Here is a 115343-nt window from a genome sequence, read left to right on the forward strand (position 1 = left end):
TAAAAGCGAAGTATATTTCCGAAGCGGGTATTTCCGACACGCTGAATTAGAATGTTCGTATCTGTGTCAACTTTAAAGATTTTGTCCCAACCTCACAAATCTAGTCCTAACTTAATACAAATACCAAAAATGCTTTAACTCATGTTTGAAATTACGAATATGCCACCACAATAAGAAACAGGATGAAAATGAATAGTACAAAGATCCTCTAGTACTTCCTTCAATTCCTCATAAACAAAATAAAATTCATCATGGTCCCATTCATCAAGGTAATGTTGATGACACTTCTCAAGCTTTACCCGAGACCAAAATGCTACATCACCAATCAATAGTTTACCATCATCTCTTAAAAGAGGAAGGAGGCTGGCAATAAATTGAACCTTCTTCTCGTCTGTTAAGTGGTGTAGTGTGTACGTGCTAATAATTGTTTGATAGGTTTTTCCTTGAATTTGTCTGGGTAAACCATCGGTAATATCCCATTCATAGAGTTGGGCATAAGACATTTTCTCTTGTGCTATCGCAATCATTTCCGATGAAAAATCTATCCCATCAATCTGGTGACCATATTCATAAAGCTTGCTCGTTAATGTTCCTGTGCCAATGCCGATGTCTAGAACTGAGGATTGCTCCGTTTGCATTGCCTCATTAAAGATAGTATTCAAAATCTCTTTATAGCCGGCAAATGGATAGGAATCATTTTCTTCACTTAGTTGTACGGTTCGATCATAGTAATCAGCCCACAAATTAAAGCCTTGTTTATTTAACATGAATGCTCCTCCAATGTGTTCAATTTTAACCGCGAGCATTCAAAAATTACAGAATTACTCGCTAATCCCCTTCATTAAACGAATAAACATGTTCATTTCTAACACAACCTTTCCTAAATGACTCTCTTCACTATATCATAAAAAAACACCTGAACCGGTTGTCGATTCAAGTGTTTGGGTTATTAATGAATATTTCTATATAGTCCGATCACTTTACCCAAAACGGTAACCTGATTTAAGATAATCGGTTCCATCGTAGGATTTTCTGGCTCCAAGCGATAATTGTTTTTATCTTTGAAGAAGCGTTTAACGGTTGCTTCGTTTTCTTCTGTCATCGCGACAACAATATCGCCGTTATCAGCGGTTGCTTGTTTCCGAACAATCACAAGGTCTTCATTGAAAATACCCGCTTCAATCATACTATCACCTTGAACGGTAAGGACGAAGATGTTTTCTTCAGAAGCGGAAATCCCAGCTGGTAGAGGAATATACTCTTCAATATTTTCGACCGCTGTTATTGGCTCACCGGCTGTTACTTTTCCGACTAAGGGTGCATAGATTGCTTCCCGTTCATGTACTGCATTTTCGTCTACATAGATGATTTCAATAGCGCGTGGCTTTGTCGGGTCGCGACGGATAAAACCTTTGTCTTCCAGCCTGGATAGATGTCCATGGACAGTTGAACTGGATGCAAGCCCGACAGCTTTTCCTATTTCACGAACAGAAGGTGGATATCCTTTTGTTTTTACTTCGCTTACTAAAAAGTCGAATATGTCCTTCTGACGTTTGGATAGTTTTTTCATACTTTCTTTCACCCCTACGTCTTTATTTACTATTCGTAGTATACCAATAAAGCGACCGGAAAGCAAACGTTCGTTCGTTTTCAGTTCGGAATTCTTGTTTAAAATTGAAAAACCATTTAAGATACTGATAAATAGTTGAAAAAGGAGTTTATTTCATGCTTTCTAAAGATAAATTGAACCGCATCAGTGAACTGTCGAAAAAAAGTAAAAACGAAGGATTATCTAAAAGCGAAAAAGAAGAGCAGCGCGAGCTAAGAGAAGAGTATTTACAGGAATTTCGCGGGGCATTCAAGAATCATTTAAAATCCATTAAAGTAGTTGACCCGGAAGGTACAGATGTTACACCGGAAAAATTAAAAGAAGAAAAAAGACGGAACGAACACTAGGAAGTGTAAATCATTTTGGTTTGCACTTTTTTTAATGGATTGGCAAATTTGTCGGTTTTCCAAATATATTTGTTTGACTCTTGATATAACTTGTCAAATGGACAAATTAATTATAGCATTGAAAATGGAATAAAGAAGTGAAGGGAGTCTTCTATAAGATGAGCGAGAATATTGAGTCATTAGCAATAAATACGATTCGAACATTGTCAATCGACGCAGTTGAAAAAGCAAATTCAGGTCACCCAGGTATGCCTATGGGGGCTGCTCCGATGGCCTATACGTTATGGACAAAGGTAATGAATCAAAACCCAAAGAATTCAAATTGGTTTGACCGTGATCGATTTGTTCTTTCTGCAGGTCATGGATCTATGTTGTTATATTCCTTATTGCATTTATCCGGTTTTCAAGTAACCCTAGATGATATTAAAAACTTCCGTCAGTGGGGTTCGAACACACCAGGACATCCGGAATTTGGACATACAGACGGTGTAGAAGCGACAACAGGACCATTAGGGCAAGGGATTGCGATGGCTACTGGTATGGCAATGGCTGAACGATACATGGCTTCCCAGTATAACCGTGATGATTTTGAAGTCGTTGATCATTACACGTACGCAATTTGCGGTGATGGCGACCTTATGGAAGGTGTGTCCCAAGAGGCCGCTTCTCTTGCAGGTCACTTAAAGCTAGGAAAGTTAATTGTGATGTATGATTCAAACGATATTTCATTAGACGGCGATTTAGACCGGGCATTTTCCGAAAGTGTTGAAGATCGTTATAAAGCTTACGGATGGCAAGTCATTCGCGTGGAAGATGGAAATGACACAGCCGCAATTGAACAAGCGTTAAAAGACGCGAAGGCTAATAAAGAGCAACCGACAATGATTGAAGTTAAAACGGTTATTGGCTATGGCTCTCCATCGAAATCCGGTAAATCAGATGCGCACGGAGCACCATTAGGCTCTGATGAAGCGAAAATGACAAAAGAATATTATAAGTGGACATTCGAGGATGATTTTTATATTCCAGAAGAAGTGAAAGAGCACTTTGAAAAAACAGTAGCTGAGCGTGGCCAGCAAGCTGAAAACCAGTGGAATGAAATGATGGAAAAGTATAAAGAAGCTTATCCTGAATTAGCGCAAGAATTCGAAAACGCATTGGCAGGAAACTTAGCAGAAGGTTGGAATGTTGAGTTACCTAGCTATGACGAAAACACGAAGCCTGTTGCAACAAGAGCTGTTTCTGGTGAAATCATCAATGAAATTTCATCAAAAATCACAAACTTCATCGGTGGTAGTGCCGACCTTGCTGGTTCGAATAAAACGGCTGTAAAAGAAGAAGATGACTTTAAATATCCAACATATAGCGGTCGTAACATTTGGTTTGGTGTCAGAGAGTTTGCGATGGCTTGTGCAATGAATGGTATGGCACTTCATGGCGGTTTAAGAGTATACGGCGGAACATTCTTCGTATTCAGTGATTACATGCGACCAGCAATTCGTTTATCTGCACTAATGGGTGTACCAGTGACATACGTATTCACGCATGATTCAATCGCTGTTGGTGAAGATGGTCCAACACACGAACCAATTGAGCAGCTTCCATCCTTGCGTGCGATGCCGAACTTATCATTAATTCGCCCGGCGGATGCGAATGAAACAAAAGCTGCATGGGAGCAAGCCATTCAAGCAGAAGATCATCCAACGGCTTTAGTATTGACGCGACAAGGACTCCCTGTACTTCCTGAAACTCAAGAACGTGCAAGTGAAGGGGTAGAAAAGGGCGCCTATGTTCTAAAAGAAGCAGAAAAAGAAACGCCAGATTTATTATTAATGGCATCAGGATCAGAAGTTCAACTCGTTTATGAGGCTAGCAAAAAATTAAAAGAAGATGGTATTGATGCACAAGTCGTTAGTATGCCATCTTGGGATCGTTTCGAAAAACAATCTACTGAGTATAAAAATAAAGTCATGCCAAAAACAGTCACTAAGCGGATAGCTGTCGAAATGGCCTCGCCATTCGGTTGGGAGCGCTATGTCGGTTTAGATGGAACTGTGCTCGGCATCGATCAATTCGGCGCATCCGCACCAGGAGATGTCGTCATTGAAAAATACGGATTTACAGTAGAAAATGTTATTCAAAAAGCAAAAGAGCTTCTATCTAAATAATGATTTCAAGTGAGGTTCTTTTATAGAACCTCACTTGATTATGTGAACGATCATAAAATTTGTTATTATTCATATGAATCTTGCTATTGTTTTTAGTTATTCGTTTTAATATAATGTGTACGAGTCAACAAGAAGGAGGAAGTTGAAGCATGGGCACGATTTGGGTTGTATTAATTGCTCTTGCAACGTTGGTAATCGGGCTAATTTTAGGTTTCTTCATTGCTAGAAAGACAATGATGAATTACTTGAAGAAAAATCCGCCAATTAATGAGCAAATGTTACGTACAATGATGATGCAAATGGGTCAGAAGCCATCTCAAAAGAAAATTAATCAAATGATGCGTGGCATGACACAACAAATGGAAAATCAAGACAAAAAGAAGAAAAAATAACGATGAAGGGTGAGCAGTTGAATCGAATGCTTACCCTTTTTTGTCTATTTAATCGATCGTCATGAAACTGTCAATCCTTTTATTCTATATTTGGCGGTCGATCTGTTAATCTGAAAGTGGGTTAAAGTTTAGTTTGATTGGAGCGTGTGAGTATGGTTGCGGACGTGAATATGTTCCTTGCATTTGGAGCAGGTTTTCTTTCGTTTATTTCACCATGTGTTTTACCGCTATATCCGGTATTCCTTTCCTATATTACTGGAATGAGTCTTGAAGAATTAAAAAATGAAAAGGGTATGTTAAGAAAACGAAGTATGCTACATACACTCTTTTTCTTAATCGGTTTTTCATCCATTTTCATTATGCTCGGGTTTTCAGGATATGTAATCGGAGATTTTCTCATTCAATATCGTGATTTAATTCGCCAAGTTGGAGCATTACTAATTATCTTTTTCGGATTTGTTATGTTAGGTGTGTTTAACTTTGATTTCTTAATGAAAGAACGGAAAGTGACTTTCAAAAATCGTCCAGCAGGCTATTTGGGTTCCATTTTAATTGGTGCAGCTTTTTCAATGAGTTGGACACCGTGTACAGGACCAATTTTAGCAGCAGTTATTTCTTTGGCTTACACGAATCCTGATTCTGGTGTGCTTTTAATGTCCGCTTATTCATTAGGCTTTGCGATACCGTTTTTCATTCTGTCATTCTTTATTGATCGGATGGGTTGGTTGAAACGAAACTCACAGAAAATCATGAGAATCGGTGGATACATCTTGATTTTCCTCGGAATCGCATTGTTTTTTGATTGGTTACGCATTTTGACAAATTACCTAGCAAACTTCTTTGGTTTCACTGGTTTTTAAGTCGAATTTGATTCTTATTAAGCAAGTATATTAAAATAAGATGTAGAACATATCATCTGAGGGAGTATTATACTGATGAAAAATTATAATGATCTAATTTTACGTACAATGACACAGTTAATTGCCTTCATTTTATTAGGATTTTCTGTGTACTTGTTCTTCGCTGGTCATAATGCGCCGGGTGGCGGATTTATTGGCGGATTAATGACAGCAGCGGCATTCATTCTCATGTTTATTACTTATGGATATGAAAACATGTCAAAAGTATTGCCGATTAATTTTCGTGCAATGTTGGCGATTGGCCTGTTAGTTGCGACGTTGTCAGGTATCGGAGCTTTCATTTTCGGCGAACCGTTTCTAACACAAACGTTTGGCTATTTTAACTTGCCAATAATGGGTAAAACAGAATTAGCAACTGCAATGATTTTTGACTTAGGGGTTTACTTAACTGTTGTAGGTGTCACCATGACAATTATTTTAACAATCGCTACGGATCAAAAGGAAGATTCACAAGAACAGGCAGGGATGTAAGGTTATGAAAACGTTTTTTGTCATTGCTGCATCCATTGTTGCTTTTTTCATGGCGATTGGAATGGTTTTTGTTCGTATGAAGGCAGCAAATAGACCGACATCAGTGAAACGGATCGTATTGCCTCCATTGTTTATGAGTACAGGAGCATTAATGTTTGTTTTTCCATATTTCAGGGTTGAATGGATTCAAGTAGCTGAAGCAATAGGTGTTGGGATTATATTTTCGCTATTTCTTATTTTCACATCGAATTTCGAATATAAAGACGGAGATATTTATTTAAAGCCTTCTAAAATGTTTCCGATTATTTTAGTAGTACTATTGGTCGTTCGACTTGTTACAAAACAATATATGGGCCAATACATTGAAATAGGTGAGTTAGCGGGGATGTTTTACTTGCTTGCATTCGGCATGTTATTCACATGGCGGATGGTCATGCTCATCAAATTTTTAAGCTTTCAAAAACGAATAGTACCAAAATAAAAGGTAAAGAGTTGCAAATTGCATGCAGCTCTTTACCTTTTATATTTCTATTAAATGTTCATATCGGTTAAAATCGATATTTTTTTCTTTAAGCGTTTTCACCAAAAACTTATGGTCCCTTTTTGGTGTAGCTTTAATATATCCCTCGATCATAACGTCTAAAGTGATTTTTTCTTTACGTCTTTTTAGCGCTAACTCGGCAATCTTTGCAGCAATTTTTTGTTTCGCGACGTCTCTGAATAATTGAGGGACAGGCTCTACCAGTTCGTTCAGAAGATTCTTTGCATCGTCATCCCACATATGGAGAGATTCATCGATATAGTATTCTTCCCAATCAATAATTGACTTCCCATCTGCTTTAGGCATCTTCTTCAAAAACTTGCGGAACATGAAGAATCCGCCGATTCCCATTAAAACGACTAACAAAGTTGTCCAACCGATAATAAGCAATGCAATCAATGTATCCAATATCTTTCACTCTCTTCAATATATCAGTGCATTTCTCTTTTTATTATACGACGGAGTTTGACGATTCTCAATCAATTAACCGTTACAAATTCATGAAATACATGAAAACAATATAAAATATTTAGACAATTTACTTGTTTTTGGCTATTATTATAAACAGGTGTAATAATCTGTTATCTCTCCTCATAATTTGTATTAATGTTTTAACAAGAGGGTTGGTGGAGAATGAATGCTTATTAATAATCACAATGAAGAATTGCTACAGCAAGCTTTTGAATGGATTGATGAGCAGATCAGTGATTATTTTTTTCTCTGTGATGAAGAGTTAATCATTCAACATGCGTCGCATTCAATAGAAAAAGCAGGATTTACAAGAGAACAGGTGATTGGAGAGTCCGCTATCACCTTTGTTGATTCCGTTGATTCCGAGAAATTCCTGCAAGAGATCAATCAACTGGAAGTTAATGCGATTAAACGTAATGTTTTTCGAGTCATTAATGTAAATAATGAGCTGAGACGTCATGAAGTGTCTATGGGGAAGATGATTTACGATAAAACTGGAGATATATTTTATATTTTTTTAGCAAAGGACATTACGAATATTTTGGAAACTGAAAATTTATTAATTCAATCAGAAAAGCTATCAAGTGCCGGCCAACTAGCTGCAAGTGTAGCGCATGAGATTCGTAATCCACTCACTTCTTTGAAAGGCTTTTTACAGTTGATGGAAGCAGGAATGGATAATAGCGGTACTTACTTAAAAATCATGAAAGAAGAAATCGAAAAGATTGAAGCGATTTCAAAGGAACTATTGTTTATAGCAAAGCCGTCGCCAAATGAATTAAAACGAGAAAATTTGATCGAACTAGTCGGAGAAGTATGTCTATTAATGAATTCTCAAGCTCGCATGCATGATATCCGGTTAAAAAAGAAATTTGATTGTGAAGAATTTATGTTAAATTGTGACCGGTCACAATTTAAGCAGGTACTTATCAACTTAATTAAAAATGCAATTGAAGCGATGGAAGAAAACGGTACGATTGAAATCCACATACATACAAAGGAACAACTTCTCATCGAAGTGATGGATGAAGGTCCAGGCGTGCCGGAAGAGATGAAAGAGAAGTTAGGAGAACCATTTTATACTACAAAACAAAATGGTACAGGCCTTGGTTTGATGGTAACAAAACAAATTTTGAAAAATCATGGAGCAAAGTTGGAAGTGAAAGACAGAGAAATAAAAGGCAGCAACTTTAGAATTTCGTTCAAAGATTTAGATTGAAACGTCGTATAAATCAATGATTTTAACCATTCTGTCATAAATCCTCTTAATTATTTTACTTATAATCTATTTTCATATAAAATGTAATACGGCAGAGTCAAAGAGAATTCTGTACCTATATTTTCAAGAAATCTTTTAAACAATCAAACTACATAATAAGGGGGTAAAAATGATGGTAGACAATAATGCTTTTAATGCCAAGAAACAATTTGAATTGAATGGCAAAACGTACAATTATTATCACATGAAAGCATTGGAAGAAAAAGGTCTAGGAAAGATCTCTGAATTACCTTTTTCAATCCGTGTCCTACTTGAATCTGTATTGAGACAGTATGATGGACACGTCATCAAGGATGAGCATGTTGAAAAATTAGCTCAGTGGGTGAAAGGTGAAAAAGTGGATGTTCCATTTAAACCTTCACGTGTCATTTTACAAGACTTTACAGGTGTTCCAGCTGTAGTAGATTTGGCTTCTTTGCGTAAAGCAATGGTAGATATGGGTGGAAGTCCTGACCAAATTAATCCAGAAGTACCTGTAGATCTAGTAATTGACCACTCCGTACAAGTAGATGCTTACGGTACACCTGATGCACTTCGCGTTAACATGGAAATGGAATTTGACCGTAACATGGAGCGTTATGAATTCTTGCATTGGGCTCAGAAAGCTTTTGACAACTACCGCGCTGTTCCACCAGCAACAGGTATTGTTCACCAAGTAAACTTAGAGTACCTAGCAAACGTCGTTCATGAAATCGAAAAAGATGACGGTACGTATGACGCATTCCCTGACACTTTATTCGGTACTGACTCACATACAACGATGATCAACGGTCTAGGTGTACTAGGCTGGGGTGTCGGTGGTATTGAAGCTGAAGCAGGAATGTTAGGTCAGCCTTCATATTTCCCAGCACCTGAAGTAATCGGTGTTAAACTAACAGGTGAATTCCCAGAAGGTGCAACTGCAACTGACTTAGCACTAAAAGTTACACAAGTGCTACGTGAGAAAAACGTTGTTGGTAAATTCGTAGAATACTTCGGAGATGGCTTAACGTCTATGCCACTTGCTGACCGTGCAACGATCTCCAACATGGCACCTGAATATGGTGCGACATGTGGTTTCTTCCCAGTTGATGAAGAAGCACTTAAATATTTACGTTTGACAGGTCGTTCAGAAGAGCATATCGCTCTTGTAAAAGAATATTTACAGAAAAACGATCTATTCTATACACCGAATCAAGAAGATCCTAAATTCACAGACTTAGTTGAAATCGATCTTTCTGAAATTGAGCCAAATTTATCTGGACCAAAACGTCCTCAAGATTTGATCAGACTTTCAGATATGAAACAATCATTCAACAAATCTCTAACTGCTCCACAAGGTAACCAAGGGTTCGGATTGAGTGATGAAGAGGTTGCTAAAGAAGCTGTCGTTAAATTTAACGATGGTACTGAAGCAACAATGAAAACTGGTGCATTGGCGATCGCAGCAATTACATCTTGTACAAACACGTCTAACCCACATGTTATGTTAGGTGCTGGTTTACTTGCGAAGAATGCTGTTGAAAAAGGATTAAATGTTCCTGCGTATGTAAAAACTTCATTGGCGCCAGGTTCAAAAGTTGTAACAAACTACCTTGAAAATTCTGGTTTGATGGAATACTTAAACCAGTTAGGATTTAACTTGGTTGGTTACGGATGTACAACTTGTATCGGAAACTCTGGTCCATTATTGCCAGAAATTGAAAAAGCAATTGCTGATTCTGACTTAACTGTTGCTTCTGTTCTTTCTGGTAACCGTAACTTTGAAGGACGTATCCACCCACTTGTGCGTGCGAACTACTTGGCTTCACCACCATTAGTTGTTGCATATGCACTTGCTGGTACAGTTGATATTGATTTGATGAATGAACCATTAGGTCAAGATCGCGAAGGAAACGATGTATTCTTTAAAGATATCTGGCCAGCATCTGATGAAATTCAGAAACAAATTGATGCAGTTGTCACACCGGAAATCTTCCGTAAAGAATATGAATCGGTTTTCAATTCCAACGAAAAGTGGAATCAAATTGAAACAACGGATCAGCCGTTATATGATTTTGATGAGAATTCAACGTATATTCAAAATCCACCATTTTTCGAAAACATGGCGAAAGATCCAGAAAGTATTAGACCACTTAGTGGACTACGCGTCATCGGTAAGTTTGGTGACTCTGTAACAACAGACCACATCTCACCAGCTGGTGCTATTCCAAAAGATATGCCAGCGGGTCAGTATTTGATGGAAAAAGATGTTTCACCACGTAACTTTAACTCTTACGGTTCTCGTCGTGGTAACCATGAAATCATGATGAGAGGTACATTCGGAAATATCCGTATTCGTAACGAGATTGCCAACGGAAAAGAAGGCGGTTATACAACGTACTGGCCAACTGGTGAAGTTATGCCTATTTATGATGCAGCTATGCGTTACCAAGAAGATGGTACAGGCTTAGTTGTCATCGCAGGTAGTGACTACGGAATGGGAAGTTCACGTGACTGGGCTGCCAAAGGTACAGATCTACTAGGTATTAAAACGGTCATTGCTGAAAGCTTTGAAAGAATTCACCGTTCTAACCTAGTAATGATGGGCGTATTGCCACTTCAGTTCCAAAAAGGTGATACAGTAGAATCTCTTGGCCTAACTGGTAAAGAAACAATTGATGTCGACGTTCGCGAAGACGTTAAACCAGGAAGCCTTGTAAAAGTAACAGCTACTGATGAAGACGGCAAGAAGACTGAATTCGAAGTCGTTGCACGTTTCGATAGTGACGTTGAGTTAGATTATTACCGTCATGGTGGTATCCTACAACTCGTGTTACGTAAAAAACTAGAAACAGTGTAAAGATAACTATAAAACAAACCCGAAAGTCACATTGATGACTTTCGGGTTTTATTTTGCGTTAGAAAATCGTTAGAAACTACATACTTCACAGTTTTGTTGTCTTCCAAGTTACTGATAAACCATTTCTTTTGATATGATGGAATAAAATGATTGATATTCGTTTACATGAGGAGGAAGCCCCTAGATGTTGGTCAAAAGACTAATCGCACTTAGCGTCATCATTACACTGAGCGGAGTAATTATATTTAATATTCTCGAAGATAACAAGAGTAATCAAAACGATCCTGAAGATGGAATGATGTACATTCAGCCAGAAGGAATGGACGTGGACACAACGGATATTGAAGTCGGTGATGTACCGCCGAATTTCCAGCTAAAAACGCTGGATGGACAAACAAAACAATTGCAGGATTTTAAAGGTAAAAAGGTTTTCGTGAATTTCTGGGCAACATGGTGTCCACCTTGCCGTAAAGAAATGCCTCATATGCAAGAAATTCAAGACAAGTATGAAAATGTAGAGATCGTTGCGGTGAATGCATTGCACTCCGAGTCGTCAGTTGATCAAGTACGTGAATTCGTTGAGGAAAGAGATCTTACCTTTCCAATTTTATTAGACGAATCTGGAGAAGTAACGTTGCGTTATCAGGCGATGAGTATGCCCGTCACTTATTTTGTGAATTCTGAAGGTGTCATTCAACTTCCTAAAAAAATTGGTCCGATGACTTATGAAGAGATGGAAGAAAAAATAAAACAACTAGATTAAGTATAAATAATCAATAATTGGACAATTCTACATAGTAGATGCAAATCGAAAATCTATGTAGAAAGGAAGTTATGATGGATGCGAAGAAATAACCAATTATCTTTCCAAACATTGATCCAACAAGAAAAGGATCGGATTATGAAAGATCCGAAAGAAATTGATAAAATTTATGACAGGTTGGATAAAAAATTTGAAGTGATCAAACAACCAAGCCCTAATGCATAAAAATTACCTATTCTGACAAACCTACTCAATGAAATAAAAATTAAGGAGAGTGGTTTCGTGTCAGATAGACATTCAAATCCAGATGATCGTTCAGATAATGTAGAGAGATTACAGGAAAATATACAGCATACAATTCAAAACTTTAGAGAAGCAGAGGCATCTATGGAAACAGCTACTGACGAAGAGAAGGAACAAATTAGGCTAAAGAACGAACGAAGAAAAGAGTCCATTGAAGCTATGAGAGAAGAAGTGCGAGAAGAACATGCGTATCAACAACGGTTAGAAGATTAAACTGATGTTTTACCCCGGGCAGAGAAACTACTTTCTGTGTCCGGGGTATTTTCTACAGACAAAGGTTAAATCTACTTAATTTACATAACGTTTATTACGTAAACTAGTTTGTGTTATGTCTCTTAATCAGAGAACTAATCTTTCATCGATGCCGATTTACCAAAAAATATGATACGATAAGATAAGAGAGAAATGGAAGGGAGAAACAGCGATGATCATCAATCAAACAGATGTTACCGTACGTTATCAAGAAACAGACCAAATGGGTGTTGTTTATCATTCAAATTATTTTGTTTGGTTTGAAATCGGACGAACCCGACTAATCGAACAATTGGGGTTTGATTATATAGCGATGGAAGAAGAAGGTATTCTAGCACCAGTCATCGACATCCAAGCCTCTTATAAAACGCCTGTGAGATACGGCCAAACAGCTAGAGTCAAAACAAAAATTTCGGAATACAACGGGTTTCGTGTAACTTATTCATATGAAATCTATACAGAAGATAATCAGTTGTCTGTTACTGGTACATCGACCCATGTGTGCGTGAAAAAATCGAATTTTAGACCAATCTCAATCAAAAAGCATTTCCCTGAATTACATAAAACTTATTTAAATGCGATGGAGTCATAACAGATGGCATTCGGAATAAAGAGAGATGAGCTTGTTCAGTGGAAAAAAGACGTAGAAAACGGCAAAATTGCATTTCTAACACATTATTGGGTGGATGAACGGTTTCCTACAATGAAAACAGTTACGAAGGTTGGTTGCTGTGATGTAGAAAAGCTAGTGGCATGGGGAAAGAAACATGGGTTGAAGCGAGAGTGGATTGATTTTCATGAAAAATATCCTCACTTTGATCTCATCGGAAGTTTTCAAAAAGATATCTTGAAAGCAGAAGGTATGCTTGAACAATTACATCGATTTAAATAATAAAAAGCTGTTCCTTTCATCTTAATGGTAGGTGAAAAGAACAGCTTATTTCATTTGCATTTACGCTGGAATACGACAATTTATGAATGATTCGATTTTTCCTGTTTCTTCAAATCTGGTACAGGATCGAAACCACCAGGATGAAAAGGATGACATTTTAAAATCCGCTTTATACTTAAATAAAGGCCTTTAAATGCTCCAAAACGTTGAATCGCCGTTAAGCTAAATTCAGAACATGTAGGTTGAAACCTACAAGATGGTCCTAGAAGTGGGGAAATCCACTTCCGATACAATTTGACAAGACTAATCAATAGATGCTTCATGCATAACAAACCTTCTCATCATTATTTCTTACGTTTATCATAAGTGATTGAAGCGACTGCATCATGTAAATGGATGGATTCTTCATTGACACATTTAACGTAGAACTTCTCGATCATATTAAGTTCATAAAGATCCGCAGCTACGAGGCGAACCATATCTTCCACGAACCGTGGATTTTCATAAGCTTGCTCAGTTACCATTTTTTCATCTGGTCGTTTCAAAACTGGATGAATTCTAGCGCTAGCATTTGATTCTGCAGCTTCAAGCAATAGAACTTTCCAGTCTGCTTGGCTTTCATCAAAATCTTCTGCAAGTTCAACTTCCATTTTCATGTTCCCTCGTTGGTTGTGTGCACTATATTCACTGATTTCCTTCGAACAAGGGCATAAGGTAGTTACTTTACCAGAGAGTCCAACTGTGACTTGATGATGATCTCGCTCATCATAACGAACGTGAATCCATGCATCTGCGTGGTTCATTCCAGCCATATCTGTGTACGGCGCTTTACGTTCAAAGAACCAAGGAAATTCAACTTTTACTTCTGCATCTTTTTGCTCAAGTCGATCTTTTAAGTCACGTGTGAATTGCTTTAAAGATTCAATGCTTAAGGTGAACCCTTCACTGTGATAATGATGCAATTGTTCAGTAAACCGACTCATGTTTGTGCCCTTTGAATCTTGTGAAATAGAAGAGGCAAAGTAAAACGTTCCAATGGTCGTTTGTGTCTCAGGTGTCATTGAACTAGCAATTTTGATTGGATGTTTAACATTCGAAATACCAACTGCATCTAATTCGAATAAGAAATTTTGCTTTGTATTTTGTAAATCTTTCATTTTTTCTTTTTCATGAGGTTTTGTTCGAGGTCCTGGTGGTACAGAACCAAATAATTTATGTCTTTCTTCTTTAGTAGGAAGTTGTTTTAGATTGTATGAATTGTCCATATCTAGATCCCCTTTCTGGTCCAAGCAATCATGCTGTAACCACAACCTCTAGTATACATGAATGGAAAGGATCGTTTCAATTTATTGAACCGTTTCAAAACCTGACGGAAAGTCAACTTGATCAGTGAATGATTGTAAATGATTGATGGTATCTTTGTAAATTTGATCTGAATTTTGTAAGCCATATTGACCAGCTTCTGACAGGGGGACAATTTTGAAGTCCCGATTGTTTTCTGAGTAATTATACGTAGGAATCATTTGAGCATCAGACACTTGATAGTTCATTTCATTGTTTAACCTTTTCTTTGTGAGTTTAATTTGTGAAATCACACCAATGTTTCGTTCGAGACCTGTTTGATTGGATAAAAAGTTACCTAGCGAATACATAACGAATCGGTCATGACCATCTTGGCTAGAAATCCAATCTACAGGTTGCAACACGTGGGGGTGATGGCCGATAATAACATCTGCTCCATTACTTGTGAGTAGGTCAGTTAAATAAATTTGTTCATCATTAGGCAGTGGTTCGTATTGTGCGCCAAAATGCATACTGACGACGATGAAATCTGTCTTATCTTGTAATTTTTCTATATCTGTTAGTATTTTTTCTTGATCAATATAATTAACTAAGTAATCCTTACCGTCCGGAACAGGAATCCCATTCGTCCCATATGTGTAAGAAAGAAAGCCGACTGATATATCCTTTTTTGTTAGGATGCGGGGTGTGTTTCGGTCCTCTTCATTGCGATAAGAGCCTACATATTCTATACCGATTTCATTCAAATAGTTTGTCGCATTCATGATCGCTTGCTCACCACGGTCTAACGTATGATTATTTGCCATGGATACGATATCTACACCGACATATTGGAGTGCATCCGCTACTTCATACGGTGAATTAAATGAAGGATATGACGAGAGTCCGAGTTCAGTACCACCTAAAATCGTTTCTTGATTAGCAATCGTTATATCTGCATTTTCAATCAAAGATTTTACCGGTTCGAACATCGGCTTGAAATTATATCCATCTGCTGTTTTAGCATCATCATAAACCGGTTGATGAACGAGTATATCACCGATTGCGTTTAAAGTGATGGATGTTTCATAGTTTGGTTTGTTCTTTGATGAAAGGTTCGAATAACGAACTTCTTCATGTGTTTCAGGTTCGAAGGATGATTCTGCATCCTGATCGGATAACGTAGGCAAGAACAATAAAATGAGAACAACTGCTATGAGAATACCAACCATCAAACGATATGCTTGATTTTTCTTCACTATATATTCACCTCTTATTGTCCTTTATTCCCATTCCTTACGAACATTAAAGCCATGTAATTTTCGGTTCCGTTTTATTCTTGATTCGTTTGATGTTATCTGTGTGCCGATAGATGACAAAGATTGTCAATAACATCGTGACAATGATCAAACCAATATGTTTCATAAAAAGCGCAACAATAACGGCGACTACCCCTGTGAGCATGGATGACAGGGAAACGTATTTGGATAGCTTCAAGAAGATGAAAAATGAAACAAAAATAATAGCAAACAATAATGGGCTAACTCCGAGAAGCACGCCACCAGAAGTGGCTACAGCCTTGCCGCCTTTAAACTTCGCAAATAACGGGAATGAGTGTCCGATCACCGCAAACGCACCAACAATTAATGGTTCCAACTGTTCGGCGAAAAGATAAACAAGCACAACAGCAGCTGTTCCCTTTAATATATCCAAAACTGTTACAGCCAAACCAGCTTTCCATCCGAGTACACGAAACGTATTGGTGCCCCCTAGATTACCACTGCCATGTTCACGAATGTCCGTTTGATAAAAGGTTTTACCGATTACTAAACTGAACGGAATTGACCCTAAAAAATATGCAATAATAGAAAATATAACATAGTCCATTGAAACTCTCCCTTTACCAATAAATTTGGTACATGTATCTTGTTAGGTAGTAAATAGCATTACTATCTGTCTTTAAGACCTAGTATTATTTTATCAGAATTAGCGACAATAAAGAAGATGCAATTAAGGATGTCACTATCTGATTAGTTGAGAATAATCTCGAAAAAAGCTATTCTAATAGGTAAGAAGCACAAAGGAGTGAACGGATATGCGCAACCCTTCAAATGAAACGTTAAAAGATATTTTACAGAATTCCAAAACCATCGCTGTCGTCGGTCTATCTGACAAGCCAGAAAGAACGTCGTATCAAATAGCGAAAATTATGCAGGAAAATGGATATCGAATCATTCCTGTGAATCCTACAGTCGATGAAGTGCTCGGTGAAAAAAGTTATCCGACACTAGCTGAAGTACCAGAGTCAATTGATATCATCAATGTATTCAGACGATCTGAATTTCTTCCAGATATCGCTAAAGACGCAATCAAAACCAATTGCAAAATCTTCTGGGCTCAATTAGGTGTAGAAAATGAAGAAGCTTATGATATATTGAAAGAACATGATTTTACCGTCATAATGGACCTATGCATTAAAGTTGTACATGCTGTGCAAATCGGAAATTCTTAACCTTTTGGTTGAAATCTCTGCTCTCTTGCAGGGATTTTCTGTTTCTATCGTGAAATGTACAGAGAACAATTAGTGAAAATAAGAATAGATGAGTTGTTTTGGAAGGGAGTTATTTGATTGAGTGATCATAACCAGAAATACACCGATGAATCGATTCAGGTGCTTGAAGGTCTTGATGCAGTCCGCAAAAGACCTGGTATGTACATTGGCAGCACTGACCATAGAGGATTGCACCATTTAGTTTATGAAATTGTCGATAATGCCGTTGATGAAGTGTTAGCGGGTTATGGACAAGTAATTACTGTAAAGATACATAAAGATGAATCCATTTCAGTCATTGATGCAGGACGCGGAATGCCAACAGGCATGCATAAAACCGGAAAGCCAACGCCGGAAGTTATTCTGACGGTATTGCATGCTGGTGGAAAATTTGGCCAGGGTGGTTACAAGACTAGTGGCGGATTACATGGTGTTGGAGCTTCTGTTGTTAACGCATTGTCTGAATGGCTTGAAGTCGACATTTTTCGTAATGGTAAAAAGTTTCACCAGCGGTTTGAAAATGGAGGTAAGCCAGTTACCACGCTTGAAGAACATGGAAATACGAATAAAACAGGTACAAAGATTACCTTTAAAGCGGATCCGACCATTTTCTCAACTGTACGCTTTCAATATGAATTGTTAGCCGAACGTCTGAGAGAAACTGCTTTTCTATTAAAAGGTGTCAAAATTGAATTGATTGATGAACGGAATGATATGAAAGATGAATTCTTGTATGAAGAAGGTCTTGAAGCATTTGTTGCTTATCTGAATGAAGAAAAAGACGGATTACATGAGATTGTTTCATTTGAAGGAACTCATAATGAAATTGAAGTTAATTTTTCCTTTCAATACAATGACGGCTACTCAGAGAACATTTTGTCTTTCGTGAATAATGTACGGACAATCGACGGTGGAACGCATGAGTCTGGAGCGAAGACGGCGATCACTCGTACAGTTAATGAATATGCAAGAAATAAACAATTATTGAAAGAAAAAGCTAAAAACCTCGATGGAAATGATATACGTGAAGGGTTAACAGCTGTTATTTCAGTTCGAATTCCAGAAGACTTATTGCAATTTGAAGGTCAGACGAAAAGTAAACTTGGAACTCCTGAAGCAAGAAGTGCAATGGAAAATGTTTTAGGTGAAAAGTTGACCTTTTTCTTTGAAGAAAATCCAGAAATTGCACAGTTATTGATTAAAAAAGCGATTAAAGCAAGAGAAGCAAGAGAAGCAGCACGCAAAGCTCGTGAAGATGCTCGAAATGGAAAAAAGCGAAAACGTAAAGACGCGTTACTTAGTGGTAAGCTAACGCCTGCTCAATCGAAAAACCCAAACAAAAATGAGTTGTTTCTTGTAGAGGGTGATTCCGCAGGTGGTTCCGCAAAGCAAGGTAGAGATCGACGTTTTCAAGCAATTCTTCCGCTTCGGGGGAAGGTCATTAATACGGAAAAAGCGAAAATTGATGACATCTTCAAAAATGAAGAGATTTCAACGATCATTCATACAATCAATGCAGGCGTCGGGGCTGATTTTTCAATAGAAGATTCAAATTACGAGAAAATCATCATCATGACAGATGCTGATACAGACGGCGCGCACATCCAAGTGCTTTTACTGACTTTTTTCTATCGATATATGAGACCACTGATCGAGCATGGAAAAATCTATATCGCACTACCACCTTTATTTAAAATATCCAAAGGAAAAGGTAAGACGTACAAAGAAGATTATGCTTGGGATGAGCGTGCAATGGATGAATTATTGAAGAAATATAAATCTGGCTATACCATTCAAAGATATAAAGGTCTTGGTGAGATGAACGACGACCAGTTATGGGAGACGACGATGAATCCAGAAACTAGAACGCTAATACGAGTTACCATTGAAGATGTTGCAAAAGCAGAACGTCGTGTGGCAACGTTAATGGGTGATAAAGTTGAACCGAGAAGAAAATGGATTGAAAGCAATGTCGAATTCGGATTAGAAGAGAACGACACAATACTGGAAAATGATAGATTGCTTAACTAGGAGTGAACAAAGTGGCCGAAGAAGCGAATTTAATGGATTTACCTTTAGAAGAAGTGATAGGCGACCGGTTTGGACGCTATAGTAAATATATTATTCAAGAGCGAGCCCTTCCTGATGTACGGGATGGGCTAAAGCCTGTACAGCGAAGAATATTATATGCTATGTACGAGGAAGGAAATACACATGATAAAGCTTTCCGAAAATCGGCTAAAACAGTAGGTACTGTGATCGGTAACTACCACCCACACGGTGATAGCTCTGTATATGAAGCCTTAGTACGGATGAGTCAGAAGTGGAAACTGCGTCAAGAACTTGTAGAAATGCACGGGAATAACGGCAGTGTGGATGGGGATCCACCAGCAGCCATGCGTTACACAGAAGCACGTCTTTCTGGGATTGCATCTGAATTATTAAGGGACATTGGTAAAGATACCGTCGAATTTATCGAAAACTTTGACGACACATCTTATGAACCAGTCGTACTGCCTGCCAAATTTCCAAATCTATTAGTCAATGGATCTACAGGAATTTCTTCCGGTTATGCAACCGATATACCACCACATAATTTAGGTGAAGTCATCGATGCCGTCATTTACAAAATCGACCATCCCGGTGCCTCATTGGATAAATTAATGGAAAAAATACCCGCACCTGACTTTCCTACCGGTGGCATCATTCAAGGTAAAGAAGGAATTAAAAAAGCTTATGAAACCGGAAGAGGAAGAGTTGTCGTTCGAGGTTTGGCTGAAATTGAACAGCTTAGAGGTGGCCGAGAACAAATTGTCATTACAGAGATTCCTTATGAAGTAAACAAGGCGAACTTAGTTAAACGAATGGATGAACTTCGCATCGATCGAAAAGTCGAAGGAATCAACGAGATTCGTGATGAAACGGATCGAACAGGGCTACGAATTGTTATTGAGCTAAGGAAAGATGCAGATAGTCAAGGGGTTTTAAATTACCTTTATAAAAACACAGACCTTCAAGTAAATTACAATTTCAATATGATAGCCATATCTGATCGCACACCGACACTTATGAGCTTACCGGGTTTATTAGATGCTTATATCAATCACCAGAGAGACGTTGTTATACGTCAGTCCGAGTATGATTTGAATAAAGCTCAAGCAAGAGCTCATATCGTCGAAGGGTTAATTTACGCAATTTCAATTCTAGACGATGTCATTGCAACCATCCGTGCATCACAAAACAAAAAAGATGCAAAAGAACGGTTGATTTCAGCTTATAACTTTACAGAAAAACAAGCTGAAGCGATCGTCATGCTTCAACTTTATCGATTGACAAATACAGATGTGTCCGACTTGGAAGAAGAGGCAAGTAAGTTGCGTGAAACGATTGCACGCTTACAAGAGATTCTCGGTAATGAAGAAGTGCTGAAGAAAGTCATCAAAGATGAACTTCGACTAGTCAAGAAAAATCATAATGACGAGCGTCGTACTCGCATTGAAGATGAAATTGAAGACATTACGATCAATTTAGAAGTGTTGGTTCCTTCAGAAGATGTCGTTGTCTCACTGACGCGCGATGGTTATATCAAACGGACAAGTCCTCGTTCTTTTGGTGCTTCAAGTGTTAAAGACCTGCAACGCAAAGAAGGCGATGAACTGATTCAACTAATGGAGATCAATACAACCGATACGTTACTCGTCTTTACGAACAAAGGAAATTACTTATACATTCCTGTTCATGAACTTCCAGAAATCAGATGGAAGGAAATGGGGCAACATGTTGCGAACATTATTTCGATTCCTAGCGATGAACGCGTGATTAAAGCGATTCCAGTCCGTGAGTTTACAGATAAGCACTATATCTTATCCATCACGAAAAACGGAATGATTAAAAAGACTTCTTTAGACTTATACAAAGTTCAAAGATATTCACGTCCGATTAATGGAATGAATTTGAAAAAAGATGATGAAGTGATTAATGTACACATGACAGATGGAAATCAAGAACTATTTATTGCGAATAATAAAGGTTACGGTCTTTGGTTCCATGAATCTGAAGTAAACTCCATTGGAATTAAAGCAGCTGGTGTAAAATCGATGCAGCTCAAGAAAGATGAATACATTATCAACGGTGACACATTTGATGACTTAAGTAATCCTTCTCTATTCGTTGTGACACATCGCGGTGCATGTAAGCGGATGAACCTGTCTCAATTCGAGCAAGGAACTCGAGCAAAACGTGGCTTGGCGATGTTGAGAGAGCTCAAACGAAATGCGCATCGACTTGTCGGTTTCCATTTAGTTAGCGAAGACACAACCGTACAGCTTCGAACAGAAAATGGCACAATTGAAACAGTCATGCCATTAAACCTTAAAACAGCAGATCGGTATAGTAACGGATCTTTTGTGGTAGATACAGACCAAACGGGTCAAGTAATTGATTCACAAGTTGAGGCTCGATACCGGAAGTATTTTTCCACAAATGAGTAATCTTGATCATGTTGGAGAAAATTTTAATGAAAAAATAATACAGTGTCCGTGATATTCATCTTCACGGGCATTTGTAGTGAGGTTAAAAATGAATCTGCTCACATATTTTAGAGCTCGACGATATTACCCCTAGATCAGTCAAAATATAGAACAATAAAGAAGGTATATCAATGAAGAACAGCTTGAAAATTTACTCGCGAGATTTAAAAAACATATCACGTAACTGGGTGGCGGCTATTTTAATAGGCGGGCTAATTTTATTACCCTCTTTATATGCATGGTTTAATATAGAGGCTTCTTGGGATCCATATGGCCAAACAGACCAAATACCAATCGGTGTAGTGAATGAGGATACAGGTGGCGAAGTTAGAGGTAACCAAATTAACGTCGGGGAAGATCTAGTTAAAACCCTGGAAAACAATAAGTCGATGGATTGGCATTTCACGGACCGAGAAAACGCAATGGAAGATCTGAAATACGGTGACTATTTTGCGGTAATCGTTATTCCTGAAAACTTCTCTAGCAATTTATCGTCGGTTATCTCTGGTGAACCTGTAAAGAGTGAGATGGAATATTACGTAAATGAAAAGATTAACGCCATTTCACCAAAAATTACGGATAAAGGTGCAAGTACGATTGTGCAACAGGTTAGCAGCAATTTTATTTCTGCTGTAAATGGTGTTATTTTTGAAATGTTTGATGATATTGGTGTAGAACTGAACGATAAATCACCTGATATCGAGCAATTTGAAAATTATATATTTGAGATGGAAAAACAGTTGCCAAAAATTCATGAGCTAGTATCAAGCGGACTTGAAGACACAAAGAATGCCCAATCTATAATTAATAAAGCGAAAAATAAACTTCCACAGGCTGAACAGACAACGAATGATGGTATGCAAATAGTAAATGAAACTGCTAATTTGATGTCAAAAGCCGAAGACCGTCTAAATGAAATGGCTCCGCAAATCGAAGAAGATTTGAAAAAGGCACAAAACACTGCTCAAGATATTAATCAACTACTGCAAGATGCTCGCGATGTAAATATTGATTTCAGCGAAGGTAAAGAGCTACAACAAAATATTGATCGCTCATTAGACGAAGCAACTACCCGTTTAAATGAAATCGAAGCTAAATTAGAGCAGCTAAAAGAGATGAATCAAGAGCAACAGAATAATACCAGCGAAGAAGAAAATAATCAGAACGAGGACGGCTCAACAGACCAAGAAAATAATGAGCAGAACAATAATCAAAATAATAGTAATGATACAAATCAGGTCATCGATGAAGCATTGGAACAAATAAGCACATTACGTGAAGCGCTTGTGGAAATGCAGGAAAATGGACAAAATATTACTGTGTTTATTGAAGATCGAAGACAAAAAGTCGACTCTATTTTCACTGATTTAGAACAATTATCCGCTAACACAGCAAATAATATAGGAAATTTTTTAGAAGATTATAAAGAGAACATTGAACCAGTCGTGAAACAAAAAATTAGCGATTCTCAACAAACACTAGCAAGTGCGAATCAAATTTTAGCAGATATAAAATCGACCATTCCAGAAGTGAAAAATGTATTGAATAATACTGAAACCCACATTGGCGAAGGGCAAGGTGTATTGAATGCATTTCTCGGTGAATATCCATATATAAATAGTAAAATTAACGAACTGGCGGATCGAATTAGAGAAATTCAGGGCGAAACAGACATTAATGAAATTATCGAATTGTTACGAAATGACCCTGAAGCCGAAAGAAATTTCTTTGAAGAACCGGTCAAGTTGGTCAAAAATGAGCTTTTTCCGATACCAAACTACGGTTCAGGAATGACACCATTTTATACTGTTTTGGCGATATGGGTCGGTGGCTTACTGTTGATTTCATTACTGGCCGTTGAAGTACATGATAGAGAAGATCTAACTGGCCGGGAACGTTATTTTGGTAAGATGTTTACTTTCCTTACAATCGGATTATTGCAAACACTTGTTGTAACCTTAGGTGATTGGTTGTTTATTGGTTCGTACATGGCACATCCGGTTTGGTTTGTCCTATTCGGGTTGTTAATTAGTATAGTATTTATGACAATGATCTATACACTAGTATCGGTATTTGGCGATGTTGGAAAGGCAATGGTTATTGTTCTTCTTGTTTTGCAAATTGCTGGCGCAGGAGGAACGTATCCAGTTATTTTATTACCGGAATTGTTTCAGACAATTAGTCCGTTTCTTCCATTTACCTATGCGATTGATCTAATGCGCGAGGCAGTCGGAGGTATTATTTGGAAAGCCGCCATATACGATATAATTATTCTAAGTCTGTTCTGGCTTGGTGCCTTATTATTCGGAACGTTATTTAAAAACATAATCAATAAACAAACAGATAAATTGATGAAAAAATCTAAGGATGCCGGTTTATTTCATTAAAGTTTTACGGTAAATTAAACTCGATTAAAAAATCGAATGATAGAAGAGGCTGAGATGACAATGATGTTATCTCAGTCTCTTTGTATTTTAAAAAAATAAATGAATTGTTTCACTTTTTCAATAAATATGATAATATGATAAAAAAGGTGGGAAGGGTATGGATTTACGTGAGAAAATCATCGCATCGTCGCTAAGATTATTTTCAGAAAAAGGTTTTCACGGTGTAAGCGTTCAAGATTTAGTAAATGATTCAATGACATCAAAAGGTGGATTTTATCATCATTTTTCTTCAAAAGATGAACTTTTATATGTTATCCACGATAAATTTATTTCATATGTTCTAAGTGAAGCACACTCGGCAAAAGAAAAATATGACCGTCCAATGAAACAGTTACATGAAATTTTAAAGGCATCTGTTCATGTGTTTGACTTGTACAATGAACATATTACCGTTTTTTATCAAGAAAATAAGTATCTAAAACAAGAATATGAAGAAATCATCAAGCAAAAACGTAATGAGTTCAAACGAATCATCTACGAAGTGATTAATGATGGTCAGCAATCAGGAGATTTCAGAGAAAGTTTACCTCCAACGATCACAACGATGTCAATTTTAGGAATGGTGAACTGGACGTATAAATGGTATCAACGAGACGGAGATAAAAATATTGAACAAGTATCTTCTGTTTATATAGACCTTTTAATGCATGGACTGTTGACAGATGAAGCTCTAAAAGATTATGAAAGATCTTCACTTTATGCCGAATTAAATTTTTAAGGTAGCTAACAATCGCTTATATTAAAGCGTTTTTATTTAAACGCGTACAGACCAACCAGTCGGTCTTAGTGAAACTGTAGTTTAATGTTCAATCATAAAAGGAGGAAAGTACATGAATTTCGAATTGACGAAAGAACAAGAAATGACAAGAAAGATGGTTCGGGATTTTGCAGAAGACAAAATCAAGCCTAGGGCCATTGATATTGACACAAAGGCAGAATTTCCCGAAGATCTTTTCAAGGAAATGGGAGAACTAGGCTTGCTGGGAATTCCATTTCCTGAAGAAGAAGGTGGCTCTGGAGGCGACACGATTACGTATGCACTAGCCGTTGAAGAAATCGGCCGTGTATGTGGTAGTACAGGACTAAGTTATGCAGCGGCTGTTTCACTTGGTTCAAGTCCGATTTATATGTTTGGTACTGATGAACAAAGAAAGAAATTTTTGAAACCGCTTGCAGAAGGAAAAGCTCTTGGTTCTTTCGGATTGACAGAGCCTAATGCAGGATCTGATGCGGGAGGAACGAAAACAACAGCCAAATTAGAAGGTGACGAGTACGTCATCAATGGGGAAAAGTGCTTTATTACAAACGCTTCCTATGCTAAGCAAATTATCGTAACGGCCGTTACCGGGAAAGATTCTCTCGGAAAGAATATTATTTCGGCATTAATTGTGCCGACTGATACTCCAGGCTTAAAAATTTCTGATAATTACGATAAGATGGGTGTCAGAGGTTCCAATACAGCTGAAATTGTATTAGAAGATGTAAGAGTTCCAAAAGAAAATCTATTAGGTGATCCTGAAGCAGGATTTAAGCAATTTTTACGCACGCTGGATGGTGGAAGAATTTCGATTGCTGCCTTAGGTGTCGGAATTGCGCAAGCTTCATTGGATCGCGCACTAGCTTATGCAAAAGAAAGAAAACAGTTTGGTAAACCGATTTCTTCATTCCAAGCGATTCAATTTAAATTGGCTGATATGGCGATGGAAGTTGAATTGGCTCGCAACATGGTTTTGAAAGCAGCATGGTTGAAAGATAATGGGAAACCATTTACAAAAGAGGCCGCTTACGCAAAGTTGTTTGCAACAGAGACAGCAACGCGTTCTGCCAACCAAGCGATTCAAATACTTGGCGGTTATGGTTACATGAGAGAATACGAAGTTGAAAGATTTTTACGTGATGCTAAACTGCTAGAAATCGGTGAAGGCACCTCTGAAATTCAACGGTTGGTGATTGCTCGGCAATTAGGATGCTAGATTAAAAGGAGGAATCCATATGAGTCTACTAACGTCAACCATTGGCGAATTGCTGGAAGAGAAAGTGAATGAGAGACCGAACCATGAAGCTGTCGTTTATCCAGAAAGGAATATTCGTTGGACGTACAAAGAGTTTGACGACAAAGTAAATGAGACGGCAAAAGCACTCATGGCTCTTGGCATTGAAAAAGGTGAGCATATCGCAATTTGGGCTGACAATAAACCGGAATGGGTTTTGACTCAGTTTGCTACAGGAAAAATGGGCGCCGTATTAGTGACGGTGAACACAAGTTATCAAGCAGCTGAGTTGGAATATTTGTTGAATCAATCAGATGCAACAACATTAATTCTGGCAGAGAGTTTTAAAGGTACTTCCTATGTAGACATCATTAATGAAGTAGCTCCTGAACTGAAAAACAGTAATTCGGGACAATTGAGCAGCGATAAAGTCCCGAAATTAAAACGGGTCATTGTTTTAGGAGAAAGACAAATTGCAGGATGTTACACATGGGATCAGTTACTGCAAAAAGCAGCTGATGTTTCCGATGAAGATCTACAAAAAAGAAAAGAATCACTTCATCATGATGACATTATTAACATGCAATACACTTCAGGTACAACCGGATTTCCAAAAGGCGTTATGTTGACTCACTATAACATCGTCAATAACGGAAAGCAGGTAGCAGAAGGAATGAATTTCACAAGTGAAGATCGCTTATGTGTTCCAGTGCCACTCTTTCACTGCTTTGGTTGCGTGATGAGTACACTGGCAACAGTCTCCAAAGGCGGGACGATGGTGATGATCGAACAATACAACCCCGAAGTTGTTTTACAGGCTGTCCAAGATGAGAAATGTACAGCATTGCATGGTGTTCCGACAATGTTTATTGGTGAATTGAATCACCCTGATTTTGAAAAATTTGATCTTTCGTCACTTCGAACGGGAGTCATGGCTGGTTCCAATTGTCCGAAAGAAGTCATGAATGATGTGATTTATAAGATGGGTGCGCCTGAAGTAACAATCTGTTACGGACAAACGGAAACGTCGCCTGTCTTTACGCAGACTCGTCCGACCGATTCAATCGAAATTCGAACGACATCCGTTGGAAAAGTTCATCCGAACGTTGAAGCGAAAATCGTTGAACCAGGTACAAATCAAACGCTTCCTCCAAATGAACCTGGTGAAATTGTGACTCGCGGATATCATGTCATGGCGGGTTATTACAAAAATAAGGAAGAAACGAATGCAACGATTGATGAGGATGGCTGGTTACACACGGGTGATATCGGAATGATGGATGAGAATGGATATTTTCAAGTGACGGGAAGAATGAAAGATATGGTCATCCGTGGTGGAGAGAATATTTATCCACGTGAAATTGAAGAATTCATTATCACACATCCGGATGTGCTGGACGTTCAAGTCGTCGGTGTACCGGATCCCAAATACGGTGAAGAGTTGATGGCCTGGATTATTCCAAAAGAGGGTGCACGTTTAACAGAAGAAAACATCAAATCTTTCTGTAAAGGAAAAATCTCGCATCATAAAATTCCGAAGTACATGGAGTTGACGGAAGAATACCCAATGACAGCTAGTGGGAAAGTTCAAAAATACCGATTAAGAGAGCGAGCAAAAGATTTGATTCAAATTGACTAGGGCACAATTATAGGAGGGTTATCATGTTTCAATCCATTTTAATCGCAAACAGAGGAGAAATCGCTTCACGTATTATTCAAACGTGTAAGCTATTAAACATTAAATCCGTAGCGGTATATTCCGAACCTGATGAAGATTCACCATATGTCGAAGAGGCTGATGTTGCTTATCCGCTTGGAGGTTCACGTGTCAATGAAAGCTATCTAAATATGGATAAAATCTTTGAAATAGCTAAAGAAGCAGAAGTAGAAGCAATTCACCCGGGGTATGGATTATTAAGTGAAAATGCGTCATTTGCTAGACGTTGCGAAGAAGAAGGAATTACCTTTATTGGCCCGACGCCAGAAGTGATTGAAAAGATGGGTAGTAAATTATCTGCAAGAACTGCGATGGAAGAAGCAGGAGTACCTATTATTCCCGGTACAAACACCCCTGTGGAAACAGCAGCAGCGGCAAAAGAGATTGCGAATGAAATTGGCTACCCAGTCATGGTCAAAGCATCGTATGGCGGTGGCGGTATTGGAATGGAAATTGTACAAAGCGAATCAGACTTGGAGAAAGCAATTGAATCCAATGCACACCGTGCAGAACAATTTTTCGGCAACGGAACATTATTCATTGAAAAAGTCATTGAAGATGCGCACCATGTTGAAATTCAAGTACTAGGTGATCATCACGGTAACGCCGTTCATTTATTTGATCGTGAGTGCTCTATTCAACGTCGACATCAGAAGGTCATTGAAGAAGCACCGTCACCACTTTTAACCGAGGAAACAAGGAAAGAGATGGGTGAAAAAGCGGTTCAAGCTGTCAAATCTCTAGGCTATCGGAATGCTGGAACACTTGAGTTTCTAGTTGATGAAAACCAAAACTACTATTTCCTTGAAATGAATACAAGACTTCAAGTGGAACATCCAGTTACCGAAGAAATTACGGGTATTGATCTTGTAGAACAGCAAATCCGAATTGCGAGTGGTGAAGAACTCGCAATTAATCAAGAGCTCGTTCAGATTCAAGGTCATGCAATTGAAGTAAGGATTTACGCAGAAGATCCAAAAACATTTTTTCCGTCTCCGGGTACAATCGAAGACTTAATCATTCCAAAAGAGCAATTCATTCGGAATGACCAATCCATTAAGAAAGGGTTCAAAATCACTCCTTTTTACGACCCAATGGTTGCGAAATTGATCGTTAAAGGAAAAGATCGAGCTGAGGCTATTAGTCGATTAGAGACAGCCCTTTCGATGTACAAAATCGAAGGAATTAAGACGAATATTCCACTACTTTTAAAAATAGCAGCAAATGAAGCATTTCAAAATGGAAATACTCAAACATCGTTTATCCAAGAACATATTACAAACAAATAGGAGGAATTTATAATGGAATTAAAATCATCAATGGCAGGAAACGTTTGGAAAATTGTATTAAACGAAGGTGACCAAGTCGAAGAGGATCAAGACGTAGTCATTTTAGAATCTATGAAAATGGAAATTCCTATCCCGGCGGAATCAGCTGGGACAATTAAAGAATTGAAAGTGTCGGAAGGTGACTTTGTAAACGAAGGAGATGTTCTCGCTGTCATTGAATAAGCTAGGGAGGCACAGGACATTTATGGACTTACCAGATCAAATCACGATTAAAGAAGTCGGTCCGCGCGACGGCTTGCAAAATGAAAAGAAAGAAATATCTACCGAAGATAAAATTGAATGGATTAATCAACTCTCTGAATCAGGTTTGTCTTACATTGAGATCACTTCGTTCGTACATCCGAAGTGGATACCGCAATTAAAAGATGCCGTAGAGGTTGCCAAGTCCATCAATCGCAAAGAAGGCGTTACTTATGCAGCTCTAGTCCCAAATATGAAAGGGCTAGAGCGAGCATTAGAAGCTGATGTAGATGAAGTTTCAATTTTCATGTCAGCTAGTGAGACGCATAATAAGAAAAACATTAATAAATCAATTGAAGAAACATATCCGGTCTTAAAAGAAGTTGTCACTGGTGCTAAAGAAGCTAAAAAAACAGTCAGAGGATATGTATCAACGGTTTTTGGCTGTCCTTATGAAGGGCCTGTAGATGAAAATCAAGTTGTCGATGTTTGCGAGCGTCTTTTTGATATGGGAATTGATGAACTCTCACTTGGTGACACGATAGGCGTAGCTAATCCGCGTCAAGTGCATGAGTTCTTGTGCAAAATGGAACATGTTCTTTTAAAAGATCAAATTGCATTGCATTTTCATGACACGAGGGGTATGGCGTTAGCAAACACAGCAACTGCTTTGCAGTTAGGCTACCATACCTTTGACGGTTCTTTAGGCGGCCTAGGAGGGTGTCCATATGCTAAAGGAGCTACTGGGAATCTAGCAACGGATGACCTTGTCCATATGATTCATGAAATGGGTATTGATACAGGCATTCATCTAGATCGACTGACCGACGCAGGCTTCTTTATTCAAGATAAAATTGGGAAACCATTACCAAGTAAGCAAATGCAAGTAAGAGCAAAAGAATAAAGGTGTGAGAAACAATGGATACAATTGATTTCCAAATCGTCGATGAAACAATAGGAATTTTAAAGTTGAATCGGCCAAACGCCGCAAATGCTTTTTCATTGAAGCTGATGGACGATTTTAATGAGCAATTAGATGAAATTGAGCATAATGATCAACTGCGTGTATTAATTATTACTGCTGCTGGTGAAAAGGTGTTTTGTGCAGGGGCTGATTTAAAAGAACGAGCATCGATGGATGAAAAAGAGGTTGTCAAAACTGTAGGTAAAATTGGCGATCTTGTCTCTCGGGTTGAGCAGCTGGAAATACCAACGATTGCAGCCATTAATGGTGCTGCTTTCGGTGGTGGATTAGAGTTAGCGCTCGCTTGCGATATTCGCATAGCGAGCAGCTCAGCAAAAATGGGATTAACGGAGACATCGTTAGCTATTATCCCAGGAGCAGGTGGAACACAACGTCTATCAAGACTCATTGGTATAGCGAATGCTAAATATTATATTTTAACAGCGAAACGTTTTGAAAGTGATGAGGCTAAACAAATCGGTTTGGTTCAAGAAATTTTTGAACCGACGGAATTGGAAGGACAATCATTATTGATGGCCAAACAGATTGCCGGCAATGGACCAATCGGTGTCAAAATGGCCAAAAAAGCAATCGATGAAGGCTATGAGTTACCTAAAAGCGAAGGATTACAAGTCGAACGAGCGTGTTATTTAGAAACAATCCCGACGGAAGATCGATTAGAAGGCTTACAAGCATTTAAAGAAAAGCGAAAACCACAGTATGAAGGAAAATAGGTTCTAAAGAGACAGAAAGGGTGTAATGGCATGACGATACAAAATCATGAAGAATTGCGTCAAAAAATTGAGTCCGGTGGTGCGGAAAAATATCATGAGAAAAATAAAGAAAAAGGAAAAATGTTTGTCCGTGACCGATTGAAAGAATTGCTCGATGACGATCTCGATGTCGAAGATGCCTTTTTTGCCAATTGCATGGACGGTTCACTTCCAGCAGATGGTGTTGTTACTGGTATCGGAAAAGTTAATGGACAACGTGTGTGTATTATGGCCAATGATTCGACGGTAAAAGCAGGTTCTTGGGGAAAACGCACAGTAGAAAAAATTCTTAGAATCCAAGAAACCGCAATGAAATTAGAGCTCCCTATGCTTTACTTAGTCGATTCTGCCGGTGCGCGAATTACTGATCAAATTGATATGTTTCCAAATAGAAGGGGAGCAGGACGAATCTTTTACAATCAAGTGAAGCTCTCTGGAAGAGTACCACAAGTTTGTTTATTATTTGGTCCCTCTGCCGCAGGTGGCGCCTACATACCAGCATTCTGTGATGTTGTTATTATGGTTGATGGCAATGCTTCTATGTATCTCGGTTCACCAAGAATGGCAGAAAAGGTTATCGGTGAAAAGGTTAGCCTTGAAGAAATGGGCGGAGCTAAAATGCACACATCTGTTTCTGGTGTAGGTGATGTGTTAGTGAAAGATGAATCTGAAGCGATCGCATATACTCAAAAATATTTAACGTATTTTCCAGCGAACTTTAGAAGCAAACCACCTGTTGTAGAGACGAAATCACCAGCTTCATTTGAAAAGACAATTAGTGAATTAATACCAGAAAATCAAAATGCTCCATTTGATATGTACCAATTAATCAATCGTTTGATTGATGCGGATAGCTTCTGTGAAATTAAGAAAAGATTTGCGAAAGAGTTAATTACCGGGCTTGCAAGAATCGATGGGAAATCCGTGGGGATTATCGCCAACCAACCACGAATGAAAGGTGGCGTATTATTTCATGATTCCGCCGATAAAGCAGCGAAGTTCATTCAATTATGTGATGCATTTAATATACCGCTAGTGTTCTTAGCTGATATTCCAGGGTTTATGATCGGAACACGCGTTGAACAAGCTGGGATTATTCGCCATGGCGCAAAAATGATTTCTGCAATGAGTGAAGCAACTGTGCCAAAAATTTCAGTCATTGTACGTAAAGCATATGGTGCAGGGTTGTATGCTATGGCCGGACCTGCATTTGAACCTGATGTCACCATTGCTTTACCAACGGCTCAAATTGCTGTCATGGGACCAGAGGCTGCAGTGAATGCTGTTTATGCGAATAAGATTGCAGAACTTCCAGAAGAAGAGCGACCAGCATTCATTCAAGAAAAGCATAAGGAATATCAAGAGAATATTGATATTTATCGATTGGCTTCGGAGATGGTCATCGATGATATTGTCGAACCGGACAATCTAAGAAAAGCGTTAGAACTTCGGTTAGATGCCTATCAATCTAAAAATCTTCACTTTACTGAAAGAAAACATGGTGTTTATCCAGTTTAATATTTCATAATTATAGAACCAGCAGCTAATGAAAAATAGCTGCTGGTTTTTCAATGAGGAGGAGATTCACATGAAGTTTGATGCCATTGTAATTGGTGCAGGACTGTCGGGTTTAGTAGCAACGGCTGAGATTGCCGACAGGGGAAAGAAAGTGTTGTTATTAGACCAAGAGCCGGAAAGTTCATTCGGTGGCCAGGCTTGGTGGTCATTTGGTGGACTATTCTTAATTGATTCACCTGAACAGAGAAGAATGGGAATTAACGATTCGTATGAATTGGCTAGGCAGGATTGGTTCGGCTCAGCAAACTTTGACAGGGAGGATGAAGATTATTGGGGAAAGAAGTGGGCAGATGCTTATTTGAAGTTTGCTGCAGATGAAAAACGTACTTGGTTACGAAAAATGGGTATCAAATTCTTTCCAGTTATCGGCTGGGCTGAACGAGGTGGTGGCTTAGCCGATGGACACGGAAATTCAGTTCCTCGCTTTCATATTACATGGGGAACAGGACCTGGAATCGTTGCACCATTTAAGAAACGTATCCGAGAACATATTCAAAAAGGAAACGTTACATACAAGCCACGTCACCGGGTTGATGATTTAATTGTTCAAAATAATGAGGTTACTGGTGTAGTTGGTACCATTTTAATAGATGATCCCGTCGAAAGAGGCAAGAAAAGTTCGAGAGATAAGGCAGGCGAGTTTCAATATCAAGGCGAAACAGTAGTCGTTGCAAGTGGGGGAGTAGGAGCAAACTTTGATTTGATTCGTCGAAATTGGCCAAAGCGATTGGGGAATCCACCGAAGAGAATGCTTTCAGGCGTTCCTGATTACGTCGATGGCAGAATGATCGAAATTACGGAAAAAGCAGGTGCACGAATCGTTAACCGTGATCGTATGTGGCATTATACAGAAGGGATAAAAAATTGGAATCCCGTTTGGTCAGATCATGGGATACGAATATTACCAGGCCCCTCATCTATTTGGTTAGATGCTAAAGGTAATCGATTCCACGCTCCGAATTATCCAGGTTTTGATACATTAAGCACACTTGAAGCTATTATGAAAACAGGCTATGATTATTCTTGGTTTATTTTAACGCAAAAAATGATTGAAAAAGAATTTGCTTTATCCGGCTCCGAACAAAATCCAGATTTAACCGGTAAAAGTATTAAGCAATTGTTGAAACGCTTGACATCTGGCGCACCAGAACCCGTAGAAGCGTTCAAGAAACACGGAGAAGACTTTATTGTCGAAAATGACTTGGAAACCTTAGTAGATCGAATGAATGCATTAAGTGGAGAGAACTTACTTGATTACAATAAAATAAAGAACCAATTGGAAGCAAGAGATCGACAAATTGATCATAAATTTACGAAAGATCTTCAAGTGGCTGCTCTTAGAGGTTCTCGTTTTTTTCGTGGAGACCGGATCATCCGTACAGCAAAACCGCATAAACTGTTAGATGTTAAAAACGGACCTTTGATTGCTGTAAGGTTAAATATATTAAGTCGTAAAACACTAGGTGGACTGCAAACCGATCTGTCAGGACGCGTTTTGGATGCTGCTGGAAATCCACTGAAAGGTTTGTTCGCTGCTGGAGAAGCAAGCGGGTTTGGTGGAGGTGGAATCCACGGTTACCGAGCACTCGAAGGAACCTTTCTAGGTGGTTGTTTATTCACCGGAAAAGTTGTAGGAAGTACAATAGGAGATGCGTAACAATAGGTGACTATAAACTTATTATGTAAAATATTTAGTTGATTATATTAAAGTTATGTAAACTAAATAGATTCCTTCAATATTGTTATGTAAACTAAAACTGCATGAATTTGCGTTTTTAGTATTCCTCGATATAATGGAGCTAGCATTTTGATAAATAGAAAAGAGTGACTGACATGAACAATCAAAAGGTTATTTTTATTGATATCGACGGAACGATCTTGAATTCGGATAAAGAGATACCTAAATCTACAATAGAAGCAATTCAAGAGGCTAAACGTAAAGGTCATCAGGTTATTATAGCGACAGGCCGTGCACCTTTTATGTTTGCAGATTTGCGAAAAGAGCTTGAAATAGATTCTTACGTTAGCTATAACGGTCAATTTGTAGTTTTGAACGAAGAAGTTATTTTCACGAATCCATTAAATATAGACTCATTAATTGAGTTAACAGATGATGCACTTCACCATAATCATCCGGTTGTATTTATGGATCATGAAGATATGAAAGCAAATGTTCCTGAGCATCCTTTCATTGAGGAAAGTATACGGACATTAAAAATTGATTACTTTCCGTCTCATGATCCGTACTATTATAAAGACCGGGATTTATATCAAACCTTACTATTTTGTGAAGAAGGAGAAGAAGCAAGATACGAAGAAAAATATACTGATTTTGATTTTATCCGTTGGCATCCACTGTCTGTCGATGTTTTGCCAAAAGGCGCTTCGAAATCGGTTGGTATTCAAAAAATGTTAACCCATCTAGACGTATCGAGCGAAAATATATATGCATTTGGTGATGGTTTGAATGATATCGAAATGTTAACAGACGTAGAACATGGTGTGGCTATGGGAAATGCATTAACGGAGGTTAAAGCCGCCGCGCGACATGTAACACGCTCTGTCGATGATGATGGAATTTATCATGGCATGAAAAAATTAGGTATTATTTAACCGAAAGCTTGGTGGGATTCCATCAAGCTTTTTTGATGATTGGTTTATAACTTAAATAGCGAGTTGCTGAGGAATATCTACTTACAGAAAGGGGAAGTGAATAAATAGAACATAGAAACGTGACGGATTCACATATGAAATGGCGAGGAAGGAAGCAAAGTAGCAATGTAGAAGATCGTCGCGGTCGAAGTGTGTCCCGTAAAGGTATTGCTGGTTTAGGTGGAGCAGGTCTTATAATTATGGTGGTATTTGCTCTAATTACAGGAAATCCAACGATGATATTAGAGCAATTGTTAGGTATCCAAGGGGAGCAACAATCTACATCCGTACCATATACAGAATCGGAAGAAGATCAAGAACTCGCAGGTTTTGTTTCGGTTGTGTTAAATGATACAGAAGCAGTCTGGTCTGAACGATTCGAAGAAAATGGCATGACATATAAGGAACCGACTTTAGTTTTATATACAGATGCAGTTCAAACAGCCTGTGGATTTTCGAGCTCTGCAGTAGGCCCGTTTTATTGTCCAGGCGATCAAAAGCTATATATTGATTTAAGTTTCTATAACCAGTTGAAAACTGAATTCAATGCATCGGGTGATTTCGCGATGGCATATGTTATTGCGCATGAGGTTGGTCACCATGTACAAACATTGCTCGGTAAAAGTCAGCAATTAAATCAATTGCGTCAGGAACTAAGCCAAAATGAATTCAACGAGTATTCCGTTCGGTTTGAACTGCAAGCGGATTATTACGCAGGTGTTTTGAAGATTTAGGCTATTTGGAACAGGGTGATATTCAAGAGGCATTGAACGCAGCTACTGCTGTTGGAGATGACACCATTCAAAAAAGGACCCAAGGGTATGTCGTCCCCGATAGTTTTACACATGTAACCGCCGAACAACGACGTACATGGTTTCAAGAAGGGTACGAAAAAGGAACCATCGAGGGCGGACAATCACTGGATTTAGATCAATAAACGGTCTTTCATTATAAGTTCATTCCATATTTATTTAAGAGATCAATGATTCCATAACGTGTGTTCCCGTCTCTGCCTGTCACCGTGTTAGCTGTCACTAATGAATTTAAAATAGCCTCTTCAGTAGCTTCACCAGCAGCTCGAAAAGCATCTTCAAGTAATTCTTCGTGTATAAAGGAAAAGGCTAACGGCTCAGAATCCGATGAATGCGGAATTTTTGTTGCAGTTGAAAAACCAATTGCAATATCACCACTTCCGTGACCGATGATTGAACCAGTTCTAGAAAGGCCCGTAACTGTTCGCTTCAGAATTCGCTTCAGCTGTCGATCTAGTACGGGAAGGTCTGTTGCTAGAACAATCATAATTGAGCCTTTATCGGCTGATTTTGAATCATTTAAATGTTTATTTAGTTCAATACCGATTGACCGACCATCAATCGTCAAATCACTTAGATTGCCGAAATTGGATAAAACTAAGACCCCTAATGTATATTGGTTTTCACCGAAGGTCATCTGTCTTGACGCCGAGCCAATACCGCCTTTTAGGGAATAACAAACCATTCCTCTACCAGCGCCGACCGCACCTTCTTCAACGTGATTATTTGCGTTTTCGATTGCAGCTAAAACGTTTTGTTTTGATATAGCATTCTTTCGAATATCATTCAAGATCATGTCATTACATTCACCTACAATAGGGTTGATCGTACCTGTGGTGCGGCCAATTTCAGGATTAAATTCAAGCATATAATCGATTAAATGGTTTGCAGTTATTCCGGCACTTAATGTGTTTGTAAGTAAGATCGGTGTTTCGATTGTGCCTAGTTCATCCAACTGGGGAAGTCCTATTGTTTTTCCGAATCCATTGATTACATGAGAAGCACCAATGACTTTTTCTTTAAACAGATTTCCAGTATGGGGAAGGATGGAGGTCACCCCTGTTTGAATAGCTCCTTCTCCGATTGTCGAATGACCTATTTGTACGCCTTTCACATCTGTGATCGCATTCTTTTTTCCTGGTTGCATCTTTCCAATCGTAACCCCGTAGTCTCTTAATCGCTTCTGTTTATTCATTCTTTATCACCTACACTGGAAAAGCCCACTTCATGTGGGCTTTGATTATTATTTTACTGTATTTAAGCTTCGTATTTGATTAACTGATTCGGGATTTTCCAAAGCAGATAAGTCACCGGCATCTTCACCAAGATATGCGGTTCGAATCGCTCGACGCATCACTTTCGCATTGCGTGTTTTTGGTAAATCCTCAACGATATATACTTCACGTGGTGCTATCGCTTTACCTAACCGATTAATGGCGTGGTTTGTCAGCTCTTCAATTAATTCACTTTCAGGTTTGCTTTGGTCTTTTATAACGACAAAGGCAACAGGAGATTCACCTTTCACCTCATGTGGTACGCCAATTACACCAGCTTCGACAACAGCTTCATGTTCGACATAAATGGACTCCAGTTCGGCTGGACCAATCCGTTTACCCGCTACATTTAACGTATCATCCGACCGGCCAGTGATTGTATAAAAGCCTTCTTGATCGTAAATAACCCAATCGCCATGACACCATGTATCAGGGTAACGGTTCCAATAAGTATTTTCATAGCGTTCATTATCTTGATAAAAACCTTTCGTCATACCTACCCACGGTTGTTTAATGACCAATTCTCCGACTTCATCTTTTACCGATTGGCCATTTTCATCATAAATATCTACGTCCATGCCAGGAACAGCAGCATTAAAAGCTATCGGAGCGATTGGTTTTACGAGTACATTTGTCAAGATACCTCCGGAAATTTCCGTACCACCTGAGTAGTTGATAATCGGCACTTTACGTTTTAGAACCTTTTCAAATAGCCACATCCATGGCTCGTCATTCCAAGGTTCACCAGTAGATCCGACCATCTTTAACGTTGATAAATCATGCTTTGTCGCATACGATTCGTCCATTGTCATTAACGTACGAATTAAAGTAGGAGAGATTCCTAAATGAGTCACTTGATGCTTTTCAACTAATTCCCAAATCCGACTAGGTTCTGGATAAGTAGGCGTACCTTCGAAAACAGTGATGGTTGCTCCATTCATTAGACCACCATAGACTAAGAAAGGACCCATCATCCAGCCCATATCCGTATACCAGAAAATATTATCTTGTTCAGTGACATCCATCATGACACCCGCATCAAATGCTGCCTTAACTGGAAATCCGTGATGTGTATGCAATGTTCCTTTTGGCTTACCCGTTGTACCGGAAGTGAAAATGATCATATAAGGATCATCACCATTTGTATGAACACTTTCGAAATGAGTATCTAACGTTTTTAATTGTTCCCAATCAACATCTCTATCCGCATCCCACGAAACTTCTTGGTTTGTTCGTTGTACGACAAAGACCTTCTCAATGGAAGGGGAGTCGGCTACTGCTTGATCAGCTTCATCTTTTAAGTTGATTTGTTTACCGCCACGATGAAAACCGTCGGCAGTGATTAAATATCTTGCCTGAGCTGCATCGATTCTTGTAGCAATTGCTTCAGACTTATAGCCGGAAAATGCAGGGCAAAAGATAGCGCCAATTTTAGAAATAGCAAGCATTGCAATGATTGTTTCCGGAATCATTGGCATAAATATCGTAAATCGATCTCCAGATTGAGCGCCTTGAGCGACCAATCCGTTGGCAACTTGATTCACTTGGTCTTGAAGATCTTTATAAGTATACGTGATCATTTCTCCGTTATCGCCTTCCCAAATAATCGCTTGATTGTTTTGCTTTTCTACATCATTTGCAAAACGGTCAAGGGCGTTATAAGCAACATTCATTTTACCGCCGTCGAACCATTTAGGGTATTTGGTACCGTTTTCAAGATTCAAGACACTTTGATAAGGCTCAAACCATTGTAAGTTTAATTCGAGGTCAACTTCACCCCAAAATCGTCCGATGTCTTGTATGCTTTCACGAAAGAATTCATCATAATTTTCATGATCAAACCGCTGCATAAAACGGTAAAGACGTGTGTTTTTTACATAATCTGAACTTGGATTCCAAACTGCTTTTGTCACAAAATCCCTCCTGAATTACAGTGTTGAAAATTCTGAATATAAAATTATTATAACTTAGATGTACTTTATTGAGAAGGAAAGACTGATGGGGAGGGATCATCCATAGAAACCAATTGATTTTAATAAGTAAACTCCTGTGAAAACAATCAGCAAAGATGTTAACATAATAAGCGAAGTCGTTTTCTTTTCTTTTGTATCGAACCAAACGATCAAACCAATGATTAGCGTAAATACGAGACCGAAAATAATAGATGCAAACGGTGTTGTCGGTGTGATAAAGTCAAACCAATTAATCGTCAGCATAAAACCACCTCAATTATCTGAATTTTATTACTTATATCTTTGCTGATTAATGAATATTTGTCAAATGTGTCTGCATATGAATTTAATATTGAAAAAAACAAAATTAATGTTGAAGCTGACTGAATGAACGTTGAAGAAATAGGAATTAACCCTGAAGCCGAGCGAATAAACACTGAAGAAATCGAAATTAACGCTGAAGCCGAATGAATTAACCCTGAAGAAAAAGTAATCCAACGACATAACAGATTAAGAAACTTAAAAACTGTATATAAATGATCAAAGACTTAGAAAAACTCAGACAACCGACTAAATTATTCATTTTACTTAAACTTCCGATAATATATATTATGTAAACTAAAATTGAAAGTTATTAAGGACAGCGAACTAAACTGTCCTTTTATCGTCGTTAAGTTATTATCATGCTGTTTCTCAAGATCTATCTCATTAAAACTTTCTGACTCATACCTTCCTTTTGCGCATTAACTAACATCGCAACATCTTCATATAAGGATCTCCAATCTTGCAAATCCGGTAATATTAAAAGATTAATATTCATCATATTTATTTACTAACTCATATAACTCTCTAAATTCTTTCTTTCGTTCTTCATCAGATAAACGCTCCGAATCTTCATGAAACGGCATTGCCTCTCTCACTAACCCTTTCAAATATACTCGAATCTGTTCGCCAGTCGATGAGAAGAAATGCACCCCATATCGAGCGATGTGGTTGCCTATCTCTATCTGTGTTTCATAATCAGCACCGATACCTCTATCAACATCCTTTTTCGCTTGTGCGATAAAATCATCAATTGAATCATACTCGGAATCGCTCATCATTTTACTTGAAGTTGAATCAATATAAAGCATAAATTCATCAGCATTCAAAAATGATTTTCCTTTTCCTTTTTCCATCGGTGGATTCGCATAAGCACTAATATATGCCTGCTCTTCGTGTTCACTTAATCTCCCATGAGCTTTTCCTACTTTTCCACCTTGTAACTCCCATATCGTATTATGATGTTCAACTACGTTTGAAAAATCTCCCTGTTTCCATTCCTCTAAAATCTCTCTATAAGTATCTTCATGTTCTAAACCTTTATATTCGATTTTTTCCAACAACGTATTGATTTTTTCATCAGTCATGAGGATAAAACCTCTTTTCTCATCCGCCTTCACTTTTTGATGGCTCATACGATGAATAAGTGTTTGAACTGTTTCATCATCCCACTCATAAATATTCGAGAACGGTTTGTCATCTTTTTTCATATCATCATTCTGTTTAATCGATTCCTCTTTTAAAATTTCAACTTCTTCATCTTTTTCCTTTACACGATTGGAGACCTCCGAATCTTCTTGCGAATCAGCAGAAACACTTCCTGTCGGTTCTTCCTGTGAATCTATCCATAAAAACGCACCAAAAACCAATCCCCCTGCTATGGCTATGACTGATAAAAAAACAGCGACGAACCTTGCTAATCCCTTAAACATTTAATACCTCCCCTGCGATGATTAAAATGTATGGTACTCGAACTCCAATATAAATAAAATCCCTAGTATAAGTGCAACAATGAATCCAATAGAAGATATAACCAAAACAACCCCCATAAGAATCTTTTTAACCATATAGTCCCCCCAAAAAAAATGATTTGTATTTTTTATTCTATCTTATATGGTAAATATTAACAAACACAAAAAAGAGAGCAAAAATTAAAATCCCCGCTCTCTTTTTGCAATAATGGTAAAATTGTAATTAGGTAGCCTATATACTCGCTTTGTATGATCAAAGTCTATTTTATGAATGGTTGTCTGTTTTTTGTTCGACATTCTTAGTGGACTGTTCTTCTTCCGTTTCACCTTTTTCATCTTTATCATGTTCACTCATTAAATCATTCGTGGACTTCTTGAATTCTTTCAACGTTTGACCGGCCGCTTTGCCGAATTCAGGTAACTTTTTCGGTCCAAATATAACTAATAATAAAATGACAATCAAAATTAATCCTGGTATACCAATTTGACTAAATCCCATTTTGTTACACCTACCTTGCTGAAATGACGTATATTTGTCCTAACTTCTTTTATCATAACATCAAATAAAATCTGGCAAAAGTATTTCTTGTCTCATTCGCTATTTTTAATAAGATAGGACTCCTATTTATTTATAGGAGTCCATGTGCTTGTCATTTATTAGGCTGGATAATCTTGTTACTACCCTCTAGGTGGAAATGGATCGTTTCCATAGCTGTTTGAATCGCTAATTTCACCATTACGATTATGAATGACGTGTTCAGTCTCATCTTTTCGGGCTTTCTCACGTCCTGCGTCAACTGCTAACCCTTTTGTATCATAAAGATCTATCGTCTTTCCGTTCTGAACGTTCTTCCACTCACTTCCATTTGGCACTGTATGAACAGTTGGATTGTTATTTGCCATAATCCTTCACCTCATTTATGTGATGTTACTTCTAATTTTCCCGTTCAGAATTAGAAATAACGATTTAGGATATTAAGTTATTATGACAAAATCGTTATTATTTTTAACGACCTATAACCGTTTAACGAGATGTACTAACCGATTAAAACCCATGCCTTCTCCACTCACCAATTTTTCCGCCAAGGACGATGATCTTTATACGTTTCGATAACGATTGGGGTTTGTTCTTGCTTAATTGTTCTTTTCTTTTTAAATCGTATAAAAAACAAACTAGCAATGATCAGAATGCTGCTAAAGAGTAAAGTGTACATAATGATTCGCAATAATCCGGGACCGTCAGAATCATTTGGATTCGGGTTGGCCTTCCCTCCTGCTGTTGAACCGTAAACTGGTTTATCATCAGTTGTGATTTCCTCTGTTGGAAATTGATATTCAAAAATGGATTCATCAGCTTCATTTCTAATTGATAAAAGCCCGTCTGTCGCAATCTCGGTTGTCCAATCTTGTCCCTTTTTTACGGTAAAAGTGAGTGCTTCATCTAAAACGTACTGCTCACCTTCTTCATCTGTGAATTCCTCACCGGATGAAATTGTTTCTGTTTCATATTGATATCCATATTCAATTAATCGCTCGGTATCCATATAAGCGTGTCTAGGATGTTCCGCATTAAGTGTGACTATGACTAACTCAATTCCATCATCCTCAGCGGTTGTTGACAGAGTAAATCCAGCATCATCTGTGTACCCGTTTTTCACACCTGTTACATCGTCACGTTGTAAAACGAGTTGGTGATGATTTCGTAGTGTTGTATCCCAACTTTCACCTACCCACTTTAATTCCTTGGTTCCAACAATTTCCCGGAATGTTTGATTCTCCATTGCATAAGCAGTAATTAATGCCATATCATAAGCTGTTGTTACATGGTCAGGGTCTGGTAGTCCATGAGGGTTTTTGAACGTAGTATTGGTAACTCCTACTTCATTTCGAACAAAATCAGTCATTCGTTTAGCAAAAGCTTCCTCTGATCCATCGAGATGTTCAGCGATAGCAATTCCAGCATCATTTCCAGAATTAATGAGCAATCCTTGGACAAGCTTTTTTAATGTTACCTCTTCCCCTTCCTCTAAATAAACACGTGTCCCTTCTGTTTCTCGTGCATTTTGACTGACGGTGACGATGTCGTCTAAATTGCCTTCTTTAATCGCCAGTAATCCACTAATGATTTTGGTAATGCTCGCCGGGTACATTTCTTTATCTTTTTGCTTTTCATAAAGAATAACACCAGAGTTGGCATCCATTAAAATCGCTGATTCACTATATAATTCAACCTCATCTTCGTCTGCATAAATAGGACTACTATAAAATAACAAGGAAGTGATCATGAATAATAAGATGTTTTTCAGTATATTCATCAAAAAGCTCCTAAACATTATCGATTTTTGTCGTTTTCATTTTACTAAAAGTATAAGGAATCAAAACATATTGTGCAATTGCTTAATAAGAAAATTAAGATTATTACTATCTAATTCAATTGGTATAAGATGCGCTTGTACATCCAAAATATATACAAGAATAGAAAAGTAGGTGGTTGAATGGTTGTTGTTTGGGAATCGCTTCTGATGGTTGTTGCAGGATTATTTTTGTTGCGTTTTGCCGGCAGAAAATCCATATCACAAATGTCACTCGCTCAAACAGTTGTTATGATTTCAATTGGTTCAATCATCATTCAACCTATTGTTGAATCAAGTGTTTGGCGTACATTATTGGCAGCATCAATGTTTATATTGGCGTTAATCATTATGGAGTATTTACAAGTTAAATTTAATTTTATGGAAAGTTTCATAACAGGTAAATCAAAAATTGTAATTGAGCAAGGTGAATTAAAAACGAAAAATATGAAAAAATTACGTTTTACTGTTGATCAATTGGAAATGCGATTGCGTCAACAAGGAATCAACCGGCTTAGTGATGTGAAAACAGCGACACTTGAACCGAATGGACAGCTCGGCTATGAATTGTATCCGGATGCAAGACCATTGACTGTAGGAGAATTTAAGGAATTAATGAGTCTATATACAGGTTTGCAAGTTCAACAAAATCGAAATAACCTTCAACAAACGTCAAATATATTTGATGAAATGAAACAAAATACCGATACACCGCAATCTCCTGATCAACTAAAGTAACTTCTAATCAAACATCTGGAAAGAATAACTTCTCTTAAATTTCAAAAGCTATAGGTAAATCATTGAAAAGAGGTTAGCTACATGAGTCATTTTAGTTTAATTCTAAGTAAATTTGTTGCGATGTTAGTTTTACTATATATCATTCTTAACGTCATTTTCGGCGTGAATTTCATGAATGTAGTCTGGGTCACATTAATTCTTTCCATTGCCTCTTACTTAATTGGTGATTTGGTTATATTGCCTCGGACGAATAATATTGTTGCATCGGTTGTTGACTTTGTAATGAGCTTTGGATTGGTTTACTTTTTAGTGGATGCATTCGCGTTTGACGGTAACTTATTTACGGCAAGTTTACTATCTGCGATTGGAGTTACTTTGTTTGAAGCGTTCTTTCACAGTTCGGTTCAAACACAAATAGAAGAAGAAAACAACGTAAATCCTGGGCGATACAATTTACAAACAGAGGTATCAGAAGAAATTGACCCACTCATTGACGATGAGGATCGGGATAATAAATAATTATGGGCAATCGCTCCTGTTCCTACATAATAGGAGTGATTGTTCTCCTAATAACCATTTACCTATGTCATACATACAATAAGACGATGACATAAGGAGGTATGAATTATGGATGAACGCAACTCGCTTTATCGATATGTAGAAGATATGGAAAAGTGGCTCGAACAATTTCAGCATACAATGCATGAGTTGGATAAAAATCCGAGTATCGTTTTCGATAACGAAACTCTCCCAACCATTCAGAAGCAGCTTAACAAGCTAATGACTGATGTGAATTATTATAAAAACACCCCACAAGCACTGTACAAAGATTTAATGAATGACCTACAGAAAGAAGCATCTGCTCTATATAATGGATATCGATCAATCCTGCATTCAAATTCCAAGAAAAATGAACAGAAATCTAAGGTGGAAAAGAAATCGAATTCAAAGAAATCTTCGGAAGAAACGTCAGAGATCGTACCTATAGGAGAGCATAAACTTCCTCCCCTCCCCTATCCTTACGATGCATTGGAACCATATATCGATAGTGAAATCATGAAACTACATCATCAAAAGCATCATCAAAGCTATGTAGATGGGTTGAATAAAGCTGAACAAGAGATGGAGAAAGCGAGAAGGAAAAATGATTATGATCTGATTAAGCACTGGGAACGAGAAGCAGCATTTCATGGAGCTGGTCATTATTTGCATACAATTTTTTGGAACATTATGAATCCGAAAGGTGGTGGAAAGCCTAAAGGAGAATTAATGAAGTGTATTAAAGAATCTTTCCATAGTTTTGAATCATTTATTAAACACTTTTCTGAAGCGGCTAAAAATGTGGAGGGTGTTGGTTGGGCCATTCTCGTTTGGTCTCCTCGCTCGCATCGCTTAGAGATCTTACAATCAGAAAAACATCAAGTCCTAACACAGTGGGATGTCATCCCGCTACTTGTATTGGATGTATGGGAACATGCTTATTATTTACAATACAAAAATAAACGTGATGCGTATATAGACAACTGGTGGAATGTTGTTTGTTGGGATTCTGTTTCTAAACGATTTAACCAGGCGAGGAAAGTGAAATGGCAACCCTATTAAAGAACATTCATTTTCATTATATTGTAACTAAAAAAACCGTCCACTGCCCTATTGGGCCATATGGACGGTTTCGCTAGTTTATAATGTTGGTGGTTCATCTTTGGAACCAGGTTGATTTTTGTGTGTTTCCTTATTGATTTTCTTTTCAGCTTTACTTAATTGGTTTTTGGCAAACTCTCTACCGCCAATACCAAATGAAATTGCAAATGCCGTCATTAGGCCACCTAGGATTAATAAAAAGCCTAGATTAACGATTGAAGTCGCGAATTGTAACTGGTCAAGTGTCATAAATACTGCAAATACAATAATCACATACTTAATGATAGTTGCAGATGCTTTGCTTCCAGTGTATTGACGAATCCATTTGTCTAGAAGGTTTGCGATAAAGAAGCCAATACCCAAGATTAGTAATGCACTTACTAATAATGGTAGGTATTCAAGAACAGCACTACCAATGTTATTCAATACTTCTAATTGTAGGACGTTCAATGCCTCAACGGTAAAGAATAAGACAATGATAAATTTAACTATATTTGTGAGTACTCTCGATAAATCGAAGGAAGGCTCTTGAGTTTCACTTACTCCAACAGCTTGATAAATTCTGTCGATGCCTGCCCCTTTGAGTACACTAAATAATAGGTTTCCAACGAATTTTGCAATGTAATAGCCTAATACGACTAGCACAATTGCTACAAAGATATTCGGAATCATACTTAGAACGGTATTTAAAACCTCTGTTACTGGTTCTGTAATGGATTTAATATTTAAAGCATCTAATGCCATTGTAATGACTGGAATCAACACAAGAACATATACGACATTTGCCAATACATTTGATAAAGCATATTGATTAGGTGCCTCACCTGCTGAATCAGGATTTAACTTTTGATACCAACCATCGATGTGTAAGCTTTGAAGGAATTTGAATATCAAATCTTTAATAAGTCTGGCAATAAATACACCTAATACGAGAATGATTGCTGCTGCAATCAAGTTCGGAATAAAGGTTAGCATCCGATCCATCATGTTCGTTATCGGTTTGGCTACAGAATCCATCCCTAATGCATTAAGAATAGATGGTAAGAATAGGATGAATATGAGGTAGTAAACGATGTTACCGATAATCTTGAGGATATCTTCTCCTTGCTCTTTGTTTTGTACAATTGGAGCTTTACTAATTGCTTTGTGAAAGCCCATTTTAACAAAGACTTTTGTAATGAGGGCTTTTACACCTTTAGCGATAATCCAAGCTAACAATAGAAGTAATAGTGCATAGATGACGTTCGGAATTGCTTGGATTAATTTGTCTAACATTGATTCTAATGAATCTGTAATGTTACCCATTTTCCACTCTCCTTTATATTAAAATAATGTCTCGTTTAACATATTACCTGCCAGAGGGCTGACTAAACATGATAAGTGTTTCATCAACATTGTTCGACAATAGCAAACTAATAAATGCTTTTTAAGGAGGACATCAAGTTGGAAAAAGATAAGCGCAATCCATATAAAACATTAAGTATATTACTATTGATTTTAGGTGCAATTTACATACTCTTAAATATCCTACCAATTCATCACGTCAATGCTCACCCTTTTTTTGAAAATGGGGACAAGCCATTAGTTATTGCACATCAAGGTGGAGAGCATTTAAGACCTTCTAATACGATGATCGCCTTTGAATATGCAACAGAACTCGGAGCAGATGTACTTGAAACGGATATACATATATCTAAAGACGGGTATTTAATTGCAATCCATGATCCGACAGTCGACCGGACGACAGACGGGATTGGTCGAGTTGCGGATTATACGTTAAAGGAATTGAAGCAATTGGATGCTGGTTATTATTTTGAGAAGAACGGAAAACATCTGTACCGTGGCCAGGGGATCCAGCTGATAACAATCGAAGAATTATTTCAACGGTTTCCTAATATGCATTTTGTATTAGAAATTAAAGATACAAATCCGGACAATCAAATAGATTCTATTATTAAGCGATTAGTTCACTTAATTAATACATATGAAATGCGGGAACAAGTACTTATCGGATCATTTGATCAAGAAGTAGTCGATCGATTTCGAACTCAAGCAGGTCCTGGTGTTGTAACGTCAGGTGGCAGAGACGAAGTAAAGAAGTTTGTGATTTTCAACAAGTTTTTTCTTAAAAACTTTTATCGCCCACAAGTAGAGGCCTTACAAATTCCTCAAGCAGAAAGTGGTTTTGATTTAACGACAGAATCTATTTTTACAGGAGCAAAGCGAATAGGAATGAACCTTCACTATTGGACGGTTAATGATCCGAAAGATATGCGGCGATTAATTGAAAAGGGTGCTGATGGCATAACGACTGATCGACCTGATTTACTAATTCAAGTATTAAATGAATTAGGTTACTAAACACCAAAAGACTGTAAGGAAGCTATCGCCTCCTTACAGTCTTTTGTAATTTACTGACTCATTTTTTCATAAAACATTTTTGCTTTCTCAACGGCATACCCGCTTCCGCCTTTATCTTGCACGCCTTCCAAGAGTATTCCTAAAACGAAATCAGGTTTATTTTGATCATACGAAATGAATAGACCATTTTGCTCATCATTTTCATCTTCATGGCTAGCTTTTAACTCAGCTGTTCCTGTTTTCCCAGCAATCTCTCTACCGTTGATCTCGGCAGCTTTTGCTGTTCCTTCCGTCACAACTTTTCTCAATAATCCTTGTAGTCGCTCGACGTTTTCACTAGTAGTGATTTCACTGAGCCATACTTCTGGAGATTCTGCTTTGAGCAACAGAGGCTTTTGGACATCTCCTTCATTTGCAATTCCACCATAAATGGATGATAAATGAACAATATTAATCAAAACTTCTCCTTGACCGTAGGCAGAATCAGCTAATTGCCCTTCAGAGCTAAACTCTCCGCTATTGGATATTTGTGATGTTGCCATTGGATAAGCAAATGGAATGGATTCTGCAAACCCTAATGCTTCCAGTTCTTTACGGAAAGTTTCGCCACCCATTTTTAATCCTTGCATAGCAAAGTATATATTGTCAGAATGTTTAAACCCTGTTTCCAGGTCGACATTGGTATGATTTGTGCTGACACGAGTTACTTTAAAATCACCCCAAGAATCGTCTTTTTGCCAACGCTTTCCTTCTATTTTCAATGCTTCGTTCGGATCAAGTGTTCCTGCATTTAATCCCGCAATCGTCGTTAAAAGTTTCATGGTTGAACCAGGTGAATAAGTAGAAGAGAAACGATTAATGAGTGGCTGATTAGTGTCTTCGGATAACATGTTGTATTCCTCATCGGTAATTCCGTGAACGAATCGGTTTGGATCAAAGCTAGGCAAACTCACTAAACTCGTTACTTCTCCTGTCTTTGGATCGATTGTTGTTGCCGTACCTTTCTCTTCTTTCAAAACGGAATATAATTTTGATTGAAGTTCAGCATCAATGGTGACCGTTATATCTTCCCCATCTTTTGCTTCCTGTGCAGCTATTGGTGTCTTGGAACCATCCGGTTTCTCGATATAGAGCTCAACGCCATTAATACCACGTAGCTGGTCTTCATATAATTGTTCCAATCCTCTTTTCCCAACAATATCACTTGATGAATAGCCTTTTCCTTCAAGCTCTTCCAAATCTTCAGCGGTTACTTGTCCAATGTATCCCGTTAAGTGTCCTAGTACGTCTTTATATGGATAGATGCGGTCAACGACAACACGAGATGATACACCCGTAATCGCAACAGCATTTTCTACAATATCTTCATCGTCTAACATAAATTTCTTTACGGGTACAAAATGGTCTTCATCAACCCAACTTTGTGTATATTTCTCTTTAATGGACGAAGATGATACATTCAAGATGTTCGCTAATTCTGAAAGAGAATTTTCATTGAAATCCATAGGTGTTACGCCGACTTCATACACTTCACCATTCGCAGCAATGAGATTGCCATTTCGGTCCAATATTTCTCCGCGAGATGCCGGTGTCGTTTGGTATCGGACCTCGTCTTCTGCCTGCATGCCAGGCATGATGAATGAAGGATCCCATTCAACAAACCAACGATCCTCTTCACTTTTTTCATCTTCTTCGTCTTCATTCAACGGGCGTGTCAACTGTAATGTATTTTCATATTGAATTTGTCCCGCTAACGTGTTGAACGAAATTTGAATAGGTACTTCATATTCCGTCATCGTTTTAAGCTCTTCATTTGGCAACTCTTCTACTGGTTCTGTGCGTTCAATAGTAACTTGATCAACAGAAAGAGCATCGTATAAGTGGTTATATCGCTCTACGAAATCTTCATGAGAAAAAGCTGTCTTAGTATTCTCACTTAAATAGCTTTTGTATAATCCTTCGAAGTCATTTTGCATCCACTTTTCGATATACTCATCAGCTGTATCGTTTGGATTTGGATATTGTGTTTCTTCTTCTGAACACGCTGCCAAAAATAATATTATTGTCAAAAATAAAACAATCGTTCTTTTCATTATTGACCTCCTTACTTCTTGAACCGCTCTAAATCGTTAGCGGTAATTGTTCAGCACATTTTGTAGTTTTAATGCAAGACCAATATTTCCATCTACTTTAATTTTCCCCATCATGAAAGCTGATGTGGCATTCAGTTGCCCATCGAGTAACTTATGTAAATTTTCTTCTTTCAGTCGCAAGCTACATTTTGCCTTGTCGGTAGCTTCTTCACTCAGTTCTACGCCACGCTCAAAAAATTCAACAGAATACGCTTCGCCTTCACTTAAGATAAAATTATAGGTAGCGGACAAATGATCTAACCTACTTGGATCTTCATTCATTTTCTTAACTAATGCTTGTAATTTTTCTTTCATCTCATCATCCCCTGTTTTTGCTCGCTTATTTCATTATAACAAATATTAAATTTTTCGATAGGACTGAAGTTTTAATAAGGTGTCTCTAGGGTACTTTATTAATAAACACAAAGAATGATGAGGTGAAGAAAATGCTTTGGTGGATTGTAGGAATTATACTTGCGATCTGGTTAATCGGTTTTGTACTAGATATCGCTGGAGGTCTTATTCATTTATTATTAATTGTCGCAGGAATTGTTTTTGTCTTTCAATTGATTACAGGAAAAAGGAAGTTATGACGAAGGAGTCTTGGGTGTACATCAACACTCAAGGCTTTTTTATTTTGCGAATACCTTTCAACTGCTATAATTTAATATGTTATGAAAGGAGTGCTATGCGATGGATGAACATAAAGAAAAAGCCGTATTCGCCGGTGGATGTTTTTGGTGTATGGTAAAACCATTTGATCAATGGGATGGTGTTTACTCCGTCACCTCTGGTTATACGGGTGGACATATAGAAAAGCCTACATATGAGCAAGTGAAAGAAGGAAATTCAGGTCATTATGAAGAGGTGGAAATTGTGTTTGATTCAAGTAAGATTTCATATGAATTGATTCTGGATCTTTATTGGAAACAAATTGATCCAACCGATTCAGGCGGCCAGTTTCATGATCGCGGCCCTCAATATCGGACAGCGATATTTTATCAGAACGAAGAGCAAAAACGGGTGGCCGAACAATCGAAGCGTGAGTTGGAACAATCCGGTCGATTTAAACAACCGATTGTCACAGAAATTTTGAAAGCTTCTACTTTTTATCCTGCAGAAGAAGAACATCAATACTTTTATAAAAAGAATGAGGAGCACTACTTAAAAGATCGTGCACAATCCGGTCGAGATGAATTTATTAATCAGAACTGGAATTAAAAAAAGCAGCATTCTCGAAATGGTCGGGAATGCTGCTTTTGTATTACTTATTGTAAATGTTCATCAAACCAACCGACAATATGATTCAATCTTTCTATACGTAGGTTTGGTTTCCCTGTTCGCGATAAATTATGATCAGCTTCAGGAAAACGAACGAATTTTGTTTTTTGCTGACGATATTTTAAAGCAATAAACAATTGTTCCGCTTGCTCGATTGGACAGCGAAAATCATTTTCATTATGAATAATCAATAAAGGAGTTTCCATTTGGTCGACATAAGCGATTGGTGAGTGTTTCCATAACTTTTCTACATCCGAAAATTCTGCTTGAATTTGCCAGTCGCTGAAATAGTAACCGATATCACTGACGCCGCGGAAACTAATCCAGTTGGAAATACTCCGCTGCGTAACGGCTGCTTTAAAGCGATCTGTGTGACCAACAATCCAATTTGTCATGAAGCCACCATAACTGCCTCCAGTTACACCTAATCGATCTTGATCAATCCAATCATATTGATTGGTAATATAATCGACACCATTCATAATATCTTCATAATCACCATTTCCATAGTCACCTCGTACCGCATCGACGAAAGTTTGACTATAGCTATGGCTTCCACGAGGATTCACATATAGGACTGCGTAGCCCTTTGCAGCCAATAATTGCATTTCATGAAAAAATGTATTGGCGTAAAAAGCGTGTGGCCCACCATGAATATTGACAATCATCGGGTATTTTTTACCTTCTTCATAGTCGGCCGGTTTCATAAACCATCCGTGAATAGTCCAATCATCTTTACTTGTATAGGTAATGGCTTCTGGTTCAACTACCTTCGTTTTCTCCAAAAATGAATCGTGAAAGTGAGTGAGTTGATCTAACTTACCCGTTGGAATATCCAAAGAATAAAGCTCGCTTGGACTTGTAGGGGTGCTAATCGTCAACAATGCCTGTTGGTTTTCTCCATTCACATCAAACCCATAAATATGAAAGTCATCTTGTAAAGCTGGATACAACTCTCCATCTACATTGCCGTAATAGAGAACGATATTTCCTTGTGTTGAGACAGGAAAATAAAAATCGCGATCGCTAGCCCATACAATTAGCTGCAAAACAGGTTGCTGTTGAATATCAGCCACGACAAAATCTCCAACAGGTGCATCTAGCCCTTCTGTCAAGCAAGTTTTAATCTCTGTTTCTAGGTCATAATGATATAATTCGGTATGAGTCGCATTTTCATAGGTTCGACCCATCTCCACAAATAATAATTGTTTTCCATCTGGGGAAACACGTAAACCAGCGACATATCCATCCTCTGTTTCGATTAAAGTGGATTGCTTACTGTCTATGTCATAACGATAGAGATTCATATTAAAGTTAAAATCTTGATCTGTCTCTTCATCCGTTACATAGAAAAAAGACTGACCATCAGGCATCCATTCCATGACACTAAAGTTTTGATGGCCACTTAATAACGTATCAACTTCTTCGCTTTCAATATCAAGTAATTTTACTTGCTGATAACTCTCTTCTAACAATCCAACTCCGTCTGCTTTGTATTTCATTCTTTCAATAACTTTAGGTTTTGGAAAATCTTTTTCTTCTTTTTCATCTTTCTTTTCTTCATCATTCTGCTCGTCTTCTTTGTTTGCAGACACATGGTAAATTACTTTTTGTCCGTCAGGTGAAAAGATTGCACTATTTACACCTTTCTCTTCGTCGGTAATCTGCTTTGCTTCGCCTCCATTTTTGGACATCAAAAACACTTGATTCTTTTCATTTCGTGTTGATAAAAATAGAAACTGTTCTCCGTTAGGTCCCCACTGGATGCCGGAGACTCTATCTTTACCATGAGTCCAAGCCTTTACTTTGTTTGTTGCTCGATCCCAGTGATATAAGTTTGAGACATAGGTATTTTTCTCTTGATCCATCTCTGTTCGGACGAAAAGTGCTTCGTTTCCGTCTGGTGAGAATTGTGGATCGGAAACGGACGAAATATGGAACAAATCGTCTGCTTGAATAAAGCTTTGCTTAGCCATATGTACCCCCCTAGAATATGAAAAGCTAGTAGATAAAATTCTACTAGCTTTGATAGATTAAGATTATTATAAATTAAAAGATAATTTTTGTCGATTACAAATTATACGGATCGATGCGCAGCTAGAACTTCATTTAGATTGGTTTGTAGCTGTTCGAGTGATGAGATGACTTCCTGACTTTCAAAGATTAATTGTTTATGTTTCCGTTCTAAATCAATGTTTTCCAACGTTTCATCCATTAATTGCTTTTTCGTTGCATGTAACTTCTTCACGAATGAAATGTGTAATGCATCATCAAATTGCTGAATGACTTCTGTTTTCTTATTACCGATCCACCGGGTGATTTCTTCAAATAATTCACTTCGGCTACCATGTTCAAAAAAGTCTTTTTTGTTTTTAAAGTATTTTAAGAAAGATTTCTTTTCATCATCCGTCATTTGAAATGAAAATGTCGGTAATTCTGTACCTGTATAATTTTCCGTTTCAAAGAATAACTTCTCTTGCGGAAAGCTTTCTTCAATGAATTCATTGAATTCATCAATCAACTGATTTTTAATCCGATTCATTTGGTCATCCAGTAAAATGTCGATTTCATACCATTCTTTCGTTAATTTTTGTCGAATGAATTGAACGGTTTGTTGCAAAGCACTGGCTAGCTCTTCTTTTCCTTTTTTTCCATTTGATTGAATCACTGCTGGATTGATCGTTGCCTTTAACCATTCAATCGACTGGATATCAATCCGCTCCGCTAAATAGTGCGTTAGCTCAGTGGCTTCTTGAGTAAGCTGATTTTCTAATACGCCAACATCAAAACTAGCTAGCTTCGACTCGAGTTCATTTCTTTCTTCTAACCCTCTGGACAGTGTTTTTTGCTTTTCAGATTCAGTCAAGCTTGCTTCCCGAATCGTTTGTGCAATAAATTGTTGTAAATGAGTTAGTTCACCAATAAGGTTTTGAAAGACAATTCCTTTCGCACCCAAATCCATAAACTGATAAAAAACTGTTTGAAGTTGATCTAGTTGTTGAACAGCAAATTCGGCTGGTTGTTCTGTCAAAAGCTCTTTACTGGAGATTGGGAATATTGCTGGTTGTCCAATTCCGTATTGTTTTAGCTGGGATTTCAAATAGTTTTTAACGTCATTTAATTCTTGTTCTGAATCCGCTAAATCGGCTGCATTTAAAACGAAAAACATTTTTCCAGCAGTTATTGTCTGACTTAGTCTACCTAGTTGTCTCAAAAATTCACGGTCAGCACGCGAAAAGGCATGGTTGTAATAATTGACATACAAAATAACATCAGCTTGTCTAATATATTGAAGCGAAACATTCGTATGTCTTGCATGGATGGAGTCCGCTCCAGGTGTATCCACAAGAGTGATTCCTTCTTGTGTTAGTGCACAATCATAGAAGATCTCTACTTCTTGGACGAAACAAGATATATGTTCTTTTGTCACATAGTCTGAAAATGTATTTAACGTTTCCTCTTTTGTTTGACTGAGCCATGTTTTTGCTTGTTGGATTCCTTTTAAATAGGCATCAATAAAGGAAGCTTCCGTTCGTTCGAAGTACGTTCTTAATGTATCCCATTCCTTCTTTAAATACTTTGTAATCTCGGGAATACTAGTGAACTTCTTTCGGGTATATGGCTCAAGAATTTGTTGCAATTGTTCCTGAAGCATTTCATCGGATTTAAAACGTACGATAACTTTTCCGTGCTCATGATCATTTGATACAGGTCTGATTTTATTGATAGCAGCAGTTGTCGGGTTTGGCGAAACAGGTAATAATGAATTACCGAGCATAACATTGGCAAACGACGACTTACCCGCACTGAAAGCTCCGAATAATGCGACGGTATACTCTTTTTCTTGGACCTGTTTAAAACGAGCTTTTAACTTCGTTGTCAATTGATCGATAATCGGTAATTGCTCGGCTTGGTGGATGATTGCCTTCGTATCAGATTCAATTTGTGTGTAATCCAATGATTGATTGGATATTTCTTGCATGAATGGTTCTGTTGGTGTAATTGTTTCATCCAATTGATGATCATCTGCTGCCTGAACGAGTTTTTCAAGACTTTTCTTCTTCCGGTGACTCACCTTTTCTTGCCACGCCTTGTTTGTTTCCTCATTAGCCTGTTGAGTATCATTCGGTTCAAACAACTGACTCCGTAATTGAGTGACCACTTGTTTGATTTCTTTAACAAAATCTTGATTGGTCTCTGCACGGATCGAATTCTGTTCCTGAACAAGTTCGTCTAGTTGACGATGGAATTCAGATGACTTCTTTTCACTAATCGATTCGATCAATGGAAGAAACTTTTGAATCGATTGTTGTTGAATCGATTGGTGTAACGCTTTCGTATAAATCAATACGTAATCACCCGTAACTTGGGCAGACGGGTTTACGTTACTTTCAATTAACTCTTGGTCTGCTTGAAACGAAATTTCTTGAACTTGCTGTAAAAGTTCCTTTTCATTCGTAAGCTCACGCACGTTCTTTTCTAAGTGGGAACGAACAGCCCAAACCATTTCAGATTGAATGCGATTATTTAATTGATGTAAGAATTGATCCGTTCTTTCTCGTTTTTCTGCTTCGGTCTTTTTCTTTGCAAAAAGTCCACCGACTTTAAAGTTCTGTTGCTGGGAATATAAGTATTCCTTTGCTAACTCTCGTGTTTCAAAGGTCATTAAATAAGCATTGGATAAAATGGCATCCAACTCTTTCTGAAGCGACTGTTTAACAGTATTCATTTTGTGTTGAATATTTTCTTTCTGTTCTTCAATCAACTCTAAACGGTTCAACAATTGTTCTTGCCCTGTGTTTCCTGAATGGTCGCTTTCCCATTGTTCGATGATTAAGTCTAATTCTCGTTTGATTTTTGAATCTAACTGATTCGGTAATTCCACCATTCGCTGTTGTAACGTATCTTTAAATACATAAAATTGATTCAATGGAGATTCTGTATCCTTCAATGAAGTAAAAAACATAGCTTCTGGATACAAGCTCCATTCTTCATAGCTGACTCTTAATCGTTGTTTATATGAATCAAACAGCAACTCTTTCTCACGATGTTTATCGATTTGGTTAATCACAATCATATAAGGAACTTCTCGACGTTCCAACTCTTTTAAAAATCGAAAATTCACTTCAGACAGCACATGATTGTAATCCATTACATAAATGAATAAATCAATTAAATGAATTTGATTTAACGTACGGTCGAATTCAGCGTCGTCCGAAGAGTCAATCCCTGGAGTGTCCATAATCGTTACTTGGTCGCGCAAAAAATCATTTTGTTTATAAATTTGAACGGACTGTACGATGTCGCCATTTTTAGATAGCTGTTTAATTCGTTGCTCATTAACATGGTCATCTTCAGTATATGTACCATCATTCAATTGATAAACAGCCTTATCTTCTCCTGCCCTAATCTCTACAATATTCGCACTCGTTGGGATCGGGCTGGAAGGTAAGATTGTTTCACCTAATAGAGCGTTAACCATCGATGATTTACCAGCGGAAAAATGGCCAGTAAATCCAATAGTCACTTCTTTCTTCTGCCACTTTTCATACAAGTCAATTACCTTATCGCTCAGTTCATGGTGTTTATTCTCTGACAATATTTTCAATAATGGATCGAAATTAATCGTATTTGATTTGTTCATTACTTGATTACCCATGTTCTCGATCTCCCTAGTCTTGTCGTTTTTCTAGATTGTTTCAGCTTTTAATCATGCACAATTTGGTTCTTACCTTTTTGCTTAGCAAGTCGCAAATGGTTCGTTGCTCGGTTTAACAGGTCTTCTTTCGTATCGTCTTTCTCATTGATTGCGATACCGTAGCTGAGTGTAACCTGTTCACCTTCAAGTTCTTTTATCGATTCGAGGTTCGTGTTAAAGTCATTATTCCAGAATGTGATGGCTTTTTGGATTTCTTGTAAATCCGTTGAAAAAGCTAGAACAGCAAAATCCTCGCCACCGTAACGGAAGCAGTAGCCGTCATTGCGTGAAATGGAATGTCTAAGTGTATGACCAAATGCAGTTAAAATGTGGTCACCAATAATGTAACCATATTTCTGATTAAGATGATCAAATTCATCTATATCAATTAAAATAAGTGAAAACGTCCATTCGTTTTGTATAAGTTTTTCCGTCGTATTGTGAAAAGAACGGTGATTATACAAACCAGTTAGAGGATCTTTAACGACCGCATCATCAAAATAATGAATTTCACGTGGTTCTGGTTTCCGTTGCTTTGTGACGATGAATAATGAAATTCCTACTAACGCTAGAAAAATCATATGAAAACCGTATACCCATAAGTGCCATCCGTCCGTATATTGCTCTTGAAAGATCCAGATACCGGTAAATCCGATGAAGATTAATCCAAAAATGAAAAGAAACCCAATGAGGCGCCAGTATATGAGTCCATGAATAATTACAAGCAGTAAAAAAGGCGAAAATAGACTATTTACGCCACCAGTAATTAAAACTAACCACAAAATGGCGAGTAAATCCATGCCGACTGAAACGACAGCAAATACGCGATGGAACTTGTGGAATAATGGCTTAATCCACAAAATGACTTGGATGACTAATGTATAAACGAAAGCGAATCCAATGAAGTATAAAAATAAATCCTCTTGTGATTTGAGGTAATCTAAATACGTTGAATAGTAAACAAGAAAAGTTACTCCGATAAATATAAGCCACCGGACAATTGAAAAATATTGTTCTGATTTTCGGAAGTTATCTGTATAAATCATATGGATTCCCCTATGTATGTTTTTAATGAAATATTTCTTGCTGAATTTATACACTAAAAAGAGGCTGAATAAACATCCAGCCTCTTGCTTTGTTTCGATGGCTTACTACTCTTGGAAGAACCTTCTGTTTAGCTCGATGTATTCAGTTTCTTCCTCAGGTACTTCATCCTCATGATAAATGGCTTCAACTGGACAAACAGCTTCGCAAGCGCCACAGTCGATACAAATATCCGGATCTATATAGAACATGTCCTTACCTTCTTCGATACAGTCAACAGGACATACTTCGACACATTCACCCGCTCTTTCATCTTTACACGGTGATGTAATGACAAATGCCACAATAATTCCTCCTTATTCATATATATCTTTATCCTACCACTATTTTAAACAACCACCAAACAGAAATAAACCCTCTCCATGAAAATTATATGTACTTTTCGTTAAAGTTGCAACAGTCCTCCATCGGTCGCATATTCTATATCAGTTCATTGGGCTTTTTTATAGGTTGGCTTATTATTTACCCGTTCAATCACCCAAGGATTGATCATACATTTGGAGGGATATTTTTGGAAATTATTGTTCAACCTGAAATGACGTTTTATCGTCTTTCACAAGCGTTTGGTATTTCAGTGGATTTACTAGTGAAATCCAATCGTTTTTTAGAACCTGATCGGTTGATTCCGGGTCAAGTTGTGAAAATACCTGGTTATGAAGCAACTACTCATGTGATTCAATCAGGGGATACGCTTTACCGAATAGGTATAGAGTACGATGTACCCCTTGAGCAGTTATTGATTAGTAACCAGGTTGATCCGATGAGACTTGCAATCGGTCAAACAGTACGCATTCCCGAATTATCAGAACAACGAATTACAGATGTGCACACATCATATACATCTGACCGTGTTGAAGATGAATTGATGTTGCTAATCTCACGTTATCCTTTTATGGAACTTCGAACAATTGGCGAATCTGTTTTAGGAAAGCCAATTTATGAGCTGCAAATCGGAACAGGAAATAAACTTGTTCATATCAATGGGTCCTTTCATGCCAATGAGTCGATTACAACAAATGTACTTATGGCATTCATAGAAGATTATGCTTATTCAATGGTTAATCAAGAACCACTTCGGGGTATTGATATGAATGCATTTTTTAGAGATGTGCGACTTTCAATTGTTCCATTAGTCAATCCGGATGGTGTCGATTTAGTAAATGGACAATTACCGAGCGATCAAGAAATTCGTGATCAAGTAATTGAAATAAATAACGGAAGCAACGATTTCCGTTCATGGAAGGCCAATATTAGAGGAGTTGATTTGAACAATCAATACCCGGCAGGTTGGATGATTGAGCAACAACGAAAGCCTAAATCTCCTCAACCACGAAATTTTCCCGGCTATGGTCCATTAACTGAACCAGAAGCATTAGCTTTATATAATCTCGCGCTTGAAGAACAATTTGATCGAGTGCTGGCGCTTCATACTCAAGGCGAAGTGATTTTTTGGGGATATGAAGGTTTTGAGCCACCTGAAGCGGAACAGATTGTATTAGAGTATCAACGAGTTAGTTCGTACACACCGATTCGATATGTTGATAGCCATGCAGGCTATAAAGATTGGTTTATTCAAGATTTTCAAAGACCAGGTTACACCATTGAATTAGGTAAAGGTGTCAATCCTCTACCCATCAGTCAATTTGATAATATTTATGAGGATGTATTAGGGATTTTCTTGGCTAATTATTATATATAATCATTAGTCTCTGTTAAGATTTAGTGTTGATTTTCGAATGATGTACACTGAGTTGTTGAATTGTGAGAAGCGAAGGTGGCGAGTCCTGCGGGAACAGCACGAGTCTCGAGACCCCGCAGGAAGTGCCTTTCTTCCGAGGAGGCTCGATCCGTGCCCGCGGTATAGAAGACACTGCGAAGAATCGCAGATGTCGCCTTATGCCCTGTGGGTAAAAGCTTCCACCGGTAGCGGATCACAATATCAACAACGGATTTTAACAAAGCCAATCATAAAAAAAGAGAGTACACCTCCCTGTTGTTCATTCACAAAGAATGACTACAGTAGTTTGTGTAACTCTCTTTTTTATGCTGAACAGTTTATTCTTCAAAATAGTTTTTGTAGAATCCGCCCATTTTACCTGTATCATCGATCACAAAATAAAATTCTTCCGTTTCATTTTTGACTTGATACGTCTTTCCTACAGTAAGACATTCAGTAACGGTAAACTTTTCCGCGTCTGTATTAACACATGTAATTTCTTTTAGTGTTTGATGATCATTCCATGTTTTGTGAATCATCGTCTTTTCTACCTCTTTTCAATCAAACGTTTGATTAGATTTTAGAGCTTAGTTAAATAACTGTTTATACCTTCCATATCCTTCTTTTTCTAAATCTTCTTTTGGAATAAATCGTAATGCTGCAGAATTAATGCAGTATCGCATTCCGCCTTCTTCCTGAGGTCCGTCATTAAACACATGACCAAGGTGTGAGTCAGCATGTCCACTTCGCACTTCCACTCTGCGCATACCAAATGAAGTATCTAACTCTTCATTCAATGGCGCGATCGGTTTAGTAAAGCTTGGCCAACCACAATTAGCATCATACTTATCTGTTGAAGAAAATAGTGGTTCGCCACTTACGATATCTACATAAATTCCATCTTCTTCATGATCCCAAAATTCGTTTTTATAAGGTGGTTCTGTACCGTCTTCTTGTGTTACAGTATATTGCATTTCATTCAGACGGTTACGAAGCTCTTCCTTATCTTTGTTTTTCCAGTTGGACTCGATGAATTGCTTTCTTCCTGACCCTTTTTTATAAAGTTGATAATGAAATGAATTTTTCTTGTAATAATCTTGATGTTCTTCTTCAGCTTCGTAAAATGTTTCTGCTGGACGAATTTCAACGACGATTGGTTGGTCGAATTTATTGCTCTCTTCGATTTTTTGTTTTGATTGCTCGGCTAATTGCCTTTGTTCATCATCATGATAAAAAATAGCAGGTTTGTAAGACTCTCCTCGATCTGCAAACTGACCTTCTGCATCAGTTGGATCAATTTGTTGCCAGTAAATCTCCAACAACTCATCGTAAGGAAAAATGTTTGGATTGTATGTGATTTGAACGGCTTCTAGGTGTCCAGTCGTTTCCGAAGAGACTTCTTGATAAGTTGGGTTCTCGACAGATCCACCTGTGTAACCAGAAACGATTTTTTCTATTCCAGGTCTCCGATCAAATGGTTCGACCATACACCAGAAGCATCCTCCTGCAAATGTTGCTTTTTTAAATTGTTGTTCCATAATTGACTCCTTTCTGAATAGCTAAATATATAGTTTAGGTCCTGGAATTCCGTCAATCTCTTTTTTAGGTTCGTTTATATTTGGTTGTTTTTGTTGTGGCTGTTCATCAGATTCAGCTGATTGAATAACATCTTCATCTTGATTCTCTTCAGCTTCAGAATCTTCTAATTCATCATCTAACTCTTCCGTTAACATGATCTTAGCCATATCAATTAACATCGGTGCGTTTTTAATTAGTGGTGCATATTGTTTCCAAATAGGCAGAACCTGCTGAACAATTTGTAAACCTTTATGAACTTTTGTAATTGAATTTACAAGACTACCTGTTTGCGCATACGGGCCTATGTTTTGAGCCATTGCGTATGGTGGTGCTTCCTGTGTCTTAATAGGCAAGTAATTGAGCGCTTGTTGCAAAAATGGCGGTTTCTGTGCCGGCGGCTGTTGATAAAAACCAAAAGGATACATAAAGAAAACCTCCTCATAAACTACTACTTATAGTCTACGAATGGGACAGCTATCACGTATGGGCGATTTTATGATAATCGCCAATCAATTGGATTTTTATTCTTCTCAATTAAGTATTGATTCGTTTTAGAGAACGGTTTGCTTCCAAAGAAACCTCTATATGCGGATAAAGGACTTGGATGTGCAGAATGGATTACAAGATGTTTGAATGGATTAATGGTTTGTCCTTTTTTTAATGCATGTTTTCCCCAAAGAATAAAAACAACATTTTCTTTATGCATACTAATTTCCTCGATAACATGGTCTGTAAACTGTTCCCAACCTAAATGTCGGTGTGAGAACGCCTCTCCATTTCTTACGGTTAGAACCGAATTCAGCAAGAGAACGCCTTGATTTGCCCAACTCGTTAAGTCACCGTGAGTTGGTTCTGCAATTTGCATGTCGTCACTCAATTCTTTAAAAATGTTTCGTAATGATGGTGGGATCGGTTGTCCTTTTGCTACAGAGAAACTTAATCCGTTTGCTTGATTAACACCGTGGTAAGGATCTTGCCCGATGATGACCACTTTTGTTTGTTCAAACGATGTTTCATTGAATGCTCGGAATAAATCCTCTTTCGCTGGGAAAACGGATTCTTTCTCATAGGCATGCTGTACTTCTTGTATTAATTGTTGGAAATACGACTTGTTAAACTCATGAGCTAAGTGCTCATTCCAATCGGTGGTGATGTGCATACTATTTCCCCTTATTATTTCCTGGGAAACCGCAGGAAACTCATACTTTCGACATGATTATGAAAGGATTCTGTCATTAATTGACGCTATACAATGAAATTAATTGATATTGGCAAATGGTCAGTCCTTTAGAAAAGGATAATTTGACAACTTTTGCAGTGCCAATCTGGTCTGAATCAATAGAACGTTGAATATCAATCGGCTCTTCCATTGGAAATATTTGATATCCATCAAAGGTTATTTCAAATAAGTCGTTTTCTTCAGAGATTCGTTGTTCTTGACCACCTGTAATGATTTTCCATTGCATGACAAACTGATTGGACATCCCTTCACCTCTTCTCTATTCCTTACTATTATCCTAGACGATAGTCGGGTGGTGTTTCAAGATATTTGTCAGACGCATTTGTAATTGTTTCTAAATGAAAAGCTGCACTCAGCTAGTCAAAACTCATGACTTGAGTACAGCTTTTAGTTAGTTAACCTCATAATTTAAGTATTCCGACCACATTTCATCGAAAACGGATAGTGCTTCCGGAAAAGGGCTATTGAATTCAAGATAATCTGTCAGCTCTGCGTAACTGGTTGTTTGCTTTGGAAAATCATGTTCGTGAAACATCCAGTCAGCCAGTAGTTTTTGATGATCATGTCGATTCCGGATCCCTCGATAGCCCATGGCAAAATGATAGAAACTTCTCAATTAAACTCACCTACGTTATTCATCAGTATCTGTATAAAGTGCTTTCAAATGTTTCATTCTTCTTCGATAAACGATACCGGACATGAATATCGCAATCTCATATAACAAAATTAGCGGCCCAGCAACAAGTAACTGTAACACGAAATCTGGGGGAGATAACATTGCCCCTAGAATAACAAGAATTAAATAAGCATACTTCCTTGTCTTTTTCATTACTTGTGGATCTAAAATACCTAAACTCGTCAAAAACATAGCGATTAAAGGTACTTCAAAGAAGAGTGCAAAAGGAATAGTTGTTTGCATAATGAATTTAAAGTAGTTTTTAGCTGTGTACATCTCTTGTACGACGCCTTCACTTAAATCCAAAAGAAAATGCAAGATTAGATCTTTAATAAAAAAGAACCCAAAAGCTAGACCTAATACGAATAACAGGAACATTGCCGGAATATACATCAAGCTCACTTTTCGTTCCTTTTTCGTCAAGCCTGGACTTATGAACAACCATAATTGCAATCCAAAAAAAGGCAAGGTGATCATCAGTCCTGCCATCGTAGCAATCATAATGTAGACCCATATAATTTCAAATGGGCTCAAAATTGTGAGCTGAAAGGGTACATCACCTTCAACATAAAAATAGATATCTTTTGCGAAATAGAATCCGAGACCAAAAAAAACAATGAATACACCTAGAGAAATGAATAATCTTTTTCTCAATTCCCCTAGATGACTTGTCCAATGCATATCATCTGGAATAGTTTGTGTGTTTTTTGCCATATCTTTCACCCTTCTAACGACAAAGCTTACAATTTCGAACGAATCAAATTAAGTATTACGAACAAAAGAAGATGTAAGGGGTTCCTTACACCTTCCAGTTCCCAACTTATAGTTGATCTTTTTGATTTGCATCTTTTTGATCTTTTGATGAAGAGTCATCATTCACTAAATCATTTGTTGCTTTTTTGAATTCCTTCAACGTACTACCGAACGCTTTACCAATCTCCGGAAGCTTCGAAGGTCCAAATACCAATAAAGCAACAATTAGAATTAAAATCAAGCCAGGAATACCAATTCCTCCAAGTGACATAGCCTTCACCTCGCGATGATAAATTAGTTTATTTTAATTAACGATGATGGTCCTTTTCATCTTCTTTTTCATTTTTTGTGGAATTTTTGAATTCCTTCAATGTTTGTCCAAATGCTTTACCTAACTCAGGCAGCTTTTTGGGACCAAACAATACAAGTAGAATCAATACAATTAATATCAATCCTGGAATCCCTATATGCACGGCTTACACCTGCCATTTCTTAATCTGTTACCTTCTTATTTTCACCGATTTGGGGAAATATTGCAAACATAAGCTTCATTTTTTACAAAATATTCATGGTTTATTTTCGTTCGTATACATAAAAATCATGTTCGTGTTTATTTTTTTCATCAACAATACCTTTTTGCTTGGACACTTCCTCCCAGTAATTCCAATTGACTTTTGGGAAATAGCTATCTCCTTCAAATGTTTCATGGATGATTGTGACATACATTCGGCCAACAAAGTCAATTGCCTTCTCGAATAGCTGTGCTCCACCAATGATTATGATTTCATCATGATCATTAAATCGTTCAAGCTCGTCCCATGAATGAATGATGGTACATCCTTCTTGTTGGTAGTTTTCATCCCTTGTCATAATAATATTCTCTCTATTCGGTAAGGGTCTACCAATGGACTCAAACGTCTTTCGTCCCATTACGATTGGTTTGCCAGTAGTCATTTTTTTGAAATATTTTAGATCGTTCGGTAGATGCCATGGCATACCATTTCGATAGCCAATGACCTGATTTTCATCAAATGCAACCATTAATGAATACATATTGTAATCACTCCTTAAACAGCGACAGGTGCTTTAATTGGTGGGTGTGGTTGATAATCCTTAATTTGAATATCCTCTACATCAAAATCGAAAATACGTTGTTTATCTTGATTTAAAGCCAACGTTGGTCCCGCTTTTGGCGTACGGGAAAGCAGCGTTTTCACTTGTTCGAAATGGTTATGGTAAATATGAGCATCTCCAATCGTGTGAATAAATTCACCGACCTCAAGGTTACATTCATGCGCGACAAGGTGAGTCAATAACGCGTAACTTGCAATATTAAATGGGATGCCAAGGAAAACATCGCCACTTCTTTGGTAGAGCTGACAAGAGAGTTTTCCTTCATCTACATAGAACTGAAATAATGTATGACAAGGCGGTAAAGCCATTGATGGCACATCGATTGGATTCCATGCAGAAACAATTAACCTTCTTGATTGAGGGTTCTGTTTAATTTGTTCAATCACTTGCTTTAGTTGATCGACTGTTTCATCCGCCGGTCCACGCCAGTCTCGCCACTGTTTTCCATATACGTCTCCTAGCTCACCAAAGCGACGAGCAAATGCATCATCCGTTAAAATGTTTTCTTTGAAGATTGCTAACTGTTCTTCATACTGTTTTTTAAACTCGTCGTCCTTCTGTGACCGGATACCGAAATCCGTCATGTCTGGTCCGTCATATTCATCACTTTCCACCCAGGACTTAAACGCCCATTCGTTCCATATGTTGTTGTTATGTTCCAATAAATATCGAATATTTGTATCACCTTTAATAAACCAAAGCAATTCACTGACAATTAACCGAAGAGGCACCTTCTTCGTTGTCAATAATGGAAAGTTTTCTTTTAGATCAAAGCGCATTTGATAACCGAAGATCGACCTAGTACCTGTTTTTGTTCGATCATCTCGATCAGAGCCATTTTCCATTACTTGCTTGCATAAATTTAAATAAGCTTGCTCATTTTTATTCAACGCAAATGCCTCCCTATCTGTTTCTTATTCATATTGTACCTAACATTGCACATAGATGGTAGAGAAAATGCGGATATGTTTATGAATTTTAATATGACAATCATATAACAAATGAGTAATATTTGAATAATTATTCTAGCCCATTCATAAAAGTTTTAATATCAAAGTGCAAAGGGTGATGAAAAGATGTTACGCAAAAAAAGAGGAAGACCAATGTTGTTGGGAACCGTTGCTGGAAGTTTGGCCATTAGTTCACCCCTCATCCTTCATGTGCCCGTTGACGCTCAAACGAAAGAACAGTTATCAGAGCTAAAACAATTGAAGTATGGAGACCATGAACAAGCGGTTGTTGAATTGCAACGAAAATTAAAAGTACTTAGACATTATCAAGGCGAGTTTACACCGAACTATAATATTTTGACTGAGCATGCTGTGAAGAGCTTTCAATTAGAACACTCTCTTGAGGTTAGCGGTGAGGTAAATGATGAAACCATTCTTGCCCTGGAAGATGAAATGGATCAACATCATCACGAATCTATTCGGCGCCATGCTGAAAAAATAACATATGGTGAACAGTCTAATCGGGTTAAAAACGTTCAACGCGCACTGAAATACTTTGGTTATTACGAATTTACCATTGATGGAATCGCAGGTGTAAAAACAAGAGAAGCGTTGGTGATCTATGGAAGCATCGAAGGCTTTGATTTAGCACTGGATACAATGCGTACGCCTGAACCGACTGTCCAGCAAGTAGAATCTCCCAATAGGTCGACCAACAGGCAGCAAGTGACACAACTGAGTTCTTCACCAAAGAAGAAAGAACAATCCGGTACGAAAATGAAGACAACGCAAAAACAAGCTAGCCATGCATCAGTCATGGCAACAGCTCAAGCTTATATTGGAACACCTTATGTATGGGGTGGTGAAACTCCTACAGGATTTGATTGTAGTGGATTTTTACAATATGTATATAAACAGCACGGGGTCTCACTGCCAAGAACAGTAAGTGCTATTTGGAATTCGTCGCAATCCGTCGCTCAACCGAGCATTGGTGATTTAGTGTTTTTTGAAACATACCGATCAGGACCTTCACACGCAGGTATTTATCTTGGTAACGGGAAGTTCATTCATGCAGGTGCCTCATCGGGGGTAACGATTAGTCAGTTAGAAAATAACTATTGGAAATCACGGTACCTCGGTGCTAAATCGGTTCGTTAGCAAAAGAAGGGATCACCAGTTCATTTTATGAATTGGATGATCCTTTTTTGTGCATACTACTCTTGCTTACTTCTTTTTCTGCGTTGATTAATGGCTATAATGTTATTGCTTGACGCTAAACTGACTATTCAGTATACTGAAAGTGCAATAAAGATGTGAAGGATTCAGGCTTTTCTGGCAAAAAATTGATGGATTTCGGATGGTGATTCATTAATCTTGCGAACGAACGAATCACTTTACATGATTATTGTGAATATCACACACCATCAGGTGAAAGTTTTTAGGAGGATTTATTTAAATGGAAAACGGCGTAGTAAAATGGTTTAATGCTGAAAAAGGTTATGGATTCATTCAAGTTGAAGGTGGAGATGATGTATTCGTACACTACTCTGCAATTCAAGAAGAAGGTTTCAAAACATTGGATGAAGGTCAAGAAGTTGAATTTGAAATTGTGGAAGGCGACCGCGGACCACAAGCTGCTAACGTAACTAAAAAATAATAGACAAAAAATATATACTGGCCAAGCCTATTTTAGGTTTGGCCAGTTTTCTTTTTGCGTAAAATATAAAATTTGAATTAGCTATTGTTAATTTATCAAATTTTTATTATGCTTAAAGTTGTCTGTTAACGCAGTTCGCAAAATCCTGCGTAATCAAAACTAAGGAGTGGTTTGAATGTCAAATGAATTATTATGGTTAATTTTTGCATTGATCAACTTTGTGATGGTCATATTTATCTATCGTATTTTTGGTAAAAACGGTTTGATAGTATGGATTGGTATGTCAACTGTACTCGCAAATATGCAAGTGTTAAAAACGGTTGAATTATTTGGAGTTACTGCGACATTAGGGAATATCCTTTATGGGACGATCTTTCTCGCAACAGACATCATTAACGAAAAATACGGTAAAGCTGAAGCACGGAAAGCAGTATGGTTAGGTTTTTATACATTGGTTACGATGACCATTGTTATGCAATTTGCCTTGCTATTTCAACCACATGAATCAGATGTTGCCCATGAAGCACTTTCTGATATTTTCAATCTTGTTCCACAAGTGGCGGTCGGCAGTTTGCTGGCATATATCGTCAGTCAAAACATTGATGTCGTTATCTTTGCGAAGCTGAAGGAAAAATTTGCAGGAACGAAATTTTTATGGGTGCGTAATAACTTAAGTACAATGATCAGTCAGTTGATTGATACGACAATCTTCTCGGTTATTGCATTTTGGCACTTTCTTACGACGGATATCAGTGTGTGGCTCTCAATCTTCATCTCAACTTATGTCATTAAATTTCTTGTATCAGCGCTGGACACGCCGTTTATGTATTTGGCTAAAAAAACCCATAAACAATAATGAAAAAAGGATGCTACAAGTCAGTTTGACGGGTAGTCATCCTTTTTTATATTGATTAATCTTATACTTCTCTATCGACTGGATTTTCATCGTTAGAAATCCAGTCACTGAAACTTCCTGGATAAAGCTTTACATTTGTATAACCCGCTTGCTGTAAGGCTAAGACGTTTGGTGTTGCTGTTACACCAGAACCACAGTAAACGATGACTTCTTTATTTCGGTCAATCCGTTGGAAATGTTTTTCAATATCCGGCTGGCTTTTTAATTGACCTTCTTCAAAAAGTTGTGACCAATCATAATTCAGAGCGCCTGGAATATGCCCTGCTTTATGATCAATTGGTTCAACTTTTCCTTTATATCTTTCCGCGTTTCGTGAATCAATTAAAATCACATCTTCATTTGTTAACTTCTGCTTCACTTCATTTTGATCGGCCATCAACTTTTCGTTCACTTGAAATTCTCCGTATTCAACAGGTGTTTTTTCAACCGTACCTTTTTCAGTAGGAAAATCACGATGCTTCCATGCCGGGAAACCCCCATTTAATATGAAAATGCTTGAATGACCCATTGCCATTAGCATCCAATACATTCGAGAAGCAAATGCATGGTTATCATCATAAATAATGACTTCGGTATTCCTGTCAATTCCTCGATCGCCTAGTTTTCGAGCAAATGCTTTCCACTCTGGAAGTGGGTGTCTGCCTCCGACTCGATGCTCATGTACTGGATCACTGAGGTCACTATCTAAATTGAAATAAATTGCACCGGGTATATGAGCTGCACGATAATCTGATTCTCCTTTAGATGGGTCTTGTAAGTCGAAGCGGCAGTCTACAAACTGGACGGTTGAGTCTTTCCATTTTTGATAAGCCTCATCAACTGAAATAAACATTACCATCCTCCCCTTCCCTTGTTATATTTTTCTAAAGCTTTATTTTCCATTGGAATTCGCTTGGACATTAGTCCTATGTGTAAGATTGGGAATATAATGGCTGACCAATAAGCATGAAATAATAAAGAAATGACGATAAATTCAAAGAACACGATCCAATAATTTGGATGTTTCACTACTCGAAATAGTCCTTTATTGACGAGTTTTGCCCCTGGAAGTACAATGACTTTCGTATTCCAGTAGCGTCCCATTGTTTGCAGTAGCCAAAAACGTAAAAGCTGAAGTAAGACAAAACTTATAAACCATACGACAGATAAAGGGGCTTGCAATTGATGGTTGTAATATGCTTCAATAAGCAACGCCAGGAAGAACAGCGTGTGTACCCATACGATCAGTTTATAATAAGGATCTTGTATCTCTATCGCACCTTGTGCTTTCTGATATTTTTCATTCGACTTGGCGAGTCGTAACTCAAGAAGTCGTTGTAGGATGAGATAAAACCAGATTCCGAGATAAATCATTTTATACGCTCCAATAAAAGCATTTCAGATGAGAACCCCGGTCCTAATGCGGTCACTAGGTGCTTACCTTCTTTTTTGGACGTTTCTTCATTCAAAAATGCTTCCAATACAAAAAGGACGGTTGCTGAAGACATATTTCCGTATTGCTGTAGAATGGTTGAAGAAAGTAGAACATTTTGATGTTCATATAGCAGTTCTTCAATATTTTTAAGTATTTTTTTACCGCCCGGATGAGCGATCATCTGATTGATATCCCTTAATTCAACGCTGTTACCAGAAAGAAAATCATCTAAGTGGTCTTTCCAAAATGTATTCACAAGTTCGGGTATTTCACGGGAAAAGATGACGTGAAACCCATCATCCTTTACATCCCATCCCATAAGATCCATAGAGTTTTTCTTTATTCTCGAACTGGAGGCGGTCAATTGAAACTGTAAGCTGCCTTCAATAGAAGGGTGATTCGCTCCCAACAGTAATACAGCTCCCGCTCCATCTGAAAATATAGCTGCACCGACAATATCTTTAGGTGTTAAGTCATCTGGATGAAAAGCGACACTCGCCAATTCGGTAGCAACTAATAAAACGGATTTAGTTGGGTGTGCTTTTAAGTAATCGTAAGCACGAGACAACCCACTGGCGCCACCTGCGCAACCTAGACCAAATAAAGGCATGCGTGTAATCCGGTCGTTCAAATCTAACCGGTTGATAAGTTCTGCATCTAACGTTGGTGTTAATATGCCTGTACTATTGACGGTTATGATGGCATCAATATCAGATAACTGTAATTGTGTTTGGTTGTTCATACATTTGCTAACGGCTTCATAAGCAAGTTGAACTCCGTGTTCTTCATATAGTTTGTTCCGTTCTTCAAACGATCTTCGTTGCTGAAAAAAAGAAGGATGAACAACAAAGTGGCGTTTACTGATATCCGCTTGGTCGAACACATTTAAAAATCGACGTAATCGCCGATCTGATACAAAGGAACTGATGAATTCTTTTGCATCCTCTTGCGTTAATTGCTGTTCGGGAACAGCTGTACCAATCGAATGAATCATAGCCATATTGGTGTTCCTCCTTCATTTCATGACTGATTTAAGAAAGAGAAATTCCATAGATATCTGAATACTTGTTTGTTAAGTATTTGACAAGATATTGATGGTTTAACCCTTCTCCTGTTACGTCTTTCAGTAAATCGAGAGGTTCTTTCATGCTGCCATGCTGGTGAATATGCTTATTTAACCATTCTTTAATCTTTTTAAGTTCGTTTTGTTCGATTGCTTGCTCTATATTGATTTCTTTTTCAAGTGTATGTTTAAACTGAGCTCCATAGATATAGCCCAATGCATAAGAAGGAAAGTAGCCAAAGTCTCCACCAGCCCAATGAATGTCCTGTAATACGCCTTCGCGGTCTGTGGATGGCTCTATTCCTAAGTAATCTTTCATTTTGTCGTTCCAAATGCCTGGTAAATCTTTTACGTTTAAATCACCATTTAATAATCCTTTTTCAATTTCATATCGAAGCATGATATGTAATGCATAAGTCATTTCATCTGCTTCAATCCGAATAAACGACGGTTTCACTTCATTGATTGATCGATAGAATTCATTCGGTGCAAGGTTTTTAAACGATTCAGGCGCATAGGTTAAAAATGTTGAGTAATTGGTATTCCAAAATGCTTTACTTCTTCCAATAAAGTTTTCCCAAAATAATGATTGTGATTCATGTATTCCCATTGAAGTTGCTGAGCAAACCGGTAATCCATAGAGTTTAGGATCGAACCCCTGCTCATATAAAGCGTGTCCACCTTCATGAATGGTTCCGAATACAGCTGTCCGAAAATCCTTCTCATCATAATTTGTTGTCACCCGAACGTCTTGAGGATTGATTCCAATCGCAAAAGGGTGAACAGTTTCATCCAATCGTCCTGCTTCGAAATCATACCCCATTTGATCGAGTACATGTAAGGCAAATGCCTCTTGCTTTTCTTTCGGGAACTGAACGGTAATTTGATCGATCTGTGGTTTGAAAGATGAAGCTTTCACTTGTTCGATTAAACGGGATAAATCCTTTTGTAGCTTCGGAAACACACCATCTAACGTATCGACAGTCATGCCTGGTTCATAATGTTTTAAATGTGCATTATAAATATGACCTTCATAACCCCAATAATCCGCAAACCGAATATTATAATCGACGATTTTTTCTAAATAAGGCTGAAACATAGAATAGTCGTCTTTTTCCTTAGCTTCCTGCCAAACCGATTCGGATTCAGAAGTGAACTGAACAAACGCTTTGAATTCTTCGACAGGTATTTTATGATGAAAATCATATTCACGTTGGACTAATTCAATCGAGCGTCGGATATACGGATTTTCAGAAAGGCGTAGTTCATCAATGAATTCTTTCATTCGATCGGACGTCTGTAATTGATGAAGCCTTTCTGACAAATAAGATAATGTTTCGGAACGTTGTTTAATGCCTTTTCTAGGTGCTTTTGTCCGAAGATCCCAAGCGATTAAATTACTAGCTTCCCTGTAATGTGAGATCTTCTTAAATTCATCCAAAAATGATTGTTCTTTTTTTGTAAGTTTCACTGTTTAAGCACCTGCTCCCTACTTTGGTTTCCGTCCAAAATATTGATAATAGTCCGTTCGAATAAATCCATTAAATAGCTTTCTCTTCTTCGTAGCTTTTTTGCCGTATAACTGTTCAAAGTTTTCGTTAGACGTTAATAGATAAACACTCCAGGTCGGATGATTATCCATAATGCTCCCTATGGATTGATACATCTTCTCTACTTCTTTCTTTTCACCAATCCGATCACCGTATGGCGGATTTCCGATCAGGTAACCACCTTCAGTTCTAGGTTTAAAATCTTCTACCCGCATTTGCTTAAATTGAATAAGGTCTCCTAGTCCAGCTTCCAATGCATTTTGCTCAGAGATTTGAATGGCTTTCGGATCTAAATCACTGCCTTGAATGTCTAATGGTTGATCATAATTGGCTAAGTCCTCAGCCTCTTCAAGCGCGCGCTCCCAAATATCTTGTGGGAGTGTATTCCATTCTTCAGCCGCAAAGCTTCGATTGAATCCAGGGGCGATATTTTGACCAATTAAAGCGGCTTCAATTGGTATCGTTCCAGATCCGGCGAATGGGTCGACAAATGTCCGGTCTGGTCGCCAATTCGTCAATTGGATTAAAGCGGCTGCCAATGTTTCTTTAAGAGGTGCCTCCACTTGGTCAATTCGGTATCCTCTTTTATGCAATCCGGCTCCAGAGGCATCCAGCGATAAAGTGACTTGGTCCTTCAATATGGAAACTTCCACTTTGTACCGGGGTCCTGTTTCAGGTAACGCGGTAAAGATCTTTTTTCGTTCTTGAATTTTTTTCACAATTGCTTTTTTAACGATTCGTTGACTATCCGGTACCGAATAGAGTTTAGATTTATGAGATTTACCTACGACATGAATAAAGCCTTCTTCTTCAATCCATTCATGCCATGGCAGCTCAAATGTCAGGTCAAATAGTTCTTCAAACGAAAAAGCGGAAAATTGCCCTATCATAATTTTAATACGATCTGCGGTTCGCAACCAAATGTTCGTTCGGGCGATTCCTGCTAAATCGGATTCAAATATGACACGGCCATTTTCCGTTTGAATGTTTTCGTATCCGAGTTGTTTGATTTCTTCTTTGACAAGACCTTCGAGCCCCATTGCTGCTGTAGCAATCAATGTTACATTGTCTTTCAAAAGTATTCATTCCCTTCGAGGGCTCCAACTCTATGTATAAAAAAATTGACCGATAAATGCTACATAAGCCATGTTCTGTTCCTTTGTACTGCAAACGGTGGTCAGCCTCGTACTCCGGTGTAACCATCTATCTGCAGACTTGAATCACAAGTCTGCCTCTATGCTAGGTTGAATTCCCTGCAATAGAGCGCCCCTACCTTATTTTGGGTTTCTCACTCGAGGGGTTTACCGCGTTCCACCTTGATTGTTTCCAATCAAGCTCGTCTCTGTGGCACTTTAAAGGGTTATGGACCATATCCGTTCAGGACGTAGGTCGAAACCCTGCCGTCAGCGATTACTCGCTGCCTTGACTTATTGTTTCGTCAAGCACGAACACTACAAGCATCTCAGCTTGTGTGAGCATGGACTTTCCTCTCGTAAACATATACGAGCGGTTACTTGAGCATTTATCGAATTTAGTTTAGTTCATTCATTATATCATAGAAAGAAGGGCCAATATAAGTAATTTGCTGGAAATTTATTTTTGTTAGCCTTAGTATTTTTTTCCAAACACAGCTTTTTCAAGGTTCGACAAACGTTGTAGCACATCAGCATTCACTTGGGAGCGTGGCATTGAACCAGTTGGTGCGTTTGTTGAGCTCGCTTGTGTCAGTCGGCTTACTTCTTCTTTCAGACGCGTAATTTCTTTTTGGAACTGTTCATAATCTTGAATGACAACATCTAAGAACTCGTCCACTTCATCTTGGTTGTAGCCTCGCATCGTTGTTTTAAATTCTTTATCCAGTATTTCCTGTGATGTTAAATTAATTCCTCTCATTTCCATTCACCTCCACGATCTATAACTCATTCATCTCTCTAGCAACATCTTCTAATGTAAAAGAAGAAATAACATCCATTTCATACATATGATTTTGTTGGTATGTTCTTGCCAAATCCTCGAAATATTTCGGTGAACCCCCGTATTCCTCTTCATAAACGAGGATACAACCGTCTGTTTTTTCGATAAACCATTTATCTTTGATGACATATTGCCGAGGGTGCTCGTATGGTTTGTTTATTAAAGGTTGATAAAAATCAGCTTGCTTAATCATTTGATAATATTTTTCCTGAACGCGCTCTTTCCATACTTTCTCTTGTTCCATAAACGGAGGAACAATAGCTGTATGAATGGTATATGTTTCTTTTAGTTCTTGAATGAGTTCAAATGCCCATGTTTCTACCCCTGGTTGTCCTGAAAGAAGCACCCACTCAACACCTTCATCCAAAAAGCGTAGAAGGGAGCGTTTTATAGCTTCTTTAATAACGAGAATTTTCTCATCTTTGTCATTTCGGATATTCAATTCGTATGGTTTATATCCTGTTATGGTAATTGCATTCATCGTCATAATATCAGTATAACAAAAAAAGAGCTAGATTTCTCTAGCTCTTCTGACATAATTTAATCTATTTTTCACCTTGACCCGATCTCAGGTCTGCTGTAGTGAACGAATAAGGCAATAATTTTTCAATCGTCGTTTCTTCAATCTCTCCAGTTCGACTAGCCATATAGATTGGCGTATCAGGTGAAAAGAATTCAGCCATCACTTGTCTACATGAGCCACACGGCGAAACAGGTCGGTCGGTATTGGCAATAACAGCAAGTTGGTCAAAATCTTTATCCCCTTCTGAAACAGCTTTGAAAATAGCTACTCGCTCTGCACAACAGCTAACTGGATAAGCAGCATTCTCAATATTGCAGCCTTGATATACTTTACCGCTTTTCATTAAAATGGCTGCACCAACTGGAAACTTCGAATAAGGTACATAAGCTTTGTCTAACATCTCTTTTGCCAAATTCATTAATTCTTCTCGTTTCATTTACGTTTCCCCTTTTTCTATTATATAAAAATTATACCTCATCATTATTGAGCCTCAAATTGATCTAATACCAGTTCGAAATTATATAGAACCGAATGATATAGTTCCATGAACCTCTTTCTTCTGACGTCATGAAAATAACTATGTAAAATCATAATTTCGAGGTTATCTTTTGTATTTGTAATTTGATTTGGAAAAATAGGAAGTTTGTGAACGAGTTCATGCGCATCTGTCTCCCACTTTTCAATTTGTTCAAATAGCGGATAAGTTTCTTTTTTAACGATAGCAAAGTCGTCATAGTCTTTACGATTAAACTTTCTACCTTCCGAATATTGATGAAGTAAGTTCTCGAGTAAATTTTCTTTTAAATCTTTTGTAAACGCGATAAATTCTTCCATGATCTCACCTACCAGTGATGATAATGTATCATGAAAAAGCCTATCGCGCCAATCATTCATTTATTTTTTGACTTGTGCTTTTGAAAAGAAACGATTTTCTAAAATCGTTAACTCTCTTTCCAATCGTCCTAATGATTTTAATAGTAATTCCTTTCGAACGTGATCTTCTTTAATGATTTGTTTTTTCATAATTGGCGTCCTCCTTTGTATTCGCTTAGCTATACGATTACACGCCATCATAAGAAACTCCTTCAAGCGTGACAAAACTAGAAAGATACCGACAAAGAATCTCTTGAACTACTTTTTCTCAGCAAAGGAATCTTTCGCCTTTTCGATTGTATTCGTCAAATTCGCCAATGCAGATCGCTTTGTATAAAATTGTTCACCGATTGTTTTGATCTCTTTTAATGGAGCATCCTTAAACCATCTCTTTTTAACTTTTTTCCGGTCGTACCAATCCGTCCGTCTTTCCACTAATTGATGTTTTGTATTAGCGAAAGATTGATCTAACGTTGGCGTCTCAATATGCTTTTCGTTTAAAAATTGCTCATATTCCATTCTGCTCCCTGTTACCTCTATTCGATCTGCAAAAGATTTGAATAAAGGGTAATGATTCGGATCGAATAATATGGATGCTATTTTCTTTCCGAATTGGATGCGCTTTGTCACTTGCTTAAAGCGCGGAACAAAATCGCCGTACAGGTCGCCTTTTAACGTAGGTAATAGCACGGCATTCATATGAAAAATCGATTGAAGATGATATGGAATGCGACGGAACACTTTCTTTTGAAATGGATCATTCTCAATAATCGGGTGCTGGATTAAGTTTTGTTCATTAATGATTTGGGCATATAATAGATGATTCAGGTCTTTATTCTTATAAAATTTATACCACATCTTTTCCATGAAAGCCGAAACGTGAAAGTGTTTCAATAGAAAAAACATCGGTCTTTTTTGTTCTACGGATAGCTGGTAGATGAGTAATTGAGGGTAAGCATCCTGAAAAATATACCAGTTCGCACTTTCATAGGTTAAATAAAGAGATTTCAATTCTTGTTTTGACAAAAGGTTTTGGTATGTTTCTGTTGATAAGTCCGTCATATTCCAGCCTGCATTCCGGGAGACAAAGCTCGCCAAAAATGCCCATTGTATATCCGGGTAACGCTCGTAAAAGGCCAAGTAAGCTTTTGTTCTAGATACATTATCGATATTATGTTTTTCTGTTTGCTCCTTTATATAGTGAATCCATAGCTGAACCATGTATCTCTTCCTTCATGTGTTTTTTATACAGTATGTACAAAGGAGCCTGAACAAAAACATTGGATTTGATATATTACAATGGTCGCATTAGGAAGCTACTCTATTGTTTGGTAAAATGGATAGAAAACACACGTTTGATAGAATAAGATTTAACGATATTGTTAAATGACAGCAAACATACTTCTGATACAATGAAGTAAGGCTTTCATGAAAGGAAGGTAACGATGAATTATCCAAATGGAAAAAAAGCCACCAAACCAACGGCAATCAATCGCTCGAAAAACGTATTGAATACATACGGGAATCGCGGGATGACCCTCGAAAATGAAATTGTCGAAACGAATAAGTTTTATTTAGATACAAATATTGCTGTCATTCATAAAAAACCAACACCTATTCAAGTCGTACAAGTCGACTATCCGAAACGTAGTGCAGCAACCATTAAAGAAGCCTATTATCGTAGGCCTTCAACGACAGATTTCAATGGATTGTATAAAGGCAGATATGTTGACTTTGAAGCAAAAGAAACGAATAATAAGACGTCTTTGCCATTCTCTAATATTCATGAACACCAAGTAGAGCATATGCGACGAGTCGATCAACATGGGGGCATTTGTTTTTTCATTATCCGATTTAAACCTTTAAATGAAACTTTTCTGTTGCCAATACGTCCATTTATACGGGCTTGGGATACAGAATTTGATGGGAAACGTAAATCCCTTCCCTATAACTTTATAAAAGAAAACGGTTTTGAAATTCCTTTTAGATTACAAGCAAAGGTTGACTACATCAAAGTCATCGAGAAGGTATACATTAACGGAGGAGATTGATTATGAGTCAAGAAACAAAAAGTCGAAAGGCTAAGAAACAACAAAATAAAAAGAAGAAAAAATTTAGTTGGAAAAAATTATTCATCAGCTTATTGATTGTCGGTTTGCTAGGTACTGTGGTTGTTGTCGCGGTCGCAATCTCATTCATTAGCGATGCACCAAGCTTGGATGCGGAACAATTAGAAGATCCGCTCTCAACAACAATTGTTGATCGAAACGGTGAATTTGTAGCCGAATTGGGTGCCGAAAAACGACGTAAGATTACCTATGAAGATTTGTCGCCATTAATGGAAGACGCTGTCTTGGCTACTGAGGATGTACGATTTTGGGATCATAGTGGAATTGATTTTAGACGTACAGCAGCCGCAGTACTTGCGAACATTACCGATGGCTTCGGTTCACAAGGTGGAAGTACGATTACGCAACAAGTGGTCAAAAATGCCTTTTTAACGAAAGATAAAAAGATTAAACGGAAAGTTCAAGAGCAATACTTGGCGATTCAATTAGAAAAAGAATATTCAAAACAACAAATCTTGATGATGTACTTAAATAAAATCTATTATGGGAATGGGCTTTATGGTGTTGCGAAAGCTTCCGAAGCTTATTTCGGTAAAAAAGATTTGGGAGAATTGACGATTGCTGAAGCGGCATTACTCGCTGGGATTCCACAGCGCCCTTCTGCTTATGATCCAGTCAAGAATCCAGATTTAGCAGAAGAACGTCGGAACACAGTATTGAACTTAATGGTTCATCACGGAAAAATTACAGAAGCTCAAGCTGAAGAAGCAAAGCAAGTAAAAGTAGCTGACATGATTCAAGATGATTACGAAACAGAAATACCTTATGATTCATTCATCGAACAAGTCATACGTGAAACGGAAGATGAATTAGGTGACGATGTCGACATCTTCGCTTCTGGTCTAACCATTCATACGACTCTCGATCGATCAGCACAGGAGCAAGTCGAATACTTGTTAAGTGACGAGTCACCTGTCAGCTTCCCAGATGAGGAAATGGAAGCTGGAATTGCTGCAATTGATACGAAAACAGGTGAAATTCTTGCAATTGGTGGCGGACGAAATAAAAAGGATGGTATTGGTGCTGGGTTTAACTTTGCATTGAACTCAGAGCGTGCACCAGGTTCAGCCATCAAACCGATATTGGACTTTGGACCAGCTATCGAGCATTTAAAATGGTCTACGTATCATCAAATGAATGATGAACCCATATCTTTTCCTGATAAAAATGAACCAATTCGAAACGCAGGTAGAGGTTATCATGGCTGGATGACAATGCGTGAGGCATTGTACCAATCCTATAACACGACAGCTTACAAAGCGTTTGATGAAGTTGGTGCTGATAAAGCTTATGAGTTTGCTGAAGGCTTGGGTATGAAAATGCCAGAACACCTCGTCCCCGCTGATTCAATCGGTGGTGGCAAACTGGAAACGAATCCACTTGAAATGGCTGGAGCTTTTACAGCCTTTGGTAATGAAGGAATATACAATGAGCCTCACTCAGTCAAAAAAGTTGTTATGAGTGATGGAGAAGAAATTGAAATCAATCCAGAGTCTCGTGCAGCGATGTCTGATTACACAGCTTATATGATTACAGATATGTTAAAAGATGTACCTAGAATTGGTACTGGTTCGAGGTATATCAATGTGAATGTTCCTGTTGCAGCGAAAACAGGTACGACTAATGAAGACAAGGATTCGTGGTTGGTCGGTTATTCAACCAATTTCACGATATCCGTATGGAGTGGCTACGCTGAGGAACAAAAGTCAATTCCAGATAAATCAATATCGCAACGCTTATTCAGTCAATTGATGAACCACATGTCTGAAGACGTTGAAACAGCTGATTTTGCAAGACCAAACTCTGTCGTAGAAGTTGCGGTCGAAAAAGGTTCCCGCCCGGCAAAATTAGCAAGTGATTACACGCCATCTGATCAGATCGTTACAGAGTTGTTCGTTAAAGGTCATGAACCGACTGAAACGTCTGATACTTATGTTGAGATGGATCCCGTTTCTAACTTCCAAGCAGTTTATGAAGAAGAGGATCAACTCGTTAACTTGTTCTGGGAGCATCCATTACTCGGCGATTCTGATAGAGATATCGAAGTGGAATTCGAATTAAGTGTCTCTGTAGATGGAAGTGACATGCAATCTGTTACGACAACTTCTGAGACAGAATTCACATTCGATGAGATTGAACCAGGGTCTACCTATACCTTTGAACTCGTTGCTGTCGATGCCAACAATACTGAAAACCGAAGTGATTCTATCACTACCTCGGTAGAAATTCCTGAAGAAGAGGAAGAAGAACCTGAGGAAGAAGAGGAAGAATTAGAAGAAGATAACGAAGAAGAAAATGAAGGCAACAACGGTAATGGCGAGAATGGTAACGACGGTAATAACGACAATAATGGAAATGGTGACGATGACGGTAATAACAATGGAAACAATAATGATGGCGGCGGTAATTCTGGCAACAACTCAGGTGACCAAGATCAAGGAAACAATGAAGGTCAAGGTGATGGAGGAGAACAAGATGAAACTGGTGGAGATGGCTCCACGGGAAGTGGTTCTGGTGATGGAAATTCCGCTAATGATGAAGGATCAGATGATACATCAGACTCTTCTTCATCAACCAATAAACCTTCGGATAATCAAGATAACGCCGCATAATTAGATATAAAAAAGACATTGAGATTTCGTTCTCAATGTCTTTTTTTGTAAATTTATTTTCGGGCTACTCCCTGAGTGTATGTCTTTAAGGTTACTATGCATTTCTTCAACATTAATTGGCAAAGCTTCAACATTCTTTTTCTTTCCTTCAACGTTCATTAGCTGAGCTTCAACATTATCTTTCAATTCTTCAACATTAATCAATCGTTCTTCAACATTAATCTAGAGATCTTCAAACTATGTAAAGCCAGCTTTTCAAAAGAAGCTGGCGATTGCTTAGTTCAGTTACGTTTTCGAAATGACTTCCCTCTTCTTCATTCGCTTTTTCCCTTCCCTACAAAGCTCTAACAAAGGACACTCAGGACAGTTTGGTGACTTTGCCCTACAATGATAGCGCCCAAAGAAAATCATTCGATGATGTGTATCGCTCCATTCTTCCTCTGGAATTTTACGCATCAATGTTTTTTCTACTTCAAGTACAGAGTCCTTCCATCGACAAATGCCTAATCGCTTTGAAACTCGTTCGACATGTGTATCAACGGCTATTGCTGGCTTGCCAAAAGCAACGGACATTACGACGTTTGCCGTTTTTCTACCTACACCAGCTAACCCAATTAATTGATCATAATTATTCGGTACTTGGCCGTTATAATTTGCTATTAAGTCTTCAGATAGTTTGCGAATGTTTTTTGCTTTACTTCTAAATAATCCAATTCGTCGAATATCGTTTTCCAACTCTTCTAATGGTACATTTAAATAGTCTTCTGGTGACTTATACTTCTTGAATAAATCCGGCGTTACTTTATTTATGAGAGCATCTGTTGCTTGCGCTGATAAAACAACAGCAATTAATAATTCAAATTCGTTTGAATGAGTCAATTCACATTCAGCATCCGGAAACATCTCTTCAAATGTATCTAAAACGACTCTTATTTGTTTTTTGTTCAGCAAGGTTCATTCCCCCCTACTCTTCTAACCAATTGTAATAGACGGATGTGTCTCGTTTTTCTTTTGGTTTTTCTTGCATCGGTTCTCTCGCTTGATTCATGTCGGCTGAACTTCGTATGCCTCTCTTCTTCCATTCGGCTAAAATTCGATCAATATAACGAAAGTTCATTTTTCCCATTAAGACTGCTTCTCGTAGAGCTGCTTTAATTAATGCTGGCTTAAATTGATCTTGGTCAAGCCAATGACTGACGGTTTCAATTTCTATAGGAGAAAGAGCACGGCCGAATTCTTGCTCAAATAGCCCGAACAGTTTCCCCTCTTCCTTCTTTTCTTGGTCTTTTGTAGAGGAAGTATCTTCATATAATTTGTTGAACAGAGGCTCTAGAGAGTACCATTCATGTACCATGCGTTGCTCATCTTCTATTTGTTCAATACGTAAATAACCGTTGTTTTTTAGCTTTTTTAAAATATTAGCTACTTCATGTGGTGATAGTTGCATATTTTCGGAGATGAAATCAAATGAAGGTAATAGATCGCCTTGTTGCTGTAACGTAATGAGTTGCAAAATAACAATGACATCTTGTTCCGCTAAATCAAGCTTTCGATAGGAGCGTATTAACTCAGTCGGTACACTAATTTGATGCATCATCATTTTTTGATAAGAAAATGGTATATCCAAAAACGATCCCTCTTTTCTAGGTCGTTCATATTTTTTATTGTGTTTAAAGTAAGAATTAGACCGTAAAGTATATGAATAAAAAACAGATGACGATATCTTAAAAAGATGACTCAATATAAATTGAGTCATCTAGTTTCTTAAGGATACAGTCGGTTTAACAAGCGTGGGAATGGAATCGTTTCACGGATATGTTCTGTTCCAGAAATCCATGCTACTGTCCGTTCTAAGCCAAGTCCAAATCCGGAATGCGGAACACTTCCATATTCACGTAGCTGCAAATACCACTCATATGCAGGACCTTCAAGCCCGTGTTCTTCATAGCGTTTTTTCATTAATTCATAGTCATATATTCTTTCAGAACCACCGATGATTTCACCGTAACCTTCAGGAGCAATCAAATCAGCACAAAGAGCGACTTTCTCGTTGTTTGGATCTGGTTGCATATAAAATGCTTTAATTTCCGTCGGGAAATGAGTGATGAATACTGGTTGGTCATGTGCTTCTGCAATTGCTGTCTCATGTGGAGCACCAAAATCATCGCCCCAATCAATATCGTCAAATCCTTCTTTTTTCAAGAATTCAATAGCCTCATCATACGTAATTCGAGGGAATGGCGCTTTGATTTTCTTTAATTGTTCTTTATCACGTTCCAATACATCTAATTCCATATCACAGTTTTTCAAAACAGATTGGACAAGATGCTGTACGTAATTTTCTTGAATGACTAAACTATCATCATGATCCATGAAAGCCATTTCTGGTTCAATCATCCAAAATTCAATTAAATGGCGTCTTGTTTTAGATTTTTCTGCACGGAATGTCGGACCGAATGAAAACACTTTTCCTAATGCCATTGCAGCAGCTTCTAAGTATAGCTGGCCACTTTGGGATAAGTAGGCATCTTCATCAAAATATTTCGTGTGAAATAATTCTGTAGTTCCTTCTGCAGAAGCTCCAGTTAAAATTGGTGGATCAATTTTGACAAAACCTTCATCATTGAAAAATTCGTATGTCGCACGGATAATTTCATTTCTGACCTTCATAATGGCATGTTGTTTTTTCGAACGTAACCATAGATGACGGTGATCCATTAAAAATTCAGTTCCGTGTTCTTTTGGTGTAATTGGATAATCATGGGCTTCTTGAATAATTTCAAAGCCCGATACTTGTAGTTCATAGCCTAGAGGGCTACGCTTGTCCTCTACAACTTCTCCCGTTACGTAAAGAGAAGTTTCTTGGTTTAAGTGCTTCGCTTGTTCGAACAATTCTTCTCCTACAACAGACTTTACAATGACACCTTGGATAAAGCCTGTGCCATCACGGAGCTGCAAAAATGCAATTTTTCCACTAGAACGTTTATTATGAAGCCAGACACCAATCGTTACCGATTCATTTACGTGTTTGCCGACTTCTGCGATTGTTGTTTTCATTAGTTTCTTCCTCCTTAATTCGACGAATGCTTTTTGACAAAACGAGCGATTCGTTTCGATGCTTCTTCTAAGTTTTCAAGCGATGTTGCGTATGAAAGACGTATGTTTTCCGGCGAGCCAAATCCAGAACCTGGAACGACGGCCACTTTTTCTTCCTCTAGCAATTGCTTCACCCATTCATCTGTTGAATCAAAAGGCGAATTTGCTACAACTTCAGATATGTTTGGAAACAAATAAAATGCACCTTTAGGCTTTACGCATGAAATCCCAGGAATTTCAGACATCCATTCATATAATTTGTTCAGTCGTTCTTCGAAGGCATCTTTCATTTCATTGAGTTTATGCTGGTCCATCGAGTATGCGCCAATTGCAGCAAACTGCGAAATGGTTGTCGGATTGGATGTCGAATGAGATGACAAGTTACTCATCGCTTGAATAATTTGTTGATTTCCAGCGGCATATCCAATACGCCAACCTGTCATGGCATGTGACTTACTAACCCCATTAATGACAACCGTATTTTCTTTTAATTCGTCAGATAACTGAGCGATCGATACATGTTCTTCAGAACCATAGATTAACTTTTCATAGATTTCATCAGAAACAATGATTAGATCATGTTTAAGCGCAACTTCTCCAAGTGCCTTTAATTCTTCCTGTGTATAAAGAGTGCCAGTCGGGTTTGAAGGCGAATTTAAAATAACAGCTTTCGTGTAATCCGTTATTGAATTTTCCAGCTGCTCTGGAGTCATTTTAAAATCATTTTCTTCTGATGCTTTTACATAGACGGGCTGCCCTTCTGCAAGCTTCACTTGTTCTGGATAACTGACCCAATAAGGCACAGGAATGACGACCTCGTCACCACGGTTCAGTAATACTTGAAATAGATTATACAAAGCATGCTTGGCACCAGTCGTTACGATAATTTCCTTTTCGTTATACTGTAACCCCTGATCTTCTTGTAACTTCTTGATGATTGCTTGTTTTAAAGCAGGGATTCCACCAGCAGGCGTATAAGTTGTTTTCCCTTCATCCATCGCTTTTTTGGCGACATTTAAAATGTCTTCCGGTGTGTTGAAATCAGGTTCTCCAGCTCCAAGGCCAATTACATCATGACCTTCTTCTTTTAATGCTTTCGCTTTCGATGTAATAGCTAAAGTTGTTGATGGGGTCAGTGCTTGAACGCGATCAGCTAATTCCATATGTAACACCACTCCTTCATTTCGATTTCATTATTCTTTTTTGAACGAGATTGAATCATAAATTTCCCCGTCACTAAAATAGAAATTTTGAAAGTAATATTGCTCACTTGTTGTATAGATGATTTCCCAAATGAATCGACCTTTTATAATTCCTGGTGATATAGACACGAGTTCGCAATTCGTGCATTGAGAAGACCATTGATTTAGCATTTCCTCTTTTGTTAAACCATCTTCTTGTTCGAGTAATTTTATATCATCTACTTTTTCTGTTTTCGGTACAAACACATAAAAAGCTTTACCTTCATTATTTTCACCTAAGTACACAAAATAAGATGATTCGCCATTGAATTCAAATGATTCGTCTACCGATTCAATTGGACTGTGTTTAAGAGCAATCTCTGCTACCTGTTTAATGTGATCTTTATGATCGCTTTTAGTGTTATAAGACGTAATCATCAGAATACTGAAAAGAGCAACCAAGGACAAAACAATCAGTAGAACTATTCCGATGAGAATATACCTTTTCTTAATTTGCATTCTGTGGAACCTACCTTGCCATTTTCATTAGACTTTAAGCACACTGTTCATTATAACAGTAAACAACAAAATTTTTCATTGTTTTCACTGAAATTTCATCGGTTATCTTCTGACAAGAAAGATTCGATAAGGATTATTCCCTAGTTCGATGTGAACGGATAATTTATTCGTTAAAAAGAAAGCTTCAATCCACTCTTTTGAAAACACGTCATTCAGTAACCTCATTTGTTCTTTCTTTGCTTTTTCTTGAATCACAGCCACACGTGGATCCAACTTATCCAAAAAACTGATATCTAAGTCTGCTTCATAGATATATGAGGGAATATAAACAATTGTCGCTCGGTCGCTCTTGTGATTAACTGATGAAGTTTCGTACCAATACGCAGAAAAATTATTCCGTTTTAGTTCTATGTTTCCGGCTTTACCTTGTTTAGAAGGATAATGGTTTACTTCGTAGTGTTTAGTCAGTTGAACAGATTTTTCTCTTGATAAATCGATAACCTGCATACCCTTTTGATCGATTGTACATGATTGTGAGCTCCTTGGTAGGATGAGTTGGTCAATTAGATACTTTTTCGCCAGAAATGTTAGATTTCCACAATTGTGTTCATCAATTTTCGTAATAATAATGCCACGAATATTGTAATTGTTCCAATGACCTAATTGTTCAAGAATCTGTTGACGGTCGACCTCGTGCCCTGTATTGAATAAGTAAATATCCGTTTCATTCACTTTCAAAAAGGCGATATTCCCTTCATTAAGTGGATAGTAAATTAATTCATCGTTTTGATCTGTTTGAAAAAGTGGAAAAGAAGTCATGGCTATTAATACTGCAAGAATAATTTTCAATGGCTTCACCTATCCAAAAAAGATTTCTGACATCCTTCTTATCATTTGTTATTGTCTTTATCATATGAGAGCCATTTTTTTGCATGGTCGATTATTTGTTGTGTATCTTCATAAAATACAGATGTTTCACCGAGTGATTGAATAAATTGTTTTCCATAACGTTTACTCATAACACGTTTATCTAAAATAATCATTAATCCTCGATCTCCAGAATGGCGGATTAATCGGCCGAAAGCTTGTCGAAATCTGGTGATTGCTAATGGTAATGCCAATTGCTCAAAAGGGTTTTCTTTTTGTTGTTTCATTAGATTCCATTTTGCCTGATAAACCGGATGATTAGGCGACTCAAATGGAAGCCGGGCGATACAAATGATTTTTTCGGTATCATTTAAAAGATCTACCCCTTCCCAAAAAGAATTCGTCCCTAACAATATACCGTCATCTGTTTCTTCAAATAGTTTTTTCAATTTATCTCTACTGCTGGATTGAATCCCTTGTGCAAGAATTGACACTGTCCGAGACGTTGGTTGTAAACGTTCATACGTGTCTTTTAATAATTGATAAGACGTAAATAACACGAGCATCTTTTTATTCGTTTGTGCATGAAAGCGGTCGACAAATGAAGCGACATGCTGAGCATAAGTTTTTGCACTCACATCTGTTATATTCGGGAAATCTGCTGGAATTAACACTTCTGTACGATTCACATATGCGCTTGGTAATGCATAAATAGATGTTGGTGTCTCTTCTGATAAACCGATCTGTGCTAAGAAATGTTGGAATGAATTTTTTAATTGTAAAGTAGAACTCATAAAAACAATACTATTCGTGTATTGTCCATACCAACTACTTAACTGTTCACTCAAATCGATTTGCTCAATATTTAATGACGCTGCATTTTTCGCACCTTGTTGATCAATTTCAATCCAACGTACCATTTTCTTTTCTTGTTGGAAAAATGTCGTTAAGAATTCGATGATTTCCTCTAACTGGCGATTCGCTTTCGTTTGAATCGACCGTTCAAGGTCTGTTTTTAAATATTTTTTTAAGATTGAATTTCTTAACTGATCACAGCTTAACAAAAATTGATTCAATTGTTCGCGAATCTCACCGCTAAAAATCATTTCCAAAGCCTCTTCGTCAACCGATAGTTGTATCTTACCCGTATCAGACACAGGGTCCTTTGGTGAATGAAGAAAGTCTACCGCTTGATAAATTAATCTGAAGAAAGAGTCTGCATTTATCCTTGCAGTTTCAATGACTTCGCTCATACCAATACGAGCGAGAGACTGAAACAATTGCAATGTAGATATATAATCAATTTGATTCGACAGTTGATTCCTTGTGACATTTTCAAAATGATGAGCTTCATCGACGATAATCTGCCTGCTCGGTGGAATAGCTTTCCTTCCTTTTTTAAAGTCAGCGGTTAAAAATGCATGGTTTACAATAACAATCGCTGCTTTTTTTGCTCTTTCTTTAGCGAAAAAGAAATAGGAAGATCTGTCCGTAGGTTCATCATCATGATCACAAGAAATCAATTTCCAAATATCCTGACCTCTAGATGGAAGTTGGAGCTCTTCTACATCTCCTGTCTCCGTCTCTGTTAACCAAACGAGAATGATTGCAAGTGATAGTGTAATATCAAAATTGGAAGAGTCTTTAATGGAACGGTCGTAAAATGCCTTAAATCGCCGCACGTGTAAATAATTACTCGGACTCTTTAACAAAGCAAGACTTCCAGCTGGGAACAAGTTCGGGTAACGTTCGCTATAGCGGAAAATTTGTTTCTGTAATTGTAGAGTGTATGTACTGATAAGTGTACGAACATCATATTTACGGCTATATGCATAAGCCGCTAATAAATAAGCTAATGTTTTACCTAGTCCTGACGGCGCTTCGATGACTCGGTGTTGTTTATCTTGAAAGGCGCTATAAATTTCTTTTGCAATTTCTTGCTGACCTTCACGATTCTCCAGTAAAGGTTCTGACAATGTTTCGTTTAAATAATCATTGAAATCATCAAAATTTGCGTTATTACTGACGTCAATCTCGCGTATTTGTTTAATCGCTAAGCCGTATTGGTAATCAAGTGCATAATTTGAGTCACTGCGTTGCCTTTTTTCAGCGATCAAATCATCGAAGAAAAACTCTGTATCTGTTTGGAAATTACTAATTAACGGTTTCAACTGAAGCAATGTTTCTAGTGGGAGCCCATTCATTTTTTGAATGATTTCCAAAAAGATAAGAGCTGTTACATAGGCATCCGATAGCGCACGATGTGGCTTAAAATGCTTAATATTTAAATAATTGGTCAAATCTTGAAGTCGATAACCAGGTGCTGAAGGAAAAAAAACACGTGACAATTCCACTGTATCGATTACTGCACATGCGATCGGAGAGTGTCCGGCCTTCACTAAACTTTGATTTAAAAATTCATAATCAAAGTGAACCGGGTGTGCGATAAAAAAGCAGTCATCAAAGAAAGGTAAAATTTTTGGAATTACTTCTTTGAAAGTCGGTGCATCGACTAAGTCGCTTTCGCTAATTCCTGTCAATTGTGAAACAAATGGAGGTATTGATCCATTCGGTTTAATATTTGATTCATATTCATCTATGATTTTGCCGTCTTCAATGACTACAATGCCAATTTCGATAATTTCGTCTCCGTTTTTAACTGAGTTTCCTGTCGTCTCTAAATCGACCGATACAAATCGAGCCATATTTCTCCTCCTCTCCACCATAAATGTTTGGATGACAAAACAAACTCCCACTTGAAATGGGAGTTATAAAATCGTTAATGGTGGTTCCTCTTCAAGCTGCTGTTCAATTTGGTTTTTTTCGTTCAAAATAGCGATTGAAGGGCGGTGTTCGCCTAATTCTTTTTCATCAACTTGAACATAAGAAATAATAATGATTTGGTCCCCTGGTTGAAATTTACGCGCCGCTGCTCCGTTCAAACAGATTACACCGCTGTCTGGTTCACCGGAAATCACATAGGTTTCAATCCGTTCTCCATTATTATTATTGACAACTTGCACCTTTTCATGAGGCAAGATGCCTACCCTTTTCAATAATGTCGAATCGATTGTTATGCTTCCGACATAGTTTAAGTTCGCTTCAGTCACTGTTGCTCTATGAATTTTTGCATTCATCATGGTACGGATCATGATTACTCGTCACCTCTGTAAATTTCTTCACCTGATTGATTAAGAATAAGATTATCAATTAATCGGGCTTCTTTATAATGCACTGCAATTGCGATAATGATTGAATCACTTTCTTTTATTAAAGGTCGTAAATCCGGGTAAGTCAAACAGTTGACATAATCAATTTCACCACTGATCCTCTTTTGTAATGCATATTTTACATGGTCAATAACTTGATCACGTGACCAGTTTTCATTCGACTGAATATACTGTTGACCAGCTTTCAATGCCCGATAAATATTTGGAGCTTCCTCGCGCTCGGCAGGAGATAGTCTAACATTTCGACTACTCATAGCTAATCCATCTGGTTCACGTTCAGTTGGAACAGGAACAAGTGTAATATTGAAATTTAAATCCTTAATTAATGCATCGACGACAGCCACTTGTTGTGCGTCTTTTAATCCAAAGTAAGTTTTGGTCGGTTGAATAATTAAAAATAATTTAGAAAGAACCTTGAGAACACCTTCAAAATGACCCGGTCTACTCGCCCCACAAAGAACATTCTGTCTAGTGAGAAGACTCATCTGAATAATACTTTGTGATGGGTACATCTCTTCGACATCCGGGTGAAAAACGATATCCACACCTGCTGCTTCCAAAAGTTTAGCGTCTCGTTCTAAGTCTCTTGGATAAGACGTTAAATCACTCGTTTGATTAAATTGTAACGGATTTACGAAAATACTAACGACAACGAAGTCATTTTCTTTTCGTGCGTTTTTCACTAACTGTAAGTGACCTTCGTGTAAATAACCCATTGTAGCCACAAAGCCGATTGAATGACCATTTTGATTAAGTTCTTTCGATTTCTCTCTCATTTGTTTGATGGTTTTTATATGTATCATTTTTCTCCACCATATAACCCATCAAGCACATCATCGTTAATAGCATACGTATGCTCGTCTGATGGAAAATCAGTTGCTTTTACTTCACTTATGTAGGTTCTAATTGCATGATCGATACTCTCGTTTAAATTAGCTTGTGGTTTAACAAACTTTGCAAGACGCTCCACACCATATTGCAATAAATCATGGTAGACAAGTACTTGGCCATCTGTTCCACTTCCAGCACCAATACCGATTGTCGGAACGTTCGAGTTTTCAGTTATAAGTGTCGCAAGCTTTGCAGGCACACATTCAAGGACGATTGAAATGACCCCCGCTTCGTTTAATACATCGGCATTTTCAATTAATCGTCTTGCTTCTTCAGTTGTTTTACCTTGAACGCGATAGCCACCTAGGACTTGGAATGTTTGTGGTGTTAAGCCGATATGTCCAACAACCGGAATCCCAGCTTGTGTCAGCTTACGAATTAAAGGGGCGAGCTCTTGCCCACCTTCGAGTTTTACTGCATCTGCTCCAGTTTCTTGAACGATTCGAGCCGCATTTCTCATCGCTTCCGCTTCAGAGACATGAAAAGACATAAAAGGTAAATCAACGACGGTAAACGTATTAGGTGCCCCGCGTTTGACTGCTTTTCCATGATGAATCATATCATCGACTGTCACTGGAATCGTTGAGTCATAGCCAAGAACAACCATTCCCAATGAATCTCCAACTAAAATCATATCGACACCTGCATTTTCTGCTGTTTTGGCAGATGGATAATCATAAGCTGTTAACATTGTAATTTTCTCATTTTCCTGTTTCATTTTTTCAAAGGTCCGTCTTGTTTTCATAAGTAAAGCCCCCTTTACCAATAAATTTCTGCTGAATACAAGGCTGTTTGTTTCCCTAATTCATCTTCAATAAGTAGTGCTCCATCATGTTGAATCCCAACAAACTTTGCTTGAAACGTTTCTTTTGTTTTAATTGTTAACCACTCATTTAATCGATAAGCGTGTTGTTCCCACTCTTTCTTGATCGGTTCAAATCCTTCTTGTATAAATGTATCATACTTTTCTTCTAGACGTTGTGCAACTTCATGGAAAACCTGAGTTAAATCATATGACTTTCCAGTTTCAATTTTTAAAGAAGTTACTTTCTCTCTTAGTTCTTCAGGAAATTGATCTTGATCTTGATTAATATTCATTCCGATTCCAAGTAATATGTACTCTATTTGATCTTGTTCAGCTTGCATTTCGGTCAGAATACCCGTTAATTTAAGTCGTCTCGAGAAAACATCATTCGGCCACTTAATTTTCACTTCCAGACCTAATTGACGAAACGTTTCAACTAACGCAACAGCTGCAACCAAGGTTAATTGTGTAGCATCTTTCGGTTCCAGAGAAGTTGGGCGTAAAATGACAGTAAACCATAATCCGTGCTTATCTTCAGAGTGCCATAACCTTTTCAGCCTACCACGACCCTTTGTTTGATGGTCGGCGATAATGACGGTTCCGTGTGGTGCGTCCTGTCTTGCTAGATCATGACCCAAAAATTGGGTTGAATCAATTGATTTACGGTGGATTAGATTCTTACCAAGCCAATTTGTTGATAGCCCCCACTGTAATGAAGACGCTGATAATACATCAGGTACTCCAACAATACGATACCCTTTGTTCCGTACAGCTTCAATTTGATAGCCGTCTTTCTTCAATTCATTCATGTGCTTCCATATCGCTGACCTAGATATACCGAGTTGCTCAGACAATCGTTCACCTGATATATATTGATCAGAATGATTTGAAAGCAACTCAATTAGTCTTGTTCGGTTTGATTCCATGCTTTCACTTGCCTTTCGATTTCATCTTTTTGATTCGGCAACTTACCACGGAGCACTTGATATTCCAACTCACTGAGATATTCGCTAATCCATCTTCCTTTTTTTCTCTCTGGGCATATACGAATTAAATCAGACCCGTTGATTGCCAAGTCGCTTTTTTGCTTAATAGGCAACTGTTCGAACATTGAATAAAGTTCACTTACATCGTATGACTTACCTTCAACTAAGTGAATGAAGTCGTTCCATGATGCAATATGTTCATCCGTTAACTTATACAATAGGTTATTCGTTAGTCCCTTTGTTTGATGTTGAGCAAAAGCTTCGTGAATAATAGTTGCTTTTCGTTTGACCGCATTAGAGAGTTTATACGCATTACACCAAGCAGATATGGCTATCGACGGCTCTATAAAATGCAAATAAGCGATTAAGACGGCTTGATTGTCTATCGGTTCACGAAGTTGTTCATAAATTTCCAAGAAAACATTTTCATGCTCTTGAAAGACAGGTAGCTGTTGGTAAAGTTTGGTTTCTTTTAAATATTCCAATGCTTTTCCAACACCGATTCCACCGAACATCTTCGTCAATTCCACTGTAATTCGTTCTACGGAGATTGCGTCTAATAACGAGCGGTTTTCTTTTATAGCCATAACTACTTCGTCATCAATGAAGAAATCCAATTGACTGGAAAATCGAACGGCGCGTAACATCCGAAGTGCATCTTCGTTAAATCGATCTTGTGCATGTCTAACGGTCTGGATGCGTTTTAATTTTAGATCTTGTTGACCATTAAATGGATCGATAATGTTACCATCTAGACCCATAGCCATAGCATTAATCGTAAAATCTCTTCGACTTAAGTCTTCTTCAATGCTATCTACAAAAAATACACGGTCTGGTCGGCGGTGGTCTTTATATTCTCCTTCTGTTCGATAAGTAGTTACTTCATATGATTCATTATTTAATAGAACCAATATAGTCCCATGATCAATACCAACAGGTACGGTTCTGTTAAATAATTGTTGAACAGTGTATGGATCTGCGTCTGTTGCTAGGTCAATATCACCGATTGGTCGATCTAATTGATAATCACGTACGGATCCACCTACGAAAAAACACTCATAACCGCTCTTGTTGAGTGTGTGTATAATGGGTGCCGCTTGATCGAATGGTTTACCAACCATAGAATCTACCGCCTTCTATACTTCGTAATAAAGATTTTCATAGCGCTTAATGATTTGTTCAGCATCAAAGTACTCTCTCACTCTTTCTTTGGAAAGGATGGACTGTCGTTTCCATTCGGACTCTTTGGATAAAAGATGGATAGCTCTATTGCTCATCCCTTCAATATCGCCAACTTCACAAATATAGCCTGTTTCGCCGTCTTTTATCACTTCAGGAATCCCGCCCGTATTCGAACCAATTGACGGCACTCCAGCTACCATAGCTTCCAAAAGCACTAACCCGAAGCTTTCTTTTTCAGAGACTAACAGGTTTAAATCACTAATTGCGAACAAGTCATGTATATTGTCTTGCCTACCCATAAAAATGACTTTTTCTTGTAATCCTAGACTTTGAACGAGTTGATAAGCATCACCATATTCAGGGCCATCGCCTATTAAAAGAAGTTTTGTGTTTACTGTTTGTTGAACTCGATGAAAAACATGAATGACATCTTGAACTCTTTTCACTTTGCGAAAGTTGGAAATATGAATCATTACTTTTTCAGCTGGCTGAATGGATAATTTTCTTTTTAATTCTTTCTTATCAGTTGGTTCGTCTATTTTATCAGATTCAATAAAGTTATGAACGACTTCAATGTCTTTTTGTATATTTAGTAATTCTTTCGTTTGGTCCCTTAAACTATAGGAAACAGCCGTGACAGCATCCGACTCTTCAATGCCGAAACGAATTAAATTCGTTAGACTTGGATCAATACCAAGTACCGTAATATCTGTTCCATGCAAGGTTGTAATGACACGCACATCTTTTTTCGCCATTTGTTTAGCTAAGAGAGCGCATATTGCATGTGGCATCGCATAATGAGCATGAATAATATCCAATTGTTCACGATCGATAACCTCGGCTATTTTACTCGCCAAAGATAAATCATAAGGCGGGTGTTTGAATACTGGATAATTTGCAATTTCAACTTCATGGAAGAAGATATTAGGGTCTAGCCGTTTTAAACGAAATGGCATGGTTTGTGAAATGAAATGAATCTCATAATCCCGGTCTGATAAATGCATACCTAATTCGGTTGCTACCACCCCAGATCCCCCGACTGTTGGATAACAAACGATACCTATTTTTTTATTCATCATATAAGGATGTTGACTCCTTGACCATTCTCCAATCAAGCCATCCGCTTTGAATCCCGCGAATCATTATCTCAGCTGATGCTTCATTGGTAGCGAGAGGGATTCGATATACATCACATAACCTTAGTAATGCAGTGACATCTGGTTCATGTGGTTGAGCTGTCAATGGGTCTCTAAAGAAAACAACCAAATCTAAATCATTAGCTGCGATTTTAGCACCGATTTGCTGGTCGCCACCTAATGGACCTGATTGAAATCGATGAACATCCAACCCAATCTCTTCTTGAATCATTTTTCCTGTAGTACCTGTTGCAAATAATTCGTAATCATTAAAAATATCTTTGTAAGCTGTGACGAAATTGAGTAAATTCCTTTTTCTCTTGTCATGTGCAATTAATGCAATTTTCATTATTTCACAACCTATTCCATTAAGTTTTCAAGTCCATAAACGAAATCTTCACGGTTCATAACTTCATTAACTGCAAACTCAACACCGCTCATAAATGAAGCTCGATCTGCTGAATTGTGGTTAATCGTTAATGTTTGTCCACTCATCCCAAACACAACCTCTTGCTGGGCGATAAATCCTGGGAGTCGCATGCTGTGAATTTTCATTCCGTCTATGTCTGCCCCTCTGGCCCCTTTAATCGTTTCTATTTCCTCTGGATGCCCTTGCTTATGCTTTTCTCTTACTTCTTGAATCAGCTGAGCTGTTTTGACTGCTGTTCCCGAAGGTGCATCCAACTTGTTGTCATGGTGTTTCTCGATGATTTCAACATCTGGAAAATATTTAGCAGCCTCTTTTGCAAAGCGCATCATTAAAATGGCACCAATCGCGAAATTCGGTGCGATAACAATGCCTGTTGCATTCGATGTACTTAATTCCTCAAGTTCTTGCAATTGATCACTTGAAAACCCAGACGTCCCGACAACCGGTCGTACATGGTGAATCAGAGCTTGCTTCGCATGATGATAACCAGCATGGGGATTCGTCAGTTCAATTAAAACATCTGCGTTCACTTGATCGAATGCTTCTGTCGCGTCTGTGAATATGGGTGCATCAAATGCAGGCATGCCTTCCAGATCGCGTAATTTCATTCCATTGTTTTTTCGGTCGATACAACCAACTAGGTGAAAATGCTCTGTGCGTTCAATTAACGATATAGCTTCTCGGCCCATTTTACCGCGAGGGCCGGCAACGACCATATTAATAGTTTTATTCATGTTGATTCTCCTTCTTCGTCCAACGGTTTTGATCTCTATGTTCTATTTTTGACATGCTTCGATCGAATGCTTCATCAAGCTCAATGCCAAGTGAATTCGCTAATGTCACCAACACAAAATAAACATCACCTAGCTCATCTTCAATCGACTTTTCTATTTCTGTAGATTTTTTCGGTTTTTCTCCATAATAATGATTAATCTCTCTGGCAAGCTCACCCATCTCTTCAGTAAAACGGGCCATCATAGAAAGTGGAGAAAAATAACCCTCTTCAAATTGACGGATAAACCGATCAACACGGTCTTGTGTTTCTTTTAATGTCACTGATTGTTTTTCCACGATTTAACGTCTCCTTCATGAAAACATCTAATCATATGTTAGCTAAACAGACGAATTTTGACAAATCATTAAACTTTGTTTGATGAATCTACTTTATTTGTCTATAATATTCTGGAGATATGTTTGGGGTGGTTAAATGAAAATACCGATTAAAATGAAGAATACATTATTTATTATCATTGGTTCTGCAATCTTTTCATTTGGAGTCGTCAATTTCAACATGGCGAATAATTTAACAGAAGGTGGATTTACAGGAATCACACTTCTTTTATACTTTCTTTTTTCTTGGGATCCTGCAATTATGAACCTTGTTTTGAATATTCCGGTATTTATCGTAGGATGGCGTTTGTTAGGACTATCGACGTTTATTTATACGGTAATTGGTACTGTTATGGTTTCTGTATTTCTATGGATTTTTCAAATCTTCCCGTACGGATTTTCCTTACAAAATGATATGACACTGGCGGCATTGTTTGCTGGTTCCTTTATTGGTGTAGGATTAGGAATTATTTTTCGCTATGGAGGTACAACTGGTGGCGTTGATATTATAGCTCGGCTAGTTAATAAATATATTGGCTGGGGTATGGGACGAACAATGTTTTTATTCGATGCTGTTGTTATTGTAGCATCAGTAATTTTTTATCTGAATGAAATTGAAGGTATGTACACGTTAGTTGCGGTATTTATCGCCGCTCGTGTCATCGATTTCATGGTCGATGGTGCTTATGCTGCAAGAGGTGCTTTGATTGTATCAGAGCACCAAGAAGCAATTGCCAATAAAATATTGAAAGAAATGGATCGCGGTGTGACGCTGTTACATGGAAGTGGTAGTTACACAGGAGAAGATAAGAAAGTCATTTACTGTGTTGTCGGACGAAATGAAATTATACGATTGAAAAATTTGATTAACGAAGTTGACCCACATGCCTTCGTTTCCATGATGACCGTGCATGACGTTCTCGGCGAAGGATTCACTTTGGATGAAAATAAAAATCCGATTGATTAATTACTTCAGTGCCTGAATGAAAATGCGTAACGTATTTTTATTCAGGTTTTTTATTTGTAATCTGAGTTAGAACGAAAAGATAATAAAAGTTCTTTTCCGTATTTTTCACCCTATAAAATAATGGCATACTAGAATATTATGCCTAGTATGCCATGTGTGTCATTATTTATCTTTATCAGAGAATTAGTTATTACTGTTCAAATATAACAAAACAAAACGTAGAAGCTCCATAACTGCTACTGCTGCAGCGGCAACATATGTTAATGCTGCGGCATTTAACACTTTCTTCGTTTCGCGATGTTCACTACTTGTCACAACTCCTGTAGAGACAAGCTGATTCATCGCACGATTGGAAGCATCGAATTCAACAGGTAATGTAACCAACTGGAACAGTACAGCAAAAGCCATTAGGAAGATTCCTGCTAAGTAAAGTCCATTTGCTTGCAGAAAAATTCCACCTAGAATTAAAAAGTACGCCATATTGGAACCCAAGCTTGCCATTGGAACTAAAGCTGTTCTAAAACGCAGAAATGCATAATCTTGCGCATGTTGAATAGCATGTCCGACTTCGTGAGCTGCAATGGCTGCAGCAGCTTGGGAAGGTCGATGGTAGTTGTCTGGCGATAAACGAACCACCTTTTGTCTTGGATCATAGTGATCGGACAGGAAACCCTTCGTTTCCTCGACACGTACATCATATAAACCGTTATCTTGCAAAATTTTTAAAGCAACATCTCTTCCAGTCATACCAGAAGAATTTTGGATTTTCGAATATTTTTGATATGTTTTCTTCACCCGGCTACTTGCCCATAAAGGTAGTATGAGCAATATTCCAAAGTAGATTAACATTGAGCCAATTGTCATAGTCGTTCCTCCTATATATTTCTCTCTCTATATAGGTCAATTTTAGTCAAATTCATCATCGTTTTCAACACTTTTGCTCTGTTGCATTTGTTTATATTTTTTCCATGAAACATAAATTAATGAACTGATAACAATGGTAAAAATAACGGCTACGATTAACAAAAAGTGGCCCCAACTTGGTGTTCTGCTCATTACGAAAAAAGAACCAATAAGATGCCAATTATATCCCATTCAGCTCAACCCCTCTATAAAGGCTTTACTCATTTTATGCGCTTATAGGGTCAACTTAGAACGAGGGGATTTGATACCATAGCGATAGACGAGCCATATTGAAAGTATACTTAACCAAAAAGTAAAGTAACCAACGTGATTCATTGAATCGGTTAATTGGTGGTAGATCGGCATCATACCATACACATAGTCAATAACATCGTTGTGTAACGTCCAAATTGCCGCAACAATTAAATGTTTCATTTCGATTCGGTAAAATTTAGCATAAAGTAGTCCTTGTACAGCCATCGCTCCATGAGAAAATACTAACATCAATCCTACGGTGGTTATAGACGATAATTGAATGAACGTTAAACCATTCATCACAACAGCCCATACTCCGTATTTAAATAATGTAAGCATAGCTAAAGCTTCTATGTATTTAAAATTTCGTCCTAGCAAGAAGCCAATTAGAACGATAACAAAAAACAGAGATGCTGTAGGAGAATCAGGAACAAATGGGATAAAGATTGGTGGTGTTATTTCTAGTTGCCAACCATACCAAATATAACCATAGATCGTCCCTAAGATGTTGATGATTAATAAGAGTATCACAAACGTTCGGTTCATTAATAAGTAGTTCAACATATGTTCTTCAACCCGCACTTTCTTGTATGTTCATGTGAAAAAAACCGACAAAATCATTTAATCGATTTTGCCGGTCTATATTCAACAAATTATACCATTATTACTCAGCGGAATCTTCACCTTCGCTGCTATCTTCAGAGCCGGAGCTTTCTCCTTCTCCTTCTGCAGCTTCACCACCGGAAGCCGTCAAGATAAAGTCAGCTAGTTGGTTTAATTCTTCTTCTGAGCCAGTAAACATATCTGCAGGCATCTCACCGATACCGTTCTGTGCAATGTCTTTAATTGCAGCTGCATCGTATGGAAGGTCCACTAGATCTGGAGCCATTCCAGGGACACCTTGCAAACTGTCACCGTGACAGCTCATACAGTTATTTGCATATACTTCATAACCTGCATGATCTTTGTCTACTTCAACTTCAGTCATATTTGACACAGAGTATTCTGCACGCTCTTCCCAGTTAACTGCAGAAGCAGATTCATACGTTAACCAGAAAACGGAAACAACCGCTAATAGCATAAGAATAACTGCAATTGGTCGCTGTGTTGGACGACGGCCAGGCTTGCTATCTAGGAAAGGTGCTAACAATAGTGCACCGAAAGCTAGTCCTGGAATACCAATCGTACCAATTACCACATATTCTGCAGCCGCAAACTCATATTTCAACAATTCATATAAGAATAAGAAATACCAGTCAGGCAACGGAATATAACCAGATGTATTTGGGTCTGCTTTAATCTCTAAAGGAGATGGGTGAGCAGCAACCAAGCATAGAAAACCAATTAGGAATACAGCACCTACTAACCATTCTTTTAATAGAAAGTTTGGCCAAAACGGTTCTGTCCTACCAGGATATTCTGAATAGTCTTTTGGAATGGTTTGCTTTGGTCCCACTTTAATACGGGAATCGCCAACAAACTTCATACCTTTACCTTTTTGCACAGTGTTCCCTCCTTTTTGTATTCACTAAATAAAACTTATAGTGGTCCGCTGATTCCTTGACGACGAATCATGATAAAGTGTGCTGCTAATAAACCGAATAAGACAGCAGGTAAGAAGAATACATGAATCGCAAAGAATCTGGTCAGGGTCTGTGCACCAACAATCGTAGGATCACCAGCTAGAAGTGTTTTAATCTCAGTTCCTATAAATGGTACACTTTCAGCAATTTCCAGTCCAACTTGTGTAGCGAAAAATGCTTTGTTGTCCCATGGTAATAGGTAACCAGTAAACCCTAAACCTAAAATTACAAAGAATAATAATACCCCAACAACCCAGTTCAATTCACGAGGTTTCTTGTAAGCACCTTGGAAAAACACACGCAGTGTATGTAAGAAAATCATAACGATTACTACACTGGCTCCCCAGTGGTGCATTCCTCGAACAATTTGTCCGTGAGCAACTTCTGTTTGTAAGTATCGAACAGATTCCCAAGCATTTTCAATATCCGGTACATAGTACATTGTCAAAAACATACCAGATAGAATTTGAATGACGACAACGAAAAACGTTAATCCACCAAAACAATAAACAAAAGCTGAGAAATGGTGGGCTGGGTTTACGTGCTCAGGAACTTCGTGATCGGCAATATCACGCCAGATTGGCGTTACATCCAATCGTTCATCAATCCAGTCATAAATTTTGTTTAACACGTATTATGCCCCCCCTCTTGCATGCGTTTCTGGACTTAGATACAGCTTTCCTTCTTCAACCTTAAACGTATACTCATGTAATGGTTCAGTTGGAGGAGTACCTGCAATGTTTTCTCCTTCAGCGTTGTAACGACCATCATGACAAGGACAGAAAAATTCATCTTCCTTTTCTGTTGCCCAGTCAACTGTACAACCCAAGTGCGTACATACTGGTGATAAAGCTAGAATATCACCGTTACTGTCATAAAATACGAAAGCATTTTTTTCAACTTTCGATTCATACCAACCATCTGTTTGATCGACTTGGAATGAGACTTTCTGTGGTGTTTCTGTGATTTCATCTACGTCCAAAACGTAAACAAAGTCACCAGATTTCTCACCTTTCAATAGTGGGTCTACTGCAAATCCAACCATTGGCGCGATTAATGCAGCACCCATAAAGCCACCAACACCTGTTAAGGTATAGTTCAAAAATTGTCGACGAGAAACTTGGTTGTTCTTTTTATTGCTCATTCTTTTCCCCCCTCTACCATCTGATGCAACGCATAGGGTCTTTCGAAACGATTATTTATTAGGACAATACAATGATAGCGTATCCCTTCATTACGGTCAATAAAAATCCTATTTCGACGAAAATTTTTCAAAATTAAGACCAACTTTCTTTGATTAATTCTTCGATATCGATAATTTGAGAGCGAATGACTTCACGAACCTCATTTGATTGAAGATTGCCACTTTTGATTGCAGGAAGCCAAACTAATTCACCTTCTATGGAGCTTGACTGTTTTCGCCATTGTTTATCGAATGTTAATAGGAACACTTCGTTGAAAGGTTGTTTCTTCACTTCTTGGATAACATGATTAATGCGTTCAATTTCATTATCAATCAAACTATTTTTTAAATAAGTATAGACTGGAAATAGAAATATTCTACCTTTCAATCGTTGTTCGAGTTGATGAGAGTATAAATTCATTAGCTCTTGTTGAAACGACGTAAGAACCATTTCTTGATCATCATGAATGGCATAAGGGACTAATGGAATGATTGCTGTATCGATATATTCCTTTTCTTGGATATACATTTTTATATCTTGTTCAATATATTTCATTTTATACTTCCCTCCTTATTCAGAGTGTTCTTTGTCAAGATTATTCAATAACTTGCTCCATTTCAAAAAAGCTTCTTCATCACCTTGGTCTAACGCTTCATTTATTCTCTTTTGCAATGATTTTTTTTCATTTTCTCGAGATGTCTCTTCTAAAAATTTTTCGATCGCATTATAATCCTTTTTTTCCAAGTAATAATCGTCGGGTAAATATGGATTCTCTTCTAGTACATCTGCATATTCAGCCGATTGCCGGACGTCTTCATATATAAATTCAATAAACAACTCTTGATCTTGATTTAAACGAATATCATGAAATGCTTTATCGACATCTGTCGTCACAATATGCTCTTTATAAAAACGGAATGGTCTACTTTCTTCTTCTTCCGTCGAAACAATGATGCTTCGTGGTGTCAAGTGAGCTTCATAGATAAAATGAATACCGTTAAGTAATTGTTCTCTTTTTAAAATATACTGAAGTAACCACACGACTTCCCTTTGCTCAGGGGGATGTGTGGTTAGGAACCATTCAATAAAAGCCTTTTTTCGCTCAGAAGGCACTTGCATTTCTTTACACCTGCCTTTATTCGTTAGTCAATCGACTGACAAAATCACTAACTTCTTCATCTTCAGGTCGGAATGTCAAATAAGCTTCCAACAAGGATAGGCTTTGTTCCCGGTTACCTTCTTCATTCATAAAGTAACCATATTCTTTCAGAAAGTCTGGCTGCTCTTTAAATGAAGGATAAGCCTTTTCGTAAGCTTGCTTAGCTTGGTCAAACAATTCCAATTCGATCGAAACTTGAGCCTTTCTCCATAGGAGGATGTCTGGGTAAGCTTCATAACTTAAAAGCTCATCCAACAAGTCGTTGGCCGCTTCATAGTCCAAATCATCTTCATACAGTTCAAGTAGTCGCTCAGCAGCTTCTTCAAATCCAGGATCTAATGAAAGGGATTGTTTTAAATAAGATTCTGCATCTTTACGATTCCCTAGCTCAACAGCGTACTCGGCTGCCAGTAAGTACAATTCGTTGTTGAATTCATCTTTTTGAATGCCTTGCTCTAATGCTTCAAAAGCTTCCTGAACAGCTCCTTCCTCATGTAAGGAAGTTGCCAACAATGGATATACACTTGTATAATCCTGGTCGATTTCGAGCAATTTTCGCCACGCTTCAATCGCTACTTGATATCTTTCCAATTGATACGCGGTATATCCATATTTGAATAGTTGATCTGGATGATCTAAAGTAATCATTTCATAATATCGTAACGCTTCTTCCCAATTACCTAATGATGAGAGTGATTCAGCAAGCCGTTCTTTCACATTGACGATAGATACCTCTTCTTCCATCCGTTCAATTCGTTCATAATATGGTATCGCTTTCTGAAATTCTCCATTTGAAAAAGCCAATTCAGCCAATGCTAAATCAATAATCGGTTCGTTTGGTGAAATATCTTTTGCTTCTAGCAATTTTTGTTCCGATACTTCAAATAAACCTTGTGTTTGATATAAATCGGCTAGTTGAACTAACGCCGGTACATAAGCTTCTTCTTCAGGACGAATCGTTTCCATTAATTCGATGACTTTCTCGTCATCCCCAATATCCGTATATATTTCGGCCAGTAGTAATTTAATGTGTGAGTCTTCAGGGTAAAGCAATAACATATCTTCATAGATTGCAATTGCATCATTCATTAATCCCCAATCTTGAAAAAGTTGGGCAATCTCAATTCGTTCATCTTCTCCAGCGCTCCGTTGGTATTCTTGTAAGAGTTGGATGGCGTCATTTATTTTATCTTGGTCTTTCAATTGAAGTGCCTGATTAATAATATCCATTATCTTCGGCCACCTTTCTTTCATTCTTTTGGAGAATGTATCGGTTATATGAATTCATTCAACTGTTCAAAGAAATTAGGGTATGAGATTTTAACACAGTCTTGATCATCAACCGTTACGTCACCACTCGTAATTAACGAAGCAATCATTGCTGTCATGGCAATTCGGTGGTCGTGAAATGTTTTGACCACTCCACCATGCAATCGAGTCCGTCCCTGTATGACCATTCCATCATCCTTCATCTGAATATCTGCCCCGAGTTCTTCTAAACCAAGTACAGTCGCTTTTATGCGGTCCGTTTCTTTAAATCGTAACTCTTCTAAATGATGAAAGTGAGACGTACCTTCAGCCTGTGTTGCGACTAAAGCCAAAATAGGGATTTCATCAATGAGTGTTGGTATTTCATCAATTTCTAATGACGTTGCATTTAATGTCGAGTATCGAACAATAATTGTTCCGACTGGTTCGTTCATCGCATCTAACTTTTCTATGATTTCGATGGATGCCCCCATTCGCTTCAATACGTTCAGAAAACCGATTCTCGTTGGGTTAAGACCAACATGTTCAATGGTCAATTCACTTCCTGGAGTAATGACTGCAGCTGCAATCCAATAAGCTGCTGATGAAAAGTCTCCAGGTACCTCGATGTTTTTTGCATGTAGCAATTGGTTTTCCTTTAAAGTAATTGTATCATTTTTATTTTCGATATGAAGCCCATAAGCTTCAAGCATACGCTCAGTATGATCTCTTGATTTCGTTTGTTCTGTTATAGATACATGAACTTGTCCGGTAAGTCCTGCGAGAAGTAAAGCTGATTTTACTTGAGCGCTGGCGACAGGCATTTCATAATCAATCTGTTTCAGCGCACCTCCTTCAATTGTCATAGGTAAGTGGCCATCCTGTTGCAAAAAATTAAACGTTGCACCCATCATTGAAAGTGGTTTGGTCACACGTTTCATTGGCCTACTTGATAAAGAAGGATCACCTTTTAATACAGTTTTAAACGGCATGGCTGACAAAACACCCGCCAACAACCTGGCAGTTGTCCCTGAATTACCAAGATCAATGGCATTTTTAGGCGCTGAGAACTTTAGAGGTCCCTCACTTTCAACGATGACTTGCTGATTGCGTTTAGTAATTTGTACCCCCATCTCCTGAAAAGCATCCAGTGTACGTAAACAATCTTCCGAAAACAAGAAATTATCAATCACTGTCTTCCCTGTCGATAAGCTTGCTAAAATTGCAGCTCGGTGAGATATTGATTTGTCACCTGGAACGATGAGTGTTCCGTTAATACCGTTCATTTGAGCCAATTGAATTCACCCTGATTCCACTTTGTAATAAATTCATTGAGATAACTTTCCATTGTATAGACGTTGATATTTTGTAAGCATGGACTTCCAATTTGTTTCAAAAGAACAAGCTGCAATTCATCCTGCGTATTCTTTTTATCAAATTTCATGTTGTTTAGAAGCTCTGCACTTGTAACATCATCTAATTGTAACGGATAATCCATTTGCTTTACCCAATCCATCAGTCTTTGAAATGAAAATCCTTTCAGATGATTGAACTTCTCGTTCGATAACCATAGAGCAAAGATCATTCCAAGCATCACACATTCACCATGGGTACGCGAATTCATATGTGCCGCTTCCAATGCATGGCCAAATGAGTGTCCAAAGTTCAAGAATTTCCGAATACCCGTTTCTTTTTCATCCTTCTCTACAATCTTATTTTTCACTTGAATCGACTGTACAAGCAAATGTTTAAAATCATTTGAAGAAAGGTCAAAATCCACTTTAATCGAAGACAACAAACTATCATATAACTTCTGGTCTGCAATTAATCCATGCTTCACCATTTCAGCTAGACCGGAGCGTATTTCTTGCTCGTTAAGCGTTTGGTACATTTCGAGATCAAAAATAACTTGATGAGGCGGATAAAAGCTACCTACGATGTTTTTCTTTCCGTCTAAGTTAATCGCTACCTTTCCACCAATACTACTATCGTGCGCAAGAATGGTAGATGGCATTTGTATGAATCCAATTCCTCTAGCAAAGGTCGCAGCGGCAAATCCCGCTAAATCCCCAACGACTCCGCCGCCTAATGCGAGGATGGCTGATTTTCTTGTCATGCGTTGATTTAGTAAAAATTGTTGCAAGCTTTTATATTGTTCCATCGATTTGGATTGTTCACCTGGCGGAATAACATAAACGTCAACTGAAAAAGATGATTTCAATTCTTGTAAACAATCATCGAGATAATATTTTTTCACATGCTCATCCGTTACGATGACGAGTATTTCAATGGATGGATCAAGTAATTCCTTTATTCTATGACGCAAGCCTGCATCAATTAAAATCGGATACGTATGTGATTGAGCTGTAACCGAGAGTTCAATCAAAATAAACGAGTCCTTTCTCTGTAATCTGCAACTGATTTCTTTAATTGATCCATGAAATCAGCTGGAAATTGATCTAGAACGGCGTTTGCGACTTCCCAAGCAACCACATGTTCCATGACGACAGCTGCTGCTGGAACAGCACAAGAATCAGAGCGTTCGATACTTGCCTTAAATGTTTCTTTCGTATCAATATCAACACTATTTAACGGTTTGTATAAAGTTGGTATGGGCTTCATGACTCCTTTTACGACGATTGGCATCCCAGTTGTCATGCCACCTTCAAACCCACCTAATCGATTTGTTTCGCGTTGATATCCATCTTGCTCATTAAAGCTAATTTCATCGTGAACTTCACTTCCACGTTTGTTTGCTACCTCGAAACCATCGCCAAACTCTACACCTTTAAAAGCATTTATACTCATCACACTGCCAGCTATTTTTCCATCTAATTTTCGATCAAAGTGTACATGTGATCCAAGTCCTACAGGTACTCCTTCTACGTGTACCTCACATATGCCACCAATGGAGTCGCCTTCTTGCTTAGCTTGGTCAATAGCTGCTTTCATGTCTTCTTCCACTGAAGGATCAATGACATGCAATGATGATTGATAGGAAATCTCTTGTTTTTCTTTCATCGTTAATTCAGGTCGGTCATTTGCTTCTACTTGATAAATTTGTTTGACGAAACCTAATACTTCAATACCGATCTCTCGTAATAACTGCTTGGCAACTGATCCGGCCGCTACTCTTGCAGCCGTTTCACGGGCAGAAGAACGTTCAAGGATATTACGCATATCCCGATGGTTGTACTTCAATGCACCATTTAAATCAGCATGCCCTGGACGAGGTTTTGTTACTTGTCTGCGGATTTCAGTATCCTTCGGTAAGGGTTCCGCCCCCATAATATCTGTCCAATGTTTATAATCGTCATTATTCAGTACTAGGCTGATCGGTGAACCTAAAGTTGAACCGTGTCTAACACCCGAAGTAATCTCAATTAAATCTTTTTCAATCTTCATCCGTCGACCTCTTCCGTAGCCTCCCTGTCTACGGATTAATGAGTGATTAATATCTTCAGCCAACAATTGTAAATGTGCTGGTATACCTTCGATAATTGTAGTAAGCTGCTTTCCATGTGATTCTCCTGCAGTTAAAAAACGCATTGTCCATGACTCCTTTTAAACCTTTTGATAAAAAAATGAATCAATCGCTCGCAAGCCATATTTCTCTGGATGAAAAATCTGTTCTGTACTGCCAACAAACAAAATTCCACCTTCATTCAAATGGTGCGCGAATTGTGTATAGATTTTTGTCTTCGCTTCATCCGTAAAATATATTAATACGTTTCGACAACAAATTAAGTCGTATTTACCTGTAAAGGAATCAGCGAGTAAATTATGCTGTTCAAAGGATATGACTTTTTTTAATTCATCGTTTACTTGATAAACTTGTCCTTCATGATGAAAATACTTTCTTTTTTGTTCTTTCGTGACTTCTTTTAACGAACGCTCGTGATAAATACCTTGCTGTGCCTTATGTAATACAGTCTCATCTAAGTCAGTAGCTAAGATGTTCATCTGGTCCCAACGTAAAAATTCATGCAAAAGAATCGCTAGTGTATATGGTTCCTCTCCAGTCGAACATGCAGCACTCCAAACGTTGATGCGATCTTTGTCTTTTAGTAAATCAGGGAGTAAATTGGATTGGAGCCGTTCCCACCTTAAACGATTGCGAAAAAATTCTGAGACATTAATTGTCATTCGGTCTAATAATTCCGTTAATAATTCTCGGTCATTCTTTACTGCTTTGAAATAGCTTGAGAATGTGTCGAAACCACGCTTTTCTCTTAAGGAAGTCAATCGACGTTTCATCTGTTTCTCTTTATATAATCCTAAATCAATGCCTGTTTGCTTTTTAATTGAACTTACAAATTCAGTATAATCATTCGTCACAACTTTTACTCTCTCCTACATCTGTAATACTTCTTATTATAAAGAAAATGGCGGTATAATGCTATTGTTCCATGAATCACCAAAATATTTAAAACTCGATTCCATGATGGTTATTATTGATAACAGGAACAGCAAAAAAACCAGCTACAAATTGCAGCTGGTTTTCTGGAATTTAAGAATGCTTAGTAAATCCAAGTATCTTGATCTTTTTGATAATCAACGAGTTCTTCATTTAAGAAAAATAGTTCGATTTCACGTTTTGCTGACTCTTCAGAATCAGAACCATGAATTACGTTCTTGCCTACTGTTAAACCAAAGTCACCACGAATAGTTGCAACGTCAGCATCTTGTGGGTTTGTAGCACCCATCATTTTACGTGCAGTTGCAATTACATTTTCACCTTCCCACACCATCGCAAAAACTGGTCCGGAAGTAATGAAGTCAACCAATTCACCGAAGAATGGCTTATCACTATGCTCACCATAATGTGTTTCAGCTAAGTTTTGGGAGATTTGCATCAATTTAGCCCCCGCTAGTTTAAATCCTTTACTTTCAAAACGAGATACGATATCTCCAACTAGATTACGTTGTACGCCATCAGGCTTGACCATAACGAATGTTCTTTCCATAGTTAACACCTCTTTAATGTATTTATGCTATTTTCAAACCGTAAAAAGTTTATCAAAGATTAATGAAAATTACAATTTAAATATTAATATTTACGCTTCCCTAAATAGATCGCTATTTTTCGTAACGTTTTTTTAATCGGGTGTGACGGCAACGTTTCCAATGCATTGAGTGCCCTGTCTAAATAAGCGTCACTCCAAGCATAAGCCTCATCAATCGCAGACGACCTACCGATATCGTGGATTGTTTGGATAATCTGTTCTCGATTGTATGCTGTAGGATCTTTAAAATACGATTCAATGGATGAAAGTGAAGCATCATCATTTTGAATGGCTAGAATCGCTGGCAATGTTAGATGTCCATTTAACAAATCACTTCCGACCGGCTTGCCAAGTTCTTTTTCGGAAGCTGTAAAATCAAGTATATCATCGATGATTTGATAAGCCATGCCAATATAATAACCAAATCTTTTTAGCTGAATGATTTCTTCATCGCTGCATTGTGATGAGATTGCACCAAGTTCAGTGCTCGAAGCAATTAATAAAGCCGTTTTACGCTTTATTCTTCTAAAATAACGGAATAAATTCTGTCCAATCATATAGCGATCTTTTAATTGTTCAATTTCTCCCAATGTAAGTTGATGGATTGTATGCGATAGAACTTGATGAAGTCTTGGTTCATCTAAATTCTGTAACAATTCAACTGCACGAGCAAAAATAAAATCACCTGTAAACATAGCTGTTCCATTATCCCATCGGTTGTTTACAGTAGGTTTTCCTCTTCGGATTGTTGCCCGATCAATTACATCATCATGGACAAGTGAGGCCATATGGATTAATTCAAGGGCAATAGCGACTTCAATCACATCTTTCTGCATTGGGGCACCAAATTTAGAAGCTAGCAAGACAAATACCGGACGTATCCGTTTACCACCAGCTTCCAAAAGATGACTTGATGTATGGCTGATCATAGAAGGTTCAGCAGAAGTTATCTCTTTGATTTTACGTTCAACTTGATCCATCTCTGGCTTGATCGATGATAAAGTCGCTGCAAGTTTCATCCGTTTTCACCTTTTCTTTATTTAGTGCCTTTGTGCATAGCTGCTGCACCAAGCGCGTATGATTTCACTTTGACATTTTTAAATCCTGCGTCTAAGAACATTTTTTTCAATGTTGCTTTATCCGGAAAGTTTTTTGTTGATTCATTTAGCCAAACGTATTCATCATAGCTTTTCGCAAATAATTTACCGAACAAAGGCATGATGCGACGGAAGTAAAAAAAATACAGTTGTTTATATACCGGCAGGGTCGGTTGTGAAGTTTCAAGGCAAACAACACTTCCTCCCGGTTTAACAACGCGGTACATTTCTTCTAGTACACGATTGTAATCGGGAACATTTCGTAAACCAAACCCAATCGTTACATAGTCAAATGAATGATCTTCATAAGGTAAGTTCATTGCATCACCGTGGGTAAATGTGATGTTTTCAATTTGCCGATCAGCTATCTTTTTCTCCCCGACAGAGAGCATGTTTTGACTGAAATCTAAACCGATGACTTTGCCGTCCTTTCCGGTCGCTTCAGATAAAGCGATTGTCCAATCACCTGTTCCACAGCATACATCTAAACAATCAGAACCTTGTTCAACAGCCATTCGCTTCATAACATCTTTGCGCCATGCTTTGTGACGTTGGAATGAAATGATTGAGTTCATTTTATCGTAACGGTTATAAATTTTTTCAAATACAGAATGTACTTTTTCGGATTTTGTTTGAGGGTCCATTAGTCTCCTACTTTCATTGACGGTTGATCGAATCCTCTTCAAATTGAGATTTTCGTTCTAGCCACTTGTCTTTTACTTGGCCGTTTCGTTGAATCATCTTTTCTATCCAGAATGGTTTGTGACTATAAACAAAATGATAAATGATTTGATTTCGTAAATGATTATAGTCAGTAAGTTGATAATACAAAGCATAAGCGTCATACAAACCGATATAAATTTCTTCTACTTTATCAAGAATATCTATAACGGATAAATCCTCAGTATGTAAAAGCTCAACTTTTGTACGATTAATTTGCTTAACTGTTTCTAGAAAATGCTCTAAGGCACTGAGTTCACCTGATCCGGATAACAGTTTATAAAACCAGGAACTATGATAGTCGCCAATTAAGGCATTCATTTGGATAGAGCCAACCATATGATGTGTATGATTACTTTGTAAAAAATCAAACTCTACACGGTCATGAATTTGTAATGAAACTTGCATGTGAATGATAGCATCAAAAATAATACGTTCCCTATCGTTCAATACAGGTTTGATTTCCTGAAAAAAATGCAAATGTTGTTTCAGGTGAACCGCGTCATATCGATCTATATCAACGTATGTATGTTTATATTTATCTATAAATGTTTGGACCAATTGATCCTGATAGTCATTTACTGAATTCAATTAAATCACCCAACTGTACCGTTCTAGGACTCCTATGATATTTTAGCATGTTCGACGCAAATTCGCTAACAAGAAGAAGAGAAAAATAAATTAAATTAATTTTCTCATATCGGTTTACCTCTTCCGACTGGTGACAAATCTATTATATAGGAACTTCCTTTGAGTTCAACCGACTTCGTTGTTCTAACTGAACCATTTACAATAAATTAGGCAAAAATAAAAAAGGAGGTTATACCTCCTTTTTAGGGATTGACCCTATGTACTGTTATTTCACAGCATCTTTTAGGGCTTTACCAGCTTTGAATGCTGGAACTTTACTTGCAGGGATATCAATTTGTTCACCTGTTTGAGGGTTACGTCCCTTACGAGCAGAACGCTCACGTACCTCAAAGTTACCGAAACCGATTAATTGTACTTTTTCTGATTTTTTCAATGAACCAGTGATTGCATCGAAAACTGCATCTACAGCATTAGAAGCGTCTTTCTTAGAAAGATCAGCTTGCTCAGCAACTGCATTAATTAAGTCTGTTTTGTTCATCCGTCTCACCTCCTCTCAAAGAGTGAGTAACTATATTAAATTGCATATTGTAAATTTTATACAATGCAACTTAACAATAAGTTCAATGAAATTGTTTAATCTACTTCGTTCTTTTCGTGCTATTATCTTGGTTAACAAAACGGTAAAAAGCCCGTAACCTTTGTGGTTCCTATATTTAACAGGCACGCTAGCTGTATTTGAATAGTATCACAAGCATATCCACCTTTCAATATAAAAATCCCTAAAACGCCTAATTTATCAACGTTTTGAGACATTTTTCTCATTTTAAACAGAAAAAAAGCGACATCTTTCTGTCGCTTTTGTAAATTTATAGGATAATCGCGATCAATCCGCCGCTTCCTTCGTTAATGATTCGCTCGAGGGTATCTTTCAATTTATATCGAGCGTGTTCTGGCATAAGTGTTAACTTTGCGTGTATTCCTTCTCGAACGATCGAGCTTAATGAACGTCCGAAGATATCTGACTTCCAAATGGACAACGGGTCTTCTTCAAAATCTTGCATTAAATATCGGACTAGTTCTTCACTTTGCTTCTCTGTACCGATAATAGGAGCGAATTCTGATTCGACATCCACTTTGATCATATGGATCGAAGGGGCTACCGCCTTCAATCTCACGCCGTAACGAGGTCCTTGGCGAATGATTTCCGGTTCTTCTAATTTCATATCCTCTAATGTTGGATTCGCAACTCCATAACCGGTCTGCTTGACCATAGCAATCGCATCTTGATATTGGTCGTACTCTCTTTTGGCATCTGCATAATCTTGAATTAACTCAAGTAAATGATCTTTTCCTCGAATTTCCACACCGACAATTTCATTTAATACTTGGTCATATAGTTCATCCGATGTGTGAAGTTCGACTTCTGCAATCCCTTCACCCATCTCCATACCGGATAACCTCGCATCAGTGACGAATTCATAATCGAAGAAATTACCTACTACTTGATCGACATCTCTCAAACGCCGAACATCTTTGACCGTTTCTTGAATCGCCTCTTGGAATTGCTTTCTGAGCCAGTGGTCATCCTTTAAGGACATCACCCAACTAGGGAGATTCACATTGACTTCAATAACTGGGAATTCAAATAGTGCTTCTCGTAAAATGTTGTGAATGTCATCTTCCCGCATTTCCTCAACAGATACGGGAATGACAGGGATATCATAAAGCTCAGCCAATTCATTACGAAGCTCGATTGTTTCCTGTTCATGTGGTCTCGAGGAATTAAGCACCATAATAAAAGGTTTACCTACTTCTTTTAACTCTTCAACCACACGGGCTTCAGCGTCAACATAATCATCTCTTGGAATTTCCCCAAAAGATCCGTCTGTTGTCACGACGACGCCAATCGTTGAATGCTCTTGAATGACCTTTCTCGTCCCAATCTCTGCTGCATCAGGAAACGGTATAGCTTCTTCATACCAAGGAGTATGAATCATTCGCGGTCCATTCTCATCTTCAAACCCTTTTGCTCCATTCACCGTATACCCTACACAATCAACTAATCTAACTTTGACATCCAGACCTTCATCAACGGAGATTTCTACCGCATTATTCGGTATAAACTTAGGTTCAGTTGTCATAATTGTTTTACCGGCTGCACTCTGAGGTAATTCATCCGTTGCACGGTCACGTTCATCTTCAGATTCAATGTTCGGTAATACAATCTGATTCATAAATTTTTTGATGAACGTGGATTTACCTGTTCGCACAGCACCAACAACACCTAAGTAAATATCTCCGTTGGTCCGCTTAGATATGTCATGAAACACGTTGAAATTATCCATCTTATCCCTCCGACCTTTTATACAGTATCGATTAACTGTTATTCATATGCACTATTAACTTATGACGTTGTCCTACTTGAATATGCCAGAAACATATAAAAAAATAGAGATCCTACAGTTTCCTTAGTAGAATCTCTATGTATTCAGATATTAAGTTATTCGGATTGTTTTAAAATAATTTCTCCATCTTCCATAATCATGGCTGGTGAAAACGCAGGAACAATCGGGTAATGCTCTGCAAGAAGATAGCGAAGATCTCCTTCATATTTCTCTATACCTTCTTCTTCCATTAATTGATATACATCCGGTCTGAAATCGACTTTCGCATCTCCACCTTTACCAATGACAATATCTAACTCTTGTCCGGTATAAGGACTAGTGACTGTGTAACCATCTTTTAATCGTAGTTTTTCTCGGTCTATCGAGAAAATCCCGTTACCAATCCGCTCACCAAATGGAGCAAAATCATTTTCATTTCGATATAAATTGATTTGATAATTTACTGTTCTTAATTGTTGAGTTATTCGTGCATCCACTACTTTTACTTTTGGATCTTCTTCTGGGTTAATTAGAACATAGGAATACTTTCCGCCGCCTGCAAATGAATTACTAGGCACCTCACCCATTATTCCTTTTTCCCTCAATACCTGAAAATCAATAGGATATTTAATAAAAATTGGTGTGTTTTGATCTTTCGTTTCAATTGGTAAAAGTCCATTTGTTGTTTCTCGGTATTCATCAACAGCTTGTTGCACACGATCTAATTGTTCATCATTCGTTGCCTGGTTTTCAGTAAGCTGATTATTCGGATAAAGACATCCGGTTAAAAGAATACTGGAAAAAATTAATAAAAGAATACGCATCATTCTTCATCCCTCATTTATTCGGTAGGTCCACTTAGGACGATATAGAAAATAATGATTGCTCCGACAATCAAGCAAACATAAGCCGTCAAAGAAACGATAAATCTTAACACACCAGATAACTTGTTTCTAGCCAAAATAATTAGGCCTGTTGCGGCAAAAAGTAAAACCATTCCTCCAAAAGATATGTACATATTTAGCATTGATTGAGACATGTTACAACCTCACTTTCTTCCCCAAAGATTATATCATATTCTTTAATCAGCTTATAAGTGATGAACTTGAAAGCTTTGTGAATTTTCAAGACACATCCATTTACATTATAGACAAACCAGAAGCCTTTCATCCGATGCAAAAGAAAAAAGAGGTGTAGGGGCGTACACCTCTCAGACTAATTCCTCACAAGCAGCTCATCACTCTTTCACCATATCATATGACAATCACGTGGGTTTGAACGTTCGCTAGCCTATACAATTGCTATTTTTTAAAAATTTGTTGAAGCATGTTCGCATCCATTGATTGATTCTTTTTTGTAACCAATTCAACAATTCGATCTTCTTTCTCTTTGGTTACCGGACGATTGGCCATTTTACCTAACCTTCTGACAAGGTTTCGAACCGTTTTTTCATCCGAGAAATTTGCTTGTTGCATCGCATTTGCTATCTGCATGATCTCTTGTGGTGAAATATCCGCCTTTTTGCTTAGATGATCCATAATCGAATTTGTAACATCATCCTTCATACGTTTTCCTCCTTACGAATACATTCATATTACTATATGCATTCTGGAGAAAGCTGTTCGTTCAACGACAGGGATGTGTCATAAATTTAATTAAAATCTACCGAGAGAGCG

At 37.8% G+C, this 115343-nt stretch carries 123 protein-coding genes, 1 other RNA gene and 1 pseudogene (1 of these 125 running past the window's edge); 41 read left to right on the top strand and 84 right to left on the bottom strand.

Annotation, left to right across the window (positions count from 1 at the left end):
- Nucleotides 1-134: 134 nt before the first annotated feature.
- Both KC820_RS03145 and lexA read right to left on the bottom strand, forming a co-directional pair.
- Nucleotides 135-767, bottom strand: coding sequence for a class I SAM-dependent DNA methyltransferase (locus KC820_RS03145; protein ID WP_212367998.1), 633 nt, complete (start codon nt 765-767; stop codon nt 135-137).
- A gap of 182 nt (nt 768-949) precedes the next feature.
- On the bottom strand, nt 950-1570 hold the full coding sequence (gene lexA, locus KC820_RS03150) for a transcriptional repressor LexA (RefSeq protein WP_212368000.1): 621 nt from the start codon (nt 1568-1570) through the stop codon (nt 950-952).
- 155 nt (nt 1571-1725) lie between these two features.
- On the opposite strand from lexA, the gene KC820_RS03155 reads away from it, so the two are divergent.
- From KC820_RS03155 to KC820_RS03180, 6 genes are all read left to right on the top strand, one after another.
- Nucleotides 1726-1956, top strand: a complete 231-nt coding sequence (locus KC820_RS03155) for a DUF896 domain-containing protein (RefSeq protein WP_212368003.1) — start codon at nt 1726-1728, stop codon at nt 1954-1956.
- 158 nt (nt 1957-2114) lie between these two features.
- The gene (gene tkt, locus KC820_RS03160) at nt 2115-4124 is read left to right on the top strand and encodes a transketolase (RefSeq protein ID WP_212368005.1); all 2010 of its coding nucleotides are present in this window, start codon (nt 2115-2117) and stop codon (nt 4122-4124) included.
- A 149-nt stretch (nt 4125-4273) separates the two neighbouring features.
- Nucleotides 4274-4516 carry a YneF family protein gene (locus tag KC820_RS03165; RefSeq protein ID WP_144087832.1) on the top strand — a complete coding sequence of 81 codons (243 nt, stop codon included), beginning with the start codon at nt 4274-4276 and terminating at the stop codon, nt 4514-4516.
- Between the two features lie 152 nt (nt 4517-4668).
- Nucleotides 4669-5376 carry a cytochrome c biogenesis CcdA family protein gene (locus KC820_RS03170; RefSeq protein ID WP_144087833.1) on the top strand — a complete coding sequence of 236 codons (708 nt, stop codon included), beginning with the start codon at nt 4669-4671 and terminating at the stop codon, nt 5374-5376.
- A gap of 75 nt (nt 5377-5451) precedes the next feature.
- The gene (locus KC820_RS03175) at nt 5452-5907 is read left to right on the top strand and encodes a Na(+)/H(+) antiporter subunit B (protein ID WP_144087834.1); all 456 of its coding nucleotides are present in this window, start codon (nt 5452-5454) and stop codon (nt 5905-5907) included.
- Nucleotides 5908-5911: 4 nt separating this feature from the next.
- On the top strand, nt 5912-6388 hold the full coding sequence (locus tag KC820_RS03180) for a CcdC family protein (protein ID WP_144087835.1): 477 nt from the start codon (nt 5912-5914) through the stop codon (nt 6386-6388).
- 39 nt (nt 6389-6427) lie between these two features.
- On the opposite strand, the gene KC820_RS03185 is transcribed toward KC820_RS03180, so the two are convergent.
- The gene (locus KC820_RS03185; protein WP_377862719.1) at nt 6428-6859 is read right to left on the bottom strand and encodes a DUF2621 family protein; all 432 of its coding nucleotides are present in this window, start codon (nt 6857-6859) and stop codon (nt 6428-6430) included.
- A gap of 226 nt (nt 6860-7085) precedes the next feature.
- Between KC820_RS03185 and KC820_RS03190 the strand changes: the two genes are divergently transcribed.
- From KC820_RS03190 to KC820_RS03220, 7 genes are all read left to right on the top strand, one after another.
- Entirely contained in the window at nt 7086-8138 is a 1053-nt protein-coding gene (locus tag KC820_RS03190) for an ATP-binding protein (RefSeq protein WP_144087837.1), read from the top strand.
- A gap of 172 nt (nt 8139-8310) precedes the next feature.
- Nucleotides 8311-11019: an aconitate hydratase AcnA gene (gene acnA, locus KC820_RS03195; RefSeq protein ID WP_212368012.1), complete on the top strand. Its 2709-nt coding sequence runs from the start codon at nt 8311-8313 to the stop codon at nt 11017-11019.
- A gap of 184 nt (nt 11020-11203) precedes the next feature.
- A complete protein-coding gene (locus KC820_RS03200; protein WP_212368015.1) occupies nt 11204-11782 on the top strand; it encodes a TlpA family protein disulfide reductase in 579 nt (192 codons plus the stop codon).
- 78 nt (nt 11783-11860) lie between these two features.
- Nucleotides 11861-12007 (top strand): FbpB family small basic protein, encoded by a 147-nt coding sequence (locus KC820_RS03205; RefSeq protein WP_144087840.1) that lies wholly within the window; start codon nt 11861-11863, stop codon nt 12005-12007.
- Nucleotides 12008-12064: 57 nt separating this feature from the next.
- Nucleotides 12065-12298 carry a small acid-soluble spore protein Tlp gene (gene tlp, locus KC820_RS03210; RefSeq protein WP_144087841.1) on the top strand — a complete coding sequence of 78 codons (234 nt, stop codon included), beginning with the start codon at nt 12065-12067 and terminating at the stop codon, nt 12296-12298.
- 211 nt (nt 12299-12509) lie between these two features.
- Nucleotides 12510-12929 (top strand): acyl-CoA thioesterase, encoded by a 420-nt coding sequence (locus KC820_RS03215; protein WP_212368018.1) that lies wholly within the window; start codon nt 12510-12512, stop codon nt 12927-12929.
- A gap of 3 nt (nt 12930-12932) precedes the next feature.
- The gene (locus KC820_RS03220; RefSeq protein ID WP_212368021.1) at nt 12933-13229 is read left to right on the top strand and encodes a hypothetical protein; all 297 of its coding nucleotides are present in this window, start codon (nt 12933-12935) and stop codon (nt 13227-13229) included.
- An 80-nt stretch (nt 13230-13309) separates the two neighbouring features.
- On the opposite strand, the gene yidD is transcribed toward KC820_RS03220, so the two are convergent.
- From yidD to plsY, 4 genes are all read right to left on the bottom strand, one after another.
- Entirely contained in the window at nt 13310-13552 is a 243-nt protein-coding gene (gene yidD / locus KC820_RS03225) for a membrane protein insertion efficiency factor YidD (protein ID WP_212368024.1), read from the bottom strand.
- A gap of 21 nt (nt 13553-13573) precedes the next feature.
- The gene (folE2, locus tag KC820_RS03230) at nt 13574-14494 is read right to left on the bottom strand and encodes a GTP cyclohydrolase FolE2 (protein WP_212368027.1); all 921 of its coding nucleotides are present in this window, start codon (nt 14492-14494) and stop codon (nt 13574-13576) included.
- Nucleotides 14495-14575: 81 nt separating this feature from the next.
- A complete protein-coding gene (locus tag KC820_RS03235) occupies nt 14576-15769 on the bottom strand; it encodes a CapA family protein (protein WP_212368030.1) in 1194 nt (397 codons plus the stop codon).
- Between the two features lie 46 nt (nt 15770-15815).
- Nucleotides 15816-16397: a glycerol-3-phosphate 1-O-acyltransferase PlsY gene (plsY, locus tag KC820_RS03240; RefSeq protein WP_212368033.1), complete on the bottom strand. Its 582-nt coding sequence runs from the start codon at nt 16395-16397 to the stop codon at nt 15816-15818.
- Between the two features lie 208 nt (nt 16398-16605).
- Here plsY and KC820_RS03245 point away from each other — a divergent pair, with 208 nt between their 5' ends.
- The 15 genes and pseudogenes from KC820_RS03245 (at nt 16606) to ypfJ (ending at nt 36178) form a co-directional block, all read left to right on the top strand.
- Entirely contained in the window at nt 16606-17022 is a 417-nt protein-coding gene (locus KC820_RS03245; protein WP_212368036.1) for a CoA-binding protein, read from the top strand.
- Between the two features lie 117 nt (nt 17023-17139).
- Nucleotides 17140-19092 (top strand): DNA topoisomerase IV subunit B, encoded by a 1953-nt coding sequence (gene parE, locus KC820_RS03250; protein ID WP_212368039.1) that lies wholly within the window; start codon nt 17140-17142, stop codon nt 19090-19092.
- 11 nt (nt 19093-19103) lie between these two features.
- A complete protein-coding gene (gene parC / locus KC820_RS03255) occupies nt 19104-21551 on the top strand; it encodes a DNA topoisomerase IV subunit A (RefSeq protein WP_377862713.1) in 2448 nt (815 codons plus the stop codon).
- Between the two features lie 170 nt (nt 21552-21721).
- Nucleotides 21722-23977 carry a YhgE/Pip domain-containing protein gene (locus KC820_RS03260; protein WP_212368042.1) on the top strand — a complete coding sequence of 752 codons (2256 nt, stop codon included), beginning with the start codon at nt 21722-21724 and terminating at the stop codon, nt 23975-23977.
- 157 nt (nt 23978-24134) lie between these two features.
- Nucleotides 24135-24755 carry a TetR/AcrR family transcriptional regulator gene (locus tag KC820_RS03265; RefSeq protein WP_212368044.1) on the top strand — a complete coding sequence of 207 codons (621 nt, stop codon included), beginning with the start codon at nt 24135-24137 and terminating at the stop codon, nt 24753-24755.
- A gap of 112 nt (nt 24756-24867) precedes the next feature.
- Nucleotides 24868-26010, top strand: coding sequence for an acyl-CoA dehydrogenase (locus tag KC820_RS03270; protein ID WP_144087852.1), 1143 nt, complete (start codon nt 24868-24870; stop codon nt 26008-26010).
- A 19-nt stretch (nt 26011-26029) separates the two neighbouring features.
- The gene (locus KC820_RS03275) at nt 26030-27667 is read left to right on the top strand and encodes an AMP-binding protein (RefSeq protein WP_144087853.1); all 1638 of its coding nucleotides are present in this window, start codon (nt 26030-26032) and stop codon (nt 27665-27667) included.
- Nucleotides 27668-27690: 23 nt separating this feature from the next.
- Entirely contained in the window at nt 27691-29034 is a 1344-nt protein-coding gene (locus KC820_RS03280; RefSeq protein ID WP_144087854.1) for an acetyl-CoA carboxylase biotin carboxylase subunit, read from the top strand.
- Nucleotides 29035-29046: 12 nt separating this feature from the next.
- Nucleotides 29047-29256, top strand: a complete 210-nt coding sequence (locus tag KC820_RS03285) for an acetyl-CoA carboxylase biotin carboxyl carrier protein subunit (protein ID WP_144087855.1) — start codon at nt 29047-29049, stop codon at nt 29254-29256.
- A 22-nt stretch (nt 29257-29278) separates the two neighbouring features.
- Nucleotides 29279-30178 carry a hydroxymethylglutaryl-CoA lyase gene (locus KC820_RS03290; protein WP_212368046.1) on the top strand — a complete coding sequence of 300 codons (900 nt, stop codon included), beginning with the start codon at nt 29279-29281 and terminating at the stop codon, nt 30176-30178.
- Between the two features lie 14 nt (nt 30179-30192).
- Nucleotides 30193-30972 (top strand): enoyl-CoA hydratase-related protein, encoded by a 780-nt coding sequence (locus KC820_RS03295; RefSeq protein WP_212368048.1) that lies wholly within the window; start codon nt 30193-30195, stop codon nt 30970-30972.
- Between the two features lie 30 nt (nt 30973-31002).
- On the top strand, nt 31003-32529 hold the full coding sequence (locus KC820_RS03300; RefSeq protein ID WP_212368050.1) for an acyl-CoA carboxylase subunit beta: 1527 nt from the start codon (nt 31003-31005) through the stop codon (nt 32527-32529).
- 70 nt (nt 32530-32599) lie between these two features.
- Nucleotides 32600-34246, top strand: a complete 1647-nt coding sequence (locus KC820_RS03305; protein ID WP_212368052.1) for an FAD-binding dehydrogenase — start codon at nt 32600-32602, stop codon at nt 34244-34246.
- A gap of 176 nt (nt 34247-34422) precedes the next feature.
- Nucleotides 34423-35202 (top strand): Cof-type HAD-IIB family hydrolase, encoded by a 780-nt coding sequence (locus KC820_RS03310; RefSeq protein WP_212368054.1) that lies wholly within the window; start codon nt 34423-34425, stop codon nt 35200-35202.
- Nucleotides 35203-35336: 134 nt separating this feature from the next.
- Nucleotides 35337-36178: pseudogene (ypfJ, locus tag KC820_RS03315) on the top strand (KPN_02809 family neutral zinc metallopeptidase).
- Nucleotides 36179-36189: 11 nt separating this feature from the next.
- Here ypfJ and KC820_RS03320 read toward each other — a convergent pair.
- From KC820_RS03320 to KC820_RS03350, 7 genes are all read right to left on the bottom strand, one after another.
- Nucleotides 36190-37248: a DmpA family aminopeptidase gene (locus KC820_RS03320; protein ID WP_212368056.1), complete on the bottom strand. Its 1059-nt coding sequence runs from the start codon at nt 37246-37248 to the stop codon at nt 36190-36192.
- Nucleotides 37249-37296: 48 nt separating this feature from the next.
- Nucleotides 37297-39240, bottom strand: a complete 1944-nt coding sequence (locus KC820_RS03325; protein WP_336511013.1) for an AMP-binding protein — start codon at nt 39238-39240, stop codon at nt 37297-37299.
- Nucleotides 39241-39336: 96 nt separating this feature from the next.
- Complete coding sequence (locus KC820_RS03330) at nt 39337-39543, bottom strand: hypothetical protein (RefSeq protein WP_212368057.1); 207 nt, start codon at nt 39541-39543, stop codon at nt 39337-39339.
- Between the two features lie 545 nt (nt 39544-40088).
- The gene (locus tag KC820_RS03335; protein WP_212368060.1) at nt 40089-41033 is read right to left on the bottom strand and encodes a DUF6241 domain-containing protein; all 945 of its coding nucleotides are present in this window, start codon (nt 41031-41033) and stop codon (nt 40089-40091) included.
- A 304-nt stretch (nt 41034-41337) separates the two neighbouring features.
- Nucleotides 41338-41571 carry a twin-arginine translocase TatA/TatE family subunit gene (gene tatA, locus KC820_RS03340; RefSeq protein WP_144087254.1) on the bottom strand — a complete coding sequence of 78 codons (234 nt, stop codon included), beginning with the start codon at nt 41569-41571 and terminating at the stop codon, nt 41338-41340.
- Nucleotides 41572-41750: 179 nt separating this feature from the next.
- Nucleotides 41751-41975, bottom strand: a complete 225-nt coding sequence (locus KC820_RS03345) for a DUF2188 domain-containing protein (RefSeq protein ID WP_144087255.1) — start codon at nt 41973-41975, stop codon at nt 41751-41753.
- A 164-nt stretch (nt 41976-42139) separates the two neighbouring features.
- The gene (locus tag KC820_RS03350) at nt 42140-43387 is read right to left on the bottom strand and encodes a D-alanyl-D-alanine carboxypeptidase family protein (protein ID WP_236782498.1); all 1248 of its coding nucleotides are present in this window, start codon (nt 43385-43387) and stop codon (nt 42140-42142) included.
- Between the two features lie 180 nt (nt 43388-43567).
- Here KC820_RS03350 and KC820_RS03355 point away from each other — a divergent pair, with 180 nt between their 5' ends.
- The 3 genes from KC820_RS03355 to KC820_RS03365 all read left to right on the top strand — a co-directional run bounded on the left by KC820_RS03355 (nt 43568) and on the right by KC820_RS03365 (nt 45763).
- Entirely contained in the window at nt 43568-44161 is a 594-nt protein-coding gene (locus KC820_RS03355; protein WP_212368064.1) for a DUF421 domain-containing protein, read from the top strand.
- Between the two features lie 81 nt (nt 44162-44242).
- Nucleotides 44243-44680, top strand: a complete 438-nt coding sequence (locus KC820_RS03360; protein WP_212368066.1) for a YndM family protein — start codon at nt 44243-44245, stop codon at nt 44678-44680.
- Nucleotides 44681-44788: 108 nt separating this feature from the next.
- A complete protein-coding gene (locus tag KC820_RS03365) occupies nt 44789-45763 on the top strand; it encodes a superoxide dismutase (RefSeq protein WP_212368068.1) in 975 nt (324 codons plus the stop codon).
- 78 nt (nt 45764-45841) lie between these two features.
- Here the strand turns inward: KC820_RS03365 and KC820_RS03370 are convergent, their stop codons facing one another.
- On the bottom strand, nt 45842-47107 hold the full coding sequence (locus KC820_RS03370) for a mechanosensitive ion channel (protein ID WP_212368070.1): 1266 nt from the start codon (nt 47105-47107) through the stop codon (nt 45842-45844).
- Nucleotides 47108-47245: 138 nt separating this feature from the next.
- Here KC820_RS03370 and KC820_RS03375 point away from each other — a divergent pair, with 138 nt between their 5' ends.
- Nucleotides 47246-48163: a glycerophosphodiester phosphodiesterase family protein gene (locus tag KC820_RS03375; protein WP_212368072.1), complete on the top strand. Its 918-nt coding sequence runs from the start codon at nt 47246-47248 to the stop codon at nt 48161-48163.
- A 50-nt stretch (nt 48164-48213) separates the two neighbouring features.
- Here KC820_RS03375 and KC820_RS03380 read toward each other — a convergent pair whose 3' ends face one another.
- Both KC820_RS03380 and KC820_RS03385 read right to left on the bottom strand, forming a co-directional pair.
- Nucleotides 48214-50256, bottom strand: a complete 2043-nt coding sequence (locus KC820_RS03380; RefSeq protein ID WP_212368074.1) for a penicillin-binding transpeptidase domain-containing protein — start codon at nt 50254-50256, stop codon at nt 48214-48216.
- A gap of 36 nt (nt 50257-50292) precedes the next feature.
- A complete protein-coding gene (locus KC820_RS03385) occupies nt 50293-50610 on the bottom strand; it encodes an SCP2 sterol-binding domain-containing protein (RefSeq protein WP_212368076.1) in 318 nt (105 codons plus the stop codon).
- 131 nt (nt 50611-50741) lie between these two features.
- Between KC820_RS03385 and KC820_RS03390 the strand changes: the two genes are divergently transcribed.
- The gene (locus KC820_RS03390; protein WP_212368079.1) at nt 50742-50888 is read left to right on the top strand and encodes a lmo0937 family membrane protein; all 147 of its coding nucleotides are present in this window, start codon (nt 50742-50744) and stop codon (nt 50886-50888) included.
- 100 nt (nt 50889-50988) lie between these two features.
- A complete protein-coding gene (gene msrA, locus KC820_RS03395; protein WP_212368082.1) occupies nt 50989-51516 on the top strand; it encodes a peptide-methionine (S)-S-oxide reductase MsrA in 528 nt (175 codons plus the stop codon).
- A 47-nt stretch (nt 51517-51563) separates the two neighbouring features.
- On the opposite strand, the gene KC820_RS03400 is transcribed toward msrA (KC820_RS03395), so the two are convergent.
- From KC820_RS03400 to KC820_RS03415, 4 genes are all read right to left on the bottom strand, one after another.
- Nucleotides 51564-53552 (bottom strand): S9 family peptidase, encoded by a 1989-nt coding sequence (locus tag KC820_RS03400; protein WP_212368085.1) that lies wholly within the window; start codon nt 53550-53552, stop codon nt 51564-51566.
- Between the two features lie 101 nt (nt 53553-53653).
- A complete protein-coding gene (locus tag KC820_RS03405) occupies nt 53654-57235 on the bottom strand; it encodes a dynamin family protein (protein ID WP_212368088.1) in 3582 nt (1193 codons plus the stop codon).
- A 47-nt stretch (nt 57236-57282) separates the two neighbouring features.
- Nucleotides 57283-58320, bottom strand: a complete 1038-nt coding sequence (locus tag KC820_RS03410) for a GGDEF domain-containing protein (protein WP_212368091.1) — start codon at nt 58318-58320, stop codon at nt 57283-57285.
- A 105-nt stretch (nt 58321-58425) separates the two neighbouring features.
- On the bottom strand, nt 58426-58662 hold the full coding sequence (locus KC820_RS03415; protein ID WP_212368094.1) for an indolepyruvate ferredoxin oxidoreductase subunit alpha: 237 nt from the start codon (nt 58660-58662) through the stop codon (nt 58426-58428).
- A gap of 227 nt (nt 58663-58889) precedes the next feature.
- On the opposite strand from KC820_RS03415, the gene KC820_RS03420 reads away from it, so the two are divergent.
- Nucleotides 58890-60077, top strand: a complete 1188-nt coding sequence (locus tag KC820_RS03420) for a M14 family metallopeptidase (protein WP_212368097.1) — start codon at nt 58890-58892, stop codon at nt 60075-60077.
- A gap of 356 nt (nt 60078-60433) precedes the next feature.
- On the opposite strand, the gene KC820_RS03425 is transcribed toward KC820_RS03420, so the two are convergent.
- The 11 genes from KC820_RS03425 to KC820_RS03475 form a co-directional block, all read right to left on the bottom strand.
- Nucleotides 60434-60634: a DUF6501 family protein gene (locus tag KC820_RS03425; protein ID WP_212368100.1), complete on the bottom strand. Its 201-nt coding sequence runs from the start codon at nt 60632-60634 to the stop codon at nt 60434-60436.
- A 48-nt stretch (nt 60635-60682) separates the two neighbouring features.
- On the bottom strand, nt 60683-61633 hold the full coding sequence (msrA, locus tag KC820_RS03430; RefSeq protein ID WP_212368103.1) for a peptide-methionine (S)-S-oxide reductase MsrA: 951 nt from the start codon (nt 61631-61633) through the stop codon (nt 60683-60685).
- A gap of 21 nt (nt 61634-61654) precedes the next feature.
- A complete protein-coding gene (gene vrrA / locus KC820_RS03435; RefSeq protein WP_212368106.1) occupies nt 61655-62098 on the bottom strand; it encodes a VrrA/YqfQ family protein in 444 nt (147 codons plus the stop codon).
- A gap of 68 nt (nt 62099-62166) precedes the next feature.
- Nucleotides 62167-62832, bottom strand: coding sequence for a uracil-DNA glycosylase (locus tag KC820_RS03440; RefSeq protein WP_212368109.1), 666 nt, complete (start codon nt 62830-62832; stop codon nt 62167-62169).
- Between the two features lie 76 nt (nt 62833-62908).
- A complete protein-coding gene (locus KC820_RS03445) occupies nt 62909-63157 on the bottom strand; it encodes a DUF2584 family protein (protein WP_212368112.1) in 249 nt (82 codons plus the stop codon).
- A 147-nt stretch (nt 63158-63304) separates the two neighbouring features.
- A complete protein-coding gene (locus KC820_RS03450) occupies nt 63305-63529 on the bottom strand; it encodes a YozE family protein (protein ID WP_212368114.1) in 225 nt (74 codons plus the stop codon).
- Nucleotides 63530-63544: 15 nt separating this feature from the next.
- Complete coding sequence (gene tatC, locus KC820_RS03455) at nt 63545-64303, bottom strand: twin-arginine translocase subunit TatC (protein WP_144087276.1); 759 nt, start codon at nt 64301-64303, stop codon at nt 63545-63547.
- A gap of 106 nt (nt 64304-64409) precedes the next feature.
- Nucleotides 64410-64613, bottom strand: a complete 204-nt coding sequence (gene tatA, locus KC820_RS03460; RefSeq protein ID WP_212368116.1) for a twin-arginine translocase TatA/TatE family subunit — start codon at nt 64611-64613, stop codon at nt 64410-64412.
- A 37-nt stretch (nt 64614-64650) separates the two neighbouring features.
- Nucleotides 64651-64815 carry a twin-arginine translocase TatA/TatE family subunit gene (tatA, locus tag KC820_RS03465; protein WP_144087278.1) on the bottom strand — a complete coding sequence of 55 codons (165 nt, stop codon included), beginning with the start codon at nt 64813-64815 and terminating at the stop codon, nt 64651-64653.
- 100 nt (nt 64816-64915) lie between these two features.
- Nucleotides 64916-65395 carry a dihydrofolate reductase gene (locus KC820_RS03470; protein WP_212368118.1) on the bottom strand — a complete coding sequence of 160 codons (480 nt, stop codon included), beginning with the start codon at nt 65393-65395 and terminating at the stop codon, nt 64916-64918.
- Nucleotides 65396-65409: 14 nt separating this feature from the next.
- On the bottom strand, nt 65410-66366 hold the full coding sequence (locus tag KC820_RS03475; RefSeq protein ID WP_212368120.1) for a thymidylate synthase: 957 nt from the start codon (nt 66364-66366) through the stop codon (nt 65410-65412).
- A 213-nt stretch (nt 66367-66579) separates the two neighbouring features.
- Here KC820_RS03475 and KC820_RS03480 point away from each other — a divergent pair, with 213 nt between their 5' ends.
- The 3 genes from KC820_RS03480 to KC820_RS03490 all read left to right on the top strand — a co-directional run bounded on the left by KC820_RS03480 (nt 66580) and on the right by KC820_RS03490 (nt 68939).
- Nucleotides 66580-67584, top strand: coding sequence for a C40 family peptidase (locus KC820_RS03480; protein ID WP_212368122.1), 1005 nt, complete (start codon nt 66580-66582; stop codon nt 67582-67584).
- Nucleotides 67585-67882: 298 nt separating this feature from the next.
- Nucleotides 67883-68083: a cold-shock protein gene (locus KC820_RS03485; RefSeq protein ID WP_212368124.1), complete on the top strand. Its 201-nt coding sequence runs from the start codon at nt 67883-67885 to the stop codon at nt 68081-68083.
- Between the two features lie 175 nt (nt 68084-68258).
- Nucleotides 68259-68939 carry a queuosine precursor transporter gene (locus tag KC820_RS03490; protein WP_212368126.1) on the top strand — a complete coding sequence of 227 codons (681 nt, stop codon included), beginning with the start codon at nt 68259-68261 and terminating at the stop codon, nt 68937-68939.
- Between the two features lie 61 nt (nt 68940-69000).
- Here the strand turns inward: KC820_RS03490 and KC820_RS03495 are convergent, their stop codons facing one another.
- The 12 genes from KC820_RS03495 to KC820_RS03545 form a co-directional block, all read right to left on the bottom strand.
- The gene (locus KC820_RS03495; protein ID WP_212368129.1) at nt 69001-69831 is read right to left on the bottom strand and encodes a sulfurtransferase; all 831 of its coding nucleotides are present in this window, start codon (nt 69829-69831) and stop codon (nt 69001-69003) included.
- Nucleotides 69831-70352 (bottom strand): isoprenylcysteine carboxyl methyltransferase family protein, encoded by a 522-nt coding sequence (locus tag KC820_RS03500; RefSeq protein WP_212368132.1) that lies wholly within the window; start codon nt 70350-70352, stop codon nt 69831-69833. The genes KC820_RS03495 and KC820_RS03500 overlap by 1 nt, the downstream gene beginning before the upstream one ends.
- Nucleotides 70349-71413: a type III polyketide synthase gene (locus KC820_RS03505; RefSeq protein WP_212368135.1), complete on the bottom strand. Its 1065-nt coding sequence runs from the start codon at nt 71411-71413 to the stop codon at nt 70349-70351. The genes KC820_RS03500 and KC820_RS03505 overlap by 4 nt, the downstream gene beginning before the upstream one ends.
- A gap of 31 nt (nt 71414-71444) precedes the next feature.
- Nucleotides 71445-72947 carry a carboxypeptidase M32 gene (locus KC820_RS03510; protein WP_212368137.1) on the bottom strand — a complete coding sequence of 501 codons (1503 nt, stop codon included), beginning with the start codon at nt 72945-72947 and terminating at the stop codon, nt 71445-71447.
- Between the two features lie 18 nt (nt 72948-72965).
- Nucleotides 72966-74102 carry a THUMP domain-containing class I SAM-dependent RNA methyltransferase gene (locus KC820_RS03515; RefSeq protein ID WP_236782499.1) on the bottom strand — a complete coding sequence of 379 codons (1137 nt, stop codon included), beginning with the start codon at nt 74100-74102 and terminating at the stop codon, nt 72966-72968.
- Between the two features lie 59 nt (nt 74103-74161).
- Nucleotides 74162-74548, bottom strand: an RNA gene (gene rnpB / locus KC820_RS03520) — RNase P RNA component class B.
- Between the two features lie 86 nt (nt 74549-74634).
- A complete protein-coding gene (gpsB, locus tag KC820_RS03525) occupies nt 74635-74925 on the bottom strand; it encodes a cell division regulator GpsB (RefSeq protein WP_212368139.1) in 291 nt (96 codons plus the stop codon).
- Nucleotides 74926-74938: 13 nt separating this feature from the next.
- Nucleotides 74939-75481 carry an SLOG family protein gene (locus KC820_RS03530; protein ID WP_236782500.1) on the bottom strand — a complete coding sequence of 181 codons (543 nt, stop codon included), beginning with the start codon at nt 75479-75481 and terminating at the stop codon, nt 74939-74941.
- Between the two features lie 64 nt (nt 75482-75545).
- Complete coding sequence (gene cdd / locus KC820_RS03535) at nt 75546-75959, bottom strand: cytidine deaminase (RefSeq protein WP_212368144.1); 414 nt, start codon at nt 75957-75959, stop codon at nt 75546-75548.
- Nucleotides 75960-76003: 44 nt separating this feature from the next.
- On the bottom strand, nt 76004-76357 hold the full coding sequence (locus tag KC820_RS03540) for a DUF1798 family protein (RefSeq protein WP_212368146.1): 354 nt from the start codon (nt 76355-76357) through the stop codon (nt 76004-76006).
- Nucleotides 76358-76417: 60 nt separating this feature from the next.
- Entirely contained in the window at nt 76418-76546 is a 129-nt protein-coding gene (locus KC820_RS13375) for a hypothetical protein (protein WP_272874443.1), read from the bottom strand.
- 108 nt (nt 76547-76654) lie between these two features.
- Nucleotides 76655-77617: a DUF2515 family protein gene (locus KC820_RS03545; protein WP_212368148.1), complete on the bottom strand. Its 963-nt coding sequence runs from the start codon at nt 77615-77617 to the stop codon at nt 76655-76657.
- 224 nt (nt 77618-77841) lie between these two features.
- On the opposite strand from KC820_RS03545, the gene recU reads away from it, so the two are divergent.
- Together recU and KC820_RS03555 are read left to right on the top strand one after the other, a co-directional pair.
- Nucleotides 77842-78447, top strand: coding sequence for a Holliday junction resolvase RecU (recU, locus tag KC820_RS03550; protein WP_212368151.1), 606 nt, complete (start codon nt 77842-77844; stop codon nt 78445-78447).
- A gap of 2 nt (nt 78448-78449) precedes the next feature.
- A complete protein-coding gene (locus tag KC820_RS03555) occupies nt 78450-81137 on the top strand; it encodes a transglycosylase domain-containing protein (RefSeq protein ID WP_212368154.1) in 2688 nt (895 codons plus the stop codon).
- Here the strand turns inward: KC820_RS03555 and KC820_RS03560 are convergent, their stop codons facing one another.
- The 17 genes from KC820_RS03560 to KC820_RS03640 form a co-directional block, all read right to left on the bottom strand.
- Nucleotides 81138-81341 carry a hypothetical protein gene (locus KC820_RS03560; RefSeq protein ID WP_212368156.1) on the bottom strand — a complete coding sequence of 68 codons (204 nt, stop codon included), beginning with the start codon at nt 81339-81341 and terminating at the stop codon, nt 81138-81140.
- Nucleotides 81342-81422: 81 nt separating this feature from the next.
- Nucleotides 81423-82088 carry an endonuclease III gene (nth, locus tag KC820_RS03565; protein WP_212368159.1) on the bottom strand — a complete coding sequence of 222 codons (666 nt, stop codon included), beginning with the start codon at nt 82086-82088 and terminating at the stop codon, nt 81423-81425.
- A gap of 13 nt (nt 82089-82101) precedes the next feature.
- Nucleotides 82102-82764 carry a DnaD domain protein gene (locus KC820_RS03570; protein WP_186279492.1) on the bottom strand — a complete coding sequence of 221 codons (663 nt, stop codon included), beginning with the start codon at nt 82762-82764 and terminating at the stop codon, nt 82102-82104.
- 137 nt (nt 82765-82901) lie between these two features.
- Nucleotides 82902-84194, bottom strand: a complete 1293-nt coding sequence (gene asnS / locus KC820_RS03575) for an asparagine--tRNA ligase (protein ID WP_212368162.1) — start codon at nt 84192-84194, stop codon at nt 82902-82904.
- 14 nt (nt 84195-84208) lie between these two features.
- Nucleotides 84209-85396 carry a pyridoxal phosphate-dependent aminotransferase gene (locus tag KC820_RS03580; RefSeq protein ID WP_212368164.1) on the bottom strand — a complete coding sequence of 396 codons (1188 nt, stop codon included), beginning with the start codon at nt 85394-85396 and terminating at the stop codon, nt 84209-84211.
- Between the two features lie 30 nt (nt 85397-85426).
- Nucleotides 85427-85933 carry a cell wall elongation regulator TseB-like domain-containing protein gene (locus KC820_RS03585; protein WP_212368167.1) on the bottom strand — a complete coding sequence of 169 codons (507 nt, stop codon included), beginning with the start codon at nt 85931-85933 and terminating at the stop codon, nt 85427-85429.
- Nucleotides 85934-86035: 102 nt separating this feature from the next.
- Entirely contained in the window at nt 86036-86791 is a 756-nt protein-coding gene (locus tag KC820_RS03590; RefSeq protein ID WP_212368170.1) for a hypothetical protein, read from the bottom strand.
- Between the two features lie 32 nt (nt 86792-86823).
- Nucleotides 86824-89505 carry a helicase C-terminal domain-containing protein gene (locus KC820_RS03595; RefSeq protein ID WP_212368172.1) on the bottom strand — a complete coding sequence of 894 codons (2682 nt, stop codon included), beginning with the start codon at nt 89503-89505 and terminating at the stop codon, nt 86824-86826.
- Nucleotides 89506-89568: 63 nt separating this feature from the next.
- Nucleotides 89569-89952 (bottom strand): aspartate 1-decarboxylase, encoded by a 384-nt coding sequence (panD, locus tag KC820_RS03600; protein WP_212368175.1) that lies wholly within the window; start codon nt 89950-89952, stop codon nt 89569-89571.
- A 2-nt stretch (nt 89953-89954) separates the two neighbouring features.
- A complete protein-coding gene (panC, locus tag KC820_RS03605) occupies nt 89955-90833 on the bottom strand; it encodes a pantoate--beta-alanine ligase (protein ID WP_212368178.1) in 879 nt (292 codons plus the stop codon).
- Nucleotides 90830-91666 (bottom strand): 3-methyl-2-oxobutanoate hydroxymethyltransferase, encoded by an 837-nt coding sequence (panB, locus tag KC820_RS03610; RefSeq protein ID WP_212368181.1) that lies wholly within the window; start codon nt 91664-91666, stop codon nt 90830-90832. Before panB ends, panC begins: the two co-directional genes overlap by 4 nt.
- Before the next feature lie 14 nt (nt 91667-91680).
- On the bottom strand, nt 91681-92652 hold the full coding sequence (locus tag KC820_RS03615; RefSeq protein ID WP_212368184.1) for a biotin--[acetyl-CoA-carboxylase] ligase: 972 nt from the start codon (nt 92650-92652) through the stop codon (nt 91681-91683).
- On the bottom strand, nt 92628-93833 hold the full coding sequence (locus tag KC820_RS03620) for a CCA tRNA nucleotidyltransferase (RefSeq protein ID WP_212368186.1): 1206 nt from the start codon (nt 93831-93833) through the stop codon (nt 92628-92630). The genes KC820_RS03615 and KC820_RS03620 overlap by 25 nt, the downstream gene beginning before the upstream one ends.
- Nucleotides 93834-93848: 15 nt before the next feature.
- Entirely contained in the window at nt 93849-94970 is a 1122-nt protein-coding gene (gene bshA / locus KC820_RS03625; protein WP_212368188.1) for an N-acetyl-alpha-D-glucosaminyl L-malate synthase BshA, read from the bottom strand.
- Nucleotides 94963-95379, bottom strand: coding sequence for a methylglyoxal synthase (gene mgsA, locus KC820_RS03630; RefSeq protein WP_212368190.1), 417 nt, complete (start codon nt 95377-95379; stop codon nt 94963-94965). The genes bshA and mgsA overlap by 8 nt, the downstream gene beginning before the upstream one ends.
- 11 nt (nt 95380-95390) lie before the next feature.
- A complete protein-coding gene (dapB, locus tag KC820_RS03635; protein WP_212368192.1) occupies nt 95391-96194 on the bottom strand; it encodes a 4-hydroxy-tetrahydrodipicolinate reductase in 804 nt (267 codons plus the stop codon).
- Nucleotides 96187-96531, bottom strand: a complete 345-nt coding sequence (locus tag KC820_RS03640) for a nucleotide pyrophosphohydrolase (RefSeq protein WP_336511014.1) — start codon at nt 96529-96531, stop codon at nt 96187-96189. The genes dapB and KC820_RS03640 overlap by 8 nt, the downstream gene beginning before the upstream one ends.
- Nucleotides 96532-96667: 136 nt before the next feature.
- Between KC820_RS03640 and KC820_RS03645 the strand changes: the two genes are divergently transcribed.
- Nucleotides 96668-97537: a YitT family protein gene (locus KC820_RS03645; protein ID WP_212368194.1), complete on the top strand. Its 870-nt coding sequence runs from the start codon at nt 96668-96670 to the stop codon at nt 97535-97537.
- A gap of 183 nt (nt 97538-97720) precedes the next feature.
- On the opposite strand, the gene KC820_RS03650 is transcribed toward KC820_RS03645, so the two are convergent.
- From KC820_RS03650 to KC820_RS03760, 23 genes are all read right to left on the bottom strand, one after another.
- Entirely contained in the window at nt 97721-98401 is a 681-nt protein-coding gene (locus KC820_RS03650) for a zinc metallopeptidase (protein ID WP_212368196.1), read from the bottom strand.
- Between the two features lie 42 nt (nt 98402-98443).
- Nucleotides 98444-98632 (bottom strand): hypothetical protein, encoded by a 189-nt coding sequence (locus KC820_RS03655; protein WP_212368199.1) that lies wholly within the window; start codon nt 98630-98632, stop codon nt 98444-98446.
- A gap of 42 nt (nt 98633-98674) precedes the next feature.
- Nucleotides 98675-99259, bottom strand: coding sequence for a lipoprotein heptaprenylglyceryl N-acetyltransferase LhaT (gene lhaT, locus KC820_RS03660; protein ID WP_212368202.1), 585 nt, complete (start codon nt 99257-99259; stop codon nt 98675-98677).
- A 100-nt stretch (nt 99260-99359) separates the two neighbouring features.
- Entirely contained in the window at nt 99360-100199 is an 840-nt protein-coding gene (locus KC820_RS03665; RefSeq protein WP_212368205.1) for a c-type cytochrome, read from the bottom strand.
- Between the two features lie 35 nt (nt 100200-100234).
- Entirely contained in the window at nt 100235-100909 is a 675-nt protein-coding gene (gene qcrB / locus KC820_RS03670; protein ID WP_144087314.1) for a menaquinol-cytochrome c reductase cytochrome b subunit, read from the bottom strand.
- Nucleotides 100910-100912: 3 nt separating this feature from the next.
- The gene (locus KC820_RS03675) at nt 100913-101422 is read right to left on the bottom strand and encodes a QcrA and Rieske domain-containing protein (RefSeq protein WP_144087315.1); all 510 of its coding nucleotides are present in this window, start codon (nt 101420-101422) and stop codon (nt 100913-100915) included.
- Nucleotides 101423-101555: 133 nt separating this feature from the next.
- Entirely contained in the window at nt 101556-102017 is a 462-nt protein-coding gene (locus tag KC820_RS03680; RefSeq protein WP_144087316.1) for a DUF2487 family protein, read from the bottom strand.
- 15 nt (nt 102018-102032) lie between these two features.
- Nucleotides 102033-102581: a ReoY family proteolytic degradation factor gene (locus KC820_RS03685; protein ID WP_144087317.1), complete on the bottom strand. Its 549-nt coding sequence runs from the start codon at nt 102579-102581 to the stop codon at nt 102033-102035.
- Nucleotides 102582-102597: 16 nt separating this feature from the next.
- Nucleotides 102598-103851 (bottom strand): tetratricopeptide repeat protein, encoded by a 1254-nt coding sequence (locus KC820_RS03690; protein ID WP_186279494.1) that lies wholly within the window; start codon nt 103849-103851, stop codon nt 102598-102600.
- Nucleotides 103852-103895: 44 nt separating this feature from the next.
- Nucleotides 103896-105155 (bottom strand): 3-phosphoshikimate 1-carboxyvinyltransferase, encoded by a 1260-nt coding sequence (gene aroA, locus KC820_RS03695; protein WP_212368365.1) that lies wholly within the window; start codon nt 105153-105155, stop codon nt 103896-103898.
- Nucleotides 105152-106255, bottom strand: a complete 1104-nt coding sequence (gene aroB / locus KC820_RS03700; RefSeq protein WP_212368207.1) for a 3-dehydroquinate synthase — start codon at nt 106253-106255, stop codon at nt 105152-105154. The genes aroA and aroB overlap by 4 nt, the downstream gene beginning before the upstream one ends.
- Nucleotides 106252-107418 (bottom strand): chorismate synthase, encoded by a 1167-nt coding sequence (gene aroC, locus KC820_RS03705; RefSeq protein ID WP_212368210.1) that lies wholly within the window; start codon nt 107416-107418, stop codon nt 106252-106254. The genes aroB and aroC overlap by 4 nt, the downstream gene beginning before the upstream one ends.
- Nucleotides 107419-107433: 15 nt before the next feature.
- Nucleotides 107434-108207 (bottom strand): CheR family methyltransferase, encoded by a 774-nt coding sequence (locus tag KC820_RS03710; RefSeq protein ID WP_212368213.1) that lies wholly within the window; start codon nt 108205-108207, stop codon nt 107434-107436.
- Nucleotides 108208-108389: 182 nt separating this feature from the next.
- The gene (ndk, locus tag KC820_RS03715) at nt 108390-108836 is read right to left on the bottom strand and encodes a nucleoside-diphosphate kinase (RefSeq protein WP_212368216.1); all 447 of its coding nucleotides are present in this window, start codon (nt 108834-108836) and stop codon (nt 108390-108392) included.
- 83 nt (nt 108837-108919) lie between these two features.
- On the bottom strand, nt 108920-109894 hold the full coding sequence (locus KC820_RS03720; RefSeq protein WP_212368219.1) for a polyprenyl synthetase family protein: 975 nt from the start codon (nt 109892-109894) through the stop codon (nt 108920-108922).
- A gap of 17 nt (nt 109895-109911) precedes the next feature.
- A complete protein-coding gene (locus KC820_RS03725; RefSeq protein WP_212368222.1) occupies nt 109912-110616 on the bottom strand; it encodes a demethylmenaquinone methyltransferase in 705 nt (234 codons plus the stop codon).
- A gap of 13 nt (nt 110617-110629) precedes the next feature.
- Nucleotides 110630-111283, bottom strand: coding sequence for a heptaprenyl diphosphate synthase component 1 (locus KC820_RS03730; RefSeq protein WP_212368225.1), 654 nt, complete (start codon nt 111281-111283; stop codon nt 110630-110632).
- A gap of 265 nt (nt 111284-111548) precedes the next feature.
- On the bottom strand, nt 111549-111821 hold the full coding sequence (locus KC820_RS03735; protein WP_144087326.1) for an HU family DNA-binding protein: 273 nt from the start codon (nt 111819-111821) through the stop codon (nt 111549-111551).
- 328 nt (nt 111822-112149) lie between these two features.
- Entirely contained in the window at nt 112150-113628 is a 1479-nt protein-coding gene (gene spoIVA / locus KC820_RS03740; protein ID WP_212368228.1) for a stage IV sporulation protein A, read from the bottom strand.
- A 155-nt stretch (nt 113629-113783) separates the two neighbouring features.
- The gene (locus tag KC820_RS03745) at nt 113784-114494 is read right to left on the bottom strand and encodes a hypothetical protein (protein WP_212368230.1); all 711 of its coding nucleotides are present in this window, start codon (nt 114492-114494) and stop codon (nt 113784-113786) included.
- Nucleotides 114495-114508: 14 nt separating this feature from the next.
- Complete coding sequence (locus KC820_RS03750; RefSeq protein ID WP_212368233.1) at nt 114509-114706, bottom strand: DUF2768 domain-containing protein; 198 nt, start codon at nt 114704-114706, stop codon at nt 114509-114511.
- Between the two features lie 262 nt (nt 114707-114968).
- Nucleotides 114969-115232 (bottom strand): stage VI sporulation protein F, encoded by a 264-nt coding sequence (locus KC820_RS03755; RefSeq protein WP_212368237.1) that lies wholly within the window; start codon nt 115230-115232, stop codon nt 114969-114971.
- A gap of 86 nt (nt 115233-115318) precedes the next feature.
- Nucleotides 115319-115343 carry the 3' portion of an NAD(P)H-dependent glycerol-3-phosphate dehydrogenase gene (locus KC820_RS03760; protein ID WP_212368240.1) on the bottom strand. Its footprint extends 1001 nt past the window's final position, so 25 of the gene's 1026 nt are visible here — the last part of the coding sequence; its start codon lies beyond the right edge, outside the window; its stop codon occupies nt 115319-115321.

Origin of the sequence: Allobacillus saliphilus, from assembly GCF_018138385.1 — a bacterium.
GTDB classification, from domain to species: domain Bacteria; phylum Bacillota; class Bacilli; order Bacillales; family Alkalibacillaceae; genus Allobacillus; species Allobacillus saliphilus.

Coding starts and splice junctions, on each gene's coding strand:
- KC820_RS03145 (WP_212367998.1), bottom strand. CDS start 767: ATGTTAAATAAACAAGGCTTTAATTTGTGGGCTGATTACTATGATCGA.
- lexA (WP_212368000.1), bottom strand. CDS start 1,570: ATGAAAAAACTATCCAAACGTCAGAAGGACATATTCGACTTTTTAGTA.
- KC820_RS03155 (WP_212368003.1), top strand. CDS start 1,726: ATGCTTTCTAAAGATAAATTGAACCGCATCAGTGAACTGTCGAAAAAA.
- tkt (WP_212368005.1), top strand. CDS start 2,115: ATGAGCGAGAATATTGAGTCATTAGCAATAAATACGATTCGAACATTG.
- KC820_RS03165 (WP_144087832.1), top strand. CDS start 4,274: ATGGGCACGATTTGGGTTGTATTAATTGCTCTTGCAACGTTGGTAATC.
- KC820_RS03170 (WP_144087833.1), top strand. CDS start 4,669: ATGGTTGCGGACGTGAATATGTTCCTTGCATTTGGAGCAGGTTTTCTT.
- KC820_RS03175 (WP_144087834.1), top strand. CDS start 5,452: ATGAAAAATTATAATGATCTAATTTTACGTACAATGACACAGTTAATT.
- KC820_RS03180 (WP_144087835.1), top strand. CDS start 5,912: ATGAAAACGTTTTTTGTCATTGCTGCATCCATTGTTGCTTTTTTCATG.
- KC820_RS03190 (WP_144087837.1), top strand. CDS start 7,086: ATGCTTATTAATAATCACAATGAAGAATTGCTACAGCAAGCTTTTGAA.
- acnA (WP_212368012.1), top strand. CDS start 8,311: ATGGTAGACAATAATGCTTTTAATGCCAAGAAACAATTTGAATTGAAT.
- KC820_RS03200 (WP_212368015.1), top strand. CDS start 11,204: ATGTTGGTCAAAAGACTAATCGCACTTAGCGTCATCATTACACTGAGC.
- KC820_RS03205 (WP_144087840.1), top strand. CDS start 11,861: ATGCGAAGAAATAACCAATTATCTTTCCAAACATTGATCCAACAAGAA.
- KC820_RS03215 (WP_212368018.1), top strand. CDS start 12,510: ATGATCATCAATCAAACAGATGTTACCGTACGTTATCAAGAAACAGAC.
- KC820_RS03220 (WP_212368021.1), top strand. CDS start 12,933: ATGGCATTCGGAATAAAGAGAGATGAGCTTGTTCAGTGGAAAAAAGAC.
- yidD (WP_212368024.1), bottom strand. CDS start 13,552: ATGAAGCATCTATTGATTAGTCTTGTCAAATTGTATCGGAAGTGGATT.
- folE2 (WP_212368027.1), bottom strand. CDS start 14,494: ATGGACAATTCATACAATCTAAAACAACTTCCTACTAAAGAAGAAAGA.
- plsY (WP_212368033.1), bottom strand. CDS start 16,397: ATGGACTATGTTATATTTTCTATTATTGCATATTTTTTAGGGTCAATT.
- KC820_RS03245 (WP_212368036.1), top strand. CDS start 16,606: ATGCGCAACCCTTCAAATGAAACGTTAAAAGATATTTTACAGAATTCC.
- KC820_RS03260 (WP_212368042.1), top strand. CDS start 21,722: ATGAAGAACAGCTTGAAAATTTACTCGCGAGATTTAAAAAACATATCA.
- KC820_RS03265 (WP_212368044.1), top strand. CDS start 24,135: ATGGATTTACGTGAGAAAATCATCGCATCGTCGCTAAGATTATTTTCA.
- KC820_RS03270 (WP_144087852.1), top strand. CDS start 24,868: ATGAATTTCGAATTGACGAAAGAACAAGAAATGACAAGAAAGATGGTT.
- KC820_RS03275 (WP_144087853.1), top strand. CDS start 26,030: ATGAGTCTACTAACGTCAACCATTGGCGAATTGCTGGAAGAGAAAGTG.
- KC820_RS03280 (WP_144087854.1), top strand. CDS start 27,691: ATGTTTCAATCCATTTTAATCGCAAACAGAGGAGAAATCGCTTCACGT.
- KC820_RS03285 (WP_144087855.1), top strand. CDS start 29,047: ATGGAATTAAAATCATCAATGGCAGGAAACGTTTGGAAAATTGTATTA.
- KC820_RS03290 (WP_212368046.1), top strand. CDS start 29,279: ATGGACTTACCAGATCAAATCACGATTAAAGAAGTCGGTCCGCGCGAC.
- KC820_RS03295 (WP_212368048.1), top strand. CDS start 30,193: ATGGATACAATTGATTTCCAAATCGTCGATGAAACAATAGGAATTTTA.
- KC820_RS03300 (WP_212368050.1), top strand. CDS start 31,003: ATGACGATACAAAATCATGAAGAATTGCGTCAAAAAATTGAGTCCGGT.
- KC820_RS03305 (WP_212368052.1), top strand. CDS start 32,600: ATGAAGTTTGATGCCATTGTAATTGGTGCAGGACTGTCGGGTTTAGTA.
- KC820_RS03310 (WP_212368054.1), top strand. CDS start 34,423: ATGAACAATCAAAAGGTTATTTTTATTGATATCGACGGAACGATCTTG.
- KC820_RS03320 (WP_212368056.1), bottom strand. CDS start 37,248: ATGAATAAACAGAAGCGATTAAGAGACTACGGGGTTACGATTGGAAAG.
- KC820_RS03330 (WP_212368057.1), bottom strand. CDS start 39,543: ATGCTGACGATTAATTGGTTTGACTTTATCACACCGACAACACCGTTT.
- KC820_RS03335 (WP_212368060.1), bottom strand. CDS start 41,033: ATGTTTAAGGGATTAGCAAGGTTCGTCGCTGTTTTTTTATCAGTCATA.
- tatA (WP_144087254.1), bottom strand. CDS start 41,571: ATGGGATTTAGTCAAATTGGTATACCAGGATTAATTTTGATTGTCATT.
- KC820_RS03345 (WP_144087255.1), bottom strand. CDS start 41,975: ATGGCAAATAACAATCCAACTGTTCATACAGTGCCAAATGGAAGTGAG.
- KC820_RS03350 (WP_236782498.1), bottom strand. CDS start 43,387: ATGAATATACTGAAAAACATCTTATTATTCATGATCACTTCCTTGTTA.
- KC820_RS03355 (WP_212368064.1), top strand. CDS start 43,568: ATGGTTGTTGTTTGGGAATCGCTTCTGATGGTTGTTGCAGGATTATTT.
- KC820_RS03360 (WP_212368066.1), top strand. CDS start 44,243: ATGAGTCATTTTAGTTTAATTCTAAGTAAATTTGTTGCGATGTTAGTT.
- KC820_RS03365 (WP_212368068.1), top strand. CDS start 44,789: ATGGATGAACGCAACTCGCTTTATCGATATGTAGAAGATATGGAAAAG.
- KC820_RS03370 (WP_212368070.1), bottom strand. CDS start 47,107: ATGGGTAACATTACAGATTCATTAGAATCAATGTTAGACAAATTAATC.
- KC820_RS03380 (WP_212368074.1), bottom strand. CDS start 50,256: ATGAAAAGAACGATTGTTTTATTTTTGACAATAATATTATTTTTGGCA.
- KC820_RS03385 (WP_212368076.1), bottom strand. CDS start 50,610: ATGAAAGAAAAATTACAAGCATTAGTTAAGAAAATGAATGAAGATCCA.
- KC820_RS03390 (WP_212368079.1), top strand. CDS start 50,742: ATGCTTTGGTGGATTGTAGGAATTATACTTGCGATCTGGTTAATCGGT.
- msrA (WP_212368082.1), top strand. CDS start 50,989: ATGGATGAACATAAAGAAAAAGCCGTATTCGCCGGTGGATGTTTTTGG.
- KC820_RS03400 (WP_212368085.1), bottom strand. CDS start 53,552: ATGGCTAAGCAAAGCTTTATTCAAGCAGACGATTTGTTCCATATTTCG.
- KC820_RS03405 (WP_212368088.1), bottom strand. CDS start 57,235: ATGGGTAATCAAGTAATGAACAAATCAAATACGATTAATTTCGATCCA.
- KC820_RS03410 (WP_212368091.1), bottom strand. CDS start 58,320: ATGATTTATACAGATAACTTCCGAAAATCAGAACAATATTTTTCAATT.
- KC820_RS03425 (WP_212368100.1), bottom strand. CDS start 60,634: ATGATTCACAAAACATGGAATGATCATCAAACACTAAAAGAAATTACA.
- msrA (WP_212368103.1), bottom strand. CDS start 61,633: ATGGAACAACAATTTAAAAAAGCAACATTTGCAGGAGGATGCTTCTGG.
- vrrA (WP_212368106.1), bottom strand. CDS start 62,098: ATGTATCCTTTTGGTTTTTATCAACAGCCGCCGGCACAGAAACCGCCA.
- KC820_RS03440 (WP_212368109.1), bottom strand. CDS start 62,832: ATGCACATCACCACCGATTGGAATGAGCACTTAGCTCATGAGTTTAAC.
- KC820_RS03445 (WP_212368112.1), bottom strand. CDS start 63,157: ATGTCCAATCAGTTTGTCATGCAATGGAAAATCATTACAGGTGGTCAA.
- tatC (WP_144087276.1), bottom strand. CDS start 64,303: ATGGCAAAAAACACACAAACTATTCCAGATGATATGCATTGGACAAGT.
- tatA (WP_212368116.1), bottom strand. CDS start 64,613: ATGTCACTTGGAGGAATTGGTATTCCTGGCTTGATTTTAATTCTAATT.
- KC820_RS03470 (WP_212368118.1), bottom strand. CDS start 65,395: ATGTATTCATTAATGGTTGCATTTGATGAAAATCAGGTCATTGGCTAT.
- KC820_RS03480 (WP_212368122.1), top strand. CDS start 66,580: ATGTTGTTGGGAACCGTTGCTGGAAGTTTGGCCATTAGTTCACCCCTC.
- KC820_RS03485 (WP_212368124.1), top strand. CDS start 67,883: ATGGAAAACGGCGTAGTAAAATGGTTTAATGCTGAAAAAGGTTATGGA.
- KC820_RS03490 (WP_212368126.1), top strand. CDS start 68,259: ATGTCAAATGAATTATTATGGTTAATTTTTGCATTGATCAACTTTGTG.
- KC820_RS03495 (WP_212368129.1), bottom strand. CDS start 69,831: ATGTTTATTTCAGTTGATGAGGCTTATCAAAAATGGAAAGACTCAACC.
- KC820_RS03500 (WP_212368132.1), bottom strand. CDS start 70,352: ATGATTTATCTCGGAATCTGGTTTTATCTCATCCTACAACGACTTCTT.
- KC820_RS03505 (WP_212368135.1), bottom strand. CDS start 71,413: ATGGCTATGATTCATTCGATTGGTACAGCTGTTCCCGAACAGCAATTA.
- gpsB (WP_212368139.1), bottom strand. CDS start 74,925: ATGGAAATGAGAGGAATTAATTTAACATCACAGGAAATACTGGATAAA.
- KC820_RS03530 (WP_236782500.1), bottom strand. CDS start 75,481: ATGAATGCAATTACCATAACAGGATATAAACCATACGAATTGAATATC.
- cdd (WP_212368144.1), bottom strand. CDS start 75,959: ATGAAACGAGAAGAATTAATGAATTTGGCAAAAGAGATGTTAGACAAA.
- KC820_RS03540 (WP_212368146.1), bottom strand. CDS start 76,357: ATGGAAGAATTTATCGCGTTTACAAAAGATTTAAAAGAAAATTTACTC.
- KC820_RS13375 (WP_272874443.1), bottom strand. CDS start 76,546: ATGAAAAAACAAATCATTAAAGAAGATCACGTTCGAAAGGAATTACTA.
- KC820_RS03545 (WP_212368148.1), bottom strand. CDS start 77,617: ATGGTTCAGCTATGGATTCACTATATAAAGGAGCAAACAGAAAAACAT.
- recU (WP_212368151.1), top strand. CDS start 77,842: ATGAATTATCCAAATGGAAAAAAAGCCACCAAACCAACGGCAATCAAT.
- KC820_RS03555 (WP_212368154.1), top strand. CDS start 78,450: ATGAGTCAAGAAACAAAAAGTCGAAAGGCTAAGAAACAACAAAATAAA.
- asnS (WP_212368162.1), bottom strand. CDS start 84,194: ATGAAAACAACAATCGCAGAAGTCGGCAAACACGTAAATGAATCGGTA.
- KC820_RS03580 (WP_212368164.1), bottom strand. CDS start 85,396: ATGGAATTAGCTGATCGCGTTCAAGCACTGACCCCATCAACAACTTTA.
- KC820_RS03585 (WP_212368167.1), bottom strand. CDS start 85,933: ATGCAAATTAAGAAAAGGTATATTCTCATCGGAATAGTTCTACTGATT.
- KC820_RS03595 (WP_212368172.1), bottom strand. CDS start 89,505: ATGGCTCGATTTGTATCGGTCGATTTAGAGACGACAGGAAACTCAGTT.
- panD (WP_212368175.1), bottom strand. CDS start 89,952: ATGATCCGTACCATGATGAATGCAAAAATTCATAGAGCAACAGTGACT.
- panC (WP_212368178.1), bottom strand. CDS start 90,833: ATGATACATATAAAAACCATCAAACAAATGAGAGAGAAATCGAAAGAA.
- panB (WP_212368181.1), bottom strand. CDS start 91,666: ATGAAAACAAGACGGACCTTTGAAAAAATGAAACAGGAAAATGAGAAA.
- KC820_RS03615 (WP_212368184.1), bottom strand. CDS start 92,652: ATGGAATCAAACCGAACAAGACTAATTGAGTTGCTTTCAAATCATTCT.
- KC820_RS03620 (WP_212368186.1), bottom strand. CDS start 93,833: ATGGTTGGTAAACCATTCGATCAAGCGGCACCCATTATACACACACTC.
- bshA (WP_212368188.1), bottom strand. CDS start 94,970: ATGAATAAAAAAATAGGTATCGTTTGTTATCCAACAGTCGGGGGATCT.
- mgsA (WP_212368190.1), bottom strand. CDS start 95,379: ATGAAAATTGCATTAATTGCACATGACAAGAGAAAAAGGAATTTACTC.
- dapB (WP_212368192.1), bottom strand. CDS start 96,194: ATGAATAAAACTATTAATATGGTCGTTGCCGGCCCTCGCGGTAAAATG.
- KC820_RS03645 (WP_212368194.1), top strand. CDS start 96,668: ATGAAAATACCGATTAAAATGAAGAATACATTATTTATTATCATTGGT.
- KC820_RS03650 (WP_212368196.1), bottom strand. CDS start 98,401: ATGACAATTGGCTCAATGTTAATCTACTTTGGAATATTGCTCATACTA.
- KC820_RS03655 (WP_212368199.1), bottom strand. CDS start 98,632: ATGGGATATAATTGGCATCTTATTGGTTCTTTTTTCGTAATGAGCAGA.
- lhaT (WP_212368202.1), bottom strand. CDS start 99,259: ATGTTGAACTACTTATTAATGAACCGAACGTTTGTGATACTCTTATTA.
- KC820_RS03675 (WP_144087315.1), bottom strand. CDS start 101,422: ATGAGCAATAAAAAGAACAACCAAGTTTCTCGTCGACAATTTTTGAAC.
- KC820_RS03680 (WP_144087316.1), bottom strand. CDS start 102,017: ATGAAATATATTGAACAAGATATAAAAATGTATATCCAAGAAAAGGAA.
- KC820_RS03685 (WP_144087317.1), bottom strand. CDS start 102,581: ATGCAAGTGCCTTCTGAGCGAAAAAAGGCTTTTATTGAATGGTTCCTA.
- KC820_RS03690 (WP_186279494.1), bottom strand. CDS start 103,851: ATGGATATTATTAATCAGGCACTTCAATTGAAAGACCAAGATAAAATA.
- aroA (WP_212368365.1), bottom strand. CDS start 105,155: ATGAACGGTATTAACGGAACACTCATCGTTCCAGGTGACAAATCAATA.
- aroC (WP_212368210.1), bottom strand. CDS start 107,418: ATGCGTTTTTTAACTGCAGGAGAATCACATGGAAAGCAGCTTACTACA.
- ndk (WP_212368216.1), bottom strand. CDS start 108,836: ATGGAAAGAACATTCGTTATGGTCAAGCCTGATGGCGTACAACGTAAT.
- KC820_RS03720 (WP_212368219.1), bottom strand. CDS start 109,894: ATGAAACTTGCAGCGACTTTATCATCGATCAAGCCAGAGATGGATCAA.
- KC820_RS03725 (WP_212368222.1), bottom strand. CDS start 110,616: ATGGACCCTCAAACAAAATCCGAAAAAGTACATTCTGTATTTGAAAAA.
- KC820_RS03735 (WP_144087326.1), bottom strand. CDS start 111,821: ATGAACAAAACAGACTTAATTAATGCAGTTGCTGAGCAAGCTGATCTT.
- spoIVA (WP_212368228.1), bottom strand. CDS start 113,628: ATGGATAATTTCAACGTGTTTCATGACATATCTAAGCGGACCAACGGA.
- KC820_RS03745 (WP_212368230.1), bottom strand. CDS start 114,494: ATGATGCGTATTCTTTTATTAATTTTTTCCAGTATTCTTTTAACCGGA.
- KC820_RS03750 (WP_212368233.1), bottom strand. CDS start 114,706: ATGTCTCAATCAATGCTAAATATGTACATATCTTTTGGAGGAATGGTT.
- KC820_RS03755 (WP_212368237.1), bottom strand. CDS start 115,232: ATGAAGGATGATGTTACAAATTCGATTATGGATCATCTAAGCAAAAAG.